The 111,723-nt window shown below is 72.7% G+C and carries 99 protein-coding genes, 2 pseudogenes and 1 riboswitch (1 of these 102 cut by a window edge); of the genes and pseudogenes, 54 read left to right on the forward strand and 47 right to left on the reverse strand.

The window, feature by feature from the left end; translation table 11 throughout:
• Positions 1–69: 69 nt before the first annotated feature.
• Positions 70–876 carry a helix-turn-helix domain-containing protein gene (locus ACZ6AA_RS01895; RefSeq protein WP_468450857.1) on the forward strand — a complete coding sequence of 269 codons (807 nt, stop codon included), beginning with the start codon at positions 70–72 and terminating at the stop codon, positions 874–876.
• A gap of 477 nt (positions 877–1,353) precedes the next feature.
• A pseudogene (locus ACZ6AA_RS01900) lies at positions 1,354–1,645 on the forward strand (helix-turn-helix domain-containing protein); the annotation flags it as partial.
• A 365-nt stretch (positions 1,646–2,010) separates the two neighbouring features.
• Here the strand turns inward: ACZ6AA_RS01900 and ACZ6AA_RS01905 are convergent.
• Positions 2,011–2,574: a peptidoglycan-binding protein gene (locus ACZ6AA_RS01905; RefSeq protein ID WP_468450859.1), complete on the reverse strand. Its 564-nt coding sequence runs from the start codon at positions 2,572–2,574 to the stop codon at positions 2,011–2,013.
• Positions 2,575–2,987: 413 nt separating this feature from the next.
• Here ACZ6AA_RS01905 and ACZ6AA_RS01910 point away from each other — a divergent pair, with 413 nt between their 5' ends.
• The 5 genes from ACZ6AA_RS01910 to ACZ6AA_RS01930 all read left to right on the forward strand — a co-directional run bounded on the left by ACZ6AA_RS01910 (position 2,988) and on the right by ACZ6AA_RS01930 (position 9,097).
• Positions 2,988–4,283, forward strand: coding sequence for a helix-turn-helix domain-containing protein (locus tag ACZ6AA_RS01910; protein WP_471455736.1), 1,296 nt, complete (start codon positions 2,988–2,990; stop codon positions 4,281–4,283).
• 330 nt (positions 4,284–4,613) lie between these two features.
• Positions 4,614–5,603 (forward strand): malate dehydrogenase, encoded by a 990-nt coding sequence (locus tag ACZ6AA_RS01915; RefSeq protein ID WP_471455737.1) that lies wholly within the window; start codon positions 4,614–4,616, stop codon positions 5,601–5,603.
• A gap of 150 nt (positions 5,604–5,753) precedes the next feature.
• Positions 5,754–7,808: a hypothetical protein gene (locus tag ACZ6AA_RS01920; RefSeq protein ID WP_471455738.1), complete on the forward strand. Its 2,055-nt coding sequence runs from the start codon at positions 5,754–5,756 to the stop codon at positions 7,806–7,808.
• Positions 7,809–7,893: 85 nt separating this feature from the next.
• Positions 7,894–8,274: a hypothetical protein gene (locus ACZ6AA_RS01925; RefSeq protein WP_471455739.1), complete on the forward strand. Its 381-nt coding sequence runs from the start codon at positions 7,894–7,896 to the stop codon at positions 8,272–8,274.
• Between the two features lie 31 nt (positions 8,275–8,305).
• Positions 8,306–9,097 carry a hypothetical protein gene (locus ACZ6AA_RS01930; protein ID WP_468450869.1) on the forward strand — a complete coding sequence of 264 codons (792 nt, stop codon included), beginning with the start codon at positions 8,306–8,308 and terminating at the stop codon, positions 9,095–9,097.
• Between the two features lie 54 nt (positions 9,098–9,151).
• Here the strand turns inward: ACZ6AA_RS01930 and ACZ6AA_RS01935 are convergent, their stop codons facing one another.
• Positions 9,152–10,498, reverse strand: a complete 1,347-nt coding sequence (locus ACZ6AA_RS01935; protein ID WP_471456589.1) for an MFS transporter — start codon at positions 10,496–10,498, stop codon at positions 9,152–9,154.
• 248 nt (positions 10,499–10,746) lie between these two features.
• On the opposite strand from ACZ6AA_RS01935, the gene ACZ6AA_RS01940 reads away from it, so the two are divergent.
• From ACZ6AA_RS01940 to ACZ6AA_RS01950, 3 genes are all read left to right on the forward strand, one after another.
• Positions 10,747–11,676 carry a LysR family transcriptional regulator gene (locus ACZ6AA_RS01940; protein WP_468450871.1) on the forward strand — a complete coding sequence of 310 codons (930 nt, stop codon included), beginning with the start codon at positions 10,747–10,749 and terminating at the stop codon, positions 11,674–11,676.
• A gap of 74 nt (positions 11,677–11,750) precedes the next feature.
• Positions 11,751–12,002, forward strand: a complete 252-nt coding sequence (locus ACZ6AA_RS01945; protein ID WP_468450872.1) for a helix-turn-helix transcriptional regulator — start codon at positions 11,751–11,753, stop codon at positions 12,000–12,002.
• Positions 12,003–12,005: 3 nt separating this feature from the next.
• On the forward strand, positions 12,006–12,554 hold the full coding sequence (locus ACZ6AA_RS01950) for a hypothetical protein (RefSeq protein WP_468450874.1): 549 nt from the start codon (positions 12,006–12,008) through the stop codon (positions 12,552–12,554).
• Between the two features lie 36 nt (positions 12,555–12,590).
• On the opposite strand, the gene ACZ6AA_RS01955 is transcribed toward ACZ6AA_RS01950, so the two are convergent.
• Positions 12,591–13,394: a LolA-like protein gene (locus ACZ6AA_RS01955; RefSeq protein ID WP_468480416.1), complete on the reverse strand. Its 804-nt coding sequence runs from the start codon at positions 13,392–13,394 to the stop codon at positions 12,591–12,593.
• A 194-nt stretch (positions 13,395–13,588) separates the two neighbouring features.
• On the opposite strand from ACZ6AA_RS01955, the gene ACZ6AA_RS01960 reads away from it, so the two are divergent.
• The 5 genes from ACZ6AA_RS01960 to ACZ6AA_RS01980 all read left to right on the forward strand — a co-directional run bounded on the left by ACZ6AA_RS01960 (position 13,589) and on the right by ACZ6AA_RS01980 (position 20,804).
• On the forward strand, positions 13,589–15,091 hold the full coding sequence (locus ACZ6AA_RS01960) for an aldehyde dehydrogenase family protein (protein ID WP_385711859.1): 1,503 nt from the start codon (positions 13,589–13,591) through the stop codon (positions 15,089–15,091).
• 67 nt (positions 15,092–15,158) lie between these two features.
• Positions 15,159–16,709 (forward strand): GMC family oxidoreductase, encoded by a 1,551-nt coding sequence (locus ACZ6AA_RS01965; protein WP_468450878.1) that lies wholly within the window; start codon positions 15,159–15,161, stop codon positions 16,707–16,709.
• On the forward strand, positions 16,706–17,869 hold the full coding sequence (locus ACZ6AA_RS01970) for a quaternary amine ABC transporter ATP-binding protein (RefSeq protein ID WP_471455740.1): 1,164 nt from the start codon (positions 16,706–16,708) through the stop codon (positions 17,867–17,869). Before ACZ6AA_RS01965 ends, ACZ6AA_RS01970 begins: the two co-directional genes overlap by 4 nt.
• Positions 17,869–19,836, forward strand: a complete 1,968-nt coding sequence (locus ACZ6AA_RS01975; RefSeq protein ID WP_468450882.1) for an ABC transporter permease — start codon at positions 17,869–17,871, stop codon at positions 19,834–19,836. Before ACZ6AA_RS01970 ends, ACZ6AA_RS01975 begins: the two co-directional genes overlap by 1 nt.
• 2 nt (positions 19,837–19,838) lie before the next feature.
• Positions 19,839–20,804 (forward strand): ABC transporter substrate-binding protein, encoded by a 966-nt coding sequence (locus ACZ6AA_RS01980; RefSeq protein WP_471455741.1) that lies wholly within the window; start codon positions 19,839–19,841, stop codon positions 20,802–20,804.
• A 202-nt stretch (positions 20,805–21,006) separates the two neighbouring features.
• Here ACZ6AA_RS01980 and ACZ6AA_RS01985 read toward each other — a convergent pair whose 3' ends face one another.
• Together ACZ6AA_RS01985 and ACZ6AA_RS01990 are read right to left on the reverse strand one after the other, a co-directional pair.
• A complete protein-coding gene (locus ACZ6AA_RS01985; protein ID WP_471455742.1) occupies positions 21,007–21,711 on the reverse strand; it encodes an isocitrate lyase/PEP mutase family protein in 705 nt (234 codons plus the stop codon).
• On the reverse strand, positions 21,708–22,268 hold the full coding sequence (locus tag ACZ6AA_RS01990) for a carboxymuconolactone decarboxylase family protein (RefSeq protein ID WP_468450888.1): 561 nt from the start codon (positions 22,266–22,268) through the stop codon (positions 21,708–21,710). Before ACZ6AA_RS01990 ends, ACZ6AA_RS01985 begins: the two co-directional genes overlap by 4 nt.
• Positions 22,269–22,315: 47 nt before the next feature.
• On the opposite strand from ACZ6AA_RS01990, the gene pdxR reads away from it, so the two are divergent.
• Positions 22,316–23,785, forward strand: coding sequence for a MocR-like pyridoxine biosynthesis transcription factor PdxR (gene pdxR / locus ACZ6AA_RS01995; RefSeq protein WP_471455743.1), 1,470 nt, complete (start codon positions 22,316–22,318; stop codon positions 23,783–23,785).
• 100 nt (positions 23,786–23,885) lie between these two features.
• Here pdxR and ACZ6AA_RS02000 read toward each other — a convergent pair whose 3' ends face one another.
• Positions 23,886–24,635: an SDR family oxidoreductase gene (locus ACZ6AA_RS02000; protein ID WP_468450892.1), complete on the reverse strand. Its 750-nt coding sequence runs from the start codon at positions 24,633–24,635 to the stop codon at positions 23,886–23,888.
• A gap of 119 nt (positions 24,636–24,754) precedes the next feature.
• On the opposite strand from ACZ6AA_RS02000, the gene ACZ6AA_RS02005 reads away from it, so the two are divergent.
• The 3 genes from ACZ6AA_RS02005 to ACZ6AA_RS02015 all read left to right on the forward strand — a co-directional run bounded on the left by ACZ6AA_RS02005 (position 24,755) and on the right by ACZ6AA_RS02015 (position 32,355).
• Entirely contained in the window at positions 24,755–25,228 is a 474-nt protein-coding gene (locus tag ACZ6AA_RS02005) for an RrF2 family transcriptional regulator (protein WP_468450894.1), read from the forward strand.
• Positions 25,229–25,486: 258 nt separating this feature from the next.
• Positions 25,487–31,831: an RHS repeat-associated core domain-containing protein gene (locus tag ACZ6AA_RS02010; protein WP_471455744.1), complete on the forward strand. Its 6,345-nt coding sequence runs from the start codon at positions 25,487–25,489 to the stop codon at positions 31,829–31,831.
• The gene (locus tag ACZ6AA_RS02015) at positions 31,828–32,355 is read left to right on the forward strand and encodes an SMI1/KNR4 family protein (RefSeq protein ID WP_468450898.1); all 528 of its coding nucleotides are present in this window, start codon (positions 31,828–31,830) and stop codon (positions 32,353–32,355) included. The genes ACZ6AA_RS02010 and ACZ6AA_RS02015 overlap by 4 nt, the downstream gene beginning before the upstream one ends.
• 75 nt (positions 32,356–32,430) lie before the next feature.
• Here the strand turns inward: ACZ6AA_RS02015 and ACZ6AA_RS02020 are convergent, their stop codons facing one another.
• Complete coding sequence (locus ACZ6AA_RS02020; RefSeq protein WP_468451704.1) at positions 32,431–33,285, reverse strand: DMT family protein; 855 nt, start codon at positions 33,283–33,285, stop codon at positions 32,431–32,433.
• A 140-nt stretch (positions 33,286–33,425) separates the two neighbouring features.
• On the opposite strand from ACZ6AA_RS02020, the gene ACZ6AA_RS02025 reads away from it, so the two are divergent.
• Together ACZ6AA_RS02025 and ACZ6AA_RS02030 are read left to right on the forward strand one after the other, a co-directional pair.
• Positions 33,426–33,758, forward strand: a complete 333-nt coding sequence (locus tag ACZ6AA_RS02025; RefSeq protein WP_468450900.1) for a hypothetical protein — start codon at positions 33,426–33,428, stop codon at positions 33,756–33,758.
• Between the two features lie 19 nt (positions 33,759–33,777).
• Complete coding sequence (locus ACZ6AA_RS02030) at positions 33,778–34,968, forward strand: glutathionylspermidine synthase family protein (RefSeq protein ID WP_468480419.1); 1,191 nt, start codon at positions 33,778–33,780, stop codon at positions 34,966–34,968.
• Positions 34,969–34,986: 18 nt separating this feature from the next.
• On the opposite strand, the gene ACZ6AA_RS02035 is transcribed toward ACZ6AA_RS02030, so the two are convergent.
• Entirely contained in the window at positions 34,987–35,901 is a 915-nt protein-coding gene (locus tag ACZ6AA_RS02035; protein WP_468480420.1) for a hypothetical protein, read from the reverse strand.
• Between the two features lie 831 nt (positions 35,902–36,732).
• On the reverse strand, positions 36,733–37,170 hold the full coding sequence (locus ACZ6AA_RS02040; RefSeq protein ID WP_468450905.1) for a winged helix-turn-helix transcriptional regulator: 438 nt from the start codon (positions 37,168–37,170) through the stop codon (positions 36,733–36,735).
• A gap of 164 nt (positions 37,171–37,334) precedes the next feature.
• On the opposite strand from ACZ6AA_RS02040, the gene ACZ6AA_RS02045 reads away from it, so the two are divergent.
• Positions 37,335–37,958: a hypothetical protein gene (locus ACZ6AA_RS02045; protein ID WP_468450907.1), complete on the forward strand. Its 624-nt coding sequence runs from the start codon at positions 37,335–37,337 to the stop codon at positions 37,956–37,958.
• Positions 37,959–38,140: 182 nt separating this feature from the next.
• Positions 38,141–38,428: a hypothetical protein gene (locus ACZ6AA_RS02050; protein WP_471455745.1), complete on the forward strand. Its 288-nt coding sequence runs from the start codon at positions 38,141–38,143 to the stop codon at positions 38,426–38,428.
• Between the two features lie 95 nt (positions 38,429–38,523).
• Here the strand turns inward: ACZ6AA_RS02050 and ACZ6AA_RS02055 are convergent.
• Positions 38,524–39,247: pseudogene (locus ACZ6AA_RS02055) on the reverse strand (MFS transporter); the annotation flags it as partial.
• An 84-nt stretch (positions 39,248–39,331) separates the two neighbouring features.
• Between ACZ6AA_RS02055 and ACZ6AA_RS02060 the strand changes: the two are divergent.
• Positions 39,332–40,264: a LysR family transcriptional regulator gene (locus ACZ6AA_RS02060; RefSeq protein WP_471455746.1), complete on the forward strand. Its 933-nt coding sequence runs from the start codon at positions 39,332–39,334 to the stop codon at positions 40,262–40,264.
• A 16-nt stretch (positions 40,265–40,280) separates the two neighbouring features.
• Here the strand turns inward: ACZ6AA_RS02060 and ACZ6AA_RS02065 are convergent, their stop codons facing one another.
• From ACZ6AA_RS02065 to ACZ6AA_RS02090, 6 genes are all read right to left on the reverse strand, one after another.
• Complete coding sequence (locus ACZ6AA_RS02065) at positions 40,281–40,646, reverse strand: hypothetical protein (protein ID WP_471455747.1); 366 nt, start codon at positions 40,644–40,646, stop codon at positions 40,281–40,283.
• A gap of 132 nt (positions 40,647–40,778) precedes the next feature.
• Positions 40,779–41,648: a polysaccharide deacetylase family protein gene (locus ACZ6AA_RS02070; RefSeq protein WP_471455748.1), complete on the reverse strand. Its 870-nt coding sequence runs from the start codon at positions 41,646–41,648 to the stop codon at positions 40,779–40,781.
• Between the two features lie 167 nt (positions 41,649–41,815).
• Positions 41,816–42,241: a hypothetical protein gene (locus tag ACZ6AA_RS02075; protein ID WP_471455749.1), complete on the reverse strand. Its 426-nt coding sequence runs from the start codon at positions 42,239–42,241 to the stop codon at positions 41,816–41,818.
• Positions 42,242–42,391: 150 nt separating this feature from the next.
• Positions 42,392–43,252 carry a hypothetical protein gene (locus ACZ6AA_RS02080; RefSeq protein WP_471455750.1) on the reverse strand — a complete coding sequence of 287 codons (861 nt, stop codon included), beginning with the start codon at positions 43,250–43,252 and terminating at the stop codon, positions 42,392–42,394.
• Between the two features lie 152 nt (positions 43,253–43,404).
• On the reverse strand, positions 43,405–43,578 hold the full coding sequence (locus tag ACZ6AA_RS02085; RefSeq protein WP_471455751.1) for a DUF397 domain-containing protein: 174 nt from the start codon (positions 43,576–43,578) through the stop codon (positions 43,405–43,407).
• A 2-nt stretch (positions 43,579–43,580) separates the two neighbouring features.
• A complete protein-coding gene (locus ACZ6AA_RS02090) occupies positions 43,581–44,429 on the reverse strand; it encodes a helix-turn-helix domain-containing protein (protein ID WP_468450923.1) in 849 nt (282 codons plus the stop codon).
• A 120-nt stretch (positions 44,430–44,549) separates the two neighbouring features.
• Here ACZ6AA_RS02090 and ACZ6AA_RS02095 point away from each other — a divergent pair, with 120 nt between their 5' ends.
• Positions 44,550–44,990 carry an ATP-binding protein gene (locus ACZ6AA_RS02095; protein ID WP_468450925.1) on the forward strand — a complete coding sequence of 147 codons (441 nt, stop codon included), beginning with the start codon at positions 44,550–44,552 and terminating at the stop codon, positions 44,988–44,990.
• A gap of 11 nt (positions 44,991–45,001) precedes the next feature.
• Here the strand turns inward: ACZ6AA_RS02095 and ACZ6AA_RS02100 are convergent, their stop codons facing one another.
• The 3 genes from ACZ6AA_RS02100 to ACZ6AA_RS02110 all read right to left on the reverse strand — a co-directional run bounded on the left by ACZ6AA_RS02100 (position 45,002) and on the right by ACZ6AA_RS02110 (position 47,597).
• The gene (locus ACZ6AA_RS02100) at positions 45,002–45,535 is read right to left on the reverse strand and encodes a GNAT family N-acetyltransferase (protein WP_468450927.1); all 534 of its coding nucleotides are present in this window, start codon (positions 45,533–45,535) and stop codon (positions 45,002–45,004) included.
• Positions 45,536–45,670: 135 nt separating this feature from the next.
• Positions 45,671–46,546 carry a hypothetical protein gene (locus tag ACZ6AA_RS02105; RefSeq protein WP_468450929.1) on the reverse strand — a complete coding sequence of 292 codons (876 nt, stop codon included), beginning with the start codon at positions 46,544–46,546 and terminating at the stop codon, positions 45,671–45,673.
• A gap of 73 nt (positions 46,547–46,619) precedes the next feature.
• Positions 46,620–47,597 carry a helix-turn-helix transcriptional regulator gene (locus ACZ6AA_RS02110; RefSeq protein ID WP_471455752.1) on the reverse strand — a complete coding sequence of 326 codons (978 nt, stop codon included), beginning with the start codon at positions 47,595–47,597 and terminating at the stop codon, positions 46,620–46,622.
• A 169-nt stretch (positions 47,598–47,766) separates the two neighbouring features.
• On the opposite strand from ACZ6AA_RS02110, the gene ACZ6AA_RS02115 reads away from it, so the two are divergent.
• Entirely contained in the window at positions 47,767–48,162 is a 396-nt protein-coding gene (locus ACZ6AA_RS02115; protein ID WP_471455753.1) for a RidA family protein, read from the forward strand.
• Between the two features lie 3 nt (positions 48,163–48,165).
• On the opposite strand, the gene ACZ6AA_RS02120 is transcribed toward ACZ6AA_RS02115, so the two are convergent.
• Both ACZ6AA_RS02120 and ACZ6AA_RS02125 read right to left on the reverse strand, forming a co-directional pair.
• A complete protein-coding gene (locus ACZ6AA_RS02120) occupies positions 48,166–49,041 on the reverse strand; it encodes an SAM-dependent methyltransferase (RefSeq protein ID WP_471455754.1) in 876 nt (291 codons plus the stop codon).
• A gap of 125 nt (positions 49,042–49,166) precedes the next feature.
• Positions 49,167–51,758 (reverse strand): tetratricopeptide repeat protein, encoded by a 2,592-nt coding sequence (locus ACZ6AA_RS02125; RefSeq protein WP_471455755.1) that lies wholly within the window; start codon positions 51,756–51,758, stop codon positions 49,167–49,169.
• A gap of 199 nt (positions 51,759–51,957) precedes the next feature.
• On the opposite strand from ACZ6AA_RS02125, the gene ACZ6AA_RS02130 reads away from it, so the two are divergent.
• On the forward strand, positions 51,958–52,521 hold the full coding sequence (locus ACZ6AA_RS02130) for a DinB family protein (protein ID WP_468450939.1): 564 nt from the start codon (positions 51,958–51,960) through the stop codon (positions 52,519–52,521).
• A 28-nt stretch (positions 52,522–52,549) separates the two neighbouring features.
• On the opposite strand, the gene ACZ6AA_RS02135 is transcribed toward ACZ6AA_RS02130, so the two are convergent.
• Positions 52,550–52,882: a hypothetical protein gene (locus ACZ6AA_RS02135; protein WP_468450940.1), complete on the reverse strand. Its 333-nt coding sequence runs from the start codon at positions 52,880–52,882 to the stop codon at positions 52,550–52,552.
• A 248-nt stretch (positions 52,883–53,130) separates the two neighbouring features.
• Between ACZ6AA_RS02135 and ACZ6AA_RS02140 the strand changes: the two genes are divergently transcribed.
• Positions 53,131–53,481 (forward strand): hypothetical protein, encoded by a 351-nt coding sequence (locus tag ACZ6AA_RS02140; RefSeq protein WP_468450942.1) that lies wholly within the window; start codon positions 53,131–53,133, stop codon positions 53,479–53,481.
• Between the two features lie 142 nt (positions 53,482–53,623).
• Here the strand turns inward: ACZ6AA_RS02140 and ACZ6AA_RS02145 are convergent, their stop codons facing one another.
• Complete coding sequence (locus tag ACZ6AA_RS02145) at positions 53,624–54,208, reverse strand: NAD(P)H oxidoreductase (RefSeq protein ID WP_468450944.1); 585 nt, start codon at positions 54,206–54,208, stop codon at positions 53,624–53,626.
• Positions 54,208–55,227: an NADP-dependent oxidoreductase gene (locus ACZ6AA_RS02150; protein ID WP_471455758.1), complete on the reverse strand. Its 1,020-nt coding sequence runs from the start codon at positions 55,225–55,227 to the stop codon at positions 54,208–54,210. Before ACZ6AA_RS02150 ends, ACZ6AA_RS02145 begins: the two co-directional genes overlap by 1 nt.
• A 332-nt stretch (positions 55,228–55,559) precedes the next feature.
• On the opposite strand from ACZ6AA_RS02150, the gene ACZ6AA_RS02155 reads away from it, so the two are divergent.
• Entirely contained in the window at positions 55,560–59,270 is a 3,711-nt protein-coding gene (locus tag ACZ6AA_RS02155; RefSeq protein ID WP_471455760.1) for an AfsR/SARP family transcriptional regulator, read from the forward strand.
• Positions 59,271–59,493: 223 nt separating this feature from the next.
• On the opposite strand, the gene rocD is transcribed toward ACZ6AA_RS02155, so the two are convergent.
• Positions 59,494–60,696 carry an ornithine--oxo-acid transaminase gene (gene rocD / locus ACZ6AA_RS02160; protein ID WP_468480424.1) on the reverse strand — a complete coding sequence of 401 codons (1,203 nt, stop codon included), beginning with the start codon at positions 60,694–60,696 and terminating at the stop codon, positions 59,494–59,496.
• 195 nt (positions 60,697–60,891) lie between these two features.
• A riboswitch (ZMP/ZTP riboswitch) is annotated at positions 60,892–60,983 on the forward strand.
• Between the two features lie 42 nt (positions 60,984–61,025).
• Here rocD and ACZ6AA_RS02165 point away from each other — a divergent pair.
• Positions 61,026–62,333: a serine hydroxymethyltransferase gene (locus tag ACZ6AA_RS02165; protein ID WP_471455763.1), complete on the forward strand. Its 1,308-nt coding sequence runs from the start codon at positions 61,026–61,028 to the stop codon at positions 62,331–62,333.
• Between the two features lie 962 nt (positions 62,334–63,295).
• On the opposite strand, the gene ACZ6AA_RS02170 is transcribed toward ACZ6AA_RS02165, so the two are convergent.
• Both ACZ6AA_RS02170 and ACZ6AA_RS02175 read right to left on the reverse strand, forming a co-directional pair.
• Entirely contained in the window at positions 63,296–64,210 is a 915-nt protein-coding gene (locus ACZ6AA_RS02170) for a hypothetical protein (protein WP_471455765.1), read from the reverse strand.
• Between the two features lie 5 nt (positions 64,211–64,215).
• On the reverse strand, positions 64,216–64,794 hold the full coding sequence (locus ACZ6AA_RS02175) for an RNA polymerase sigma factor (RefSeq protein WP_468480587.1): 579 nt from the start codon (positions 64,792–64,794) through the stop codon (positions 64,216–64,218).
• A 155-nt stretch (positions 64,795–64,949) separates the two neighbouring features.
• Here ACZ6AA_RS02175 and trpS point away from each other — a divergent pair, with 155 nt between their 5' ends.
• The 3 genes from trpS (at position 64,950) to ACZ6AA_RS02190 (ending at position 67,907) form a co-directional block, all read left to right on the forward strand.
• Entirely contained in the window at positions 64,950–65,987 is a 1,038-nt protein-coding gene (gene trpS / locus ACZ6AA_RS02180; protein WP_468450958.1) for a tryptophan--tRNA ligase, read from the forward strand.
• Positions 65,988–66,075: 88 nt separating this feature from the next.
• The gene (locus ACZ6AA_RS02185) at positions 66,076–66,657 is read left to right on the forward strand and encodes a 2'-5' RNA ligase family protein (protein WP_468450960.1); all 582 of its coding nucleotides are present in this window, start codon (positions 66,076–66,078) and stop codon (positions 66,655–66,657) included.
• A 68-nt stretch (positions 66,658–66,725) separates the two neighbouring features.
• A complete protein-coding gene (locus tag ACZ6AA_RS02190) occupies positions 66,726–67,907 on the forward strand; it encodes a beta propeller repeat protein (RefSeq protein ID WP_471455768.1) in 1,182 nt (393 codons plus the stop codon).
• Positions 67,908–67,914: 7 nt separating this feature from the next.
• On the opposite strand, the gene ACZ6AA_RS02195 is transcribed toward ACZ6AA_RS02190, so the two are convergent.
• Positions 67,915–68,670: a decaprenylphospho-beta-D-erythro-pentofuranosid-2-ulose 2-reductase gene (locus tag ACZ6AA_RS02195; protein ID WP_468450964.1), complete on the reverse strand. Its 756-nt coding sequence runs from the start codon at positions 68,668–68,670 to the stop codon at positions 67,915–67,917.
• A 359-nt stretch (positions 68,671–69,029) separates the two neighbouring features.
• Positions 69,030–70,415: an FAD-binding protein gene (locus ACZ6AA_RS02200; protein ID WP_468450966.1), complete on the reverse strand. Its 1,386-nt coding sequence runs from the start codon at positions 70,413–70,415 to the stop codon at positions 69,030–69,032.
• A 149-nt stretch (positions 70,416–70,564) separates the two neighbouring features.
• On the opposite strand from ACZ6AA_RS02200, the gene ACZ6AA_RS02205 reads away from it, so the two are divergent.
• From ACZ6AA_RS02205 to ACZ6AA_RS02220, 4 genes are read left to right on the forward strand one after another with little or no spacing between them, the layout of a single operon-like run.
• Positions 70,565–71,098, forward strand: a complete 534-nt coding sequence (locus ACZ6AA_RS02205; RefSeq protein WP_471455771.1) for a phosphatase PAP2 family protein — start codon at positions 70,565–70,567, stop codon at positions 71,096–71,098.
• Entirely contained in the window at positions 71,091–72,095 is a 1,005-nt protein-coding gene (locus ACZ6AA_RS02210) for a decaprenyl-phosphate phosphoribosyltransferase (RefSeq protein ID WP_468480427.1), read from the forward strand. The genes ACZ6AA_RS02205 and ACZ6AA_RS02210 overlap by 8 nt, the downstream gene beginning before the upstream one ends.
• Positions 72,092–72,583 carry a GtrA family protein gene (locus ACZ6AA_RS02215; protein ID WP_468450972.1) on the forward strand — a complete coding sequence of 164 codons (492 nt, stop codon included), beginning with the start codon at positions 72,092–72,094 and terminating at the stop codon, positions 72,581–72,583. The genes ACZ6AA_RS02210 and ACZ6AA_RS02215 overlap by 4 nt, the downstream gene beginning before the upstream one ends.
• A complete protein-coding gene (locus ACZ6AA_RS02220; RefSeq protein ID WP_468450974.1) occupies positions 72,571–73,503 on the forward strand; it encodes a YihY/virulence factor BrkB family protein in 933 nt (310 codons plus the stop codon). The genes ACZ6AA_RS02215 and ACZ6AA_RS02220 overlap by 13 nt, the downstream gene beginning before the upstream one ends.
• Here ACZ6AA_RS02220 and ACZ6AA_RS02225 read toward each other — a convergent pair.
• Positions 73,454–74,713, reverse strand: a complete 1,260-nt coding sequence (locus ACZ6AA_RS02225; protein WP_468450976.1) for a D-alanyl-D-alanine carboxypeptidase family protein — start codon at positions 74,711–74,713, stop codon at positions 73,454–73,456. The two genes, ACZ6AA_RS02220 and ACZ6AA_RS02225, sit on opposite strands and share 50 nt — an antisense overlap.
• A gap of 130 nt (positions 74,714–74,843) precedes the next feature.
• On the opposite strand from ACZ6AA_RS02225, the gene ACZ6AA_RS02230 reads away from it, so the two are divergent.
• Both ACZ6AA_RS02230 and ACZ6AA_RS02235 read left to right on the forward strand, forming a co-directional pair.
• Entirely contained in the window at positions 74,844–75,086 is a 243-nt protein-coding gene (locus tag ACZ6AA_RS02230) for an SCO4848 family membrane protein (RefSeq protein ID WP_380844518.1), read from the forward strand.
• A 2-nt stretch (positions 75,087–75,088) separates the two neighbouring features.
• On the forward strand, positions 75,089–76,438 hold the full coding sequence (locus ACZ6AA_RS02235) for a metallophosphoesterase (RefSeq protein WP_471455775.1): 1,350 nt from the start codon (positions 75,089–75,091) through the stop codon (positions 76,436–76,438).
• Here the strand turns inward: ACZ6AA_RS02235 and ACZ6AA_RS02240 are convergent.
• Both ACZ6AA_RS02240 and ACZ6AA_RS02245 read right to left on the reverse strand, forming a co-directional pair.
• A complete protein-coding gene (locus ACZ6AA_RS02240) occupies positions 76,404–77,981 on the reverse strand; it encodes a sensor histidine kinase (RefSeq protein ID WP_468451706.1) in 1,578 nt (525 codons plus the stop codon). The genes ACZ6AA_RS02235 and ACZ6AA_RS02240 overlap by 35 nt on opposite strands.
• Before the next feature lie 149 nt (positions 77,982–78,130).
• Complete coding sequence (locus tag ACZ6AA_RS02245; RefSeq protein ID WP_468480428.1) at positions 78,131–78,880, reverse strand: response regulator transcription factor; 750 nt, start codon at positions 78,878–78,880, stop codon at positions 78,131–78,133.
• A gap of 162 nt (positions 78,881–79,042) precedes the next feature.
• On the opposite strand from ACZ6AA_RS02245, the gene ACZ6AA_RS02250 reads away from it, so the two are divergent.
• Positions 79,043–81,895 carry an MMPL family transporter gene (locus ACZ6AA_RS02250; RefSeq protein WP_471455778.1) on the forward strand — a complete coding sequence of 951 codons (2,853 nt, stop codon included), beginning with the start codon at positions 79,043–79,045 and terminating at the stop codon, positions 81,893–81,895.
• 84 nt (positions 81,896–81,979) lie between these two features.
• Here the strand turns inward: ACZ6AA_RS02250 and ACZ6AA_RS02255 are convergent, their stop codons facing one another.
• Both ACZ6AA_RS02255 and ACZ6AA_RS02260 read right to left on the reverse strand, forming a co-directional pair.
• The gene (locus ACZ6AA_RS02255) at positions 81,980–82,855 is read right to left on the reverse strand and encodes an RNA polymerase sigma factor (RefSeq protein WP_468480430.1); all 876 of its coding nucleotides are present in this window, start codon (positions 82,853–82,855) and stop codon (positions 81,980–81,982) included.
• A gap of 81 nt (positions 82,856–82,936) precedes the next feature.
• On the reverse strand, positions 82,937–83,353 hold the full coding sequence (locus ACZ6AA_RS02260) for a hypothetical protein (RefSeq protein WP_468450986.1): 417 nt from the start codon (positions 83,351–83,353) through the stop codon (positions 82,937–82,939).
• Between the two features lie 325 nt (positions 83,354–83,678).
• Here ACZ6AA_RS02260 and ACZ6AA_RS02265 point away from each other — a divergent pair, with 325 nt between their 5' ends.
• Positions 83,679–83,837, forward strand: coding sequence for a hypothetical protein (locus ACZ6AA_RS02265; protein ID WP_468450988.1), 159 nt, complete (start codon positions 83,679–83,681; stop codon positions 83,835–83,837).
• Positions 83,838–83,951: 114 nt separating this feature from the next.
• Here ACZ6AA_RS02265 and ACZ6AA_RS02270 read toward each other — a convergent pair whose 3' ends face one another.
• Positions 83,952–84,371, reverse strand: a complete 420-nt coding sequence (locus ACZ6AA_RS02270) for a VOC family protein (RefSeq protein WP_468450990.1) — start codon at positions 84,369–84,371, stop codon at positions 83,952–83,954.
• Positions 84,372–84,487: 116 nt separating this feature from the next.
• Here ACZ6AA_RS02270 and ACZ6AA_RS02275 point away from each other — a divergent pair, with 116 nt between their 5' ends.
• The gene (locus ACZ6AA_RS02275; RefSeq protein ID WP_468450992.1) at positions 84,488–84,868 is read left to right on the forward strand and encodes a cupin domain-containing protein; all 381 of its coding nucleotides are present in this window, start codon (positions 84,488–84,490) and stop codon (positions 84,866–84,868) included.
• A 12-nt stretch (positions 84,869–84,880) separates the two neighbouring features.
• On the opposite strand, the gene ACZ6AA_RS02280 is transcribed toward ACZ6AA_RS02275, so the two are convergent.
• Complete coding sequence (locus ACZ6AA_RS02280; protein ID WP_471455782.1) at positions 84,881–85,852, reverse strand: tellurite resistance/C4-dicarboxylate transporter family protein; 972 nt, start codon at positions 85,850–85,852, stop codon at positions 84,881–84,883.
• 182 nt (positions 85,853–86,034) lie between these two features.
• On the opposite strand from ACZ6AA_RS02280, the gene ACZ6AA_RS02285 reads away from it, so the two are divergent.
• From ACZ6AA_RS02285 to narI, 4 genes are read left to right on the forward strand one after another with little or no spacing between them, the layout of a single operon-like run.
• A complete protein-coding gene (locus ACZ6AA_RS02285) occupies positions 86,035–89,682 on the forward strand; it encodes a nitrate reductase subunit alpha (RefSeq protein WP_471456592.1) in 3,648 nt (1,215 codons plus the stop codon).
• A gap of 2 nt (positions 89,683–89,684) precedes the next feature.
• Positions 89,685–91,316, forward strand: coding sequence for a nitrate reductase subunit beta (gene narH, locus ACZ6AA_RS02290; RefSeq protein ID WP_471455784.1), 1,632 nt, complete (start codon positions 89,685–89,687; stop codon positions 91,314–91,316).
• Complete coding sequence (gene narJ / locus ACZ6AA_RS02295; RefSeq protein ID WP_468480434.1) at positions 91,313–91,861, forward strand: nitrate reductase molybdenum cofactor assembly chaperone; 549 nt, start codon at positions 91,313–91,315, stop codon at positions 91,859–91,861. The genes narH and narJ overlap by 4 nt, the downstream gene beginning before the upstream one ends.
• A complete protein-coding gene (gene narI, locus ACZ6AA_RS02300) occupies positions 91,861–92,586 on the forward strand; it encodes a respiratory nitrate reductase subunit gamma (protein WP_471455787.1) in 726 nt (241 codons plus the stop codon). The genes narJ and narI overlap by 1 nt, the downstream gene beginning before the upstream one ends.
• 3 nt (positions 92,587–92,589) lie before the next feature.
• Here narI and ACZ6AA_RS02305 read toward each other — a convergent pair whose 3' ends face one another.
• The 6 genes from ACZ6AA_RS02305 to ACZ6AA_RS02330 form a co-directional block, all read right to left on the reverse strand.
• A complete protein-coding gene (locus ACZ6AA_RS02305; RefSeq protein ID WP_468451002.1) occupies positions 92,590–93,213 on the reverse strand; it encodes a Uma2 family endonuclease in 624 nt (207 codons plus the stop codon).
• Between the two features lie 152 nt (positions 93,214–93,365).
• Positions 93,366–94,127 carry a succinate dehydrogenase iron-sulfur subunit gene (locus tag ACZ6AA_RS02310; RefSeq protein WP_468451004.1) on the reverse strand — a complete coding sequence of 254 codons (762 nt, stop codon included), beginning with the start codon at positions 94,125–94,127 and terminating at the stop codon, positions 93,366–93,368.
• Positions 94,127–95,881 (reverse strand): succinate dehydrogenase flavoprotein subunit, encoded by a 1,755-nt coding sequence (sdhA, locus tag ACZ6AA_RS02315; RefSeq protein WP_468451006.1) that lies wholly within the window; start codon positions 95,879–95,881, stop codon positions 94,127–94,129. The genes ACZ6AA_RS02310 and sdhA overlap by 1 nt, the downstream gene beginning before the upstream one ends.
• A 23-nt stretch (positions 95,882–95,904) precedes the next feature.
• Positions 95,905–96,399 (reverse strand): succinate dehydrogenase hydrophobic membrane anchor subunit, encoded by a 495-nt coding sequence (locus ACZ6AA_RS02320; protein WP_087885611.1) that lies wholly within the window; start codon positions 96,397–96,399, stop codon positions 95,905–95,907.
• 8 nt (positions 96,400–96,407) lie between these two features.
• Entirely contained in the window at positions 96,408–96,788 is a 381-nt protein-coding gene (gene sdhC / locus ACZ6AA_RS02325; RefSeq protein WP_078619514.1) for a succinate dehydrogenase, cytochrome b556 subunit, read from the reverse strand.
• A 148-nt stretch (positions 96,789–96,936) separates the two neighbouring features.
• On the reverse strand, positions 96,937–97,557 hold the full coding sequence (locus ACZ6AA_RS02330; protein WP_471456594.1) for a 2-oxo-4-hydroxy-4-carboxy-5-ureidoimidazoline decarboxylase: 621 nt from the start codon (positions 97,555–97,557) through the stop codon (positions 96,937–96,939).
• Between the two features lie 264 nt (positions 97,558–97,821).
• Between ACZ6AA_RS02330 and ACZ6AA_RS02335 the strand changes: the two genes are divergently transcribed.
• The 4 genes from ACZ6AA_RS02335 (at position 97,822) to ACZ6AA_RS02350 (ending at position 101,934) form a co-directional block, all read left to right on the forward strand.
• Positions 97,822–99,441: a beta-N-acetylhexosaminidase gene (locus ACZ6AA_RS02335; protein WP_471455790.1), complete on the forward strand. Its 1,620-nt coding sequence runs from the start codon at positions 97,822–97,824 to the stop codon at positions 99,439–99,441.
• A gap of 228 nt (positions 99,442–99,669) precedes the next feature.
• Positions 99,670–100,404, forward strand: coding sequence for a DUF4328 domain-containing protein (locus tag ACZ6AA_RS02340; protein WP_468451008.1), 735 nt, complete (start codon positions 99,670–99,672; stop codon positions 100,402–100,404).
• A gap of 174 nt (positions 100,405–100,578) precedes the next feature.
• Positions 100,579–101,082 (forward strand): hypothetical protein, encoded by a 504-nt coding sequence (locus ACZ6AA_RS02345; RefSeq protein ID WP_468451010.1) that lies wholly within the window; start codon positions 100,579–100,581, stop codon positions 101,080–101,082.
• A 114-nt stretch (positions 101,083–101,196) separates the two neighbouring features.
• Entirely contained in the window at positions 101,197–101,934 is a 738-nt protein-coding gene (locus ACZ6AA_RS02350) for a hypothetical protein (protein WP_471455794.1), read from the forward strand.
• Positions 101,935–102,023: 89 nt separating this feature from the next.
• Here the strand turns inward: ACZ6AA_RS02350 and ACZ6AA_RS02355 are convergent, their stop codons facing one another.
• Entirely contained in the window at positions 102,024–103,622 is a 1,599-nt protein-coding gene (locus ACZ6AA_RS02355) for an FAD-dependent oxidoreductase (protein WP_471455796.1), read from the reverse strand.
• A gap of 48 nt (positions 103,623–103,670) precedes the next feature.
• Here ACZ6AA_RS02355 and ACZ6AA_RS02360 point away from each other — a divergent pair, with 48 nt between their 5' ends.
• Positions 103,671–104,366 (forward strand): TetR/AcrR family transcriptional regulator, encoded by a 696-nt coding sequence (locus ACZ6AA_RS02360; protein WP_471455798.1) that lies wholly within the window; start codon positions 103,671–103,673, stop codon positions 104,364–104,366.
• Between the two features lie 33 nt (positions 104,367–104,399).
• Here ACZ6AA_RS02360 and ACZ6AA_RS02365 read toward each other — a convergent pair whose 3' ends face one another.
• Complete coding sequence (locus ACZ6AA_RS02365; RefSeq protein ID WP_468451018.1) at positions 104,400–105,833, reverse strand: FG-GAP-like repeat-containing protein; 1,434 nt, start codon at positions 105,831–105,833, stop codon at positions 104,400–104,402.
• A 317-nt stretch (positions 105,834–106,150) separates the two neighbouring features.
• On the opposite strand from ACZ6AA_RS02365, the gene ACZ6AA_RS02370 reads away from it, so the two are divergent.
• The 3 genes from ACZ6AA_RS02370 to ACZ6AA_RS02380 all read left to right on the forward strand — a co-directional run bounded on the left by ACZ6AA_RS02370 (position 106,151) and on the right by ACZ6AA_RS02380 (position 109,332).
• Positions 106,151–106,969, forward strand: coding sequence for a hypothetical protein (locus ACZ6AA_RS02370; RefSeq protein WP_468480441.1), 819 nt, complete (start codon positions 106,151–106,153; stop codon positions 106,967–106,969).
• 327 nt (positions 106,970–107,296) lie between these two features.
• Positions 107,297–107,968, forward strand: a complete 672-nt coding sequence (locus ACZ6AA_RS02375) for an RNA polymerase sigma factor (RefSeq protein ID WP_468451022.1) — start codon at positions 107,297–107,299, stop codon at positions 107,966–107,968.
• Entirely contained in the window at positions 107,968–109,332 is a 1,365-nt protein-coding gene (locus ACZ6AA_RS02380) for a hypothetical protein (RefSeq protein WP_471455802.1), read from the forward strand. Before ACZ6AA_RS02375 ends, ACZ6AA_RS02380 begins: the two co-directional genes overlap by 1 nt.
• A 351-nt stretch (positions 109,333–109,683) precedes the next feature.
• Here the strand turns inward: ACZ6AA_RS02380 and ACZ6AA_RS02385 are convergent, their stop codons facing one another.
• From ACZ6AA_RS02385 to ACZ6AA_RS02395, 3 genes are all read right to left on the reverse strand, one after another.
• A complete protein-coding gene (locus ACZ6AA_RS02385) occupies positions 109,684–110,619 on the reverse strand; it encodes a L,D-transpeptidase family protein (protein WP_468451025.1) in 936 nt (311 codons plus the stop codon).
• 75 nt (positions 110,620–110,694) lie between these two features.
• Complete coding sequence (locus ACZ6AA_RS02390; RefSeq protein ID WP_471455805.1) at positions 110,695–111,240, reverse strand: MarR family winged helix-turn-helix transcriptional regulator; 546 nt, start codon at positions 111,238–111,240, stop codon at positions 110,695–110,697.
• On the reverse strand, positions 111,237–111,723 hold the final stretch of the coding sequence (locus ACZ6AA_RS02395) for an FAD-dependent monooxygenase (RefSeq protein ID WP_471455807.1). It continues 1,067 nt past the right edge of the window; 487 of the gene's 1,554 nt are visible here — the last part of the coding sequence; its start codon lies beyond the right edge, outside the window; its stop codon occupies positions 111,237–111,239. The genes ACZ6AA_RS02390 and ACZ6AA_RS02395 overlap by 4 nt, the downstream gene beginning before the upstream one ends.

Here is a 111,723-nt window from a genome sequence, read left to right on the forward strand (position 1 = left end):
CATCCGCCATCTAATCGGGCACAGGGGGCGATTCGCCTCGGGGGACCTTGTCACGCGTATGGAGTGAACATGCCGCGTTGGAAAGAGCTGCCCGCGACGCTGGGGGAGCAGGAGCGCCGACTGGCGGTCCAGTTACGGCGGATGAAGGACCGCAGCGGGCTCAGCCTGACCTCACTGGCCACCAGGACCTCGTACAGCCGCTCCTCCTGGGAGCGCTATCTCAACGGCAAGAAGCCGGTGCCGCGCGCCGCCGTCGAGCAACTGTCCCGGGTGTGCGGCACGGAACCGACGCGGCTCCTCGTGCTGCACGAGGTGGCGCGGGAGGCGCGGGTGTCGGCGGACGCGGGGGCCCGGCGCCCGGCCGGGGCGGTGGCGGCGGTGCCGGACCCGGCACCCGAGCCCGCGTCGGCCCCGGAGCCCGCACCACCCGTGACGCCCGCACCACCCAAGACGCCCACACCCCGCCCCCGCACCGTGCGCCTGCGCACCGCGCTCGCCGCCCTGGTGCTCGCCGTGGCCGCCGCCTTCGTGGGCGGTCTGCTCGCGGGCCGGGTCTGGGAGGGCGCGGACGGCGGGGCGCGCGGTGCGTACGCGTACGGGAAGGGTCGCGTGTACGACTGCGCGGACGTCCGTGAGGGCGGGGTGCGGTACGCCGGGCACAGCAGGACCCGGGACGCGGTCCTCGACCGTGGCGACGGCGGCCGGGAGGTGGTCGAGGTCCAGTGCCTGCTGCGGCGGCACGGCTTCGGCGCGGGGGCGGCTGACGGCGCGTACGACGAGCGCACGGAGACGGCGGTGCGGCGCTTCCAGTGGGCGCGGGGGCTGGTGGACGACGGGGTCGTCAGGCCGGAGACGTGGGGGGAGTTGCGGAAGTGAGCGGGGGTGGGGGCGGCCGGAAGCAGGCAGCAACGGGCAGCAGCAGGCGGAATCCGGCCATCCGCTGAGGGCGCCCGGGGGTCTTCGGTCGGCGGCGGCCGAGGCGCGCCCGGCTCTCGCCCGCGGCGGCGGCAAGGAGTGCTTCTTCCTCCGGGCGCGGGCGAACGCGCAGGTGGCGAACGTGAGACGGCGCCCGTCCTCTCCCCCGTGGGAGGACGGGCGCCGCCGTTCCGCGGTGCGAACCGTGGGCTCGCTGTGCGTCTTAAGCGTCATGGACGCGCCATCCCGGCAGCAAGGGAAGCCTTACCCCTGTGGCACGGAAGTGACCATTCCGCAACGCTGTTCCGGACCCGCTACGGATGCGCGACGGCCCCGGCCGGACCGGGCGAAACGGACAGCCGCGGCGGCCCAGAGGGAACCGAAACGGGCCCCGCCGCCGTCAGTCGGTCAAACCGGGTCGCGCTGGGGGGTGCAACCATGGGGACGCGCGCGGGTGCCTGGCAGCCGCTTCCGGACGAACTGCCGCCGGAGGTACGCCATCTCGTCGAGCAGTTGCGACGGCTCAAGGACCGGACGGGGCTCAGCCTCGTCGCGCTCGGCTCCAGAACCGCCTACAGCAAGTCCTCCTGGCAGCGCTACCTCAACGCCCAGCAGCCCCCGCCCCGGGAGGCCGTGCTCGCGCTCTGCCGGGTCGCGGGGGTGGACGGCGCGCGACCGGCGGCGGGGTGGGAGCTGGCGGTGAAGGTGTGGCCGCGGGCGGCGGAGGCGGCCGGGTCGGGTTCGGCGGGTGCGGCGGAGGTGCCGGGTGCGGCGGCGCCCGAGCCGTCCCCGACCGACAGCCCGACCGACAGCCCGACCGGCGCCCCGCCATCGGTCCCGGTCCTGGCTCCGGTCGCGGCCCCGGCCGCCCGGCGCCCCGCCCCCTCCTGGCGGCTGGTCGCCTGCTCCGCGCTCGCGGTGATCGCGCTGCTGCTCGTCAGCCTGCTGTGGATCGTCACGCAGGTGACCGGGGTGCGCGGCGGCGCGGACCAGGTGCCGTCGCTGAGGCCGGGCGCGAGCGTCTCCGAGCCGCTGGGCACGCGCGAGGCCCCGGGGGCCGCCACCGAGTGACGGCCCCCGGGGCGGACACCGGTGTCAGCCGAGCCGGTCGTACGCGGCCTTCTTCCACTGCCCGCCGATCTTCACGTAGTACGTCCCGGAGATCCGCTTGAAGGCGATCTGGCGCACATAGCCCGTGTAGTCGACCCTGCCGTTCGCGTGCGGGCCGCTGAGGAAGTTGTCCGCCGCGCCGAAGGTCTCCTTGCCCGCGATGCCGTCGATGTCCTCCAGGTCCTCGCGGGCCTGCCACCACTTGGTCGCGGACGCGGTCTTCCAGCCGTAGTGGCCGTCGATGTCCGACCGGGTGAAGGTGTGCCGCACGCCGTTGCCGTCGCGCCACTCGGCGCCGTCCGCGTACAGGACGCTCTGCCACAGCCAGGTGGCGTTGGAGTGCGCGTGGCTGTGGCGGGAGAGGGTGCCCTCGTCGCCCCAGTCGTTGTACGCGTCGCCGCTGCCGTCGACGACGTGCGGTCCTGCGGCCTGGGCGAGCGGGGCGGTGGCGGCGAGCGCGAGACCGGCGCTCGCGGTCACGGCGACGGCGGCGGCGACGAGCCGGTGCGGGCGCCGGGTGCGGGTGCGGTCGGTGGTGCGGTGGTGCATGGTGGTTCCCCCCTGGCGGAACTGGTGGTTCAGGTGGTTCGATCACGGCGTCCGGCTGCTGTGGCGCAGCGGTGCCGTGTTCGATGCTTCGGCACCGGAACGCCTCGGAAAAGGGCCAACCAGTGCATTCGGGACGGTTCCGGGACGTCCCGGTCCGGGAGCTGGGGTTCCGCATCGTGGAGTGGGACGACGATGGGACACTGGGCCGTGGACCGGGGGCGTGCGACGGGGCACACTCTGTCCCAAATACTCCCGTGCGCTCCCATTCCGGGAACTGACATCCCGGCTCCGCGCATCCCTCTGGGTAGTTCAGGACCGGGGCGAGCGGACCGCGTGCGGTACGCCGGAGGTCCGGAGCAGCGGCAGGACGCGCGGGGGCAGTTCAGGCACGTACGGGGGGAATAGGGGGAGCAATGCCTCGTTGGAAGGCGCTACCGGATGAGCTCGACCCGCAGGTCAGGGAGTTCGCGAACCAGCTGCGCAGGCTGGTCGACCGCAGCGGTCTCAGCATCGCCGCGGTCTCCGACCGGACCGGCTACAGCAAGACGTCGTGGGAGCGCTATCTGAACGGGCGGCTGCTCGCCCCCAAGGGCGCGATCGTCGCGCTCGCCGAAGTCACCGGCACGCCGCCGGTGCACCTCATCACCATGTGGGAGCTCGCGGAGCGCGCCTGGAGCCGCTCCGAGATGCGGCACGACATGACGATGCAGGCCATTCGCATCTCGCAGGCGCGGGCCGCGCTCGGCGAGCTGGCGACGAATCCGCCCGTCAGCTCGAAGGACGCCAAGGCCGCCAAGCCGCCCCGGGCACCGAAGGAGAGCGGCGGCCCGGGCAGGGCCCGCGGGGTCGGGGCCGTGACCGGGGTCGCGGGGCCCGCCGGGGTGTCGCCGACGGTGCCGCCCGTGGCGCGGGAGCCGGAGGGAGTCAGGTACGGGGCGCAGGCGCCGACCGCACCCGCGAACCCGGCCGCCGGTGCGGGCCCGGGTGCCGCGACGGCTCCCCCTTCTTCCCCTTCCCTTTCGTCTTCCTCCTCCCCTTCGTCCGCGGCTTCGGCGCAGGCGCCGGCCACGCCTTCGTCGCGGTCGTACGAGGCGTCGGCGCCGCCCGGGTCCATGGCGGCCACGTCCTCGGTCGCGCCCGGGTACGCGGGCGGCGGGCTGGGGTCCGTGGCCGGGCCGGGGGCCGACGGGAAGTCGCCCGACGGGCAGCGGCGCAAGCGGAAGCTGACGATGTTCCTCGCGGGGATCGTGGGGGCGCTCGTCGTCATCGCGGCGGCGGTGTTCCTCACGGACATCGGCAAGGACGACGACGGCGGTGACGGGAAGGCGGGGCCGACCACGTCGCCGACGACGTCCACGGCGGACCTGCCCGCCGGGGTCGAGTGCAGCGGGGCCGCCTGCACCGGCAAGGACCCCGAGAACATGGGGTGCGGGGGCGAGTTCGCCCGGACCACGTCGCGGGTGACCGTCGGGACGAAGACGCTCGTCGAGGTGCGGTACAGCAAGACGTGCGGGGCCGCGTGGGCACGCATCACCCAGGCGGCGCCCGGCGACAAGGTCACGATCACCGGCTCCGGCTCGGCGCCCCGCCAGAGCGGCACGGTGAACGGGGACTTCGACGCGTACACGCCCATGGTGGCGGTGAAGAACGCGACGGCGGCGAAGGCCTGCGGCACGCTGAAGGCAGGCCAGACGGCCTGCACGAAGTAGCCCCTCGGAGCGGCGGTGTCGAAAGAAGCCGGTGCGAACGAGGAATGCCCCGCCCCCCGGAGGGCAGACGCACCGTACCCCCACGGGAGTGGTCACACCCCCAGGCGGCCGCCACATCTCCTCTCCCGAGGTGGCGGCCGCCCTCCCGGGCCCTGTGGGCCGGGCCACACCCACCCGGCGTACCGGGACGGCAGGGGCGCGATAACCTGACGCCGGATCTCTCTTGATGCCAAGAGATCGATCATCGAGAGGCGATCGACGAGGGCGTCGGCAGGGGATCCAGCACAAGGGGCAGGGACCCCCACCGCCAGCTGTCTTACGGAGATCGCCATGACCCGCACTCCCGTGAATGTCACCGTCACCGGCGCGGCCGGCCAGATCGGCTACGCGCTGCTGTTCCGCATCGCCTCCGGCCACCTGCTCGGCCCGGACGTGCCGGTCAACCTGCGCCTCCTGGAGATCACGCCGGCCCTCAAGGCCGCCGAGGGCACCGCCATGGAGCTCGACGACTGCGCCTTCCCGCTGCTGAACGGCATCGAGATCAGCGACGACCCGAACGTCGCCTTCGCCGGTGCGAACGTCGCCCTCCTCGTCGGCGCCCGCCCGCGCACGAAGGGCATGGAGCGCGGCGACCTCCTGGAGGCCAACGGCGGCATCTTCAAGCCGCAGGGCAAGGCCATCAACGACCACGCCGCGGACGACATCAAGGTCCTCGTCGTCGGCAACCCGGCCAACACCAACGCCCTCATCGCCCAGGCCGCCGCCCCGGACGTACCGGCGGAGCGCTTCACCGCGATGACGCGCCTGGACCACAACCGCGCGCTCTCGCAGCTCGCGAAGAAGACCGGCACCTCGGTCTCCGACATCAAGCGCCTCACCATCTGGGGCAACCACTCGGCGACCCAGTACCCGGACATCTTCCACGCGGAGATCGCGGGCAAGAACGCCGCCGAGGTCGTGAACGACGAGGCCTGGCTCGCCGACACCTTCATCCCGACCGTCGCCAAGCGCGGTGCCGCGATCATCGAGGCCCGCGGCGCGTCCTCGGCCGCCTCGGCCGCCAACGCCGCCATCGACCACGTGCACACGTGGGTCAACGGCACGGCCGCCGGTGACTGGACGTCCATGGGCATCCCGTCGGACGGTTCGTACGGCGTGCCGGAGGGGCTCATCTCCTCCTTCCCCGTCACCACCAAGGACGGCAAGTACGAGATCGTCCAGAACCTGGACATCAACGAGTTCTCCCGCGCCCGCATCGACGCCTCCGTCAAGGAGCTCGAGGAGGAGCGCGAGGCGGTCCGCGGCCTCGGCCTGATCTGACCCCGACGGGCGCCGACCACGCCCGACCGAAAAGCCCCCGGCAGCCGCACACCGCGGCCACCGGGGGCTTTTCGGCCATCGTGTCTTCTTTCGGGGGACATCTGTCCATTCGCCGGACGCCCACCGCCCGCTCCATTAACTTTTCGCGGCATGCGAGCCGATCCACCCCGACAGGGACCCGAGCAAGCTCCCGGGCCGGGGCCCCGGCAGGATCCCGGGCACCGCCCGCCGCGCCACTCCCGCCGGCGGCCCCGCCGCTCCTACGCGCACACCGAGGCCACCCGGCTGCTCTGCGCGGGCGCCCACGTCAACGCCGCGTTCCGCAGACGCGTCGTCGAGGAACTGGTCGGGCACGCCGAGCGCCCCGTCGCGCCGCCGCTCGGCGCCGACGTGCTGCCGGTCCTCGCGCACGCCCTGCGGGCCCGGCGCGACGAGCTGCGCACCGCGCTGCTGCTGCTCGCGGCCTGGGTCGCGTTCCTGGTCACGGACGCCGTGATGCTCTGGGACGCGACGGCGGACCGCCTGGGCGGCGACTCCGGGCTCTCCGCGGGCGACATCGCCTGGCTGCCGTTCGGCACGGACGCGGCGGGCGCCGCCGAGTCGGAGCCGGGCGGCGCGGCCCTCGGCGGCATGGTGCCGGGCGGCTGGGCCCTGGCGTACGCCGTCGTCGTCCTGCTGCTGTGGGGCGCGCGCGTCGTCGCGGGCCGGGACACGGGGGTGGGGGAGCCGCTGCGGCCGGTGCCGCTGCCCGCGCCGCTGGTCTGGCTGCGCCGTCGCTTCGGGTGGCTGCTCACGTACACGGCCTGGTCGTGCGCGCTGGCGTACGGCATCGCCGCGTGCGTCCAGATCACCGAGTCGCCGTACCCCGTGATCTTCCCGCTGCTCATCGCGGCCGTGGTCTGGCGCCATCAGTTCCTGCGCACCCGGACGCTGCGCGGACGGCTCGCCCGGCAGACCTTCGCCGAGACGCCGCAGCCGCGCCTGCCCGCCTGGTACCGCCGCATCGAGCGCTGCGTCCGCCGCGAGCAGGACGCCTCCGTCACCCTCTACGACGTCAACCGCCCCTTCGTCGGCGCCGGTACGCCCCGCAAGCCCTGGTCCGTCGTCCTCGAACTCCAGCCCGACACCGCGGCGGCCGCCCCCGACGCCGGGTCCAACGGCGCCGTGCCCCGGCAGAGCGCCCCTGGCGCGCTCACCGCGCAGGACATCATCGCGATGATCGGGCCCCGGCTGCGGGCCCTGCGCAGGTCGGCCGCCGCCACCAGCCGGGACCGGCTGCGGCAGCTGGAGATCGAGGAGTTCGTGTATCTGCCCGCGGGGCCCGGGCGGGACGAGGAGCTGTACACGGGCGACGGCACGAAGACGGCCGTCGTGTACGACGACGACCAGGCCGCGCGCCACATCGCCGAGGCGGCGGGCGAGGGCGGCGAGGCCCGGCGGCACTTCCTGCGCATCCGCGTCGGCGCCTGGAACGAACAGGTCGTCGTCTCGCTCCTGGTCCGGGTGCACACCCAGGGCGGCATGCTCGTCCTGGAGGTCGTGCCGCACGTCCTCGGGCCCGTCGCGCCGGAGTTCCGCCGGGTCGACGCGCTGGTGGCGAGCGAACCGGACGGCCCCGTGCGCGACGCCCTCCGCGCCTGCGTCGCCGCGCCCGCCGTGTCCTTCGCCCTCGGCATCACGGCCCTGCGCTGGCTCCCGTCGCTCGGCACGGCGGTGCGGCTGTGGCTGACGATGCCGGTGAGCGACGAGGCGTACGGGACGGGGGAGAAGGGGGAGCGCGGGGAGCGCGGGGAGTACGGGGAACAGAGGAAGCAGGCGGCGCACGGCGTGCGGGGGCACAAGGCCGCCACCCACCTCCCGCTGCGCCTCACCCGGCTCCTCCGCGCCGCCGCGGCCCGGCTCCTGCCGCCGGACACCGGCCGCGCCCCCGACGCCCCGGCGGTCTCCCTGCGCCAACTCGCCGCCACCGACAGCCTCTCGCTGTTCCAGGAGATGGACGTCGCCCGCTACACCCGCACCCTCCAGGACCGCATCGGCGAGGGCGTGCGCGACGCGCTGCGCCTCGGCGGCTACCGCACGGACCGCCTGGAGCAGCACATCACGCAGATCAACAACAACGGGGTCTACATCAAGGAGATGTCCGGCGGCGCCCTGGCCACCGGCACGCACGGCCAGGCGACGCACACGGAGAAGACCACCGCGTGAGCGCCCGCGCCCCCGGGAAGCCCCCGAACGAACCCCCGACCGACGCCCCCGACCACACCCCGGACCACCCACGGAAGGACCACCCATGAGCGACGGCCAACCCCAGAGCGGCAGCGGAGCGCACGTCACCATCCACGCCATCAACGGCGGCTCCCAGGCCTTCGGCGACCACGGCAAGGCCGAATCCACCAACCACACGACGGTGGTCGCCGACCAGGCCCACGGTCGCGTCCTGACCACGGTCCGCGCCCTGCGCCGCGAGTTGGGCGAGGGCGGGCACGCGCCCGAGGACGAGGAGGTCGTGGCCGCGCTGGACGAGGTCGAGGGGGAGATCGCCCGGAACGGGAGCAGCGGCAGCGGGCCGCTGACGCGGCTGCGCGACCGGCTCGCCGAGTACGCGCCCGCCACCGCGACGGCCGCCGCCGTGACGGCCGTCCTCCAGGCCCTCGCCCAGGTCCTGGGCTGAACGCGGGCGAGCGGGGAAGGAGCGGCGGCCGGTGGTGCGGATCTACGACAGGGACCGGCAGGAGTGGGTCGGCCGGGAGCGGGAGCGGGAGATCGCGGCGCTCCACCGGCGGGACGTGGCGCGGCAGCGCGGCGCCCGGCGCGGGGTCGTCGCGGTGCTCGCCGCGTGCGGGCTCGCCTTCGGCGTGTGGGCGCTGGGCTGGAAGGACGAGCCGGGGCCGACGGTGTATCTGACGGACCGGCAGCCCGCGCAGGGCCCCGGCACGGACCAGGGCACCTCGGACGCGGGGGACACCGCGCCACCGCCCCCGACGGGCGGCCCGCCGCCCTCCTACGAGAAGGTCGTGGACCCGCAGGACGGCTACCGCCTCGCCGTCCCGCGCGGCTGGATCCGCTCCCGGACCAGCGGCCTGAACGGCGTCGTCATCCTCAACTACCGCAGCCCCGACGACAAGCGGCGGCTCCAGCTGTACGAGGTGAGCGAGCCGACGCCGGACGAGTCGCTGCGCAGCTTCCTCGACGACACGGTGGTCCCGAAGGCCGCCGGTTTCAAGAAACTCTCCCTGACCCACCCCGCAGGAGGCCCGGGCCCCGCCGCCCGTCTCAGCTACCTCACCGACCGGATCACCGACGAGCCGGACATCGGCACCTGGCACGTCGTCGACCACCGCTTCGAGGCACGGGACGGCAAGCTGTACGCCCTCACGGCGTACGGCGCCGAGGCGGACGGCAGGAAGGACGAACGGGAGCTGGTGGCAACGGCGTTGAAGTGGTTCTGCCCGCCGCTGTCCTACTGCCCGGACCCGTCCCCGGACACGAACTGAGCCGGATGCGCGGGCCGATCCGTGCCGCCGCCGCACGCCCGCCCCACATCGGCCTCAGGCCTCGTCCGGGCGTCGGCGCGGGCCCAGGCCCGCCGCCACCACGGCCGCCAGCACGATCACCACCGTGCCGACCACGCGCAGGGCCGCCGCCATTCCGGACGTGAAGTCCGCGGTGCCGCCCGTGTGGGCGGTGCCGGTGTGGGTGGCGAGGACGGTGCCGGAGACGGCCACGCCGAGGGCCGCGCCGATCTCGCGGGCCGAGGTGCCGAGGCCGGAGCCGAGGCCTGCCTGGTGCGGGGGGAGGGAGGAGACGACGCCCATGGTGAGGGCGGGCATGCACAGGCCCGTGCCCGCGGAGATGACGAGGAGCCAGCAGGCGTAGGCCGCGTAGGGCGTGCCCGCGTCCCCGGTGGAGACGCCGAGCAGGCCCGCGCCGATCAGCAGGAGTCCGGCGCCCACCACCGGGCGGGGCGAGGCGGACCAGCGGGCCGCGAGGCGGGGCACCAGGGCCATGCCGACGGTCAGCGGCACGATGGCGAAACCGGCGCGCGCGGCCCCGTACCCCTTCACGTACTGCAGGTACTGGGAGTTGACGTAGAAGAGGGCGAACAGGCCGAAGAAGGCGACCGCCGAGCCGAGGGTCGCCGCGCTCAGCCGGGCGGAGCGGAAGACGCGCGGGTCGAACAGCGGGGCGCGGGAGCGCAGCGCGTGCGCGGTGAACGCCCCGAGCAGGACGGCCCCGGCGGCGAAGGCGCACAGGATGCGGGGCGCACCCCACCCGTACAGGGGGCTTTCGATGACGCCGAAGAGGACGGCGACCAGGCCCCCGGTGAGGACGAGGGTGCCGAGGGGGTCGAGGGACGGCGCGTTCGCGGTGCCGTCGGAGTGGCCGGTACGGGGGGTGGTGCGGGCCACGGCGAGGGCGAGGAGCGCGCCGAGCGGCACCATCACCCAGAACAGCGCGCGCCAGGACAGGTACTCGCCGATGAGGCCGCCGCCCGCGTTCCCGGCGAAGCCGCCGAGGCCCATGGCGAGGGTCCAGGAGGCGAGGGCGCGGGGCCGCTGCTCGGGCGGCGCGACGCGCATCAGGATGGACATGGTCGCGGGCATGATCAGGGCGGCGCCCGCGCCGGAGACGCCGCGGCCGGCGATGAGCATGGCGGGGGAGACGGCGAGCGCGCTGACCGTGGCGCCCGCGGCGAACAGGCCGAGCCCGGCGAGCAGGGCGCCCTTGCGGCCGTACCGGTCGCCCAGCGCGCCCGCGGGGATGAGCAGGCCCGCGAAGACGATGACGTACGCGTCGACGGTCCACAGGATCTCGCTCGCGGACGGGTGCAGGCCGGACGAACCGAGCTGCGGGATCAGCAGGTTGATGGCGGCGACCATGCTCTGCGCGACCATCACGCAGGCGCACAGGACGAGCAGGGTCGAGCGCTTCAGGACGGTCGGGGGCGGTACCGGGGGCGCCGCCGACGGGGCGGGCGCGGACGGGCCGGGTGCGGACGGGCCGGTTGCGGGTGTCGGTGCCGGGACCGGCACCTGGGCAGGCGAAGGCAAGGCTCCTCCTCGGGAGCGGTGTGGCGTGGGATGTACCGCCACCGTAGGCTCGCCGGGTATCTGCTTTCCAGTGCAAGTTTTGCAAGGGATGATTGCGTGTGACGCAAGTGGAACGCCCGGCCGACGCCGCGGGACTCGACCTGAACCTGCTGCTGGCCCTCGACGTGCTGCTCGACGAGCGCAGCGTGGGCGCCGCCGCCCGCCGCCTGCATCTGTCGGAGCCCGCGATGAGCCGCACGCTGGGCCGGATCCGCAAGGCGCTCGGCGATCCGGTCCTGGTGCGGGCGGGCCGCCAGATGGTGCCGACGCCGTACGCGCTCTCGGTGCAGGCGGAGGTGGGCGCGGTGGTGGAGCGGGCGCGGGCGGTGTTCGCGGGGCCCGGCGCCCAGGACCTGCGGGCCCTGTCGCGCACGCTCACCCTCGTCGGCAACGACGCCCTCGCCGCCGCGTACGCGCCCGCCCTGTTCGCCCGCGCGGCGAAGGAGGCGCCGGGGGTCCGCCTGCGCTTTCTGTCCGAGAGCCATCTGGACGTGCCGCTGCTGCGCGAGGGCATCGCCGATCTGGAGGTCGGCGTGATCGACACGGTCGCGCCCGAGGTGCGGGTCGAGCCCCTCTTCGAGGATGCGATGGTGGGGGTCGTGCGGCCCGGACACCCTTTGTTGCAGGGCGAGTTGACGGCTCGTCGGTTCGCCGCCGCCGATCATCTGACGGTCTCGCGGAAGGGTCGGATGTCCGGCCCGGTGGACACCGCCCTGGCCGAACTCGGCCTGCGCCGCCGGGTGGTGGGCAACGTGGGTACGTACCCCTCGGCCCTCTACATCCTGCTGCGCACCGACCTGGTCGGCCTGAGCATGTCCTGGGCCCACCCGCTGATGGACCCCCTCGGCCTGGTCACCTTCCCCGTCCCGCTCGAACTGCCGCCGCTGAACATCGGCATGGCGTGGCACCCCCGGCACGATGCGGACCCGGCGCACGCGTGGCTGCGGGGGTGCGTGCGGGAGCTGGTCTCGGCGCCCGGGTGAGGCACCTGCCGCTGAGCGGCGCCGAGGCGAGGCACCTGTTGCTGAACCACTCACGAATGTAGTACTTCTTATACATGAGCGAGCAAGTCCACAACAGGCTGGCGATGGTGCGCGCCGAGCGGAAGGTGTCCCGGCAGCGCCTCGCCGAAGCCGTGGGCGTGCACTACCAGACCATCGGCTACATCGAGCGCGGGCAGTACAACCCGAGCCTCGACCTGGCGCTGAAGGTGGCCAAGTACTTCGGGCTGCCCGTCGAGGCGCTGTTCTCGCTGGAGCCGTTCCAGCCGCTCACGGATCAGGTGTACGGGCACGGGAGGGACCAGTAAGTCATGGCGCGACAGGAGCAGTTGAGCGGGTACGACCAGCGGATGCTCGCCCTGATGAACCGGCGCGAGGGCGCACCGCTCCACCGCACCGCCGCGCGCCGCCGGGCCGTCGTCGCCGTCCACGTCGTCCTGACGGCGGCCTTCGTCGCGGCCTGGCTCGGCACGGTCGTCGGGGATCTCGCCTGGACGGGGTGGGCGATGCTCGGCCTGCTGCTTCCGTGGTGCGTGGCGACGGGCGTGATCAACGGCGCCACCCGCGGGCTCCTCGAACTGCGGCCCCGGGCGCTCGACGAGCGGCAGCGGGCCGAGCGGGACCGGGTGCGGGCCAGGGCGCACCAGATCATGGCCTGGGTGCTGCTCGCGGCGGTCGTGGTGACGGGGATCGCCGGGTTCTCGGGTCTGGCCGCGAAGGCCCTGGTGTTCCAGGTGGCGGTCTGCGCGCTCGTGCTGCACTGGCTGCTGCCGCTGTGGGTGGCGGGGCTCTCGGCGCGGGACGAGCCGGGGCTCGACGAGTTCGGCGGGGACGAGCTCGGCGCGGACGAGTTCGCGTAAGGGGACCGGGCCCGCTCCGCGCGGGCCCGCCCCGCCTCACACCTGCTTCAGTTCCTGCTCCAGCTTCGACACGTCCACGGAGTCCTTCGCCGACGGCGTCTTCGTCGGCACCGGCTTGTCGTAGTCCGTGAGGGTCGTCGTCTTGTCCGTGCCGTCGCCCTTCTCCGTGGCGCGCACCAGATACGGCTTGCCCTCGGCCGCGACGTACAGCGTGGTCTCCTTGCCGTCGTCGTCCTTGCCGGTCAGCGGGATCACGCGGGTGCCGTCGACCGTCGTGACCGCGCCCTTCTCCAGGTCCTTCGTGTCGTCGTCGGACCCCGCGTCGTCGCTCACGTTCTCCTGGAGCTCCTTGAGGTCGCAGACCTCCGAGAGGCCCTTCAGCATGGGGTCGCCGGTCGTGCCGTGGATGTAGCGGTCCTTGAACAGCTCGGCGGCCGCGTCGCCCTGTCCGCCGGGCACCTGGTTCTTCCAGAACGCCTGGTCGGGCTTCATCCAGACCTTGTCGCCCTGCTTCACCAGCTCCGCCTTGCCCCCGTTCGCGCCGAAGCTCAGGGTGCCCGTGCAGTTGCCGTCGCGGTCGAGCGCGAGGTCCATGGCGGCCGGGTCGTCCTTGTCGACGTCGCTGCCCTTGTCCGTCAGGGTGAGATGGACGGACTTGGCGTCGAGCAGCTCCTGCTTCGCCTTGTCGGAGATCTCCTTGGCGCTCAGGTCCGCCGTGCTGTCTCCCTTGTCGCCGCTGCCGCCGTTGTCGTCGGAGCAGGCGGAGACCAGCAGGGCCAGGACGGCGGCGGTGCAGGCGGCACCTGCCGTCCGCAGTCGCGTACGAGGCATTTTGCTCATAGCGTCACCTCCGGTGACAGAAAGTGCTTCGAGCGTACGTTTCGCCCCGCGTACCCGCACGTGCAGTGACACAGCGCACTTTCGGCCATCGAATGCGCATGCTTTTCCCGGGCCCGGGCAGGTGCTCCCGGCTACCACGAGTGATCAGGTGGGGCAAACGGCAGAAACTGCCAGGAACGGAAGGCAAAAGGGACGTGTCCGCACAACAGACCATCCACGTGGCGGGAGAGTGGCGTGGCGCCGCCTCCGGCGCGACCCGCGAGATCATCGACCCCGCGGATGCCAAGCCGTTCGCGACCATCGCCGAGGGCGGTGCCGAGGACGCCGACGCGGCCATCGCCGCCGCGCGCGCGGCCTTCGACGAGGGCTCCTGGCCGGGCACGCCGGTCGCCGAGCGCGCCGCGCTGCTGCGCCGCGTCGCCGACCTGCTGGTGCGCGACCGCGAGAAGATCGGCCTCCTGGAGAGCCGGGACGCGGGCAAGACCCTCGAAGAGGGTCGCGTCGACGTCGACTGCGTCGCCGACGCCTTCCGCTACTTCGCCGACCTGGTGATCGGCGAGGGCGCGGGCCGTGTCGTCGACGCCGGGTCCGACGACATCCACAGCGTCGTCGTGCACGAGCCCATCGGCGTCTGCTCCATGATCACGCCCTGGAACTATCCGCTGCTCCAGGCCAGCTGGAAGATCGCCCCCGCCCTCGCGGCCGGGAACACCTTCGTGATCAAGCCGAGCGAGATCACGCCCCTCACGACGGTCGCGCTCATCGAGCTGCTCGCCGAGGCCGGCCTGCCCGCCGGTGTCGCCAACATCGTCACCGGCCCCGGCCACACCGTCGGCGCCCGCCTAGCCGACCACCCCGACGTCGACCTGGTCTCCTTCACCGGCGGCCTCGTCTCCGGCACCAAGGTCGCCCAGGCCGCCGCCCTCGGCGTGAAGAAGGTCGCCCTGGAGCTCGGCGGCAAGAACCCCAACGTCGTCTTCGCCGACGCCTGCGCCACCGACGAGGGCTTCGACACGGCCGTCGACCAGGCGCTGAACGCGGCCTTCATCCACAGCGGGCAGGTCTGCTCCGCCGGTGGCCGCCTCATCATCGAGGAGTCGGTGCGCGAGCGCTTCGTCGCCGAGCTCGCCCGCCGCGCCGAGAAGATCAAGCTCGGCCGGGGCACCGAGGACGGCGTCGAGTGCGGCCCGCTGGTCTCCAAGGAGCAGCGCGAGAAGACCGAGGGGTACGTGGCGTCCGCGCTCGCGGAGGGCGCCGTCCTGCGCTCCGGCGGCAAGCGGCCCGAGCCCACCGACGCCCGCCCCGCGACCGGCTACTTCTACGAGCCGACGGTGCTCGACCAGTGCCACCGCGAGATGAAGGTCGTCCGCGAGGAGGTCTTCGGCCCGGTCCTGACCGTCGAGACCTTCCGCACCGAGGACGAGGCCGTCGCCCTCGCCAACGACACCGAGTACGGCCTCGCGGGCGCCGTGTGGACCACCGACTCCGGGCGCGCCCGCCGGATGGCCCGCCGGATGCGCCACGGCACCATCTGGATCAACGACTTCCACCCCTACCTGCCGCAGGCCGAGTGGGGCGGATTCGGCAAGAGCGGCGTCGGCCGCGAGCTGGGCCCGGCCGGACTCGCCGAGTACCGCGAGGCCAAGCACGTCTACGAGAACCTCGCGCCGAAGCCGGTGCGGTGGTTCGCGGGCTGAGCCGCCCGCCTCCCCCCTTACGCGAAAGCACCTTGTACGACCTCGCAGGAAGAGGAGCAGTTCCCCCATGGCTGAAACGAACGAGTACGACTACGTCATCGTCGGCGGCGGCACCGCCGGTTCCGTGATCGCCTCCCGGCTGACCGAGAACCCGGACGTCACCGTCGCCGTCATCGAGGGCGGCCCCAGCGACATCGACCGCGACGACGTCCTGACGCTGCGCCGCTGGCTCGGCCTGCTCGGCGGCGAGCTCGACTACGGCTACACCACCACCGAGCAGCCGCGCGGCAACTCGCACATCCTGCACAGCCGCGCCAAGGTCCTGGGCGGCTGCTCCTCGCACAACACCCTGATCTCCTTCAAGCCGCTGCCGTCCGACTGGGACGAGTGGGAGGAGGCCGGGGCCACCGGCTGGAACGCCGAGGCGATGGACCCCTACTACGGCAAGCTGCGCAACAACGTCGTACGCGTCGCCAAGAAGGACCAGAACCAGATCGCCACCGACTGGGTCGAGGCCACGAAGACCGCGCTCGGCGTGCCCGAGGTCGTCGGCTTCAACGACAAGCCCTTCGACGAGGGCGTCGGCTTCTTCGACCTGGCGTACCACCCGGAGAACAACAAGCGCTCCTCCGCGTCCGTCGCCTACCTCCACCCCCACATGGAGGCCGGTGACCGCCCGAACCTCCACCTCTTCCTGGAGACCTGGGCCACCAAGCTGGAGTTGGACGGCAAGGCCGCGCGCGGTGTCCACATCCGGACCAAGGACGGCGCCGAGAAGCTGCTCACCGCCCGCCGCGAGGTGCTGGTCTGCGCGGGGGCCGTCGACACGCCCCGGCTGCTCATGCTCTCGGGCATCGGGCCGAAGAAGGACCTCGAAGCCCTCGGCATCCCGGTCGTCCACGACCTGCCGGGCGTCGGCGAGAACCTCATCGACCACCCGGAGTCGGTCATCGTCTGGGAGACCAACGGGCCGATCCCCGGCAACTCCGCGATGGACTCGGACGCCGGTCTGTTCGTGAAGCGGGACCCGGACCACAAGGGCCCGGACCTGATGTTCCACTTCTACCAGATCCCGTTCACCGACAACCCGGAGCGGCTCGGCTACGAACGCCCCGAGCACGGTGTGTCGATGACGCCGAACATCCCCAAGTCCCGCGCCCGCGGCCGCCTCTACCTCACCTCCGCGGACCCCGAGGTGAAGCCCGCGCTCGACTTCAAGTACTTCGAGGACGAGGGCGACTACGACGGGCGGACGCTGGTCGACGGCATCAAGCTGGCGCGGAAGGTCGCGCAGGCCGAGCCGTTCAAGAAGTGGCTCAAGCGCGAGGTGTTCCCCGGCCCCGAGGTCACCGACGACGCGGAGATCGGCGAGCTGGTGCGCAAGGCCGCGCACACCGTCTACCACCCGGCAGGGACCTGCCGAATGGGTGCTTCCGGTGATGAACTCGCCGTGGTCGACCCGGAGTTGAAGATCCGGGGCCTCGAAGGAATCCGTATCGCGGACGCATCCGTCTTCCCGACGATGCCCGCCGTGAACCCGATGATCGGAGTGCTCATGGTCGGGGAGAAATGTGCCGAGATCCTTGAAGCCGGCCCCCAGGGAGGTGACGGCCGATGAGCGACACCGCGACCGTCACCCCTGCCGCCGACGCGGCCACGGACACCGTCTTCGCCGTCAACAACCTCTGGAAGGTCTTCGGCCCCAAGGCCGAGACCATCCCGGGCAACAGTGAGCTGACCGGCCTCGACCCCGTGGAGCTGCGCGAGCGCACCGGCTGCACCGCCGCCGTGCGCGATGTGTCCTTCGAGGTGAAGAAGGGCGAGGTCTTCGTCGTCATGGGCCTGTCGGGCTCCGGCAAGTCCACGCTCGTGCGCTGTCTGACCCGGCTCATCGAGCCGACGTCGGGATCGGTCGAGATAGACGGCGAGGACGTCCTCGCCATGGACAAGAACCGGCTGCGCGAGCTGCGCCGCCACCGCGCGTCCATGGTCTTCCAGCACTTCGGCCTGCTCCCGCACCGCACGGTCCTCGACAACGTCGCCTACGGCCTGGAGATCCAGGGCGTGGCGCGCGCCGAGCGCCGCGAGAAGGCCATGAAGGTCATCGAGAAGGTCGGCCTCGAAGGCCTGGAGCAGCGCAAGCCCGGCCAGCTCTCCGGCGGCCAGCAGCAGCGCGTCGGTCTCGCCCGCGCCCTCGCCGCCGACCCCGAGGTCCTGCTCTTCGACGAGCCGTTCAGCGCCCTCGACCCGCTGATCCGCCGCGACATGCAGGAAGAGGTCGTCCGCCTGCACCGCGAAGAGGGCCGCACGATGGTCTTCATCACCCACGACCTCAGCGAGGCCCTCAAGCTCGGCGACCGCATCGCCCTCATGCGCGACGGCCGCGTCGTCCAGCTCGGCACGCCCGAGGAGATCGTCGGCTCACCCGCCGACGACTACGTCCGCGACTTCGTCCGGGACGTGCCGCGCGAGCAGGTCATGACCTGCCGCAGCGCCATGCGGCCCGTCGACGCCGACGCCGACGAGGACACCAGGGGCCCCGCCATCGCGCCCGACGCGACGGTGTCCGAGGCCATCGAGGCCGTGGCGCGCTCCGGCTTCCCGGCGCGCGTGATGGACGGCGGCCGGTGCCTGGGCGTCGTGGACCACGAGCAGCTGATCGGCGTCGTCGCGGGCGTGGCCCCCAAGGGCGCCGCGGGCGCCGCCCGGCGCGGCGAGCCGTCCGCGAAGGCGGGCACCTCGATACGTAAAGAGGTAACCGGCGAGGTGGCTTCCTGATGGCCACCGCCACCGCTTCGACTCCCGTACGAGATACCGGGATCGGCGCCCTGCTGCGCCGCCGCGCCGTCGTCAAGCTCCTGCTGCTCGCCGTCGTCGCGGCCGTCGCCGTACCGATCCTCAACGCCAAGTGGGCCTCCGGCGCCTGGCCGGACGCGCTCACCGTCGACCTGACCGAGCCGCTCACCAAGGCCAGCGACTGGATCATCGACAACCGCGACAGCCACTGGCTGTTCACCTACTTCTTCGGGCACATCTCCAACGCCGTCGTGCTGTCCGTGCGCGGCGTCTACCTGGTGCTGCTCGCCGCGGGCTGGGCGGGCGTCACCGTCGCCGCGGGCGCCGTCGCCTGGCGCGTCGCGGGCCTGAAGCTCGCCGCCCTCGCCACCGCGGCCTTCGCCGTCTGCGGCCTGCTCGGCATGTGGGTGCCGACGATGCAGACGCTCGCGCTGATGGTCGTCGCCGTGCTCGCCTCGGTGATCCTCGGCATGCTCCTCGGCCTCGCCGCAGGCCTGAACGACCGGATCTTCCGCATGATGCGCCCGGTCCTCGACACCATGCAGGTGCTCCCGGCCTTCGCGTACCTGCTGCCCGTCGTGCTCGTCTTCGGCATCGGCGTGCCCGCGGCCGTCCTCGCGACGGTCGTGTACTCGGCCCCGCCGATGGCCCGCCTGACGGCCCTCGGCCTGCGCGGCGCCGACGGCGGCGTGATGGAGGCGGTGGCGTCCCTCGGCGCGACCGCACGCCAGCGCCTGCTGTCCGCGCGCCTGCCGCTGGCCCGCAAGGAACTCCTCCTCGGCCTCAACCAGACCATCATGATGGCCCTCTCCATGGCCGTCATCGCGTCCGTGATCGGCGCGGGCGGTCTCGGTGACCGCGTCTACCAGGCGCTCTCCACGGTCGACGTCGGCCAGGCCCTCGCCGCCGGCATCCCCATCGTGCTGCTCGCCGTCGTCCTCGACCGCGTCACCGGCGCGGCGGGCGAACGCCTCGGCGCGCACGCCGAGGACAACTCGCCGCTGCGCGGCTGGCGCGGCTGGTCCATCGCCGCCGCCGTGACCCTGGCCTGCGCCCTCGCGGCCAGGTTCGCGGACCGCCTGGAGTGGCCGACGAGCTGGGTCGTGCAGATCGCCGAGCCCGTGAACACCGCCAAGGACTGGATGGTCGACCACCTGTACACGGGCGTGCCCGTGGTCGGCGGCACGGCGGACTGGGCGGCGCACTTCACCACGTACGTGCTCGACCCGGTGCGCGACGGCCTGCAGGGCCTGCCCTGGTGGTCGGTGCTCCTGATCGTGGCCGCCCTCGCCTGGGTGATCGGCACCTGGCAGACGGCGCTCACCGCGGTCCTCGCGATGGCGGCGATCGGCGTCATGGGCGTGTGGAACGCGTCCCTCGACACCCTCTCCCAGGTCCTCGCGGGCGTCGCCGTCACCCTCGTCCTGGGCTTCGCGATCGGCATCGCGGCCTCACGCAGCCAGCGCCTCGAACGCCTTCTGCGCCCTGTCCTCGACGTCTTCCAGACGATGCCGCAGTTCGTGTACCTGATCCCCGTGGTCGCCCTGTTCGGCGTGGGCCGCGCGCCCGCCGTCGCCGCGGCCGTCGTGTACGCGCTGCCCGCCGTCATCCGCATCACCACGCAGGGCCTGCGCCAGGTGAACCCCGCCGCGATGGAGTCCGCGAAGTCCCTCGGCGCCACGAACTGGCAGCAGCTGCGCCAGGTCCAGCTTCCGCTGGCCCGCCCCGCCCTGATGCTCGCCCTCAACCAGGGCGTCGTGCTCGTCCTCGCCGTCGTCGTCATCGGCGGTCTGGTCGGCGGTGGCGGCCTCGGCTACGACGTCCTCGCCGGTCTCGCCCGCGGCGACCTGGCCACCGGTCTGGTCGGCGGTGTCGCCATCGTCTGCCTCGGCCTGATGCTCGACCGCGTGACACAGCCGACGGAACGCCGCGCGAAGAAGGGAGCGTGACCATGCGTACACGTACGCGAGTGACGGTCGCGCTGGCCGGTGTGGGCGCCCTGCTCGCCCTCTCCGGCTGTGGCAAGGCCGACATGAGCAAGCAGTCGTCCCCGTACGCGAACGCGGCGGGCGCCAAGACGGTGACCCTGTCCGTGCAGTCCTGGGTGGGCGCGCAGGCCGACGTCGCCGTGGCCGAGTACCTGCTCAAGAACGAGCTGGGCTACCGCGTCGACAAGGTCCAGATCGACGAGATCCCCGCCTGGGACGCCCTCAGCCAGGGCCGCGTCGACGCGATCATGGAGGACTGGGGCCACCCGGACCAGGAACAGCGCTACATCAAGGACAAGAAGACGATCGTCCCCGGCGGTGACGTCGGCGTCATCGGCCACATCGGCTGGTACGTCCCGACGTACTTCGCCAAGAAGCACCCCGACGTCACCAACTGGAAGAACCTCAACAAGTACGCCAAGGACTTCCGTACGCCGGAGAGCGGTGGCAAGGGCCAGCTCATGGACGGCTCCCCGTCCTACGTCACCAACGACAAGGCCCTCGTCGAGAACCTCGGCCTCGACTACAAGGTCGTCTTCGCCGGCTCCGAAGCCGCCCAGATCACACAGATCGAGCAGTTCGCCAAGCAGCAGAAGCCCTTCCTGACCTACTGGTACAAGCCCCAGTGGCTCTTCAAGAAGGTCCCCATGACGGAGGTGAAGCTCCCCGCCTACAAGGAGGGCTGCGACGCCGACCCCGCCAAGATCAAGTGCGCTTATCCGCACACGCCTCTCCAGAAGTACTTCAACGCCGACTTCGCCAAGAACGGTGGCAAGGCGGCGGAGTTCCTGAAGCGGTTCAAGTGGTCCGAGGCCGACCAGAACGAGGTCTCCCTCATGATCGCCGATCAGAAGATGTCGCCCGAGGACGCGGCGAAGAAGTGGATCGACGGGAATGAGGCGAAGTGGCGGGGGTGGGTGCCGAAGTAGCGCCGGCCTGCGCGGGGCGCCCCAGTCCCGCCCCTTCTCCGAACCCGGGGCTCCGCCCCGGACCCCGTATCGGCGCTCCGCGCCTCGTCCTCAAACGCCGGACGGGCTATCTATAGCCCCTCCGGCGTTCGAGGAGCGGGGGTCTGGGGGCAGCGCCCCCAGTTTCGGGAAGGGGCGGGACTGGGGCGCTCCCCGCGAGGGCCTACCTCAGCCCCTCCGCCACCCCCCGCAGCGCCTCCATCGCCCGGAACAGCAGACCTGGCCCGAAGGTGACCCGCGTGGCCCCGAGCGAACCCAGTTCCTGGGGCGAGGGGCCGCCCGGCAGGAAGACGAAGTTGAGGGGCCCCTCGATGCCTGCCCGCAGGGCGGGGATCACGTCGACCGGCGCCTTGATGACGTAGACGCAGTCGGCCCCGGCCTCGACGTAGAGCCGAGCCCGCCGCAAGGTCTCGTCCAGATCCGCGACCCCACGGATGTACGTGTCCACACGGGCGTTGATGAAGAGCTCACGACCGGCGACGCCCCGGACGGCGGAGAGATAGTCGGCCTGTTCCCGGGGGTCCTTCAGGGAGTCCTCCAGGTTGCACCCCACGACCCCGGCGTCGAGCAGCCGCCCGACGAGCGTGCGGGCGGGCAACCCGTACCCGTCCTCGACGTCCGCGCTGACGGGCACGGCCACGGCCCGGGCGATCCGCCCGACGGCCTCGAACATCTCGCGCGGCGGCACGGCCCCGTCGGCGTACCCGAGGGAGGCCGCGACCCCCGCGCTGGGCGTGGCGAGCGCGGGGAACCCGGCGTCCTCGAAGACGCGGGCGCTGGCGGCGTCCCAGGGGCCGGGCAGGACGAGCGGATCGGAGGGCGCCCGGTCCTGGTGCAGGGCGCCGAACGCCTCGGCGGTGGCGGTCACTTGGGGTCTCCCTGCAGGCCGGCGGGGCGGTGCGCGGTGGAGCCCGGAGTGTAGTGGCCGGGCACCATGCGGGAGGTGACGCCGAACCGGTTCCAGCCGTTGATGAGGGTGATCGCCGCGATCAGGTGGGCGAGTTCGGAGTCGTCGAAGTGCTTGGCCGCGCGCGCGTACACGTCGTCGGGGACGAAGCCGTCGGTGAGGACGGTGACGGCCTCGGTCAGCTCGATCGCCGCGATCTCCTTGGCGGTGTAGAAGTGCCGGGACTCCTCCCAGGCGCCGAGCTGGACGATCCGCTCGACGCTCTCGCCCGCGGCGAGCGCGTCCTTGGTGTGCATGTCGAGGCAGAAGGCGCAGTGGTTGATCTGCGAGGCGCGGATCTGGACCAGCTCGAAGAGGACCGGGTCGACGCCCTTCTTCGCGGCGGCGGCGAACCGGATCATGGCCTTGTACGCCTCGGGGGCGAGCTCGGCCATGTTGAGGCGGGGGAGGTGCTCGGGGAGGCGGTCGCTGTCGGTGGTCGTCGGGTTCGTCGCTTCGGCCGTGTTCGTCGTCGTCATGGCTTTGACGCTACGTCGCGATTAGCCCACCGGTATGGTCCATTCCCATGGACAAATCCTGGGCCAATCGGGCGGCCGGGGGCGGCTCCGGCAAGGAGTCCGGGGGCAGCTCCGGCACCGGCGGCTGGAGCGTCGACCTCCACCTGGACACGGCGGTCGCGGCCTCCGGCACGGGCTCCCGCTCGGGCGTCCGCAAGAGGCTGACGGACGCGCTGCGCGAGGCGGTCAGGGGCGGCCGCCTCGCCCCCGGGACCCGGCTTCCCTCCTCCCGGACGCTCGCCGTGGACCTGGGCGTCGCCCGCAACACCGTCGCCGACGCGTACGCGGACCTGGTCGCCGAGGGCTGGCTGACGGCGCGCCAGGGTTCGGGCACCCGGGTCGCCGAGCGCGAGGTGCCGCGTCCGGCGGCGCCCGCGCGCCCGCCGAGGACGGGCGGCGCCCCGCTGTACGACCTGATGGCGGGCACGCCGGACCTGGCGTCGTTCCCGCGTGCGGAGTGGCTGAAGGCGGCCCGCCGCGCGCTCGCGGCCGCCCCCGGCGACGTACTGGGCTACGAGGACCCGCGCGGCCGCGTCGAGCTGCGCACGGCCCTCGCCGCCTACCTCGCGCGCGCCCGGGGCGTGCGCGCCGAACCGGACCGGATCGTCGTCGTGCCCGGCTTCACGCACGGCCTGACGCTCCTCGGCGAGCTGTTGCACGCGCGCGGGCTGCGGAGCGTCGCCGTGGAGTCGTACGGCCTCGACCTGCACTGGGAGCGGCTGACCCGGTGCGGCCTGCGCACCGTCCCGCTCGCCTTCGACGAACTCGGCACCCGCACCGACGGGCTGGCGGACCACCGGGCCGTTCTGATGACCCCCGCCCACCAGTTCCCGATGGGCGTGCCGCTGCACCCCGACCGGCGGGCGGCGGCCGTCGACTGGGCGCGGCGTGTGGACGGCCTGATCCTGGAGGACGACTACGACGGGGAGTTCCGCTACGACCGCCAGCCGGTCGGCGCGCTCCAGGGACTCGACCCCGAGCGGGTGGTCTACCTCGGCACGGCCAGCAAGTCGCTGGCCCCTGGCCTTCGTCTGGCCTGGATGGTGCTGCCCGCCGAACTCGCCCTGGAGGTCGCCGAGTTGAAGTACGCGGCGGGGGCGGCCAGTAGTTCCCTGGACCAGGTGACGCTGGCGGAGTTCATGACCTCGGGGGCGTACGACCGGCATGTCCGGGCTTCCCGGCTGCGCTATCGGCGGCGGCGTGACCAGTTGGTCGCCGCGGTCGCCGAGCGGGCGCCGGGTGTGCGGGTCACCGGGATCGCGGCCGGGTTGCACGCGGTGGTGCGGCTCCCGCCGGGGTCGGAGCAGGCTGTGGTCCAGGCCGCGCACTGGCAGCGGCTTGCTCTTCAGGGGGTGGCTCGGTTCCGGCATCCGCTGGCCGGGGGGCCTTTGGGGGATGCGCTGGTTGTGGGGTACGGGACGCCGCCGGACCACGCGTGGGCGGCGGCGCTGGAGGCTCTGTGTCGTGCCCTGCCTTGACCTCCGGTCCGGGTGCTTATGGGGCTGCGCCCCTGTCCCCCCTCGATCGGCGCTCCGCGCCTCGCCCTCTTACGCCGGGCGGGCTGATACTGCGCGCGAGCTAGGCCCCCCTCTGCCCCTCCAGCCACTCCTCGAACGTCGTCGGCGCGATCCGGGCGCCCTCGCCAGGAAGCAGTGCCTCACCCGCCATCGACACCCCGAACAGCCCCGCCCAAGTAGGCACGAGCCTCACCTCACGCCCCCTTGCCGCATGCGTGCGCCGGGCCATGTCGACCAAGTCCTGGGTCTCGGGACCGGCCACGTCGGCGTACCGCCCGTGCGGTGTCCCCTCGGCGATCTCCGCGAGGACGTCCGCCACGTCGGCTGGGGCGATCGGCTGGACGAGGAGGGGCGCGATCGTGGCGACGCCGTCCTGCTCGGTCCAGTCGGCCACCATCTCGGCGAAGTCGTGGAACTGGGTGGCCGGGACGATGGTCCACGGCACCGGGCCCTCGGCGACGAGGCGTTCCTGCTCGCGCTTGCCGACGTAGTGGGCGTTTCCTTCGACGCGGGACATTCCGACGATGGAGAGGAGCACGTGGTGGCGGACGCCCGCCTGCTTCTCGGCGGCGAGGAGGTTGCGCGTGACGGTGCCGAAGAACGCGACGGTCTCCTCGGGGTCGGTGGCCGTGCAGTTGGTGGTGTCGACGACGGCGTCCACGCCCGCGAGGGCGGCGTCGAGCCCTTCCCCGGTGAGCAGGTCCACGCCGAGCGAGCGGCTGATGCGCACGACCTCGTGGCCCGCCTTCTCCAGGGCGGTGGTGGTGAGGGCCCCGATGTTCCCGGTGGCTCCGGCGACGGCGATACGCATGACGTTTCTCCCCTGGTCGGTGTGGTGCCCGGTCGTCGTGGCCGGCGAGGGAACGGTATCTCGGACTAAATAGATCCGCAATATCCGGGATCCGGGATGTCCGAGATAGACTCGGGGCCATGAAGCTGCCTGTGAGTACCGAGTGGGTGTTGCACTGCGCCACGTCGCTGGCGCAGCTGGAGCCGGGGGCGACGGCGTCGGCCGGGCAGCTCGCGGGCTACTTCGACGTGCCGCAGGCGTATCTGGCGAAGCAGCTCCAGCCCCTGGTCAAGGCGGGGGTCCTGGCCGCGACGACCGGCCCCAGGGGCGGCTTCCGCCTGGCGCGGCAGCCGGCCGAGGTCACGCTGCTCGACATCGTCGAGGCGGTGGACGGCGCGGCGTCTCCGTACGAGTGCAGGGAGATCCGGCAGCAGGGGCGGGGGGCGCTGCCCGCCGAGGACTGCCGGGCGGCGTGCCCCATCGCGGCGAGGATGGCCGACGCGCACGCCGCCTGGCGCGCCAGCCTGGCCGCCGTCTCCCTCGCCGACCTGCTCTCCGAGATCCCCTCCTGGGCCCCGGAGCGCACCCGCCGCCTCCTGACGGGCACGGCCTGACTCCCGCCGCCGGGGGCGCGCGGGGGAGCGGGGCCGAGATCTCCGCTCTTGTCGTGACGAGAGGGCAACTGCCCGACTTCTGCGGGCAGTTGACCCGCGCTCGTACACCTGTCTAGAACTCCTCCCAGTTTTCCGTTCACTGCTCCTGGAATTCCACGGGCGGCACTCCGTGCTGCCCGCGTTCGGAAGCGCAGAGAGGTAGTCGGCACAGTGAGAACTGGTCATCGCGGGCCGTTAGCCGCCCTCGTCATCTCGGCGGTGGTCGCCACGGCGCTGCCGCACGTCGCCTTCGCGTCGGAGCCCGACGCCGTACCGGAACAGAGACAGCAGGCGGACGCCCCGGAGCCCCGGGCCGACCCGCCCGAGGACCCGCCCGAGCGGGCCTATCCCCGCAACTCGCCGCGCCTGAAGGTCACCTACGGCGCGGACGGCGCCACCGCCCTCGAAGCCCCCTCGGTCGTCCACGCCACGGGCCCCGAACTCTCCTGGCCCAAGGCCAAGGCGCCCGACGTCGTCGGCTATCAGCTGCACCGCTCGCCGAAGGCGGACTTCCGCCCGACGACCTCGACCCTCGTGGCCGACCTCGGCAAGGGCACCACGCGCCACCGGGACACCACCACCGCACCGGCCCCCCAGGCGAGCCGCACCGAGACCGGGCGTCGCTACGCGTACCGGATCCTGGCGAAGACCAGGGACGGCCGTCTGCTCGGCTCACCGGTGCGGCGCGTGGCCGTACCGAAGGCGGGCCACACCCTCCGCGTCACGACGGCGGACAGGGACGCGGGGAAGACCCGGGGCGCCCTGAAGTTCTCGACGGCGGGCATCCCGAAGAAGGCCCGCATCCTCGACGCGCGGGTCCACCTGCGTGCCGAGAACGGCAAGGGCATCTCGCGGGACGCCACACCCCTCGCCCGCCGGTGGCTCAAGGAACCCAAGGCCAACAAGGGCCTGCCGCTGACGGTGAAGACGGCCGACCCGGGCCGCGCCAGGCTCAGCGTCGTCTACGCGACCCCCACCCCCTGGGACACCTACTACGCCCCGGGCACCCCGACCCGCATGACCGCCCGCAACACCTACCCGGTGACCGTCACGGTCACCAACACGACGACCTCGGCCTGGCCCGCGGGCGAGCGTGAGCTGAGCTACCGGTGGGCGTTCCCGGACGGCTCGGACGCCACGTCCGGCGACAACCAGCTCAGGACGGCCGTCCCCGCCCTCGCGGCGGGCGCGTCCGCGACCGTGCGGGCCGAGGTCAAGGCCCCGCCCGTGGACGGCAACCGCCGCGCGGGCTTCACCCTGACCTGGGACGTGTACAACAAGGCGGACGACACCTGGCTGTCGCAGAAGCCCGGCATCGGCGGCCTCGCCCAGGCAACGGCCGTCGAGGACCCGACGGCGGACCGGCTCGGCCTGGAGAAGTACCACGCGTACACGGGCAAGAACACCGGCGCGGGCTCGACCCTGATGTCCAACGTCGGTTCGGGCAACGCCGTCTGGTCCTACGACGCGTATCGCAACCCGGGCCGCGGCATCAACACCTTCGCGCGCTTCACGTACAACGCGCAGGACACCTCCGACGGCCAACTGGGCCACGGCTGGTCGGCGCAGGCGTCGGGCCCGCTGCGCCTGGGCGCCGTGCTCGACTTCCACCCCGACGTCGATCCGGGCGAGGTGTACGTCGTCGACGGCGACGGCACCCAGCAGATCTTCCGGAAGCAGGGGAGCGGGGAGTGGAAGCCCTCGCCGGGCTACCACTACCGGCTGAAGGCGAAGGAGGGCGCGCGCACGTCGTGCCTGCCGGGCGTCGACCCCGAGGTGCCGGACGCCTGGACGCTGACCCGTCCGGACGGCACCCGGTTCCTGATCGGCTGCGACGGCTATCTGACCTCGGTCGTCGACAAGAACGGCAACACGCAGACGTACGAGTACGAGCTGCGCGACTCCGGCAACCGCCGCGTCAAGTTCCTCACCAGGATCAAGGACCCGTCGGCCCGCACCACCCTCACGCTCGACTACTACCGGCCGGGCGACGCGACGTACGAGTACATCGACGACAAGGGCGAGAAGGCCTCCGGCAAGGACCTCTGGAACCCGAGGATCTACGACCACCTGAAGTCCGTCACGGATGTCTCGGGGCGCAAGGTGGCCTTCCACTACACGGAGAAGGGGCACCTCGGCCGCCTCACCGACGGCGACGGCTCGGCGCAGCCCAAGGTCTTCAAGTTCACGTACGACGCCACGCAGGGCGCCAAGAACGCGAAGCTGACGAAGGTCACCGACCCGCGCGGGAACAGCACCGGCCTCGACTACTCGGTCACCGCCGAGACCGACTACCGCTGGTCCACGAAGACGGTCACCGACCGCCTCGACGGCACGACGGACTTCGCGTACAAGAAGCGGCAGGGCGGCGGCGACGAGACCAGGGTCACCGACGCCGAGCGGAACTCCGCCACCTATGAGACCGACGACGGCGACCGGCCGGTCAAGGTCGTCAACGCCAAGTCCCAGTACACGAAGATGAGTTGGGACGGCGACAACAACGTCACGCTCCTGGAGGAGAACAACGGCGCGAAGGCGGCCTACTGCTACGACGAGAAGACCGGCTATCCGCTGTGGGAGCGCTCGGCGGAGGAGAACAAGGACGGCGTCCCGCCCGCGGCGGACTGCGCGCCCGGCAAGTCCCCGGCCCACTCCACCCGCTACGAGTACCGGACCCGTGAGGACGGGTACGTCGCCGATCTGCGGAAGAAGACCTCGGCGGAGAACCGGTCGTGGGAGTTCGGCCACGACGCCAAGGGCAATCTGACGAAGGTCACCGACCCCAAGGGCCTCTCCACGCCCGAGGACGGCGACTACACGACGACGTACGACTACGACGCGTACGGCCAGCTGACCAAGGCCACCGACGCCAACGGCAACCCGGTCCTCCACTCGGACTTCGCGCCGTCCGGCTACCCGCGCACCACCACGGACGCGCTCAGCAAGGTCACGAAGACCCAGTACGACGAGCGCGGCCAGGTCACGGAGGTCACGGACGCGCTGGGCAAGAAGACCACGCGGACGTACGACACGTACGGCCGCCCGCTGGTGTCGAAGGTGCCGAAGGACCAGGCGGCGGGCGAGTTCATCACGACCCCGGCGCCGGAGTACGACCCGAACGACAACGTCACGAAGTCCACCGCCCCCAACGGCGCCGTGTCGACCGCCGTGTACGACAAGGCGGACCAGGTCACGTCCGCCACCGCGCCCAAGGACACGGACACCTCCGGCGAGCGGAGGACGGCCTACACCTACGACAAGGTCGGCAACCTGCGCACGACGACGGAGCCGAAGGGCGTGGCGACGCCGTCGGATCCCGACGACTACGTCACGACCAACGCCTACGACGAGATCTACCAGCTCACCTCCGTCGTCAACGCCAAGAAGGACAAGGTCAGTTACGTCTACGACGGCGTGGGCAACCCGGTCCGCGTCATCGACCCCAAGAAGAACGACACCTCCGACCCCGACGACTACACCACCAAGACCGACTACGACATGAACCACCGGGTCGTCGCGGTCACGGACGCGGCCGGCCGCACCACCAAGCAGGCCTACGACAAGGACTCCCTGATCGTCTCGGCCACGGACCAGGAGAACAACACCACCAGGAACCACTACGACGAGCGCGGCAAGCTCGCCGTGACCGAGGTCCCGCACGCGGAGGGGACGATCCGCACGACGAAGTTCGGCTACGACGAGGTCGGCAACCAGATCAAGGTGTTCACGCCCCGCAGCGTGGCCGCCGACCGCCCGGACGCCTTCGTCTCCGAGACCACGTACGACGAACTCAACCGCCCCAGGCGGCAGATCCAGCCGTACGACCCGAAGGACCCGCGCTACAACCGGAAGGTCTGGACGGAGACGACGTACGACGCGGTGGGCCGGGTCGAGAAGGTCTCGATGCCGCCGTCCGAGGGCGAGCAGACCCGCAACGACACGACCTACGGGTACTACGACAACGGCTGGGTGAAGTCGTCCAAGGACGCGTGGAACATCACCACCGCCTACGACTACAACGCCCTCGGCCAGCAGAGCGCCCGCCAGCTCACCTCGGCGGCGGGCTCCTCCAGCCGCACCATGCGCTGGGGCCACTACCCCGACGGGAAGCTCAAGTCGCTGGACGACGACGGGATTCCGGTGGGCCGGAGCGAGGTCCTGGGGGAGGCGGCCCAGAAGCGCGGGAGCGCCGGGTGGAAGCTGCCGATCCCCAAGTCGGGCACGTACACGGCGTACGCGGACCGTACGGGCGACGGCAAGGGCTGGGTGAAGCTGTCCACGAAGTCCTACGAGAAGAACGAGATCACGACGCTCACCGCCGCGGGTGCGTCCAAGGTCAAACTGGTCCGTGACGCCTCGGCGGAAGCGGACACGGAGAACAAGCGCTTCGCGTACGCCTACGACGTGAACGGCAACCTCACGTCGATCGACGACAAGTCCACGGGCACGAAGGTCGACGCGTACACGATCTCCTACACGGGCCTGAACCAGGTCGAGAAGGTCGTGGAGGCCCTGGCCGGTCAGGAGAAGAAGGCCACGTCGTACACGTACGACGCGAACGGCCAGCCGGAGACGCTCAAGCACCCCGATCAGTACGCCAAGTACACCTACGACCTGCGGGAGCTGGTGAAGACCGCGTCGGTTGGCAAGTCCCCGTCCGACACCTCCCCCAAGACCACCACGTACGACTACACGTGGCGGGGCGAGAAGAAGCACGAGACCAAGGCCAACAAGAACACGGTCGACTACGCCTACCACCTGGACGGCGCCCTCAAGTCCCAGGAGGAGAAGAAGCCGAACGGCACGCTCGTCTCCTCGCACACCTACGCCTACGACCCGAACGGCAACAAGGCGCGGGACGAGGCGAAGAAGATGAACGCCGACGACGCGTCGAAGTACCTGTCGTCCACCACGGAGTACGCCTACGACCCGGCGGACCGCCTCGCGAAGTCGACCCGCACCGGCGACGGCGCGGGCACGGAGACCTACGTCCACGACGACAACGCCAACGTCATCTCCCAGACGGTCAAGGGGAGGACCACCACGTACGGCTACGACCGCAACCGCCTCCTCAAGGCGGCCTCGGGCGGGGCGGAGGCCTGGTACACGTACGACCCCTTCGGCCGCCAGGAGTCGGTGACGAGCGGCGGCAAGGTCATCGAACGCAACACGTACGACGGCTTCGACCGGGTCACGCGGCACGAGAAGGACGGCGGCGGGGCGCGCGCCCTGAAGACCACGAAGTACGCCTACGACGCGCTGGACCGCACCGCGAACCGCACGGACGCCTCCGGCAAGAAGACGGACTTCAACTACCTGGGCATGTCCGGGGAGGTCCTCAGCGAGGACGTCGCGGGCAAGCTGACGAAGTCCTACCAGTACAGCCCCTGGGGCGAGCGGCTCTCCCAGGTCAAGCACGCCGCCGACGGCAAGACCGAGGACACCTACTACGGCTACAACAGCCACACGGACGTCGAGTCCCTCACGGACAAGGACGGCAACGCCAAGGCCACGTACGGCTACACGGCCTACGGAAACGCCGACCCCGCCGACTTCACCGGCATCGACAAGCCGACGGCGACCGACCCGGCCAAGGAGGCCTACAACCCGTACCGCTTCAACTCCAAGCGGTGGGACGGGGAGTCGGGGACCTACGACATGGGCTTCCGCGACTACAGCCCCGGCCTGAACCGGTTCACGACCCGCGACATGTACAACGGCGCCCTGGCCGACATGGAACTGGGCTCCGACCCCCTGACGGGGAACCGCTACGCCTTCGCGGGCGGCAACCCCACCACCTTCCTGGAGTTCGACGGCCACGACTTCGGCATTCCCGTCATCACCAACACCTTCAAAGGCATGCGGGAGGGCCTGAAGAAGGGCTTCACGGGGGCGGTGAAGGGCGGCGCGAAGCTGGCCGGGAAGCGCAATCCCGTGAGCGCCTCCTTCAGCTTGCTCCGGATCCTCGGCGCCATCGACTCCAACCCGGTGGACCGGGCCATCGACTCGGCTGTGGATCGGGCGGCGAGTGCGGTGTTCGGGGAGGATTCCGAGGGAGGGTCCGGTTCGCGGGGCCGAACTCCCGAGCAGCGCTGTGGCGACGAGTCCCGGTCGCAGCGTTTCCACTACCAACCGCTGAAGGGTGGGGCGCCCACGGGGGCGACGGCCTTGATCTGCCCGGAGGACCTCAAGGCGCCGAACAGCAGGACCCCTCGCCCCAGGTCCCTGACCGAGCCGCCCGGATATGTGGGGCGCAAGGACAGGGACGGCCTGTGGATATTCAATCGGTCCCACATCATCGGTGACCGGTTCCACGGAGAGTGGAGGCGGGAGAACATATTCACCGGGTACGCCGAGATGAACCAGGAGGGCATGAAAGCCTGTGAGGACGACATGGCAGACGCCCTCGGCAGTGGTCAACCGGTCTTGTACTCTGGCCAGTTGAATTACGGGAACGGTCGTCAGAACCTGCCGACGTCCATCACCATGACGGCCTCGACTCCGAACGGTCTGCTCTTCAGGGAGACCGTGCAGAACAAGCCAGGAAAGCAGGTGACCTGTTGAGCGTCCGAGAGCTGGAGCAGGAGCTGCCCGAGCTCTTGCGGCATCGTGCGTCGGCCGCCCGGGCCATCGATTGGGAAGGGATCTCCGACGCGCTCGGAACGGCGCTTCCTTCGGACTTCGTGGAGTTGTCCGAGAAGTACCCCGCGCTCACCGTCGATGATTTCCTCTCGATTCACATGCCCGCCCCGGGCGAGGAGCGCTATTTCATCTCCGGGACGCGGAAGCTGCTCGACGCGCTGCGGGACCGGCGAGACGCGGGGAGGTCGCACGGCCACGTCCCCTACCCCGAGCCGGGCGGCCTGCTGCCCTGGGGCGACTCCTCCGACGGGGACCTCTTCTACTGGAAGACCACGGACGAGGGGCCCGACACCTGGACCATCCTGGTGAGCGGGCGCAACGACGACTGGTGTGAGTTCCGGGGCGGTCTCACGGAGTATCTGGCCGGGTTGGTGTCGGGTGCGGTGCCGCCCGACGGGCTGCCGCCGGACTTTCCGGGGCGGACGCCGAGCGTGGACTCCGACTGACGCGCGGAGTGCGGCATAGGGCGGGGTGGTGAGGGGGCTCGTCCCTCTCACCACCCCGCCTGCCTGCCGTAAGGGCTACCGCCCGGCCCCGGACGCCTCCCCGGCGGGCACCCCCTCCGGCGCCTCCCCGAACCGCGCGAGCGCCAACGCCCCCGCCACAGCCACCGCGAAGCCGAGGATCGCCAGCCACCCCAGACCCTCGCGGGTGCGGTCGCCCAGCCAGACGACGCCCACCAGGGCGGGGCCGATCGTCTCGCCGATGACCATCCCGGCGGTGGCCGCCGTGACCGAGCCGCGCTGGAGGGCGGAGGTGAGGAGGAGGAAGGCGGCGCCGCCGCCGACCAGGAGGGCGTAGGCCGCCGGGTTGGTGAGGAGCGCGCCGGGCGACACGTCGTCGATGAGGCGGACCGTGACCTCCACGACGCCGAAGCCGCAGCCCGCGCCGAGGCCGAGGGCCAGGGCCCGGCCCCGGTCGGGGAGCCGTCCGGCGGCGGCGCCGAGGAGCAGGACGGCCACGGCCACCGCCAGCATCACGTACCGCAGCGCCGTCGGCCCGGTCTCGTCGCCCTCCGCCCCGGAGGCGAGGCCGAGCATCGCGAGCCCGGCGGACACCACCCCCACCGCGCCCCACTCCGTCCCGCTGAGCCGCACCCCCAGCAGCCGCGCCGCGACCACCGCCGTCACCGCGAGCGAGGCGGCCAGGGCGGCGCCCACCGCGTAGATGGGCAGGGAGCGGAGGGCGACGATCTGGAGGAGGAAGCCGAGGCCGTCCAGGGCGAGCCCGGCGACGTATCGCCATTGACGTACCGCACGCAGGAGGAGGGCCGGGTCGACCCCGGAGCCCGTGCCGGGCGCGGTCGCGCGCGCGGCGACCGCCTGGAGCACCGACGCCGTACCGAAGCAGACTGCTGAACCGAGCGCGCAAATCATCCCAAGAGACACGAAAGGACAGTAGATCAGGGAGCCTCCCGCTCCCTGTCGGCGGGGCGCGCCGCGTGGTCATCTACCCTGCGTCGTCGGTACGTTTCACCGGCATGTTTCGCATACGCAACGGGGGAGTGGCAACAGGTATGGCGGATGGCATAGGCAAGCGGCGGCGCGTGCGGTCCAGCACGGTCGCCCTCGGTTCCATGGGCGTCCTCGCGGCCGCCCTCACGTCCTGCGGCTCCGAGCCGGACAAGCGGTGCGTCGACCGCGACAGCTACGACGTGGTGAACGGCTATCGCGTGGTGAGCGACCGGTTGTGCGGGACGGGCACCGGCAGCGGCGCCCATGGCGCGAACGACGCCGACTGGTACTACGACGCCGACGTCCGTCGCGGTTACGCCGACGACGGCACCTTCAGCCGCAGCGAGGCCGTCGACCGGGACGGCTTCGGCTGCTCCGGCTCCGGCGGCGGCTGAGCGGCGAGGGGGTCGCGCCGTGGAACGCCGCACCATCACGCCCCGCCCCGGCTGGCAGGAGACGGTCGAGGAGCAGGGCCTCGTCTATCCGCTGACCCGCCATCCCGACGGCGAACTGCGCCCGTACTGGGACGAGTCCGCGTACTACGTCTTCAGCCTGCCCGAGGTCGAGGCCCTGGAGGAGGTCGTCGAGGAGCTGCACGCCATGTGCCTCGCGGCGGCCGAGCACATGGTCCACAAGGACCGCCTCGCCGACCTCGGCATCACGGACCCGCGCCTCGCCGCCCTCGTCACCGAGGCCTGGCACCGCCGCACCGAACTCCCGTCCCTCTACGGCAGGTTCGACCTCCGCTACGACGGCACGGGCGCCGCGAAGCTCCTGGAGTACAACGCGGACACCCCGACCTCCCTCGTGGAGGCGGCGAGCCCGCAGTGGTTCTGGATGGAGGAGCGCTTCCCGGGCGCCGACCAGTGGAACTCCCTGCACGAACGCCTTGTCGACGCCTGGAAGGCGCAGGCCCGGCTGCTGCCGCCCGGCAGCCCCCTGTACTTCGCGCACTCGGCGGGCGACGAGCTGGGCGAGGACCTGATGACGGTCGCGTACCTGCGCGAGACCGCCGAGCAGGCGGGCCTCGCCACGGACGCCATCGCGATGGAGGACATCGGCTGGGACCGGCTCTCGCGCCGCTTCGTCGACAAGCGCCTGCGGTTCATCCGCTCCTGCTTCAAGCTGTATCCGTGGGAGTGGCTGACGACGGACCGCTTCGCGCCCTACGTCCTGGAGACTCTCGACAACGGCGGCGGTACGGGTACGACGCTGTGGATCGAGCCCGCCTGGAAGATGCTGCTGTCCAACAAGGCGCTGCTCGCCGTCCTCTGGGAGCTGTATCCCGGGCACCCGAACCTCCTCCCCGCCTATCTGGACGGGCCGCGCGAACTCGCCACGACGACGGGGTACGTGACGAAGCCCCTGCTGGGCCGGGAAGGCGCGGGCGTGACCGTCCGCCGGCCCGGCGCCGACGCCCCGGCCGACGCGCCCCGAGAGCCGTGCTGCTACCAGGAGTTGGCGCCGCTGCCCGACTTCGACGGCAACCGTGTGGTGCTCGGGGCGTGGGTGGTCGCGGACGAGGCGGCGGGGCTCGGGATCCGGGAGTCGGCGGGGCTGGTGACGGACGAGTACGCCCGGTTCCTGCCGCACGTGATCCTCTGACGCGCGGCCGGGGGAGCGTCAGGGGTGCCTGGGCTGGGTGCCGGGGCGCAGTTCGACGCGGATGTCGTCGTCGTCCTTGATGACGTACGTCGGGTCGGTGCTCTTGTGCCAGTCGAGCGGCAGCAGGTAGTAGCGCTGGTCGCGTTCGATGAGCAGGCGCAGGCCGCTGTAGCGGTAGCGGTAGTGGGTGCCGCGGCCCAGGTCCTCCACGGCGGGGCCCGGCGGGGCGAAGCTGAGGCGGTCGGTGCTGAGGACGACGACGGCGACGCGGCGCACGAGTTGGCCGGCGTCGTGGTGGGCGTCGTGGCGGCCGCGGTCCCCGGCCAGCAGGGCCACCGCCCAGATCAGGAAGAGCCCCGCGGCCAGGAGCGCGGCGGTGCGGCGCCACGCCGGTGGGGGTGCGGTGCCCGGCGGGGTCGCGGCGCGGGTCCGGCCGAGCAGGAGGCCCGTCGCCACGAGCAGCGGTGCCGACCAGGCGTACGGCTGGATCCAGCGCCACAGGAGCAGCAGCGCGGCTCCGGCGGCGACGATGCCGACGTGGGCCCGGGCCACCGCCTGCCCGGCGGCGCGCAGTCGGCGCACGTGGTGCGCGGGGACGTGGAGGGTGGTGAGGAGCCGGGGTAGGTACGGGAACAGGAGGGCCAGGACGAGGACTTCCAGGGCGGGCAGGGCGGCGAGGTTCAGGCTGCGGATGACCAGCTCGAAGGTGTCGAAGCCGACGGCGAAGCTGTCGAGGTGGAAGTAGCCGTAGTAGGCGTTGGTGTAGATGTAGCCCGCGTAGAGCATCAGGGCGCTGACGAACGAGGCGGCGCCGACGACGGAGTTGATGAGTTCCGTGGGGCTGCCGACGGCGGTGGGGGGTTCTGGCGGGGGGTCCGGGGTGCGGGCGCTGCCTTGCCGGGTGGCCGGTCGTACGCGGGGGGCGCGCGGCACGCGCGGTGACCGTGGCACGCGGGGTGCCCGCGCCGTGTGGGGTGCCCGCGTCGTGCGGGGTGAACGGGCCACCCCGGCCTGGTCCGGCACGGCGTCGGGGCCGCCCGCACCGCCCCCCGGCGATTCCCTGCCCACCCCGCTCAGTTCTCCCCGGGCGCGGAACCGACGCCCCCCGCCCCGGCGGTCGACTCCGGCGTACGCGTGCCGGACGGGGGCGGTGCCGTGCCCGGCACGGAGGGATCCGGTGTAGGCGGGCACTGAGTCCCGTCCGCGTCCGACGCCGGGGACGAGACGCACTCCGGCGGGTGCGCTGGGGTCGACCCGCTGACACCCGGACCGGGCGCATTGATCGGCCCCGTGTCCGTCGGCGGCGGCTGCACCGGCGGCACCCCGGGATCACCGCCCTGCGACCCACCGCTGTCCTGCGCCCCCGGCGGCGCCTCGGGACCGGTGGCCGACCCGCTGGGCCCCGCCCCCAGCGAACTCACGGCCCCGGGCCCCGACGACCCGCCCGGCCGTCCCGGCACCTTCCCGCCGGGCCCGTCGGAGCGACCGCACGCGGCGGTGCCGAGCCCCAGGGCCACGGCGATGACGGCCGTCGAGACGGCTGCGCCGACCGCGGCAACGTTCCCCTGGCGTACGCGCATCGTTCCCCCTCACACCGGAACGTCCTCACAGTGTGTGAGCGAAGGATGGCACCGGTCGTGGGGGGCTGCCCAGGTGCGGGACGCGAATTCACTCCTCGCGGTGCGCCCCGGTCCCGCCCCTGAAATACAACAGCAGCACATATCCGGCCCGTCCGGCGATTGAGGACGAGGCGCGGAGCGCCGATCAGCGGGGTCCAGGGGGCGCAGCCCCCGGTTTCGGGGAAGGGGCGGGACCGGGGCGCTCCGCGTCGAACCGGCTCCTGGCAGTCTCGATCTCCCCCATATACCGATGCGTCCAGTCGCACATGGCGTCGATGGCGCGGAGCAGCGCCACCCCCGCCTCGGTCAGGCGGTACTCGACGCGGGGCGGCACGGTGGGGTGGACGGTGCGCTGGACCACGCCGTCGCGTTCGAGTCCGCGCAGGGTCTGGGTGAGCATCTTGTGGCTGATGCCGTCGACGGCGGAACGCAGTTCGGTGAAGCGCAGGGTGCGCTCGCCGAGGGAGCTGACGATCAGGATGGCCCATTTGTTGGCGAGGCCGATGAAGACCTCGCGGGCCAGCGCGTCGGTGCGCGCCACCTCCGCCGCGTCGGCGCCGCCCTCGATCTGCCGGATGCTCACGGGGTTCTCCTCCCACCGGAACGTGCCGGAACGTGCCTGGGTGTCACCGCGAGCGTACGTCGAAGGGGGGCCGGGGCGGCGGGGCCCGGGCGCACAGGGCACCATGGGCGGTCGCAATGATCAGAGCGCCGTGGCGGACACGGCGTGGAACCACGGGGAAACACATGAGCACTCTGCGCGGTATGCGGAACCACCGGTCTCTCGGTCTGGCGGCGGTGGGTGTGATCACCGCGCTGGCGGTGACCGCGTGCGGCCCGTCCGACGACTCGGACAAGGACGGGAAGTCCGGCGCGTCCAAGGCGGCCGACGAGGCGCCGAAGAACCTCAAGCTCGGGCAGCCGGGCCCGGTGCAGGAGATCACCAGCTACAAGAAGACCGGCAAGTTCTCGATCACGCCGACGAAGGTCTCGCTGGGCAAGCCCGAGGACCTCAAGGAGCTGGACGACCCGAAGAAGTACAAGGACAAGAAGATCGCCTGGATCTACGTGAAGGCGAAGCACGTCGGCGGCCCCGACATCAAGGAGGCCAAGCCGATGAGCGACGTCGGCGCCGAGACGGACGCGGGCGCGCCCGCGACCCGCTTCATCCTCATCGGCACGCTCGCCAGCACGCCGAAGGACTGCAACCTCCTCAACGGCGTCAAGGAGCTGGGCAGCGACGACATCTGGAAGAAGGGCGAGGAGCGCACGGTGTGCGAGCCGTACCTGATTCCGGCGACGGCGAAGGTCAAGAGCGTGACGTACTCGCAGGGCTTCTACAAGGAGCCCATCAAGTGGGCGGTGCGGTAGCACTCTTCGGGAGTTCCTCGCTGCGGCCGACCCCCGTGCGGAGGGTGCCGTATCGATACGGCTCGCGGCCGTAACCGAAACTCACATAAGCCGGTTACAGGACCGAACCGATCTTCCGGAAGTCGAACTTCCGGATTCTCGCCCGGCTCGCTCCATGCCTCTTCGATCCAGTGAGGATCCCTGTGAACTCCACCCTCCGCGCCCGGCTCGCCGCTGCCGCAAGCATCGTGGCTCTCGTCTCGGGCGGGATGCTGGTCGCCGCACCGGCCGCCCAGGCCGACGGCCCCGAATGCGCCACCTTCCTGAGCGACCCGCTCGGGCGCAGCACCACCGACGGCAACCTGGGCTGCGCGGTGGGCGCCGCGAAGCTCCCCGTGATCTCGGAAACCGTCTGCCCCGTCGTCCTCAACAAGGTCTCCCAGGTCTCCGCGGGCAGCTCCACGATGGCCTGCAAGCGCGCCGCGCTCTAGTGCACGACTGAAACGAACCGCTGAGGACGCCCCGGCTGCGGGCGTCGGACGCGGGTGGGCCGTGCCCCGTACCGGTTTCTCGGTGCGGGGCACAGCTATGTCTCCACCGCCGTCACTGTGCGGGCCGCGTCGCGCGGCAGCAGGAGCGGGGTCGCCAGGAGGAGGAGTCCTGCGGTGGCGATCGCCGTGCGGGGAGTGGGTCAGGCGGTACGTGGCGTAGACCGGGTTGAAGATGCCCATGCAGGTGATCAGGCCGAGCTCGACGGTCACGACGAGGGCGAGTCCGGTCGGCCCGGGGTGGACGAAGGCCAGGCCGAGGGACCAGCACGCCCGCAGTGTTCCGACGGTGCGCAGGACCGCCCGCTCACCGTGGCGTGCGACGAGGACATGGGAGAGGCGTGCGCCGACGAGTCCGCCGAGGCACGGCAGTGCGAACGCCAGGCCGTACTGCCAGGGCGCGAAGCCGAGTGGGCCGAGCATGAGGACGGCGAGTGGTGGGGCCGCCGCCATGATGAGGCCGCTGACCAGGACGGTGTTGAGGAACAGGGCGCGCAGGGGCGGGTCGGCGAGGATGAAGCGCCAGCCGTCGGCGAGGTCGCGGGCGTGGAGGCGGGGCGCGTCGTTCTGCGTGGTGGTGGGCTCGGCCGAAGGCGGTTTCGTGGGTCCGGGCGCGGGCGGGCGCGTCGTCGCAGGGCGTGCCTCGTCCCCGCCGATCGCCCGGATCCCCGCCGTCGAGAGGAAATGGCTCAGCGCGTCCGCCGCCACCGTCACCACCGGCCCGAACGCCCCCGCCGCCGCCGCGACCACTCCGCCGACCGGCATCAAAACGAGGCACCCCGCCCCGGGGCAAACAACGGCCCGCCCCCTGCGTACAACCCCTGGTTGTGTCCTTAGGGTGTCGCCGTGGATCTCAACGCCGTACGCACGTTCCTCGCCGCCGCCGAGTCGGGGCAGTTCCAGGAGGCCGCCGCCGACCTCGGAATCACGCAGCAGGCGGTGTCGAAGCGGGTGGCCGCGCTGGAGAAGGAGCTGGGGGCGCGGCTGTTCGACCGGACGCCCCGGGGTGCGCGGCTGACGATCGACGGGCAGGCGTTCCTGCCGCACGCGCGGGCGCTCGCGCTGGCGGAGGAGCGGGCGGCGGCCTCGGTGCGGCCCGGGAAGCGGGCGCTGCGCGTGGACGTGGTGGGGCGCCGGGTCGCGACGGCGGGTCTGGTGCGGGACTTCCACCGGGCGCACCCGGAGATCGACTTGGACATCGTGACGTTGTACGGCGTCGACGCGGCCGTGGCGGCGCTGGAGTCGGGCGAGATCGACGCGACGTTCCGGGCGGTGACGATGCCGGGGCGGCGGCTTCCGGACGGCATCGAGGCCATGCCCGTACTGGACGAGCCGATGCACCTGTTCACGGGCCCCGGGCACGAGTTCGCCGCCGAGAAGGCCATCGCGCCGGAGCGGCTGGCGGGGCACCGGATCTGGATGCCGGGCAACGAGGCGGGCACGGAGTGGGCGGCGTACTACGACGCGCTCGCGGCGACGTTCGGCTGCGTGATCGAGACGCTGGGCCGCCCGAACTTCGGCGTCGAGTACCTCCTTGACACGATCGCGGAGTCGACGACGCTGGCGACGTTCCTCAGCGAGCGGACGCCGCTGGTCTGGCCCGCGGGGCACGACCTGCGCCTGATCCCGCTGCGCGACCCGACGCCGGTCTACCCGCACTCGCTGCTCTGGTACGACACCAATCCGCACCCCGGCCTCGCGATGCTCCGCGACCACCTCGCGGCCGCCGGGCTCGCCCACGACGGCACGGACACGTGGCGGCCGACGTGGGCGAGATGAGGCGGGCGCCCGGGGCTCAGCCCAGGAAGCACGCCGAGACGTAGCCGACCACGCCGGTGCGCTTGTTCTGGACGAGCTGCCAGGCGACGGTGTGGCTGCCGTCCGGGCACTGGACGCGCGGTCCCGGGTCGGCCTGAAACCAGTACGCGCAGTCGCCCTGGTTGGCCCAGCCGACGTGGCTGCCGCCGGGCTTGCTGCGCATGTGGATGCCGGTGCCCTTGAAGTCGGTGTGGGAGTCGCCGGTCTCGCAGGGGGCCTGGGCGGGGGCCGTGGCCGGGGTGGTGGGTGCGGCTGCGGCGGCGTGCCCGGTGGTGAACGGGGCCATCAGCAGTGCGGCGCCCGCCACGGCCAGGGCGGCCGTCCTCTTGGTTCGCTTCATCATGAACGCAACGGTTCCGAACGAGGGCGGGCCCGACAAGAAGGCGCGGCCCGCACCGACCTGCCCGTAGGAGTGATTCACCGCAGCGCGCGCCCCCACACGGCGCCCCTCACGCCGCGCCCGTGCGCTGCACTCCTAGCCGCGCCTGCCGCCCCGGTACTGCTCGGCGATCTCGTCCGAAGTCGTCACCCACACCCCCGGGTGGTTCACCACGTACTCCAGGGCCTGGTCCAGGTACTTGGCGCGGAAGGCCTGGCCGATGACGAAGGGGTGCAGGGCGAGGGCCATCACGCGCCCGCTGTCCGCCGCCTCCGCGTCGGCGTGCAGCTGGTCGAGCTGGTCCTTGACGATCTGCACGAAGTCGGGGCCGGTCATGCTGTGGCCGACGAAGAGGTTGATGTCGTTGAGTTCGACGGAGTAGGGGACGCCGAACATGCCCGGGATGTTCAGGTCGAAGGGCTGGTCGTCGTTCGTCCAGTCCAGGACGTAGTCGAGCCCGAGTTCCTTGATCAGTTGAGGAGTCCGGAAGGTCTCCGTGAGCGCGGGCCCCATCCAGCCGCGCGGCCGCGTCCCCGTCGTCCGCTCGATGGTCTCGACGACGTCCGTCAGATACTTCCGCTCCTCGTCCTCCGTCATGTCGGCCTGGAAGATCGAGTTGTTCCTGCCGTGCGCGAGCCACGCCCAGTCGCGGTCGCGGCCCGCCTGGACGATCTGCGGATAGCGGTCGCCCACATCGGAGTTGAGCAGCACGCTGGCCCGGACCTGATGCCGGTCGAGGGTCTCCAGGGTGCGCCAGAAGCCCACGCGCGGCCCGTAGTCCCGCCAGCCGTAGTTCAGCGGGTCCGGGGTGAGGTGCGCGGTGCCGGGGAACGTCGACGTCGACGGCTTGTCGACCTCGTAGTGCTCGATGTTGAGCCCGACATAGAAGGCGACCTTCGCGCCGCCCGGCCACTGGATCGGCTCGCGCTCGACTATGGGGCTGTAGTCGTAGAGCTGGTTGTCCATCACACTCACCTCGGAACGCTCGCTGCGGGTGCCGGCAGCGGGGCGCTGCCAGCGGTCTGCCGTGTGCGGGAGGGGTGTCCCGCCCACGGCAGACATCCTGAAACGTTCACACTGGTGTGAGGGTCAAACGGTCCCCGCCGACCTCTTCCCCACGAGCGTGCGCCCCCTCACTTCACTTCTACGGTGACCTTCCACGGCAGGATGACGGCGGGGCAGGCGTAGCCGGGGTCGGGGACGCAGCTGCGCCCCGCGTTGAGCGTGGCGGTACCGACGGCGTCCGCGCTCAGGTCGGCGCGGGCGTCGCCGTTCGGCAGGGTGCTGCCCGCGGTCTTGCGGAGCACGGCGGGGGTGTCGGTGTCCGGGGCGGTCCACTTCCAGGTGACGTGGCCCTCGCGGTACGCGGTGAGCTTGACCTCGACGGTGTCTCCGGTGGCCACGGTCACGGTCCGGCCGTTGTCCAGGTTCGTCAGGACGGCCTTCCGGGCCGCCGCCCGTGCCTCGGCCTGGGCGGTGGCCGGGACGGCGGTGACGGCGAACGCGGCGAGGGCAAGCCCGGCGGCCAGCGGGACGGCAAGGTACGTGGACGACTTCATGGTCTCTTTCCCCAGGGGTGTGCGTGCTGATTCGGACCCGTGGGCGCAGGCAGGACGGCCCGCACCCAGAGATGAGAATCGGCCGCGCACAGGCCGCACTTGCGGCTTTGCCCGACAAACACCCTGATTGGGTGAGCTGGGGGCATTACGTCACGGAGTGACCGCCGACCGCCCCGCGCGCAGTGCCGCCCGCACCGTGGGCGCACCCCGGGCCGCCGCGCCCGCCCCGGCCCACCCGGCGCCCGCGCCCGTCCGGCCCGCCTCCGCCCGGTCCCTGCGGCACTCCCCGCACCGGTCCTCCCCGGCCACGGGCCGGAACAGGGTCGGCCGCCCGTGCGGGCCCGCGCACTCCCGCAGGGCGGCGACCTGCGGCCGCGCCGGGCGTGCCGGGGCGGGGTCCCTGAGCAGGGAGCGGACCAGGCCGCCCGGCTTGTGGATCACCTGGTGCCTGCCGGGGAGGCCCCGCCGGATCTCGTCCCGTACGTCGTCGGGGCTGTGGCCCAGCGCCAGCCACCGCCCCGCCAGCTCGGTGAGCTGGGCCAGCATCCCGCGCGGCACGCGCAGGCGGGGGTCCAGGTCCGGCAGGCCCCGGACGATCAGGTCCGCCTGCGGCAACTCTCCGTTCGCCAAGGGAGGTTGGGGGGTGTTCTCCAGGGGTGTTGCATCTGGATGACGACCGACGGCCCGGCCCGTCGGCCGGCCGACCACCCGATCCGGGCCACTCGGAGCGGAGCCCCGTAAGACAGCCGCCTGCTCCGCGTCCAGGGGTACGTTCGAGACGAGCTGGCAGGTCGCCCACCGGCCCCGTTCGCGCTGCTCGCGCCATTCGTGGAGGTAGCCCTCGGCCTTCAACTGCGCCTTGGCCCGGTTGAATCCGGTCCGCCCGATGCCTGCGCTGCGCGCGGTGGCGGAGAGGGGTTCGTGCGCCCCGTCGGGGAGGGAAAGCTGCCAGGTCAGGAGCCGGACTGCGTCCGAGCTGAGCCGAGGATGGCGAAGGATCTCGTTCGGCACCTGAGTGAAGAAACGGGCAGGCGCGATAGCATGGCGAAGCATTTTCGGTGCTCCTTCGAAGCACTGGAAGTGAAGGCCCTCGCCGCTGGCTGCAACCAGCACGGGGGCCGTTTAGTTGTGGTTACGGTACATCAAGTCGCGTGTACGGAACGTCACTTCGCGGTGCGGCGTATGAACTCCGCCCAGGCGGAGGGTGCGAGGGTGAGGCGGGGGCCGTCGGGGTTCTTGGAGTCGCGGACGAGGACGGCTTCGAGGGTGGCGGCCACCTCGACGCACGAGGGTCCGTCGGCGGTGCTGTAGCTGCTCTTGAACCACTCCAACGTCATGTCTATCGATCCACCTTCTTGATGAACTTCTTCGACTCGTCCGGTGTCAGGGCTTGCGCCCGGATGATGCCATAGCGCATGTCCAGGATTTGGACCTCTTTGGGGTCGGTGACTACGCGGCTGGCGAGCTGAACTTCGATCAGTCCGACTGTGGCTCCGTCCTTGAGCTTGGTCAGGCGGAAGGGCCCGTCGAGTCCGGTGTTCCGCTCGCGACTCAAGGGCAGGATCTGGATGTCCACGTTCCGCAAGTCGCATACTGCCAACAGGTGTTCGATCTGGCTGCGCAATGCCATTGTGCCCCCAGGATTGCGCCGCAATGTCGACTCGCACAGCACGAAGCTGAACGTGGTGCGGCCGATCGACTCCTCGATGATCCGCTGGCGCTCCAGGCGCGCCTGTAGTCGTCGTTCCACCACATCGTCCGGTAGCGGCGGGCGCCGGTTGCTGAAAACCGCTGCTGCGTAGTCCTCGTGCTGCAACAGTCCATCGATCACTGAGTTGTTGTAGGAACACACCTCAACGGCCTGGGCTTCCAGCTTCGCGACGTCCCGAACCTTCCTCGGGTACCGGACCTTCTCCGCGTCGGGCTTCAGGCCCTTGAGGTGGCCGCTCGCGTTCAGGACCTCGTCGGCGCGGTCCAGGAACTCCGGCCTGGGGATCCGTGCCCCGCGCTCGACCTTGTGGATCAGGTTCTCCCCGTACCCCATCAGGTCACCGAACTGCACCGCGCGCAGCCCGGCGGCCTCGCGCCAGAACTTGATCTGGCGTCCGATGAGCTCGGCGACCGCGCTGGACTCGTCGTCGGAGCCGACCTCCCAGCCGACCTCGTCCATGCCCTCGTTGCCGTCCAAGGCCACCTCCCGGTGGGGTCACGGGTACGTTCGGTACGCGTGGGGACATCCCAGGACAGCCACCGTACGTACAGGAATCGTCACTGTTCAGGCTAGGCGTCAGCCGCCACGCTGAGTTACGTGAACCCAGAAATCACCCGAACCGTGCGTTCCGCGCGGCCAGTGCACCGCTTCCGCGCTCAATTGCCCGCCACGTGGCGCGGGGCCCGCAGGGCAAGGTTGCTCGCTACGGAGCAACTGCAAGCGTGGGGACTCCCGTTCGAGGCGGCGGCCCAGATCCTCGCCGAGCTGGCGACGAACGCGGCGGTGTACGGGCGCGTACCCGCACGGGACTTCCGGATCGAGCTGACGGCGACGGAAGGCGGCGTGCTGCGGATCGAGGTGTCGGACACGCGTGGGGACCGGCTGCCCGTCGTACGGGAGCCGGACGGCGAGGACGAGTCGGGGCGGGGGCTGGTGATCGTGGAGGCGCTGGCTGACCGGTGGGGCGTGGAGCTCGGGCCGGAGCCGTTGAAGACGGTGTGGGCGGAGATCGACGGCCAGGTGTCTTGTCGGGACTGACCCTGGTCGGGTCAGGCCTGGTACTCGGTGAGGTCGATCGCGTGAACGGTCAGCGGGACGCCGAGCGTGGGGTGGTCCGTCTTGCGCTCCGGCGCCATGCCGAGCTTGCGGGCCACGTTCTCCGAGGCCGTGTCGCCGGTGCGGAGGACGGCTACGACGCGGTCGAGGCCGCGGTCCTGGAGGGCGAACTCCAGGGTCGCGTGGGCGGCCTCGGACGCATAGCCCTGGCCCCAGAACTGGGGGCCGAGCCGCCACCCGATCGCCACGTCGGGCACGACCTCGGGGAAGAACTCCGCCATGGACAGGCCCGTGAAGCCGATCAGCTCGCCCGGGCCGAGGAGTTCGACGGCGAAGAGCCCGAAGCCCTCCTCGTCCCACTCCTCCTCCCACCGCTCGATCTCCTCGGCGGTGGTGTCCGCGTCGACCACGGAGCCGTCGCCGACCCACCGCATCGCGCGGGGGTCGGCGTTGATCTCCGCCATGAACGGGACGTCGTCCTCGTGCCAGCGACGGAGGAGGAGGCGGGGGGTGTGGATCTCGGTCATACGGGCCATCCTGCCGAAGGCAGGGGCCCCGGCGTCAATCCGCGACCCGCGAGCCCTGCGAACCCCCGCCCCCCTTCATGGGGTCACCCGTCACGATAGAACGCTCGTTTTAGCCGCATCGCGCACGCGGGACGTCTACGACGAGGTGCAGGTCGCCTCCGCGGTCACCTTCTGGGGCGTGCCCGTCGTGTTCTCGGCGGTGATCTGCCATCCGGTGCCGTCGGGGAGCGGGCGGGAGTCGCCGATGAAGGCCTGGCCGCTGGGGAAGGAGCCGCCGCCGCTGGTCACTTGGCCGGGGCCGCACCGGGCGGTCGCGACGCCCTCGGCGCCGGGCTGGACGGTGATCTGCTGGCCGATCCGGGTCTCATGGAAGGCCGTCGAGCACAGGGCGACCGCGTTGAAGCTCTGCGTCATGTCCGTGTCGTTGAACAGCACGGCGTTGTAGTTCCCGCCCGAGACGGAGAACCGCATGCCGATGACCTGGAGGCTCGACGCCTCCCACCCGCCGCCGGTGGGTGACTGGCCCTCGGGGCAGCGGACGTTGCTGATGCCGCTCTGCGAGTGGGCGGGCACCGTCAGGGGATTGGCGGCGGACACACGCGTGTGGGACTGGGGGGTGCAGACGACGAAGGCCGAACCTCGCCGCTCCGCGCCCGACTTGTTGGTGAACCTGACCTCCCACGTGTTGTTGCGGGGCGTCGAGCCGGACATGAAGAGGCCCTTGCCGGACCTGATGCCGCCGCCCCCGCTCGGCTGGCGGCCGGCCGGGCACGACGCGATGACCGTCGTGGACACGCCTGCCGGGATGACCAGCTCGGGGCTCTGGTGCCCCGAGTGGTCCATGGGGGCCGCGGCCCTGGGCTGCGCGGGGGCGGGCACGCCGCTCGCCCCCGCGCCGGTGGCCTCGGTCGCTCCTGCCGCGAGGGTCAGGGCGGCGACCGCCGCCATCACGGGAATCCTGATCCGCTTCACTTCGTCCTCCGATTGCCGGTGCTTCTGCACAGCAGGCATGCCCGATGCACCCGAAAAATCCAGGAAAGTCACTCCTCTGGGGTGAAATGGCTGGGCCAGGCGGCGGCCGGGCTCAGGGTGACGCCTCATAGCGGGTGGCCACGGCGGCGGCGCGCTCGCGCAGGGAGGTGCGCAGCCACGCCGGGGCCAGCGCTTCCGCGCTGGTGGCGAGCTGCCACAGGGCCCATACGGCGTGCCGGGCGTCCTGGAAGGTGGCTTCGAGCCGCAACTGCCCGTCCGCGTCGGCCTCTTCGGAGTGGACGGCCAGCGCGGTGCCGACCAGGTCCTCCCGGCGCGCCGGATCCATCCGTACGAGGACGGTGACCTGGTCGTCGCCACCGGTCCGGAACCGCGTGCCGCGCTCCTGCCAGGCGCGGTCCAGGTCGACGCGGTCGGCGCGCTGGGCGGGTTCGGGAAGCTCTTCGGCGGCGCGCACCCGGGACAGCCGGTAGGTGCGGTCCTCGCCGGACCTCGTGGCCAGCAGGTAGCCCTGGTCGCGGACGGTGACGAGGCCGATCGGGTCGACGGTGCGCCAGCGCGGCGGCTGGTCCGTGGCCGCGTAATGGATGCGCAGCTTGTGTCCGGCGAGCACCGCGCGGCGGACCTCGGCCATGACGGTGTCGGGCACCTCGTCGGCGGTCACGCGGCGCGAGAGTAGGTCGGTCTCCGGGTCGACGAGCAGGCGCTCGGCGACGTCGGCTGCGGTGTCCCGATGGCTCTCGGGCAGCGCGTCGACGACCTTCAGCATGGCCGCGGCGAGGGCCGAGCCGAGGCCGAAGACCTGCGCGCCGCGCCGGGACCCGGCGACCAGGAGGGCCAGCGCCTCGTCGTGATTCAGCCCCGTCAGCTCCGTCTGGAACCCGGGAAGCAGGGCGAAGCCGCCGTGCCGCCCGCGCTCCGCGTAGACGGGGACGCCCGCTGCGGACAGCGCCTCGATGTCCCGCAGGACGGTGCGCGTCGACACCTCCAGCTCGCGGGCCAGCGTCGTGGCGGAGAGCCGACCGCGCTGGCGCAGCAGCAGCACCAGGGAAACCAGCCGGTCGGCGCGCATGCGGGGACCCTAACGGATCACGCGACGGATCACGCGGTGGATCACGTGACGGAATACGTGACCAAGGGTGTCGTGATTGCCTTGGCAGGCTCATCAGCACGAGGTCGAGCACCGAGCGAATCGGTCAGGCACCGACGTATCGAACGCAACCGATGGAGCTGATGAGGCGATGGAGCGAACCGCGATCAACCCGGTCACGTGGTCGGCGGACATGGGATTCAACCAAGGGGAGGTCGTCTCCGGACACACCCGGACCCTGTACATCTCGGGCCAGACCGCGATGAGCGCCGACGGCAAGCCCCAGCACGACGACGACATGGCGGCACAACTGGAGCTGACCCTCGACAACTTGGAGGCCGTGCTCGCCGAGGCCGACATGACCCTCGCGAACCTCGTCCGCCTCAACGTCTACACGACCGACGTCGACCTGCTCTTCCAGCACTACGGCGTGCTGGCGGCGCGCCTCGGCGCCGCCCGGGTGGCGCCGACCACGACGATGCTCGGCGTGACGCGACTGGCGATCCCCACGCTGCTCGTCGAGTTGGAGGGGACCGCCGTCGCGTGAGCATCAGGCCCGGCGGCCGTGGAAGATGCCCCAGCGCAGGCGGTGGGCGCTGGTGGCGTCGACCCACAGGGGGAGGTTGGCGAGCAGGCCGTCGACGTACGCGGGGCTGATGGCGGCACGCAGGTCGGCCTCGCGGGCGCGGGTGTCGGCGGTCAGCCGGACGTAGTGGCGGGCGATCTGGGGGGTGTGGTCGTTGAAGTCGACGGGGTCCAGGCCCAGTTCGGCGAGGGTGTCCCGGTAGAACGTGGGGGTGGCGAGGGCGTCCACGCCGAGACGTGCGACCACCGGGCGCAGGGCCTCGGCGGGGGTGTCCTCGGCGGCCATGATGTCGGTGAAGGCGAGGGCGCCGCCGGGCTTGAGGACACGCGCGGCCTCGCTGAGGACGCGGGGGCGGTCGCCGCTGTGGCAGAACGCCTCCAGCGAGCAGACGGCGTCGAAGTGCCCGTCCCCGTACGGCACGTCGTGGAACGACCCCGTCACCACCTCGATCAGCCCGTCCAGGCCCCGCTTGGCGTTAGCCGCGCGGTGGCGCTCGTTCTGGGCGTCGCTGAGGTTGAGGGCGACGACATCGCAGCCGAAGCGGTCGGCGAGGTAGCGGGCGGTGCCGCCGTAGCCGGAGCCCAGGTCGAGGACGGTCCGGCCGGGGGAGAGGCGGTCCGCGAGCCGGTCGGCGAGGCGCTCGACGGTACGGCGGGAGGCGTCGGCGACGGGCTCCGCGTCGTGCTCGTAGATCCCGGTGTGGATGTCCTCGCCGCCCCAGACGATGTCGTAGAAGCGGTCGACGTCGGTGGATTCGTAGTAGGTGCGGGTGGCGTCCTCGTTGCCGGCCAGTGCGGTCGCGTCGGTCTCGTTGGTCTCGCTGGTCTTGTTCTCGGTCATGTGCGTTGTCCCCTAGCTCCTCGCCGTGCCGCTGCGACGGCGGCGGCTCAAGCGTGGGCGTCGGCGCGGGAAACGATCAAGAGGGCCAAGTCGGCCAACGGGGGTGCGGGGGCGCGGGGCGGGCCTCAGGTGTCGGCCCGCGCCTCCGCGCGCTCCGTGAGGAGGCGGTGGCAGAGGCGGGCGCGGGCGGCCAAGTCGTCGTCGACCGCGAAGAGTTCGGTGAGATAGAGGAGCAGGTTGGTGATGGTCGCCCGGTGCGGACTGCCGGAGAGGAAGGCCTCGGTGACAGTGGCCAGGTCACGCGACGGTTCGAGGATCAGCGCCCGGAACACGTCACCGAACCTGGCTTCGAGCGGCTGCGGTGAGTCCGGGCCGAGCAGCTCCTCCCAGTGCGTCCTGCACGACGCGAGGCCCGACTCGACCGTGTCCAACATGGCCAGCTCGAACAGGAAATTGTGGTCGCTGACCCTGCGGTCGGCGACCCTGGACAGATCGTCCCGTGCCTTCGCGAAATCTCCCGCCTGCCGGTACGTGACACCGCGCACGGCCTGGTGCCAGACGCGGTCGGGGTCGTGTGTGAGCGCGGCGGTGAGGTCGCTGATCGCTTCGTCGTGGCGACCGGCCTGCCGGTGGACGTCGCCCCGCTGCGCCTGGAAGTGGAACGCGGTGGGCTTGAGGCCGAACGCCGTGGTGAGGTCCTGGACGGCCTCCGCGAGCCGTCCGGTCCGCTGATGGGCGAGGCCTCGGAAGAAGAGGGCACTGGCATGAGTCGGCTGGAAGTCGAGGGCGGCGGAGTAGTCGTCGATGGCGTCCTGGTACCGACCGGCCTCACGATGGACCGACCCGCGCAACACCAGGACGTAGGGCATGCCGCTGCCCCTGTCGACGACGGCCGTGTAGTCCGCGACCGCCTCGTCGAAGTGCCGGAGCCTGCGATGCACTTCCGCGCGAGGCACTCGCCCGAGAAGGTTGTCGGGGTCGACGGTGAGGGCGCGGTCGAGCTCGGCGAGCGCTTCCTCGTCGCGCTCGGCGAACATGAGGAGCCTGCCGCGGTACGCATGGGCCAGGCTCCGGTGCCTGGCGCTCAGCGCGTCATGGCCCAGTACGGCGGTGAGGAAGCCCAGCGCGGGATCCGGGCCGGAGACGGCGGTGCGGAGCGTGTCGGCCCACGCCAGCAGATCCGGATCAGCCGTGTCGCGGGCCGCCTGCTGGAAGGCGTCCGTCCACTGCCGCAGCACCGCCACATCCTCATTGGCGGCACCGATGCCCACCGCCAGCGCGGTCGTCAACGCGGCCGACGGCCGGGCGCACAGACGGTGGTACATCTCGTCCAGGCGGTGCCGGACCCACTGGGCGTCGCCCCACCGCTTCGACGCGGGCAAGTCCTCCTGGAGCGCCGCGCGCCAGGCGCCGTGCGCCTCCGCCAGCCGCAGATGCGCCTCACCCCACCGCTGCGGTGAGAACGCCCGCCGCTGCCGCACCATGCTCGCCCGCACCACCGCGTGGAACTGCTTGCAGTCCCCGTGCCCGCTCACGAACGGCTGGCCGCACAGCCACCTCCACAGCCCCCGCGCCTCCTCCGGCACCGCCGCCGCGAACACGTCCTCGTCCAGGCGGGGTGCGAGGGCGCAGGCCAGGACCGCGTCCCGTTCGGCCGGGTCGTCGATCCACTGGACGAAACGCTCGACGGCCGCGTCCACCACGTCCACCTCGGCGCCCACCTCCTCCGCGCTCTCCGGCCGGGCCAGGGCCAGGAGTTCGACGAGGAGCGGCAGGCCGAGGGACAGGTGCAGGACGGCGTCCACCACGTCCGGCTCCGTCACCCCGCGCACGGCGAGGAGCGCCCGCGTCTCCGTCTCCGTGAAGACCTCAAGGGGTACGTCCGTGACATGGGGCCGCAGCGGTGCCCAGGGGCGTTCCGCCAGCTCGTCCCGCCCGGCAAGGACCACGATCACGTTCGGCGACAGGGGCCCGAAGGCGTCCTGGAACAGGTCGAGCAGCCACCCGTCCAGGAAGCGGCCCGTCTGCTCCCAGGTGTCGAAGAACAGCACCACCCAGGGGAACTTCCCGCACAGGCGGTCCAACTCGCCGACGAACGCCCGCGCGAGCCCCGTCGCGTCGGCCCCGCGGCCCCGGCGCCCCCGGCCCCCCTGCCCTCGTACCCCCGCACGCAGCCGGTCAAGACCCTGAGCCGCCGCGTCCGGACTCGCCATCGCCGCCGCCGACCCGACCCCGGGGATCAGGGCCGCCGCCCCGAGCGCGGCCTGCGTCACCACACGGCTTGACATGGACGCGTCGGCGGCCCCCACGGCCCCGTCGGCGAGCAGCGACTCCTCGGCCGCCGCCTCCTGCTCCCTGCGGTACTGCTCCGCCGCCTTGTCGAACTCCTTGAGGGGCCCCGCCTGTTCGGCGAGGCGCCGGGCCAACTCGGCCAGCGCCTGCGGCACCCCGTGCACATCGCTCTCGTCCACGACGGCGGTGACCGCGCCCGCCCGCCGGGCCGCCTCCTGCCACTGCCGAAGGAGCGTGGACTTGCCCACGCCCCCGACCCCGCGCACATGGAACAGGAAGTCCGCCGGGTCCTCCGCCGACGCCGGGTCCTTCGTCAGGTTCTCGGTGAACAGCGACACCTGCGCCCGCCGCCCCACGAACCGCGCCCGCGTACGCTCCCGGATCAACTCGCCCCGCGACCGCCCCCGACGCCCCGCCCCGGCCATACCCCTACCTCCACCAGCGCGGCGCCCCCACCGCGACAGACGCGAGCCATTGGCCTGCCATGCTGCCACCCGGAAGCCCGCCGGGGACGGCTCCCGGCCGAACCGGACGCGAGGGGTGAAGCCGTACCGGACGCGAGGGGTGAAGCCGTACCGGACGCGAGGCGTAAAGCAGTGGCGGGCCCGTCCCCCGCGCACGACCATGGGGCGCATGAGCGACCAACCCGCGCGATGGACCGAGGCGACCGTCTACCCCGACATGTGGACGGACCCGGACAACGACCCGCGCGACAGCGACGGCCCCAGCCCGGACGGCGAGCTGCCGACGCTCCTCGACTTCCTGTCGGGCTACCGCATGACGCTGCGCATGAAGTGCGAGGGCCTGGACCCCGAGCAGCTGGCCCGCCGCTCCGTCCCGCCCTCGACGATGTCCCTCCTCGGCCTGGTCCGCCACCTCGCCGAGGTCGAACGGGACTGGCGCGGCTGGATCGAGGGCGAGGCCCCGCCGAAGCTGTACGGCAAGAAGGACGCGGACTTCGAGGGCGCCGTCGCCGACCAGGCCGTGGTCGACGCCGCGTACGCCGACCTGGAGCGCGAACAGGCCGCGACGGACGCGGCCCTTGCCGCGCGCCCGGACCTGGGGGAGCGCCTGAAGAACGGCTCCTCGGTCCGGGAGCTGATGGTGCACCGGATCGAGGAGTACGCCCGCCACTGCGGGCACGCGGACCTGCTGCGCGAGTGCGTGGACGGCAGGGTGGGGCAGTAGTCGGCGGGCGGGTCGGTGGGGGCGGCTGCTAGCCGAACTGCACGCTGTGCGGGAGCGACCCGGTGAAGCTTCGGCTCTGCCGGGGAGCCAGCGTGCCCAGGGGCTCCTCGCAGCCCTGGTCGGAGTACAGCGTGGCCCTGGTGTCCGTGTTGTTCGAGGCGCTGTCCGCGCCCTGGAGGAGCAGACGGCACTCCCCGTTGGCCGGGTTGTTCATCTCCAGGTCGCCGGACTCGGGCGAGTGATAGGCGAAGGTGCCGGTGGCCGCGTACGCGCTGCTGGCGGGCAGGGCGGCGAAGAGGGCGAGGGCGGCGCCGAGGGCCAGCGCCGCGCGGGCGGTCTTCGAGGTGTGCGTGGTCGTCATGAACGTCAACGGTTCCTGACGGGAGCGGGTGGCGACAGGGAGTACGGGGGCGTGTCCCGCCGGTGCCGCGCCTCGCGCGCCCCCGCTGTGCGCGGGCGGTCCTTCTGACCCCTCGCGGGTGGTCCCTCGTGCGGGTGAGTCCTGGCATATGCGGACATGGCGGCGGGAAGTCACAGCCCCGTTGCCCGCACCATCCCGCACCGTCTCGCACCAATCCCGCACCCGTCCCGTACGAGAGGACCGCGCGTATGCGCTTCCGCACCGCCCTGGCCGCCGCCTTTGGCGCCCTCGCCCTGATCGTCACCCTGCCGACGTCCGCCGCCGCGGCCGAGGGGCAGTTCCAGTACACGTACAGCGGTCTCGACGGCAGCCCCCGAGTCGCCGTCATCGAGGACCCGGGCAGCTGGGAGTGCATCACCCTGCCGGAGGTGGCGGACCCGGACTCCAGCTCACCCGCGCACTCGCCGCGCAATCGGACGGACGAGTACGCCCTGGTCTTCACGGGGCCGGACTGCGACGGCGACTCGTTCACCCTCAAGCCGGAAACCGGGTACGGAAGCGAACGCCTCAAGGTCCGTTCGGTCCTTTTCTTCGCATAGCCGTAGCCGAACAGCCGTCCCAGGCACCCTCATGAACGACGGGAGGGCCGCCGCGCGGATTCGCGCAGGCGGCCCTTCCGGCCCTGCTGATCACCGGGCCCCGCACGGAACCGTCGGTCCTCTCACGGAACCGTCGGTCCCCTCACGGGAGCAGCTCGTCGAGCGCCCCGTCCAGCGTCTTGAACGCCCCCTCGCCCACGCTCAGCGCCTCGTACACGTACCGGACCGCCACCGCCTCCGGCGCCATCCCGCAGAACTGCGAGATGCCCTTGCCGAGCGTCAGCCCGACCGACTCCTCGAAGCCGAGGTCCGCGAACCGCGCCTGGTCGTAGCTGACGAGCCCGAGCCACAGCATCCGCTTGCCCGCCAGCTTCTTCTTCCCCCTGCCGTACGCGAACCCGTGGTTCCACACCCGGTCGATCCAGCCCTTGAGCAGCGCGGGGAGGCCGAACCACCAGAGGGGGAAGACGACCACGATCGCGTCCGCCTCCGCGATGCGCCGCATGTGCGCGCGGACCTCCGGCGAGTACTCCTTGTCCGGGTCGGCCCAGTCCGGCTCGTCGGCCGGGGTCATCCGGGGGTCGAAGCCCTCGGCGTCGAGGTCGAGGAGGTCGACGGTGTGGCCCTCGGCGGTGAGGCGCTCCTGGGCGTGGCGGACGAGCTGGGCGGTGAGGGAGTCGGGGCGGGGGTGGCCGGTGACGAGGAGGACCTTCGACTTCGTGGTCATCACTTGGCCTCTCCGTCCAGACGGACCAGCATCTTGCCGGTGTTGGCGCCGCGCAGCACCCCGAGGAAGGCCTCCGGCGCCTGCTCGATGCCGTCGACGACGGTCTCCTCCGTACGCAGCAGCCCTTCGCCGCGCAGCCGCACGGCCTCGCCGATCCACTCCGGGAACAGGTCCAGGTGGCTGGTGACCAGCATGCCGCGCAGGCTGGCCTCCTGCTTCGCGGCGTGGAAGAGGTTGTCGGGGCCGGGGACGGGGGTGGTCGCGTTGTACGTGCTGATGGCGCCGACGAGCGCGACCCGGGCCTGCGGGCGGAGCGCGCCGATCGCGGCCTGGAGGTGGTCGCCGCCCACGTTGTCCAGGTAGACGTCGATGCCGTCGGGCGCCGCCTCGGCGAGCTGCTCGGCCAGGGCGCCCTGGCGGTAGTCGATCGCCGCGTCGTACCCGAACGTGTCGAGCAGCTTCTTCGTCTTCGCGGGACCGCCCGCCGACCCGATCACCCGGGACGCGCCGAGCGCGCGGGCCACCTGCCCGGCGACACTGCCCACCGCACCGGCGGCGGCCGACACGAACACGACGTCCCCCTTCTTGACGGGCGCGGTCCGGGTCAGCGCCGCGTACGCCGTGAGCCCCGTGGTCCCGAGCGGGCCCAAGTAGGCGGACGCCGGGGCTATCTCCGTGTCGACGACCGTCACGGCGGCGGCGTCCAGAACGGCGTACTCGCGCCACCCGGCGAAGTGCGAGACCGTCGCGCCGACCGGCACCTCGGGAGCACCCGACGCGACGACCTCACCGATCGCCCCGCCCTCCAGGGGCGCCCCCAGCTCGAACGGCGCGATGTACGAGGGCACGTCGTCCATCCGCCCCCGCATGTACGGGTCGACCGACATCCACGTGTTCCGAACCAGGATCTGCCCCGCACCCGGAGCGTCCGGCAGCTCGGCGGTGGCGAGCTGGAAGTCGGCGAGAACGGGCTCCCCGGTGGGCCGGGCGGCAAGACGAATTTCACGGGACTGCGGCATGTCGGACTCCTCGGTAGTCGGCCTACGGCGGCCGGCGGCGCCTCCGCTGTGTCGCGGTGACATGGAAGAGATTGGCGGGGGGCGCGCACGGAACGCTGATGGTTCTCGCACGGGGGCGTTGGGGGAGGGAGGAGGAGGATCTTTCAGCCTGCCCGGCGTGCGAGGCCGAGGGCATGCCAGCCCGTCCGGCGTTTGAGGACGAGGCCGAAGGCCGACAGGGGGGAGAGGGGCGAAGCCCCATGAGGACGGGCGGGGGCCCGGGGGCGGCGGCCCCCGGTTTCGGGAAAGGGGTGGGCCTGGGGCGCCCCGCGAGGCCCACATACGGTGACCCCATGCGATTCGAGGTGCTGGGCCCCCTGGTGGTACGCACGGAGGACGGAACCCCCCTCCCCGTCCCGGAGGCAAAGGTGCGCGCCCTACTCGCAGCCCTCCTCGTACGAGCAGGCCACCCCACCCCCGTGGACACCCTCGTCGACGCCCTATGGGGCACCCGCACCCCCTCCAACCCCACCAACTCCCTCCAGACCAAGATCTCCCAACTCCGCCGAGCCCTGGCCGCAGGCAACCCCGCAGGACGCGACCTGGTGGCCCACACCCCCGCGGGCTACCGCCTGGCGACCCCCGAGGGCTCGACGGACGCGGACCACTTCGTGGCGCTGACCACCCAGGCGTACGGCGACGCCACCCCGGACACCAACGGCACGGACCCCCGTACCAAGGCGGAACTCCTGACCACAGCCCTGTCCCTCTGGCGGGGCCCCGCCTACGCCGACTTCCGCGACGCCGCATTCGCCCAGGCACCCGCCGCCCGCCTGGAGGAACAACGCCTCACCGCGACGGAGACCCTGGCCGAACTCCGCCTGGACCTGGGCGAACACGCCCTCCTGGCCGACGAACTGGCCGACCCGGTCACCCGCGAGCCCCTGCGCGAACGCCTCCGCGCGGCCCACATGCGCGCCCTCTACCGCGCAGGACGCCCCACCGAGGCCCTGGACGCGTACCACGACCTCCGTAACCGCCTGGCCGACGACCTGGGCATCGACCCGGGCCCCGACATCGCGGCCCTGCACGAGGCGATCCTCCGCCAGGACCCGAGCCTCACCCCTCCGCCACCCGCACGCGCACCCGCACCCGCGTCCACGTCTGCGCCCGCGTCCACACCCGCACCCAGACCCGCGCTCGCACCCGGACCCGCGCTCGCGCCGAGCCCACCGCTCCCCGCCCCTCCGACCCAGCCGAGCACGAACCTGCCCGCCCGCATCACGGACCTCATCGGCCGCGAAGCCGAGATCTCCCGCGTACGCGACCTGGTCCGCTCCACGCGCCTGGTGACCCTCACGGGCCCCGGCGGCGTGGGCAAGACCCGCCTGGCCCTGGAGGCGGCCCGCACGCTCCTCGCCGACCACGCCGACGAACTCCCGGACGGCGCCTGGCTGGTGGAACTGGCGGGAACGAAGGACGGCGTGGCGGAGACGGTGGCGGCGGCGCTGGGAATCCGCGAGGACGCGGCAGGCCTGGCGGCCCAGCAGGACGCGGCAGGCCTGGCGGCCCAGGAGGACATGTCAGCCCGTCCGGCGTTTGAGGACGAGGCCGAAGGCCGATCGACGCAAGCCGCCCCACCGGAAGGTGACTCCCACCCGGGGGCCCGGGGGCAGAGCCCCCGGTCTCGGGAAGGGGCGGGCTTGGGGAAGGACCCCCTGGCCCAAGCCCTGGCCCCCCGCCAAGCCCTCCTCGTACTGGACAACTGCGAACACCTCCTCGACCCCGTGGCCGACCTGGTCACCCACCTCCTCCGCACGGCCCCCCACCTCCGCATCCTCACCACCAGCCAGGAACCCCTCGCCCTGACCGGCGAAACCCTGGAACCCGTGGCCCCCCTCCCCGAGGACGAGGCCCTGCGCCTGTTCGCGGAACGAGCCCGAGCCACCACCCCCGACTTCACCCTGAACGACGACAACCGCGAGGCGGCGGCCCTCATCTGCCGCCGCCTGGACGGCATCCCCCTGGCCGTGGAGCTGGCCGCGACCCGCGTCCGCACCCTCGGCGTGCACGCCCTCGCCGACCGCCTCCACGACCGCTTCCGCCTCCTCAACCAGGTCCGCCGCGACGCCCCGGCCCGCCAGCGCACCCTGCGGGCGATGATCGACTGGAGCTGGGAACTCCTCACGGCCCCGGAACGCCAGGCCCTGCGCCAACTGGCCGTGTTCTCGGGCGGCTTCACCCTGGAGAGCGCGGAGGCCGTCCTGGGCGAGGAGATCGCCGCCGCGGCCCCGGCCGGGGCCGAGCACACCGCCGCCCCGGCCGACGCGCCGGACGCCTCCGTCCTGGACCTGGTGACCCGCCTGGCCGACCGCTCACTCCTCACCCCCGCGGCCCCCGCCCCCGACGGCACCCTCCGCCACCGCATGCTGGAATCCGTCACCGCCTACAGCCTCGAACGCCTGGCGGAGGCAGGCGAGTCGGCCGACCTGCGCCACCGCCACGCCCTCCACTACGCCGACCTCGCCGAACGCGCCGCCCCCGCCCTCACGGGCCCCGACCAACGCCGCTGGCTGCGCCGCCTGGACGCCGAGACGGTCAACCTCCGCGCCGCCCTGGACTGGTCCACCAGCCACCCCGACCCGACCCTCACCCTCCGCCTGGTCAACTCCCTGACCTGGTACTGGTTCCTGCGCGGCCGCCTCAGCGAGGCCCAGCGCTGGCTCCGCCTCGCCCTGCGCGAGGACACGCTCGGCCTGCGCGAGGGCGTGGAGGGCGCTCGACGCCCGGAGGGGGTGTGGCAGGGGAGCGGGGCCTGGCACGGGGAGGGCGCCCTGCGTGGGGTCGGCACCTCGCACGGGGTCGGCACCTCGTACGGGGAGGTCACCCGGCACCGGGAGGGCACCCCGAACGGGGAGGTCACCCCGTACCGGGAGGGCGGCTCGCATAGGGATGGCGGCTCGCATGGGGGCGGCGCCTCGCACGGAGCCCGAGCCACAGCCTCCGCCGCCCTCGGCGCCTTCAGCCTCCTCACCGGCGAGGAAACCTGCGCCCACGGCGCGGCCTGCACCCCCGGAGAGGGCCCCGCCGACCCCCGCTCCCGCTGGCTCCTCTCCTTCGCCCGCTGCGGCTTCGAACGCACCGAGGAGGAGGCGGCCCGCGTCGACGCGCTCCTCGACGAGTTCCGTACTACGGGCGACCTCTGGGGCGAGGCCGCGACCCTCAGCGTCCGCGCCACCCGCGCCCTCTACTCGGGCGACCTCCCCGCCCTGCGCGCCAACGCCACCCGCAGCGCCGCCCTCTTCGCCGAACTCGGCGACCGCTGGGGCCAGTTGCAGTCCTCCGAACAGCTCGGCATCCTCGCCGAGATCGCCGCCGACTACGACGAGGCCGCCCGCCTCCAGCACGAGGGCATGGCCATCGCCGAAGAGCTGGAACTCTGGATCGACGTCTCCTTCCGCCTGTCCCGCCTCGGCCGCCTCGCCCTCCTCGCGGGCGACGACACCCGCGCCACCGAGTACCACGAACGCGCCGCCCGCCTCGCCGTCCGGCAGTCCCACCGGCCCGCGCAGCAGTTCGCCGAGGTGGGCCTGGCCCTCGGCGCCCGCCGCCGCGGCGACCTCGACACCGCCGAACGCCATCTGCTGCGCTGGCTCGACTTCAACCGCCGCTTCGGCGTCGACTCCGGCAACGCGCTGATCCTCGCCCAGCTCGGCTACGTCGCCGAGCAGCGCGGCGACGCCGCCCGCGCCGAGGCCCTGCACCGCGAGGGCCTGGACGTCGCCGGAGGCACCGGCGACAACCGGGCCGTGGCCCTCGCCCTCGAAGGCCTCGCGGGCGCCCGCTCGCTCGCCGGCGACCACCTCCACACCGCCGCCCTCCTCGGCGAGGCCGCCGCCCTCCGCGCCGCCGAGGACTCCCCCCTGCCCCCGGCCGAACGCGCCGACGTCGACCGCGCCACCACCCGCTCCCGCACGGCCCTCGCCCCGACCGCCTTCGACGCCGCGTACGAGACCGCGTACGAGACCGCGTACGAGAAGGGCGTCGCGGAGGCCGCCGGGTAGCCCCTGTCCCCGGGCGCCTGGGGCCATGCCGGGGCCCGGGGGGCGATGCGCGCCCGGGGCGACGCGGGGGCCGCGGTGAGGCGAGGCCGGGGGCGAGGTGGGCCCGCGGTGAGGCGGGGCCTGCCGTGAGGCGGGGCCTGCCGTGAGGCGGGGCCTGCCGTGAGGTGGGGCCTGCCGTGAGGTGGGGGCCCGCCCGGCCCCACCCTCCGAGCCGAGGCCGGCGCTAGCCCAGCACCGCCCGCAGCTGGTCGAGCCCCCAGTCCAGATCCTCCTTGCTGATCACCAGCGGCGGCGCGATCCGGATCGTCGAGCCATGGGTGTCCTTCACCAGGACCCCGAGGTCCATCAGCTTCTCGGAGATCTCCCGGCCCGTGCCCTGCGCCGGGTCGATGTCGACGCCCGCCCACAGACCGCGCCCGCGCACCTCCGTGACCTTGCCGGAGCCCACGAGCAGGCGCAGCTCGGCGTGCAGATGCTCGCCCAGCTCCGTGGCCCGCTGCTGGAACTCGCCGGTGTTCAGCATCGCGACGACCTCCAGGGCCACCGCGCACGCCAGCGGATTCCCGCCGAACGTCGACCCGTGCTCACCCGGCCGGAACACCCCGAGCACGTCCGCGTCCGCCACCACCGCCGACACCGGCACGACCCCGCCGCCGAGCGCCTTGCCGAGTACGTACATGTCCGGCACCACGCCCTCGTGGTCGCACGCGAACGTCCGGCCCGTCCTGCCGAGCCCCGACTGGATCTCGTCCGCGATGAACAGGATGTTGTAGTCGCTGGTCAGCTCCCTGACCCCGGGGAGATAGCCCGGCGGCGGCACAAGGACCCCCGCCTCGCCCTGGATCGGCTCGATGAGCACCGCCACCGTGTCGTCCGTGACCGCCTCGCGCAGCGCCTCCAGATCGCCGTACGGCACGATGTCGAAGCCCGGCGTGTACGGGCCGTAGTCCGCGCGGGCCTCCGGGTCCGTGGAGAAGCTGACGATCGTCGTCGTACGCCCGTGGAAGTTGTCGCTCGCCACCACGATCCTGGCCCGGCCGTCCGGCACCCCCTTGACCCGGTACCCCCACTTCCGGGCCGTCTTCACCGCCGTCTCCACGGCCTCCGCGCCCGTGTTCATCGGCAGCACCATGTCCTTGCCGCACAGCTCGGCCAGGCGCGCGCAGAACTCCGCGAACCGGTCGTGGTGGAACGCCCGCGACGTCAGCGTCACGCGCTCCAACTGCTCCTTGGCCGCCTCGATCAGACGGCGGTTGCCGTGCCCGAAGTTCAGCGCCGAGTACCCGGCGAGCATGTCGAGGTAGCGACGGCCCTCCACGTCCGTCATCCACGCGCCCTCCGCCGAAGCGACCACGAGGGGCAGCGGGTGGTAGTTGTGCGCGCTGTGCGCCTCGGCCGAGGAGATGAGGTCTTCCGTAGCGGTCACGGGGGGCTCCGTTTCTCTCGTGCGCACGTCGTTGTGCGCTTTCTTCCGGCTGTTCACGGCGCGGTGCGCGTTCTTCCGGTACGGGACAGGACCTGACAGGACAGGTACGTGTCCTGTCCTATCGTCGCTCGCATCCTCAACGAAGGGCATGGACGAAGGACCACGACACAGTGGAGTGCCCGATAGGCTGGTTTTTCACAGCACGGCGACTGGCGCACAGGGAATCGACCCTGAGGAAGCCGTGCGAGGCAACACCTTCGAGGTGCCGCCCCGCCTGGGCACCCCGGGACCACGACCGGACACTCTCACCGCTCGCCCCGGAGGACGCCATGACGCAGCCCCCTGCCCAAGAGACCGCTGCTCCCCAGACCGCTGCCCACCAGCACCCCGCCCTCGCCGCCACCGACCCCGAACTCGCCGCCCTCGTCACCGCCGAGGAACGCCTCCAGGCCGACACCCTCCGCCTGATCCCCAGCGAGAACTACGTCTCCACCGCCGTCCTCGAAGCCTCCGGCACCGTCCTGCAGAACAAGTACAGCGAGGGCTACCCGGGCCGCCGCTACTACGAGGGCCAGCAGAACATCGACCAGGTCGAGCGCCTCGCCGTCGCCCGCGCCAAGGCCCTCTTCGGCACCGACCACGCCAACGTCCAGCCCTACTCCGGCTCCCCGGCCAACCTCGCCGTCTACCTCGCCTTCGCCGAGCCCGGCGACACCGTCATGGGCATGGCCTTGCCGATGGGCGGCCACCTCACCCACGGCTGGGGCGTCTCCGCCACCGGCAAGTGGTTCCGCGGCGTGCAGTACGCCGTGCGGCAGGACACCGGGCTCGTCGACTTCGACGCCGTCCGCGAACTCGCCCTGAAGGAACGGCCCAAGCTGATCTTCTGCGGCGGCACCGCCCTGCCCCGCACCATCGACTTCGCCGCCTTCGCCGAGATCGCCCGCGAGTCCGGCGCCGTCCTCGTCGCCGACATCGCCCACATCGCCGGACTCGTCGCCGGCGGCGCCCACCCCTCACCCGTGCGGCACGCCGACGTGATCTCCACGACCACCCACAAGACCCTGCGCGGCCCCCGCGGCGCCATGCTCCTGGCCCGCGAGGAACACGCCAAGGCCATCGACAAGGCCGTCTTTCCCGGCCTCCAGGGCGGCCCCCACAACCAGACCACCGCCGCCATCGCCGTCGCCCTCCACGAAGCCGCCCAGCCCTCCTTCCGCAGCTACGCCCACGCCGTCGTCGCCAACGCCAAGGCCCTCGCCGACGCCCTCCTCGCCCGCGGCTTCGACCTCGTCTCCGGCGGCACCGACAACCACCTCGTCCTGATGGACCTCACCCCCAAGGACGTCCCCGGCAAGGTCGCCGCGAAGGCCCTCGACCGCGCCGGGATCGTCGTCAACTACAACACCGTCCCCTACGACCCCAGGAAGCCGTTCGACCCCTCCGGCGTCCGCATCGGCACCCCCTCCCTGACATCACGCGGCCTCGGCACCGAGCACATGGCCGCCGTCGCCGACTGGATCGACCGCGGGGTCCGCGCCGCCGGGTCCGGCGACGAGGACGCCCTCCTGAAGATCCGCGGCGAGGTCGCCGAGCTGATGGCCGCCTTCCCGGCCCCGGGCCTGCCCACGGCCTGACCGGTCCGGCACGGATCGCTCAGAGGCGGGGGGCTCAGAGGCCGGGCGGGCTCAGGGCTCGGACCGCTCGGGGCGCGGACCACTCAGGGCGCGGGGCAGCTCAGGTGTCGAGCAGCTCCTGGCGCGGGGGCTCGTCCCCGTGGTCGCGGGGGGGGGGGGGGGGGGGGGGAAAGGACCACCCCCCCCCCCCCCCCCCCCCCCCCCCCCCCCCCCCCCCCCCCCCCCCCCCCGCCCCCGCCGCCGCGCTCGGTATCGCCCAGTGCCAGCCCGAGTCGTCCCCGGCGTCGGAGTCCCCGCTGCCGGAGGCCGCGCCGCCTCCGCCGTCCGCGTCCGGGGCCGCCGCCCGCGCGGGTGCCGGGCTCTCCGGCCCCGGCGCCGCCGCCTCGCTGGGGCGGATCCCCGCGTGGTCGCGCTCCGACAGCCTGCCCATCAGGCCCAGGTCCTTCAGGAGGGAACGCAGGGCCGACGGGTCCGGGGAGCGGTGCCAGTACCCCTGCATCGTCTCCGGGGCCGTCGTCGTGTGGATCCATATCGCCGTGCCCTTCGCCGCCGACGGCTCCGGATACACCCGGTCCACGCGCCACGGCCGCACATCGTGCACCAGCCAGGTCACATTGATCTGGCGGGTGGAGCCCAGGGCCAGGCCCGGCGGCTGCTCGCGCCCACCCTTGGTCGTGGGGCCGAGCAGGGTCTCCAACTCGGCATACCTCTTCCCCTCTCTGTACAACGACGCCGTCTCGCCGCTCTCCGGTGAGGTGAGCAGCACGCTCGTCGGCCCGCCCGCCGCCGCCCACGGCGCGCACAGCAGCACCACGGCCAGCGCTCCGGCCAGCGCGGTCAGTCCCCTTGCCGTTCGCATGTCCGACCCCCTGCGGCTCCCCGGCACGGTCCCTCCGCGCCGCCTCACTTCTGGTACACCGCCCGAGCCCCGCGGGTTCCACTCCGCGGCCACCCGATCCGAACTAATTCCCGGGCCCCGTCCCCGCACCGCGCTCCGGCACCGACTTCGCGATCTCCGTCGCCCGCGCCTTCGACGCCACCCCCTCGAGCCGCAGCGTCAGCCGCCGCTGGTCCGTCCACAGCAGCGTCGGGCCCGCGGGCCGCACCGCCCGCTTCCAGCTCCCGCCGTCCGGGTCGAGGAGCCACAATTCGAGGCGGTGCGGGCGGGCGAACCACAGGGCCGTGCCCCGGCCGAGGTCGAGCCACTCGGGCATGCCCGGCACCAGCTTCGTGAAGCCCGGGTCGAGCGGGGCCGGGAACTCGTCGAGCCGGACCGTCCGGCCGTCCTCGCGCCAGCACAGCGTGATCAGGGAACGCCCCGCGGGCTCCCGCGTCACCACCACCGCGTCCGGCTCCCCGAGCGCCCCGGGCACGACCGGCCGGAACCCGGCCTCCCGCTCGGCCCGTGCAAGAGACACCGACGGCGTGCCGCACTCCGGCGCGGGGGCGCCGGACGGCGGCGGCGACGGGTCGTACCGCACCTCGACCCCGCCGAAGTCGAACCAGTCGAAGACCGCCGCCCGCACGGGAGGCGTCAGCGCGAGCACGGTCAGCAGCCCGCACACGGACGCGGTGACCGCGCGCCACCGTGCCCGCAGCCCCTGCCGCACGCGCCGCAGGCCACGGCGGAGCCGCTCGCCCCGGCCGGGCGGCTCGGGCGCGGGGACCCCGGCGCCCTCGGTCAGTATCTGCGCGAGCACCCGCTCGACCATCGTCTCCTCGCCCGCGTGCCGGTCCAGCGAGCGCCCCAGCGCCCGCAGCTCCGCGGGCAGTCCCGCAGCACCGGAACGCCCCGCGCCCCCGGCGCCCCGCACGTCCTCCGTGCCGCCCTTGCCGTCCGCACCACCCGTACCGTCCGCACCACCCGTGCCGTCCATGCCCTTCACCTCCCCTCACCCCCTTCCGGAAGCAGTCGCTCCAGCTTGCGCAGGGCCCGGTTCAGCCGGGACTTCACCGTGCCCCTCGGCCAGCCCAGGGCCTGGGCCGTCTCCGTCTCGTCCATCTCCAGGAGATAGCGGTACGTCACGACCAGGCGGTGGTCCTCGCCCAGGCGGTCCAGGGCGGCCAGGAGCGCCGCCCGGCGCTCGCGCTCCAGGGCCGCCACGGCCGGGTCGGCCGACTCCGCTATCAGCGGCTCGGGCTCCGTCAGCGCGGCCTCGCGGCCCGCCACCGAGCGCTGCCGCGCCGCCGAACGCACTGTGTTCCTCGTCTCATTGGCGACGATCGAAAGCAGCCACGGCTTGAACGCCGAGCCGTCCCGGAACCGCCCCAGCGCGCGATACGCCTTGAAGAAGGACTGCTGCACCACGTCCTCGGCGTCCGAGCCCGCGCCGAGGGCGGCCGCCGCCCGCAACGCCACGCCCGTGAAGGCGCGCACCAGCTCGGCGTACGCCTCCGGCTCGCCCGCGCGCACCCGTGCGATGACCGCCGCCTCGTCGACGCCGATGCCGTCCCCCTCCAGCGCCCGCCCCTCCGGGCTCCCAGGGCTCCCCGGAGCCTCCTGAAGAGCCTTCCCCCGTGCACTCACACTCTTGGTACACCGCCCGGACCGAATCGGTTCCCACCCGTCACGCACCAGTTCCCGACCAACGGGCGACACCTGAGAGAATGCTGAGCATGGCCTCTGAACGTCCCCGCCTCCCCGCCGGTGACCGACCCCGCGTGCTCTCCGGAATCCAGCCCACCGCAGGCTCGTTCCACCTCGGCAACTACCTGGGCGCGGTCCGCCAGTGGGTGGCCCTCCAGGAGTCCCACGACGCCTTCTACATGGTCGTGGACCTGCACGCGATCACGGTCCCGCAGGACCCGGCCGACCTGCGTGCGAACACCCGCCTCGCCGCCGCCCAGCTCCTCGCCGCCGGGCTCGACCCCGAGCGCTGCACGCTGTTCGTCCAGAGCCACGTCCCCGAGCACGCCCAGCTCGCCTGGGTCATGAACTGCCTCACCGGCTTCGGCGAGGCCAGCCGCATGACGCAGTTCAAGGACAAGTCGGCCAAGCAGGGCGCCGACCGCGCGTCGGTGGGCCTGTTCACGTACCCGGTCCTCCAGGTCGCGGACATCCTGCTCTACCAGGCCAACGAGGTGCCGGTCGGCGAGGACCAGCGCCAGCACATCGAGCTGACCCGGGACCTCGCCGAGCGCTTCAACGGCCGCTTCGGGCAGACGTTCAAGGTCCCCTCGCCGTACATCCTCAAGGAGACGGCGAAGATCTACGACCTGCAGGACCCGGCGATCAAGATGAGCAAGTCGGCGTCCACCCCGAAGGGCCTCGTCAACCTGCTCGACGAGCCCAAGGCCACCGCGAAGAAGGTCAAGAGCGCCGTCACCGACACCGACACGGTGATCAAGTACGACCCCGTGGACAAGCCGGGCGTCAGCAACCTCCTGACCATTTACTCCACGCTCACGGGCACCGGTATCGCGGAACTTGAGCAGAAGTACACCGGCAAGGGCTACGGTGCGCTGAAGACCGACCTCGCCGAGGTCATGGTCGAGTTCGTGACCCCGTTCCGGGACCGCACCCAGGAGTACCTGGACGACCCGGAGACGCTCGACTCGATCCTGGCCAAGGGCGCGGAGAAGGCTCGTGCCGTCGCGGCGGAGACCCTGGCCCAGGCGTACGACAAGGTGGGCTTCCTGCCCGCCAAGCACTGAGCTCGACCCGAGCGACCCGACCGAGCACCACCCCGCCGTCCGGCACGGCGGCGACCCCTGCCCACCAACACGACGACAGGAGTACGACGTGGGGACCGTAACGATCGGTGTGTCGATCGCGGTCCCGGAGCCACACGGCAGCCTGCTCCAGGAGCTGCGCGCCGGCTTCGGGGACCCCGCCGCCCACGGCATCCCCACGCACGTCACGCTGGTGCCGCCGACCGAGGTGGAGTCCGGGTCGCTGCCCGCCATCGAGGACCACCTGACGGCGGTCGCCGCCGCGGGGCGCCCGTTCCCGATGCGGCTCTCCGGGACGGGAACCTTCCGGCCGCTGTCGCCCGTTGTGTTCGTACAGGTCGTCGAGGGCGGCTCGGCCTGCTCGTGGCTCCAGGAGAGAGTCCGCGACACCTCGGGTCCGCTCGTACGGGAACTGCAGTTCCCGTACCACCCGCATGTCACCGTCGCCCACGGCATCGCCGAAGAGGCCATGGACCGGGCCTACGAGGAGCTCGCCGGGTACGAGGCCGAGTGGCCCTGCACCGGCTTCGCGCTGTACGAGCAGGGGGCCGACGGCGTCTGGCGCAAGCTGCGCGAATTCGTCTTCGGGGGGACGACGGTTCCCCCGCAGGCGGGCGCTCCCGCCGCGCGGGGTACGCTGCCCGCCCGCTGACCGGGCGGGACTCGGGGAGACCCGGGAGGTGCCGGACGGGGGCTTCGGTGAAGGCGTACAGAGCCGTGGTGAGCGCGATCGCCGGAGCGCTGCTCCTGGCCGGGTGCGGCGGGGACGGCGGTGGCTCCGCAGGCGACGCGGACGGATCGCGCGCGTCGGGCGGGCCGGGTGCAGCCAAGCGTGGCTCCTGGAAGATCGTGCACATCGACAAGCGGGCCAGGGGCACGGTGGAGGCCGTCGTGGCCGCCGCCGAGGACGACATCTGGGCCGCGGGCGCCGACCAGGGCGCGGCGCGGCCCGACAGCTACCTGCTGCGCCACGACGGCTCCACGTGGCGGCGCACCCCGCTGCCCGCCGCGCTGGGCGGACGCATCACCCAGCCCCGGCTCGACGCGTCCGGGCCCGACAACGTGTGGCTCCACGGGGTGGCGGCCCCGGTCGGCTCCCGCATCGCCCGCTGGGACGGCACCCGCTGGCGCGCCGTCCCGCGGCCGCCCGTCCAGGGCGCCGTCGGCGACCTCAAGGCCTTCGCGCCCGACGACGCCTGGGCGCTCGTCGGCGGGAAGGCCGCGCACTGGGACGGCCGCCGCTGGACCGTCACCTCGCTGCCCGCCGTCGCCAACGGGCTCGACGGGAGCTCCGGGGACAACGTGTGGGCCGTCGGGTACCGCGACAGCGGGCCCGGGGTGGGTGGCGCCGGGGGCGAGGAGACGCAGCCCGCCGCCATGCGCTGGGACGTCCGCGCCCGCGCCTGGAAGCTCACGCCGACGCCCGCCTTCCGCTTCCCCGACCCCGTCCCGCCGGGGCCCGGCGCCTCCCTCGACGGGGTGCTCGCCGTGTCCCGCGACGAGGTGTGGGCGTACGGCATGCACTCCTTCGACCAGGGCGAGTCGCCGACCGGGCCGCCCGCCGAGCGCGTCCTGCTCCGCTGGGACGGCTCGCGCTGGCGGCAGCAGGCGGACGCCGACACCGACCCCTGCCTGTCGCGGCCGCCCGTCGCCCACGACGGCGCGGGTGGCCTCCTCTTCGAACGGCACCGGTTCCGCGCCGCCGACGGGTCCTGCCGGAAGGTCCCCTGGGAGCGGCTGCCCGTCGGCGGCGCGGTCACCGCGAGCGGCAAGCAGCAGTTGTGGTTCGAGGGGGTGGGGCGGGTGCCCGGGACCAAGGGGTTCGTGGGGGGCGGGAAGGTGTATGTGATGCAGAGCGGGAATCCGTTGGTGTTGCCTGTGGTGGCGGTCTACGAGCGCTGAGCCGGGGTCACACCGGCAGGCGGCGGAACACCGGGCGTGGGACGTGGCGCAGTGCCGACATCACCACGCGCAGCGCTCCCGGTACCCACACCGTCTCCGAGCGGCGGCGCAGGCCCGTCTCGATGGCCTCCGCCACCGCCTCCGGCGTCGTCGCCATCGGTGCCTCCTCCAGGCCCGCCGTCATCTTCGACCGTACGAAGCCGGGGCGTACGACCATGACGTGTACGCCCGTTCCGTGCAGCGCGTCGCCCAGGCCCTGGGCGAAGGCGTCCAGGCCCGCCTTGCTGGAGCCGTAGATGAAGTTGGCCCTGCGGGCGCGTTCGCCCGCCACCGAGGACAGGACCACCAGGGAGCCGTGGCCCTGCGTCTGCAGGGCCCTGGCGCAGACCAGGCCCGCCGAGACCGCCCCCGTGTAGTTCGTCTGCGCCACCCTCACCGCCGCCATGGGGTCGTCCTCGTCCTTCGCCTGGTCGCCCAGGATGCCGAACGCCAGGAGGACCATGTCGATGTCGTTCTCTGCGAAGAGGGGGGCCAGGGTGGGGGTGTGGGACTCCGCGTCCAGGGCGTCGAAGGGGATCGTTGTGGCGTCCGCGCCCAGGTCGCGGAGGTGTTGGGCCGCCTTTTCCAAGGCGGGGGAGGGGCGGCCTGCCAGCCAGATTTTTCGGGTTCTGCGGGTTGCCAGGCGGGTGGCTGTGGCCAGGGCGATTTCGGACGTGCCGCCGAGGATCAGGAGGGACTGGGGGGTGCCGAAGGCGTCTTTCATGGGGGTCCTTGGGGGGTGTGTGGGTGGTGGGTGTGGGTGGTGGGCCCTGCGGGGCATTCCCCAGTCCCGCCCCTTCCCGAAACCGGGGCTTCGCCCCTGGGCCCCGGGGGTGGGTGTCCCCTTCGGGTGGGACGGGGGCGCCGCCGAATCGGCGCTCCGCGCCTCGTCCTCAAACGCCGGACGGGCTGAAACGGCCTGGTCGTCGGGCGCCGGACGGGCTGAAACGGCCTGGTCGTCGGGCGTCGGGTGGGGTGAAACGGCCTGGTCGTCGGGCGTCGGGTGGGGTGAAACGGCCTGGTCGTCGGGCGTCGGGTGGGGTGAAACGTTCCGGGGTGGGCTGGGGGCGGAGGCCCCAGGGGTCAGAGGGTCAGGCGGCGGGAGAGGTCTGAGCGGAAGAGGGACGTGGGGTCGAGGGACTGGCGGAGGGCGCGGAAGTCGGGGAGGCGGGGGTACATCGCGGTGAGGGCCTCGGGCCGCAGCCGGGAGTCCTTGGCGAGGTAGACGCGGCCGCCCGCCGAGGCCACCTCGGTGTCGAGCTCGTCCAGGAGGGCGGCGAGCCCGGGGAGGTTCGCGGGGATGTCGAGGGCCAGGGTCCAGCCGGGCATGGGGAAGGAGAGCCAGCCGGGGTCGGCGTCGCCGAAGCGTTTGAGGACGGCGAGGAAGGACGGGCAGCGGTGGGCGGAGATGCGGTGGACGATCCGGCGCAGGGACTCCTCGGCGCCGTAGCCGACCACGAATTGGTACTGGACGAAGCCGGTGGGGCCGTAGACGCGGTTCCAGTGCGGGACGCCGTCCAAGGGGTGGAAGAAGGCGGAGAGCTTCTGGAGCTGACCGGTGCGGGAGCGGGGCGCCTTGCGGTACCAGAGCTCGTTGAAGAGCCCCACTGAGCGCCGCCCGAGGAGCCCTTCGGGGACGAAGCGGGGCGCGGCCGGGAGCTGCCGGGGGCGGAAGGCGAGGGGGGCTGTGCGGGCGCGGGCGGGGAGGGCGTCGAGGGGGGCGTGGTCGCCGCGGGTGAGGACCGCGCGGCCGGTCGCGGCGCCGCGGGCGAGCAGGTCGATCCAGGCGACGGAGTAGCGGTAGCGGTGGTCGGTCGCGGTGAGGCGGGCCATCAAGTCGTCGAGGTCGGTGGCGCGTTCGGTGTCGACGGCCATCAGGGACGTCTCCACCGGGTGGAGCTGGAGCACGGCGGAGAGGATCACCCCCGTCAGGCCCATCCCGCCCGCCGTCGCGTCGAAGAGCGGGCTGCCCGGCTCGACGGTGCGCACCGTGCCGTCCGCCGTGAGCAGGTCGAGGGACAGGACGTGGCGGGCGAACGAGCCCGACACGTGGTGGTTCTTGCCGTGGATGTCGGCGCCGATCGCCCCGCCGACGGTGACGTACCGGGTGCCGGGCGTCACCGGCACGAACCAGCCGAGCGGCAGCAGCACTTCCATCAGGCGGTGCAGGGAGACGCCCGCGTCGCACACGACCGTGCCCGCGTCCGCGTCGATGACGTGCACGCGGTCCAGGCCCGTCATGTCGAGGACCGCGCCGCCCGCGTTCTGCGCGGCGTCCCCGTACGCGCGCCCGAGCCCGCGCGCGATCCCGCCGCGCTCGGCGCAGACGCGCAGCGCGGCCACGGCCTCCTCGTGCGTGCGGGGGCGCACCACGTGGGCGGCGGAGGGCGCGGTCCTGCCCCAGCCGGTGAGGGGGACGGGGACGCGCGCCGGGGCGGACGCGGGGGCTGAGGGCTGGGTGGCTGGCATGCCAGTGACCGTATCGCCCGTTATCGGAGGGGTTGCTCACCTCCGTCGCTCTCCTCACCGAAATGGGTGATTGAGGGAGTGTCATTAAAGATTGCCGTAGTTATTGAGGGTTTTGGTAGAAGAGTCGATATGTGATTAATGAGCGGATTATGGAGGAGGAGGGGAGCGGGGTGCTGCGTGCCGTCGATCTCCGGCTGCTGGCCGCGCTGCGCGACTGCGGGCGCGACCCGCGCGTGGCCGCCGCCGCCCGCGCCCTGTCGTGGAGCGGCGAGCACGGCGCGCTCTGGCTGGCCGGGGGCCTCGCGGGCGCGGCGCTCGACCGCGAGCGGCGCGCCCGCTGGCTGCGCGCCGCCGCGCTCACCGCGGCGGCGCACCTGGCGAGCATGGGCGTGAAGCGGATCGTGCGACGGCCGCGGCCCGGCCACGTCGAGCCACTGGTGCGCACCGCGGGCCGCCACTCCTTCCCCAGCTCGCACGCCACGTCGGCCGTCGCGGCCGCCGTCGCGTACGGCGCGCTGCGCCCGGCCGGAGCCCGCCTCGTACCACCCCTCGCCGCCGCGATGTGCGTGTCCCGCATGGTCGTCGGCGTGCACTACCCGTCGGACGTCGCGGCGGGCGCCGCCCTAGGCGCGTTCGCCGCCCGCGCGGGCCGGACCTGGACGGGAGCCCCGACCGATGGCTGAACGAGCCGCCACCGCCGAACGAGCCGCCGTCCTGGAACAGCGGGGCCCCCTCGGCCCCCGCGCACCGAAACCCGGCCCCGGCGGGCTCCCGCTGGGCCTCCTGAAGACCGCCCGCCCCCGCCAATGGGTCAAGAACGTCCTGGTCATCGCCGCCCCCGCGGCCGCGGGCGAGCTGTTCTCGCGCCATGCCCTGACCCAAGTCGCCCTGGTCTTCGCCCTGTTCACGGCCGCCGCGGCCGCCGTCTACCTCATCAACGACGCCCGCGACGCCGAGGCCGACCGCGCCCACCCCACCAAGTGCCGCCGCCCTGTGGCCGCCGGGCAGGTCCCGGTGTCCGTCGCGTACGCCGTCGGCGGGCTGCTCGCCGCCCTCGCGCCCGCCGCCGCGGCCGTCCTGTGCACCCCGCTCACGGCGGTGCTCCTGGCCGCGTACGTCGTGATGCAACTCGCGTACTGCGTCAGCCTCAAGCACGTCCTCGTCGTCGACCTCGCCGTCGTCACCACCGGATTCCTGATGCGGGCGATGATCGGCGGTGTCGCGCTCGGCATCCCGCTGTCGCGCTGGTTCCTGATCACCACCGGCTTCGGTGCGCTGTTCATGGTGTCCGCCAAGCGCTACTCCGAGGCCGTGCAGATGGAGCGGGCCGCCGAGGCCGCCGAGGCGGCCGGGCGCCCCCGACGGCTCGGTGCGACGCGCGCGTTGCTCACCTCGTACACGACCGGCTATCTGCGGTTCGTGTGGCAGCTCGCGGCCGGGGTCGCCGTCCTCGCGTACTGCCTGTGGGCGATGGAGAGCGGCGGCATCGAGGGCAACGGACTGCTGCCGTGGCGGCAGCTCTCGATGGTCGCCTTCATCCTCGCGATCCTGCGGTACGCCGTCTTCGCCGACCGCGGCACGGCCGGTGAGCCGGAGGACGTCGTCCTGCGCGACCGCGCGCTCGCCCTGATCGGCCTGGTGTGGCTCGCCATGTACGGGTTCGCGGTCGCGGACTGGTGAGGGGTTTCCCGGTCCGGCGGGTGCGGGCCGCCGGGCCCGAGCTTGCCGCGTTCGCCGCGGTCGGTCTGTGCGCGTACGCCGCCGACCTCGGGCTCTTCCTCTGGCTGCGCGGGCCCGTCGGCCTCGACCCGCTCACCGCCAAGGCCCTCTCCTTCGTGGCCGGATGCAGCGTGGCGTACACGGGCAACGCCCTCGGCACCTACCGGCGGGCGCCGGACGGCGGCTCGCGGCTGCGCCAGTACGGGATCTTCTTCGCCGTCAACATCGCGGGCGCCCTCGTCCAGCTCCTGTGCCTCGCGGTCTCCCACTACGGCCTCGGCCTCACCTCGCGGCGCGCCGACACGGTGTCGGGGGCGGGAATCGGGATGGCACTGGCCACTGTCCTGCGATTCTGGGGTACCCGGACCCTGGTGTTCCGTTACCGGGGCGCGGCAACCGCACAGCTGAGGCAGGCGAGACAGGTGACGCAGACGACATGGACTGGCTGAAGAAGCTCCCCGGCATCGGCCCGCTCGTCGAGCGGCTCATGCGCACGCACACATGGCGTTCCTACGAACGCCTCGACAGCGTCCACTGGAGCAGGCTCGCGGCCGCGATGACGTTCATCAGCTTCATCGCGCTCTTCCCACTGATCACCGTGGCCGCCGCGATCTCCGCCGCCACGCTCAGCGAGAGCCAGGTGAAGCGCATCGAGGACAAGATCTCCGAGCAGGTCCCGGGGATCTCCGACCAGCTCGACCTGGACGCCCTGATCGCCAACGCGGGCACCGTCGGCCTCGTCGCGGGCGCGCTGCTCCTGTTCACCGGCGTGGGCTGGGTCGGCTCCATGAGGGAGTGCCTGCGCGCGGTCTGGGAGCTCGAAGACATCGAAGAGAACCCCGTCCTGCGCAAGCTCAAGGACCTCGGCGTGCTCGCCGGGCTCGGCGGCGCGGGCCTCGCCTCGCTGCTCGCCTCCGCCATCGCCTCGACGGCGGTCGGCTGGACGGCCGACCAGCTCGGCGTCGACCGGGACGGGGCCGGGGGCGTGCTCCTTCAGGTCCTCGCGTTCGCCATCGCCGTCCTCGCGGACTTCCTGCTCCTGCTGTACGTCCTGACGCTGCTGCCCGGCGTGCAGCCGCCCCGGCGCGCGCTCCTCGTCGCCGCGCTGATCGGCGCGGCCGGGTTCGAACTCCTGAAGGTGCTGCTCGGCAGCTATATGAAGGGCGTCGCGGCGAAGAGCATGTACGGCGCGTTCGGCGTGCCCGTCGCCCTGCTCCTGTGGATCAACTTCACCGCGAAGCTGCTGCTCTTCTGCGCCGCGTGGACGGCGACGAGCAGGGGCGCGGGCTCCGCCGCGGCGGCGGAGCCCACGGAACCCGTCAGGAGCGGCGGCGACGCACCAGGTCGGGCAGCGGCCAGCGACGGTTGAGCAGGAACAGACCGCCCGCGATCAGCGCGAGCACACCGGCGGTGACGCCGAGCGCCACACCCATGCCGCCGGACTTGCTGTCGGACGAGCTGGCCGCGTTCTCGGCGCCGCCCGCCTGCCCCTTGGGCGCGCCCTTGCCGGAGCCGGTGCTCGCGCCCTTGGGGGCGACCAGCTCGCCGACCGGTGCGACCTTGCCGCTGGCGGCGAAGCCCCAGTCGAGAAGCCGGGCCGTCTCCCGGTAGACCGCGTGGTCCTCGCCGGAGTCGGGGTTCATGACGGTGACGAGCAGCACCTTGCCGTCGCGCTCGGCGACGCCCGTGAAGGTGTTGCCCGCGTTCGTCGTGGAGCCGTTCTTGACGCCCGCGATGCCCTTGTACGGCTCCATGCCCAGGTCGCCGGTCAGGAGCCGGTTGGTGTTCTGGATCTCGAAGGGCTCACGCTTCGTCTTGCCCTTGTTCTTGCCCTTCTTGATCTTCTCCGTCGCGCCGGGGAACTTCGCGGTGGCCGTCGAGCAGTACTCGCGGAAGTCCTTCTTCTGCAGGCCGGAGCGGGCGAACAGGGTCAGGTCGTACGCGGAGGACACCTGGCCCTTCTCGTCGTAGCCGTCGGGCGTGACGACGTTCGTGTCGAGGGCCTGCAGCTCCTCGGCGTGCGCCTGCATGTCCTTGACGGTCTGCGGGACGCCGCCGTTCATCGCCGAGAGGACGTGCACCGCGTCGTTGCCGGAGCGCAGGAACACCCCGAGCCACAGGTCGTGCACGGAGTACGACTCGTTCTCCTTGACGCCGACCATGCTGCTGCCCGCGCCGACGCCCTCCAGGTCCTTCAGCTCGACCTTGTGCTTCTGGTTCTTCGGGAACTTCGGCAGCACCGTGTCCGCGAACAGCATCTTCAGGGTGCTGGCAGGGGCGAGCCGCCAGTGCGCGTTGTGCGCGGCGAGGACCTCGCCGGACTCGGCGTCCGACACCATCCAGGACCGGGCCGACAGCTTCTTCGGCAGCACCGGGGCGCCGCCCTTCAGGTTCACCTGCGTACCCGGCTTGCCGAGGCGCGCGCCGCCGACCGTCGACATCGAGGCGGGCGGCTTCGGCTTGCCCGTCTCGTCGGATCCACCGCCCGGTTTGTCGTCGGCGAACGCGGTGGTGGCGGTCGACAGGGACAGCAGCGTCGCCGTGGCGAGCAGCACGGCGGTCTTTTTCGAGACAGGCACGGACGGAAGCGTACGGGGCCGCTCCGGGGCCATCGCCGCCGAGGTCGGCTCGGCTCCCTTCGCCCCGCCGCCTGCTCCGGACGCCCCACCCCGAAGGCCACGCGTCAGGCCGGATCGTGATACTGAGCGTATGAAGCTCAGCCGCCCCGTCTCCTGGTTCCTGCTCGCCTTCGGCGTGTGGAGCTGGTTCATCTGGATCACTTTCGTCAAGAACCTGTGGAAGGACGGCAGCGGGCTCGCCTTCGACGACGCGGACAAGCCGACGGGGTACTTCTGGGTGCACCTGACGCTCGCCGTTGTCTCCTTTGCCTTGGGGACGGTGGTAGGGACCATCGGGTTCCGTGGCGTGCGCGCACTGCGCCGAACGTCATAGCGATGGGTGTCCTCCTGGGGGTGCTCATCGGGGCAGGAGTGATCGCCGTTTTCGGCGGGCTGCTCTGGTACGTGTGGCGCCGCGTCGTCCGCGACACGACGCGCCCCCGCACGGCCTGGCGCCGGGCGGGCACGGCTCTCTTCCTCACCGGCCCGGCCCTGATGTTCGCGGCCCTCGCGGCCGAGCGCGGCGGCGCCCCCTTCCTCCTCCAGCAGCTCCTGGCCTGGCCGGGCTTCCTGTGGATGGCGTTCGCGCTGTACCTGCTGCTGGCGCTGGTGGCGGGGGAGGCGGTACGTCCGCTGCTGCGCCGGTGGCTGGAGAGACGGGCGGATCCACCCCGCCCGACACCGGAGGCCGAGGCCGATTCACCCCGCCCGACGCCGACGGCCGAGGCCGATCCAGCCCGTCCGGCGTTCGAGGACGAGGCCCGAAGGGCCGATGAAGCGGGGACAGGGACGCAGCCCCATCAGCCCGAAAGGCAGCCCGAAGGGGCGAAGCCCCGAGGGACCGAGCCACCCGGGCCCCACCTGACCCGGCGCCTGTTCGTGTCCCGCACGGTGGCGGGCAGCGCCGCGGCCATCGCGACGGCAACGGTCGGGTACGGCACGTACAACGTCCTCCGAGGCCCGCGGATCAAGCGCGTGACGGTCCCGCTGGCCAAACTCCCGCGCGCCGCGCACGGCTACCGCATCGCGGTGGTGAGCGACATCCACCTGGGCCCCGTCCTCGGCGAGGGCTTCGCGCGCCGCGTGGTCGACACGGTCAACTCCACGCAGCCGGACCTGATCGCCGTGGTCGGCGACCTGGTGGACGGCGACGTGGCGGACCTGGCGGGCGCGGCCCGCCCCCTCGCGGACCTGCGGGCGCGCCACGGGGCGTTCTTCGTCACCGGCAACCACGAGTACTTCTCGGGCGCCGAGCAGTGGGTCGAGCACGTCCGCGAGCTCGGCCTGCGCCCCCTGGAGAACGCCCGCACCGAACTGCCGTACTTCGACCTCGCCGGGGTCAACGACGTCCAGGGCGAGGGCGAGGGCGAAGGACCCGACTTCGGCAAGGCGCTCGGCGACCGCGACCGCACCCGCACCTCGGTCCTCATGGCCCACCAGCCCGTCGTCATCCACGACGCCGTCAAGCACGGCGTGGACCTCCAGCTGTCCGGCCACACCCACGGCGGCCAGCTGTGGCCCAACAACTTCATCGCCGACCTCGCCAACCCGACCCTCGCGGGCCTGGAGCGCTACGGCGACACCCAGCTGTACGTGACGCGCGGCGCCGGAGCGTGGGGCCCGCCCGTGCGCGTGGGCGCCCCGTCCGACATCACCGTCGTGGAGCTGGCGTCCCCGAGGGCGTGAACGGGCCCGGGCCGAAGGTCTCGGCGGCGGGCGACGCGGCCCCCGTGACCGACGTCGGCTCCGGCTCCGGCAGCGGCGGCGTCCGGTGCGGGGGCTCCGTGGGCCGTGGCGGCGCCGCCGGGCGGGGCGGGGCGGGCGTGCGGGGGAGCGTGACCAGGACGGTCAGGCCCTCGCCGGGCGCCGTGCCGACCGACACCTCACCGCCGTGGGCGCCCACCACGCCCTGCACGATCGCCATGCCGAGCCCGCTGCCCGCGCCCCGGCCCGCACGGAAGAACCGGTCGAAGACCCGGGCCGCGTCCGCCGCCGGAAGCCCGGGCCCCTGGTCGGCCACCGTCAGCCGGACCACGCCCTCGCACCGGTCGAGGGCGAGCCGCACGGGGGCGTCGGGGGGCGTGTGCGTACGGACGTTGGCCAGCAGGTTCGCGAGGACCTTCCGCAGGCCCTGCTCGTCGGCCTGGACGAGGATCGCGCCGTCGGCGGACACCGCGAGCGGCCGGTCCGGCTCCTGCGCGCGCAGGTCGTCGGCCGCGTCCCGGACCAGACGGCTCAGGTCGACCGAGCGGAAGCGGAGCTCGGGCTGCTGGTCCAGGCGGGCCAGGGTGAGCAGCTCCTCCACGAGGTGGTTCATGCGGTCGGTCTCGGCGTTGACGCGGTCCCAGGCGCGGGCGCGGTCCTCGGGGGTGCTCAGCATCCCCCTGTCGTACAGCTGGAGGTAGCCGCGGATCGCGGACAGCGGGGTGCGCAGCTCGTGCGAGGCGTCCGCGACGAACTGGCGCAGCTGGGCCTCGCTGCGCTCACGGGTCGCGAACGCCGTCTCGACCTGCTGGAGCATGGAGTTGAGCGCGAGCCGCAGCTGCTCGGTCTCCATCACCGCGGCCCGGCTGGAGGGCACCCGGCGTTTCAGGTCGCCGTCGGCGATCGCGGACGCCGTCTCCACCATGTCCTCCAGCGGGCGCAGCCGCTGGTGCGCGGAGACCATCGTGAGGACGGCGAGCAGCCCGAGCAGGACGGCCCCGAAGGCGAGGTCGAGCTTGAGCGCCTTGCCGACGCCGGACTGCACGTTCTCCGTCGACGACGCCATGAGCAGCACCGAGTGGTCCTTCAGGCGCACGCCGATCGCACGGTAGGAGTCGCCTCCGAGCGTCAGGTTCTGCGGCGAGGTGTGCCGCGCGAACTCGTGCGGGTCGCCGACGGCACGCGCCAGCTCGTACTGGCGGGCGGTCGGCGGCAGCGGGCCGATGTCGACCGGCTCGCCCGCCGCGTCCACCGCGAGGAACGCCGACTCCGCGAGCGGGAGGCCGTTGGCCTTGCTGGGGCCCTCCGACAGATGCTCAAGGGCGCCGAGCCCGGTGAGGTCCTGGATGTCCTTGAGGGTGAGACCGCTGTTGCGCAACGCCGAGCGGGACGCGGACAGTTCGGTGTCGACGTTGTCGAGCAGGTAGTGCCGCATGCCCATCAGGCTCACGGCGGTCGCCGCCACGATGCCGAGGGCGAGCAGCGCCACGTTCACGAGCGTGAGCTTGGCGCGCAGCGAGCTCATGCCGAACCGCCGGTTGGGGCCACGGCCGGAGCGCGGGGCGCGGCCCGGGGTGGTGCGGGCGGGCACGGCGGCGCGTGGGCGCAGCAGGGCGCGCGGGCGGAAGGCGGGGCGCGCACGCGGGGCGGGGCGCGGGCCGGGGGCGCGGAGCCTCATGCCAGTCCGTACCCGACGCCGCGCCGCGTCGTGATGAGGGGCGGCCCCACCTGGTCGAGCTTGCGCCGCAGATAGCTGACGTAGGTCTCGACGACGGTCGACTCCGCCGCGTGCTCGATGTTCCACACATGGCGCAGCAACTGCTCCTTGGGCACGACCCGGCCGCCGTTGCGGACCAGGAAGCGCAGCAGCGCGTACTCCGTCGGGGTCAGCTGCACCGAGCCGCCCTCGCGCCGCACCACATACGTCGTCTCGTCCAGCTCCAGGTCGCCGTAGCGCAGCGGCGGCCGCTGCGGCAGTACGTCGTGGGGGCGCACCCGGCGAAGGACCGCGCCGATGCGGGCCACGACCTCGTCGATGTTGAACGGCTTGGTGATGTAGTCGTCGCCGAAGCCGAGCGCGCCCACGACCTCCGCGGGCGCGTCCCGCGCGGTGAGGAACACCAGCGCCAACTCGGGCCGCCGCGCCCGCAGTTCCCGGCCGAGGGCGCGTCCGTCGCCGTCGGGCAGCATCACGTCGAGCAGCGCGCAGTCGGGGCGGGTGCGGTCGGCGGCGGCCAGGGCCTCGCGGACCGTGCCCGCGGTCATCACGTCGAAGCGGTGGTAGCGCAGGGCGATGGCGAGGACGTCGGCGATGGACGGCTCGTCCTCGACGACGAGGACCGTGGCGTGGCCCCGCGCGTCGGCGCCCCCGGCGGCCGAAGCGGCTGCGACATCTGTTCCCCGGTGACCTTCGGCGTGGCTCATGTCCCCAGTATCCGCACGGTCGTTGTACGAAGGGCGGGGTCCGCGCTTTGGAGTTCCTTGAGAATCACGGCCGTAACGCGCCGTTGGCCGGGCGGACCCCTGATGCTGGGCGCGGAGCCCGGGACAGCGGCGCGATCCACACGGAGCGAGGGAGGGCGAGTCGTGACGGCATGGGCGCGGTGGTGCTACCGGCACCGCCTTGTGGTCGTCGTGCTGTGGCTGGGCGCGCTGCTCGGCCTCGGGGCCGTCGGCGGCTCCGCGGGCACCGACTACACCAACGTCTTCTCCCTGCCCGGCACGGACTCCCAGCGCGCCCACGACCTGATGACGAAGGCGTTCCCGGAGCGCAGCGGCGACACCGACACGGTGGTGTGGCGGACCGAGGCGGGCTCCTCGGTCCGCGACCCCGCCGTACGCGACCGGATCGAGCCCGCGCTCCGGCGGATCGCCGCCCTCGACGGCGTCGGCGAGGTCGCGGGGCCCTACGCCGCCGGGCCGCGCGCCGCCGCGCAGGTCAGCGAGGACGGGCGGATCGCCTACGCGCAGGTCACGTTCGTCCGGCAGGCCGGCGAGATCCCGAAGGAGCAGATCGAGCGGGTCGTCGACACCGCCCACGCTGCCGCCCGCGACGGCCTCCAGGTCGAGCTGGGCGGCCAGGCCGTCGCCCGCACCCTGGAGCCGCCCGCGGGCACCTCCGAGGCCGTCGGCGTCGCGGCCGCCGCCGTCGTGCTCTTCCTCGCCTTCGGCTCGCTCTTCGCGATGCTCCTGCCGATCGTCACCGCGGTGTTCGCCGTCGGCACCGGCGTGCTCGCCACGATGCTGCTCAGCCATGTCACGGACGTGCCCGAAGTGGCGCCGCTGATCGGCTCGTTGGTCGGCCTCGGCGTCGGCATCGACTACGCGCTGTTCATCGTCACCCGGCACCGCAGGGGCATCCTGCGCGGCCTGGAACCGCAGGAGTCGGCGGTGCAGGCCCTCAACACCTCGGGCCGCGCGGTGCTCTTCGCCGGCGGCACGGTGTGCGTCGCGCTCGCCGGGATGCTCGTGATGAACCTGCGCTTCCTGGACGGCGTGGTGATCGCGGCGTCCCTGACGGTGGTCCTCGGCGTCCTCGCCGCGATCACGCTGCTCCCCGCCCTCCTCGGCGTCCTCGGCGTCCGGGTGCTCAGCCGCCGCCAGCGCCGCGCCCTCGCCGCGTCCGGGCCCGAGCCCGAGGAGCCCGGCGGCCTCACCGCGCGCTGGTCCGCCTTCGTGCAGCGCCGCCCGCGCACCGTCGGCGTCCTCGCCGTCGCCGTCATGGCGGCCCTCGCCATCCCGCTCCTCTCGCTGCGCCTCGGCGCCACCGACCAGGGCAACCACCAGGGGTCGACGACGACCCGGCAGGCGTACGACCTGCTCGCGGAGGGCTTCGGCCCCGGCTTCAACGGGCCCCTCCAGGTCGTCGTGGACAAGCCGGACCCCGAAGCCGCCGCCGGGCTCGTCGAGCGCATCCGCGACACCGAGGGCGTCGCCCGGGTGCACCCGGCCCCGCCGTCCACCGCGGCCGACACCACCGTCATCGAGGTCGTGCCGACCAGCTCGCCCCAGTCCGAGGAGACCGACCGGCTCATCGACAGGCTGCGCGGCGACGTCCTGCCCGAGGCCGGGGCGGACGCCCATGTGGGCGGTGTGACCGCCGTGTTCAAGGACTTCGCGGCGGTGACGGCCGACCGGCTTCCGTACTTCGTGGGCGCCGTCGTCGTCCTGGGCTTCCTGCTGCTCCTGGTCGCCTTCCGCTCCCTCGTCGTGCCCCTGACGGCGGCCCTGATGAACGTGATCGCGGCGGCCGCCTCGTTCGGGGTGCTCGTCGCGGTGTTCCAGTGGGGCTGGGGCGGCGAGCTGCTCGGGCTCGGCAAGGAGGGCCCCGTCACGGCCTTCCTGCCCGTCGTCATGCTGTCGCTGCTCTTCGGCCTGTCCATGGACTACCAGGTGTTCCTGGTGAGCCGCATGCACGAGGAGTGGGCGCACACCCACGACAACGCCCGCGCGGTCCGCGTCGGCCTCGCCGAGACCGGCCGCGTCATCAACTGCGCGGCGCTCATTGTGATCTGCGTGTTCTCTGTGTTCTCTGCGGTCCCCGCGTTCGTGCTCAGCGGCGACACGGAAGGCGCGATGGCCGGGATCGGCCTCGCCGCGGCCGTCGCCCTCGACGCCTTCATCCTGCGGACGGCCCTCGTGCCCGCCGCGATGCACCTCCTCGGCCGCGCCAACTGGTGGCTCCCGGCCTGGCTCGACCGCCGCCTGCCGCACCTGGCCGTCGAGCCGAAGGAGGCGGAGCCGCCCGCCCCGGAGGACCTGGAGGTCCTGGTGGCGGCGGCCCTCGGCACCCCGCGCCCGCCTGTCTCCCCGGCCTCCCCCGGCCCGCGGGGCCCGGCGGGCGCGGGTGGTTCGACCGGGGTGAACCCGTACGGGGCCGCGCACGCCTACGAGGCGAAGGACGGCACCCGCGACACCTCCGGGGAGGCGGCGAAGCCGCTGCCCCCGTACGACGGCCAGGGGTCCGCGACCCCGTACGGCCCCTACCGACCCGGGCGCCGGACTGCCCCCGGCGCCCGCACACCCGGCGTCCCCGGCCCGCGCACACCCGGAGCCCCCGGGCCCCGCGGCGCGGCCAAAGGACATGGCGTACCCAAGGAGGACGACGCGCCCATGGCAGGCGAGACACCCAGCGAAGGCGGCGCACCCGGCCTCTACGGCCCCGTCGTCCACGGATTCATCATCACGCCGGACGGCGACCCCATCCACAGCGTGACGCTCACGCTGCTGTCCAAGGGCGGCAGCCAACTGGACCGGGTGTCGTCCCTGGCCGACGGCTCCTACATCCTCGCCGCCCCCGCGCCGGGCGTGTACCTGCTGGCGGCGACGGCCCCCGGATACGCCTCGAAGGCCCGTCACATCATGCTCGGCGACGGGCCGTTGACGTACGACCTGGAGCTGGTGGAGGCGGTGGGCGGCGGAGTGAACGCCGTGACCTGACCCGGCACCGGCCGGTACGGGTCCGGATTCGACCGGACCGACCTGGACCCGGCCGGTGGGCGGAGCTGCACCCGCCCACCGGCCTCACCGCCGGGACACCCGCCCGCCGACGACCCGAGCCCACGGGACGGCGAGCGGGAGGACCGGCACAGCGGTGGCCGCCCACCCGTGGGGGCGGCCACCGCTGCTGACGCCCTGCGGACCGCGCTGACAGTGCTCCCGCCCGGGATCGGGCCCGCCGCCCGACGAACCCCGCCCCGAGCCGTCGCGCCGCCCCCGCCGCACCTCACCCGTCAACTGCGCCCGCAGCCGCCGCAGTCCGCGGTGCAGCGCCATCCGGACGGCGCCGGGCCGCTTGCCGAGGACCCGGGCCGCGCTCGGCCCGTCCATGCCCATCACCACGCCCAGGTAGACGGCCCGGCCCTGGTCCGGCGGCAGCCCGGCTACCAGGTCGAGGGTGTCGTCGGTCGACAGGGCCTCCAGGACCTCGTCCGCGGTGTCGCGGGCGGCCGGTACGTCGAGCGCGTCGCCGTCGGTGAGGCTCAGGCGGGGGCGGCTCAGGCGGCGGCGGACGTGGTCGCGGGCGCGGTTGCGGGCGATGACGGCCGCCCAGCGGCGGAAGTCGCCGCCGTCGCCGGTGAAGCGCCGCAGATCACGGGCGATCTGCAGCCACGCCTCCGACGCCACGTCCTCCGACTCGTCCCCGACGATGCCGCGCACATAGCCGAGCAGGCCCGGGTGCACCCACTGGTACACCGTCGCGAACGCGGCCTCGTCCCCCTCCTTGGCGGCGGCGAGGGCGCGCGTCAGCTCCGCGTCGCCGATCCTCGTACGCCCGCCGGGGCCCGCCGACGCGCGGTCCCCCCGGCCCGCGCGCCCACCGCCCCCGGGGCTCCGGCCGTCGGGCTCCCTGCCCTCGGATCCCCGGTCCTCACGCTGTTGGTCCCCACCCGCGCCCACGCGCTCCTCTTAACCCCCGCTGACACTGCGCACCGTGCCCGTGCCCCCATGGCCCCGCGGCCCCGTACGTCCCCGGTCCCGCTACTGCCGCGCGGGTTCCGGCTCCGCGTCGGGCGCCGGGGCGGTCCGTCGGCCCGGCAGCGTCAGATAGAAGGTCTGGAGGGACTCCGCCGCCCCCGCCTCGTAGCGGTTGACGACCTTCCCCAGCGGGCTCCACACCCGCCCGTCCGGCATCCGTACGCCGACGGTCTGCCCGAAGAACTCCCGCTGGCTGTCGTCGAAGTCGATCCACGCGGCCCCGGCCCTGCGCACCAGGACCTCACCGACGTACGCCCCGAACCCGAACAGCGCCCCCGCGACCTCCGCCCGCTCGCGCCCGTCCTTGCGCAGCCCGTCCAGGACGAAGTCCACGACGCGCAGGCTCCGTACGGAGAAGTCCAAGGGCAATCGATTGCGCTCCGTCACATGCGCGACGAACCTGCGCGTGTACCCGCGCATCTCGTCGGCTCTCGGCGGTCTCTTCCCCTCACCGGCCATTCTTCCCCACCCCTTTGGCTTCGCCCCCGTGTGTGCGGGAGCACCGAACGCACTCTCCGCTTAACAAGCGCAACCAGGATCCCAGGCGTCACGGGTGCCGCCGGTGTCCCTTCTCACACGCCCAACTCGCCCTGCCCGTACAACCTTTGCGGTTGATCGGCCGTCCGCGAGGCGTTGCGGAATGCCCGATTTCGGCACGGCGTGGTGACGGGGCGGCACCGTGTTGTACAACCACCGCGCCCATCGGGTGAGGGCCCGTCGGGGCGAGTGGGGAGGGGCGAAGGGCGTGGAGATTCCCGGGCTTTCGGAGGACGTGGTGGAGCTGAGCGAGGAGGAGAAGGCGCGGCTCGTGGGGGAAGTGCCGGACCGGCGGGTGGTGTGGGTGGGGGTGGTGCTGTTGGTGATCTGTGCGGGCTTCTTCCTCAGGGCGCTGTGGGTGGCGTGAGGGGGGCTGCGCCGGGCGGGATGGGGGTGCTGCGGGGTGGTGCGCCAGGCGCGACCGGGGTGCCGCGTCAGGCGCGACCGGGCCCCGGACCAGGGCGTCGCCTCCGGTCAGGGCCTATGCGCGGCCGAGCCCCGGCCGCTTCGAGTAGTCCGTGAAGCCGACCACGTTCCCCCACGGGTCGGCGATCTCCACGGTCCAGCCCGTCGCCACCGAGGCCGGTTCGGCGAGCACCGCGACCCCGGCCTCGCCGAGTTCGCGGGCCTTCGCGCGGGCGTCCCGCACCTCCAGCCAGACGCGGGGCGCGGGCCACGGCGGCGGGCGGCGGTCGGCGCCGTCCTCCACCCGGAGCAGCACCCCGGGCGTCTCCGCGCCCACCTTCAGGATGGCGAGACCGGCCTCGTCCAGGCGGTACGTGAGCGGAAACCCGGCCCGCTCGTAGAAGCCGACCGCCTCGTCGAGGTCGCCCACGGGGAACAGCGCGTTGTCGAATCCGAGCAGGTCGGAGGCCGCCGACGGCTGGCTATTGTCTGACATGTCGTCAGAATACGGGTCGGTTCGGCCCAGGAGCCGCGTCAATGCCGCGCGGCGCGTTTCCCGCCGGGAACCCTGGTACCCGACCACCACCACCGCCGCGACATACGGAGCACCCCATGCCGGAACCCCACGACCCCCAGGACGCCCACGACCCCCAGGACTCCCGCCCCGTCCTGGACCTCACCGCCCTCGCCGACGACCACCTCAACCAGGCCCGCACCGCCGCCCACGGCCGCAGCGCGCACCTGATCGTCCACGACGGGCCGCTGCGCCAGAGCGTCATCGCGCTGTCCGCGGGGTCCGCCCTGCAGGAACACGCGACCCCGCCCGCCGCGACCCTCCAGGTCCTGCGCGGCAAGGTGCGGCTCACCACCGAGTCCGGCGCCGACAGCGTGCTCGCCGGGGGCCAGCTGTGCGCGATCCCGAAGGAACGGCACGGCCTGCTCTGCCTGGAGGACTCCGTGGTGCTGCTCACGGCGGTCACGGAGACGGCCTGAACGGGGCCCGCCTCAGCGAGCCCCGGCCTTCTCCGACCCCTCCGCCCGCGCCCACACCAACCCCACCCACACCAAACCCCACACCGCCACCGCCACCCACAGCAGCACCCGCCCCAGCGTCCGCAGCCAGGGCACGTCCGTGACCACGCCGGTGGACAGCGCGGCCACCGCCGTCATGCCGAGCGGGAACACGGTGGCCCACCGCCGCACGTCGTAGTGGAACCGTGGCCGGGCCACTTCCGCGGCGAGCAGCACCGCGTACCAGGCGAGCGCGAGGCCGAGGAGGACGAAGGTGAGGGTGCGCAGCACGTCGTGGCCCGTGCCCGTCCACAGCGGCACGGCGGTCAGCTTGGAGGCGGCGAGCGCGGAGATGGCGAGCGCGCCGCCCGCCACCCAGTGGTCCCCGGCGCCCGTCACCGTCTGCCGGAAGTCGAAGCGCAGCAGCGCGCAGGCGTACAGGAGCAGGCCGAGGGCGAAGCACGCGAGGGCCGCGTCGCCCAGCCAGTCGCCCTCGCCCGCGAGGCACAGCGTGGCTGCGAGGACGGCGAGGCCCTGCGTCGCCACGCACACCAGGAACACGCCGCCGGGCAGGCCCCGGCCCCAGTGCGGGCGGGGCACGTCCCGGCCCCAGTGCCGCACGACGGCGACGAGGAGGCCCGGCCATACGAGTGCCGCGAGCACGAGCAGCGCGATGGCGAGGCCCTGCCGGTCCAGGAGCGAGAAGCGGGTGCCGAGCACCGCCGTCGCCGCGACCGCCGTGAGCGCGGGCGGGGTCACCGCCGCCGCCGTCCAGCGCTCCCGGTCGCGCGCGAGCAGCGTCACGAAGTCCGCCGCGAGGAGCAGCCACACGAGGGCCGCGACGGCCAGCAGGACCTTGGACAGCACTTCGTGGCCGGTCAGGTGCAGGCCGACGGAGATGATGCCGGTCGCCATCACACAGGCCCCGGCGGCCGGGGTGACCTCGTTCCACCACTGGTGTCTCACCCGGCCATGACAACCCGGAGCGGCGCCCGCCACCACTTAGCCTAGGCCGAGCTGCGGACCCGCGCGGCACGCCGTGGGATGGCGGTGTGACTGCCTCCACCGCCCCGGACGCCCCGGACGCCCCGGGCGGCCCCGACGCCACCGCCGAGCCGGGCCCTCCCGCCGAGCCGGCCGCCCTCCTCCTGCGGACCGGCCGCTTCCTGCGCCGGGGCGAGGCCGCGCCCGACCTGCACAGCGTCCGGATCGAGGGCGGCCGCGAGGGCGACGTCTTCTACCGGGACCGGTGGAGCCACGACAAGGTCGTGCACTCGACGCACGGCGTGAACTGCACCGGCTCCTGCCGCTGGAAGGTGTACGTCAAGGACGGCATCATCACCTGGGAGACACAGGCCACCGACTACCCGACGGTGGGCCCCGACCGCCCCGAGTACGAGCCCCGCGGCTGCCCGCGCGGCGCGGCCTTCTCCTGGTACACGTACTCCCCGACCAGGGTGCGCTACCCGTATGTCAGGGGCGTGCTGCTCGACCTCTACCGCGAGGCCAGGCAGCGCCTCGGCGACCCCGTCCTCGCCTGGGCCGACATCCAGGCCGACCCCGAGCGGCGGCGGACGTACCAGCGGGCGCGCGGCAAGGGCGGCCTGGTGCGGGCCGGTTGGGACGAGGCCGTCGAGATCATCGCGGCGGCGCACGTGCACACCATCAAGACGTACGGCCCCGACCGGGTCGCGGGCTTCTCGCCCATCCCCGCCATGTCAATGGTGTCCCACGCGGCCGGTGCCCGCTTCATGTCGCTGATCGGCGCGCCCATGCTGTCGTTCTACGACTGGTACGCGGACCTGCCGGTCGCCTCGCCGCAGGTCTTCGGCGACCAGACGGACGTGCCGGAGTCCGGCGACTGGTGGGACGCGGCCTACCTGATCATGTGGGGTTCGAACGTCCCGGTGACGCGGACGCCCGACGCGCACTGGATGGCGGAGGCGCGCTACCGGGGCCAGAAGGTCGTGGTCGTCGCCCCGGACTACGCCGACAACGCCAAGTTCGCCGACGAGTGGCTGCACCCGCACCCCGGCACGGACGGCGCGCTCGCCCTCGGCATGGGCCATGTGATCCTGCGCGAGTGCTTCGTGGAGCGGCGCGTGCCGTTCTTCGACGACTACGTACGCCAATTCACCGACCTGCCCTTCCTGGTCACCCTGACCGAACGCGACGGGGCGTACGTGCCGGGGAAGTTCGTGCGCGCCGCCGACCTCGGCGACGGCGGCGAGGGCGCCGAGTGGAAGACGGTCGTGTGCGACGAGGCCACCGGGCGGCCGGTCGTCCCCGGCGGCTCCCTGGGCTTCCGCTGGACGGAGTCCGGCAAGGGCAGGTGGAACCTCGACCTGGGGGACGTACGGCCGAGGCTCTCGCTGTACGAGGAGGGCGCACCCGGCGTCGAGGTGCTCCTGCCGCGCTTCGACACCGAGGGCGGCGCGCACGGGCAGGGGCGGGGCGAGGTGGTGCGGCGCGGGGTGCCCGCGGTGCGGCTCGCCGGGCCGGGGAGCCCGCTGGTCACCACCGTCTTCGACCTGCTGCTCGCGCAGTACGGCGTGGGGCGCGAGGGCCTGGCGGGGCAGTGGCCGTCCGGGTACGACGACGCGTCCGCGCCCGGCACGCCCGGCTGGCAGGAGGCGCACACCTCCGTCCCGGCCGCCAAGTGCGTGCGGATCGCCCGGGAGTTCGCGGAGACCGCCGAGAAGTCCCGGGGCCGCTGCATGATCCTCATGGGCGCGGGCACCAACCACTGGTTCCACTCCGAGACCATCTACCGGTCCTTCCTCGCCCTCCTCCAGCTCACCGGCTGCCAGGGCCGCAACGGCGGCGGCTGGGCGCACTACGTCGGCCAGGAGAAGTGCCGCCCCGCGACCGGCTGGGCCACCCTCGCGGGCGCGGGCGACTGGTCGCGGCCGCCCCGGCAGATGATCGGCTCGGCGTACTGGTTCCTCAACACCGACCAGTGGCGCTACGACCGGTTCGCCGCCGACGTGCTCGCCTCCCCGCTCGGCGAGGGCCGGTTCACGGGGATGACGGCGGCGGACTGCCTGGCACAGTCGACGCGGTCGGGCTGGATGCCGTCGTACCCGACGTTCGACCGCAACCCGCTCGACCTGGGCGAGGGCGCCGACCCGGTGACGGCGGCCGTGAACCAACTCCGCTCCGGGGAGCTGAAGTTCGCCTGCGAGGACCCCGACGCGCCGGAGAACTGGCCGCGCGTGCTCACCCTGTGGCGGGCCAACCTCCTCGGCTCGTCCGCCAAGGGCGCCGAGTACTTCACCAAGCACCTCCTCGGCACCCACTCCTCCCTGCGCGCCGAGGAGGCGCCGCCCGGGGCCCGCCCCCGCGACGTGACCTGGCGCGAGCAGGCCCCGGAGGGGAAGCTCGACCTGCTCCTGTCCCTGGACTTCCGCATGACGTCGTCGACGCTCCTGTCCGACATCACGCTCCCGGCCGCCACCTGGTACGAGAAGCACGACCTTTCGACCACCGACATGCACCCCTTCGTGCACGCCTTCACCCCCGCCGTCGACCCGCCCTGGCAGGCCCGCACCGACTTCGACGCGTTCCGCGCCATCGCCGACCGGCTCAGCGAGCTTGCCGCCGACCACCTCGGCACCCGCCGCGACCTGGTCGCGACCGCCCTCCAGCACGACACCCCCGCCGAGACCGCGCAGCCCGGCGGGCTCGCCCTGGACTGGCGGCGCGGCGAGTGCGAGCCCGTGCCGGGGAAGACCATGCCCGCGCTCACCGTCGTCGAGCGCGACTACACCGCGATCGGCGCCAAGTTCGCCGCCCTCGGCCCGCTGGTGGAGCAGCTCGGCCTGCCCGCCAAGGGCATCGCGCTGCGCCCCGACGAGGAGGTGGCGGCGCTCGGGGCGCTCAACGGCGTCGTACGCGAAGGTCCCGCCGCCGGACGCCCCCGCCTGGACACCGCCGTGAAGGCCGCCAACACCATCCTCGCCCTGTCCGGGACCACCAACGGCCGCCTCGCCACCCAGGGCTTCCGCACTCTGGAGGCCCGCACCGGCCAGGAGATGGCGCACCTCGCCGCCGAGCACGAGGGCAAGCGCGTCAGCTACGCCGACACCCAGGCCGCGCCCGTCCCCGTCATCACCTCGCCGGAGTGGTCGGGCAGCGAGTCCGGCGGCCGCCGCTACACCGCGTTCACCCTCAACACCGAGCACCTCAAGCCCTGGCACACCCTCACCGGCCGCCAGCACTTCTTCCTCGACCACGACTGGATCCACGAGCTGGGCGAGGCCCTGCCCGTGTACCGGCCGCCGCTCGACATGCACCGCCTGTTCGGCGAACCGCGCCTCGGGGCCGACGGGGAGCGGGAGGTGACGGTCCGCTACCTCACCCCGCACAACAAGTGGTCCATCCACTCCGAGTACCAGGACAACCTGTTCATGCTGTCGCTGTCCCGGGGCGGCCAGGTCGTCTGGATGTCCCCGGACGACGCGGCGGCCATCGGCGTCCAGGACAACGACTGGATCGAGGCGGTCAACAGGAACGGCGTGGTGGCCGCCCGCGCGGTCGTCTCGCACCGCATGCCGGCCGGCACGGTCTACATGCACCACGCGCAGGAACGCACCGTCAACGTCCCCAGGACGGAGACGACCGGAAAGCGCGGCGGCATCCACAACTCCCTGACCCGCCTCCTCCTCAAGCCCTCCCACCTCATCGGCGGCTACGCCCAGCTCTCCTGGGCCTTCAACTACCTGGGCCCGACGGGCAACCAGCGCGACGAGGTCACCGTGATCCGCCGCAGGACCGAGCAGGAGGTGACGTACTAGCCATGCGGGTACTCGCACAGATCGCGATGGTCATGAACCTCGACAAGTGCATCGGCTGCCACACCTGCTCGGTCACCTGCAAGCAGACCTGGACCAACCGCTCCGGCACGGAGTACGTCTGGTTCAACAACGTCGAGACCCGCCCGGGGCAGGGCTATCCGCGCCGCTACGAGGACCAGGAGAAGTGGCGCGGCGGCTGGGAGCTGAACCGGCGCGGCGCCCTCAAGCTCAAGGCGGGCGGCCGCTTCCACGCCCTCGCCACGATCTTCTCCAACCCGGTCCTGCCCGGGATCAAGGACTACTACGAGCCCTGGACGTACGAGTACAAGAACCTCACCGACGCGCCCCTCGGCGAGGACTACCCGGTCGCGGAGCCGCGCTCCCTGCTCACCGGCAAGCCCATGAAGATCGAGTGGAGCGCGAACTGGGACGACAACCTCGGCGGCGGCGCGCCGGGCCTCGACGCCGACCCGATGGTCGAGCGGGCCCGCGACCAGGCCCGGGGGACCGCCGACCGGCTCTCCCGCGACATCCGCGCCACCTTCGAAGAGACCTTCATGTTCTACCTGCCGCGCATCTGCGAGCACTGCCTGAACCCGGCGTGCGTGGCGTCCTGCCCGTCCGGCGCGATGTACAAGCGGACGGAGGACGGCATCGTCCTCGTCGACCAGGACGGCTGCCGGGGCTGGCGCAAGTGCGTCACGGGCTGCCCGTACAAGAAGGTCTACTTCAACCACCGCACCGGCAAGGCCGAGAAGTGCACGCTCTGCTACCCGCGCCTCGAAGTGGGCCTGCCCACGGTCTGCTCCGAGACGTGCGTGGGCCGCCTGCGCTATCTGGGCGTGGTCCTCTACGACGCCGACAAGGTCACCGCGGCCGCCTCGACGCCCTCCGAACAGGACCTGTACGAAGCCCAGTTGGGCGTCTTCCTCGACCCCGGCGACCCGGACGTGCGGCGCGCCGCCGAGCGCGACGGCGTCCCGCACGACTGGATCGAGGCCGCCCGGCGCTCACCCGTGCACGCCCTGATCAGCACCTACCGCGTCGCGCTCCCGCTGCACCCGGAGTACCGCACCCTGCCCATGGTCTGGTACGTCCCGCCGCTGTCCCCGGTCGTGGAGGCCCTCGCCGGGACCGGGCACGACGGGGAGGACGCGGGCAACCTCTTCGGCGCCATCGACACCCTGCGGATCCCCCTCGAATACCTCGCGGAACTCTTCACGGCCGGGGACGTCGGGCCGGTGCGGGCCGCCCTGGAGCGGCTCGCGGCGATGCGGTCGTACATGCGCAGCCTCAACCTGGGCGACCCGCCGGACGGTTCGGCCGTCGAGGCGGTCGGCATGACGGGCCCCGCGATCGAGGACATGTACCGGCTCCTGGCCATCGCCAAGTACGACGAGCGGTACGTCATCCCGACGGCGGCCATGGCGGACGCGCGGCGTCTGGAGGAGTCGGCGGTGCCGGACGGCTGCTCCCTGGACGCGGCGGGCGGACCGGGGATGGGCGGGCCCGGGCCCTTCGGGGACGACTCGGGGACCCACAACGGCCTGCCCCTGGTCACCATCGAGAACTTCCACGCCTCCCGCGGCCGCCAGACCGCGGACACCCCGGAGCCGGGGGAGGGGGACCGATGACCGCGCACGCCGCGCTGTACCAGGGCGCCGCGCACTGCCTCTGTTACCCCGACGAGCGGACCCGCTCCCACTTCCCCCTGGTCCGCGCGGCCGTCCCGCAGCTCACCGCGTTCCTGGACCACGCCGAGGCCTCGACCCCGACCGCGCTCGCCGAGACCTACGTCCGCACCTTCGACTTCAAGAACCGCCACAGCCTGTACCTGAGCTGGTGGCTGGACGGCGACACCCGCCGCAGGGGCGCGTCCCTGGTCGCCTTCAAGGAGACCTACCGGGCGCACGCCCTGGAGCCGACCGGCGAGGAACTCCCCGACCACCTCCCCACGGTCCTCGAATTCACCGCAGCCACCGGCTCCCCGGACCTGCTCCTGGCCCACCGCGCGGGCCTCGAACTCCTCCGCATCGCCCTCACCGAGAACGGCACCCCCTACGCCTCGGTCCTCGACGCCGTCTGCCGCACCCTCCCGGGACCCTCGCCCAAGGACAGGGCCGAGGCCCGCGCCCTGGCCCGCTCGGGCCCGCCCACCGAGACGGTCGGAGTCGACTGATGCACACCCTCCTCTGGGCGGTCCTGCCCTACGTGGCCCTGACCCTGCTGATCGCGGGCACGGTCTGGCGCTACCGCTACGACAAGTTCGGCTGGACGACGCGTTCCTCACAGGTGTACGAGTCGAAGCTCCTGAACATCGCGTCCCCCGCTTTCCACTACGGCATCCTCTTCGTCCTCGTCGGCCATGTGATGGGCCTGTTCATCCCGGAGTCGTGGACGGACGCGGTCGGCCTGAAGGAGCACGGATACCACCTGCTGTCGTTGTACGGCGGCACGGCGGCCGGGGTCCTCGCGGTGGCGGGCATCGCCCTGCTCCTCTACCGCAGGCGCACGAACGCGCCCGTCTTCCGGGCGACGACCCGCAACGACAAGCTCATGTACGCGGTGCTGCTGGCCGCGATCGTCATGGGCATGTGGGCCAAGCTCACGAACTCCTCGGTGAGCGAGGGCTACAACTACCGCGAATCCATCGCCCCGTGGGCCCGCAGCATCGTCACGCTCCAGCCGGACGTCGACGCGATGACGGGCGTCCCCCTGACCTTCCAGCTCCACGCGGTCATCGGCCTGCTCCTGATCGCCCTGGTCCCCTTCACCCGCCTGATCCACATGTTCAGCGCGCCGGTGCAGTATCTGTTCCGGCCTTATGTGGTGTATCGGAGCCGCGCCACGGACGCGGTGGGCACACGGAAGGAGCGGCGGGGGTGGGAGAAGGTGGATTCGTAGGATTCAGTCGGTGCGCCGCTTGGGCTGGGCCGCTTTGAGGATCACCGCCACGTCCAGCGACACTTTGACGCCGATCGAGTCGGGGAGGGCGACCACCTGGCCGGAGGCGTGCACTTGATGGTTCGCGTACTCGCCGTCGGTGGGTTCGGTGAGGACGTGCAGGCGCTGGTGCTTGCGGTCGACGACGACATATACGGGGACGTTGGCCTCGGCGTAGGCGGCGCCCTTGGTCTTCAGGTCGTCCTTCCAGTTGCTGGAGGTGACTTCCAGGACGAGCCGGAAGCAGGCCGGGTCGTAGGCGTTGTTCTCGACGAAGTGGTCGTCGATGTCGGCGTCCACGATCACGAGATCGGGGATGGCGTAGTCCTCGGTGCCGGTGGGGAGCCAGAGCCCGACGTTCTGGAGGACCTCGGCATCGACGTCGTCCAGCCCGGCGTCGAAGAACGGGCGCATGAGCGTGGTCAGGGCGCGGGCATGCGGGACATCCGGTGAGGGGGTCACGAGGAGATGGCCTCCGATGATCTCGACGCGGTAGCCCGGATGGCGCTCCATGATCTCGTCTGCGATTGCCGTGAGGGAGAACGGCTCCTCGTCCTCGAAAGGCTGCTCGACGCTGGCGGCGGACATCGCGTGCCTCCTAGGGGCTGGGGTCGAGGGCATCATCGTAGGACGAACCAGGCTCGGGCATCCGGAACCGAATCGTTCACCAGAACGAGTGAGGGCCCCGCGCCCGGTGTGGAAACCGGGTGCGGGGCCCTCACGCAGGCCGAGCCGAAAAGCTAGAAGCGGCGCGTGATCAGCGCCCGCTTCACCTCCTGGATCGCCTTCGTGACCTCGATGCCGCGCGGGCACGCGTCGGTGCAGTTGAACGTCGTGCGGCAGCGCCACACGCCGTCCTTGTCGTTCAGGATCTCCAGGCGCTGCTCACCGGCCTCGTCGCGCGAGTCGAAGATGAAGCGGTGCGCGTTGACGATCGCGGCCGGGCCGAAGTACTGGCCGTCGTTCCAGAACACCGGGCAGGACGACGTGCACGCGGCGCACAGGATGCACTTCGTGGTGTCGTCGAAGCGCTCGCGGTCCTCGGCGGACTGCAGGCGCTCCCGGGTCGGCTCGTTGCCCGTGGTGACCAGGAAGGGCATCACGTCGCGGTAGGCCTGGAAGAACGGGTCCATGTCGACGACGAGGTCCTTCAGGACCGTGAGGCCCTTGATGGGCTCGACCGTGATCGGCTTGGCCGGGTTGATGTCCTTGATCAGGGTCTTGCAGGCAAGGCGGTTCTTGCCGTTGATGCGCATGGCGTCCGAGCCGCAGATGCCGTGCGCGCAGGAGCGGCGGAACGTCAGCGTGCCGTCCAGGTCCCACTTGATCTTGTGCAGACCGTCGAGGACCCGCTCCTTGGGGTCGATCTCCAGCTGGAAGTCTTCCCAGACCGCGTCCGCCGAGATCTCCGGGTTGAAGCGGCGGATCCGGAAGGTGACGGTGATGAGGTGGGACGAGGCCGCGGCGTCCGCCTCGACCTTGTCCATCGTCGGAGTTGCCATCAGTACTTACGCTCCATCGGCTGGTAGCGGGTCTGGACGACCGGCTTGTAGTCGAGGCGGATCGAGTCCTTGCCGTCGTCGGCGACCTCGCGGTACGCCATGGTGTGGCGCATGAAGTTGACGTCGTCGCGGTTGGGGAAGTCCTCGCGGTAGTGGCCGCCGCGGGACTCCTTGCGGGCGAGGGCCGAGACCGCCATGACCTCGGCGAGGTCGAGCAGGTTGCCCAGCTCGATGGCCTCCAGGAGGTCGGTGTTGAAGCGCTTGCCCTTGTCCTGGACCGAGACGTTCTTGTAGCGCTCGCGCAGCTCGGCGATCTTCTCGACGGCCGTCTTGATGGTCTGCTCCGTACGGAACACCATCACGTTGGCGTCCATCGTCTCCTGGAGCTCCTTGCGGATGTCCGCGACGCGCTCCGTGCCCGTGGAGTCGCGCAGCTGCTCCACCAGGGAGACCACGAGCTCCGCCGGGTTCTCCGGCAGCTCGACGAAGTCGGCCTTCTCGGAGTACTCCGCGGCGGCGATGCCCGCGCGGCGGCCGAAGACGTTGATGTCCAGGAGCGAGTTCGTGCCCAGGCGGTTGGCGCCGTGCACGGACACACAGGCGACCTCGCCGGCCGCGTACAGGCCGGGGACGACCGTCGTGTTGTCGCTGAGGACCTCGCCCTCGACGTTCGTCGGGATGCCGCCCATGGCGTAGTGCGCGGTCGGCTGGATCGGGATCGGGTCCGTGTAGGGCTCGATGCCGAGGTAGGTGCGCGCGAACTCGGTGATGTCCGGGAGCTTGGCGTCGAGCTGCTCCGGCGGCAGGTGCGTGAGGTCGAGGTAGACGTGGTCGCCCTCGGGACCGCAGCCGCGGCCCTCACGGATCTCCGTGTAGATGGAGCGGGACACGACGTCACGGGACGCGAGGTCCTTCATGACCGGCGCGTACTTCTCCATGAAGCGCTCGCCGTCCTTGTTGCGCAGGATGCCGCCCTCACCGCGGGCGCCCTCCGTGAGCAGGATGCCCATGCGCCAGATGCCGGTCGGGTGGAACTGGAAGAACTCCATGTCCTCGAGCGGCAGCCCACGGCGGTAGCAGGCGGCCTGGCCGTCACCGGTCAGGGTGTGCGCGTTCGACGTCACCTTGAAGAACTTGCCGGTGCCGCCGGAGGCGTACACGACGGCCTTCGCCTGGAAGATGTGGATCTCGCCGGTGGCCAGCTCGTACGCGACGACGCCCGCCGACTTCTTGACGCCGTCCTCCTCCACGATGAGCTGGTCGAGGACGTAGAACTCGTTGAAGAACTCCACACCCTCCTTGACGCAGTTCTGGTAGAGGGTCTGGAGGATCATGTGGCCCGTGCGGTCCGCGGCGTAGCAGGACCGGCGCACCGGGGCCTCGCCGTGGTTGCGGGAGTGGCCGCCGAAGCGGCGCTGGTCGATGGTGCCGTCCGGGGTGCGGTTGAACGGCAGGCCCATCTTCTCGAGGTCGAGGACCGCGTCGATGGCCTCCTTCGCCAGGATCTCGGCGGCGTCCTGGTCGACCAGGTAGTCGCCGCCCTTGATCGTGTCGAAGGTGTGCCACTCCCAGTTGTCCTCCTCCACGTTGGCGAGCGCGGCGGCCATGCCGCCCTGCGCCGCGCCCGTGTGGGAACGCGTGGGGTAGAGCTTGGTGAGCACGGCGGTGCGGCTGCGCTTCGTCGCCTCGATGGCGGCGCGCATGCCGGCGCCGCCCGCGCCGACGATGACGGTGTCGTACTTGTGGATCTTCATGGGTGGTTACCTCAGCCCCGTGCCTAGCGGATGTTCGGGTCGAAGGTGAAGATCACCAGCGTGCCCAGCAGGATGGTGAACACCGTGGCGGTGTACAGCAGGCCCTTCAGCCACAGGCGCGTGTTCGGGCGCTCCGCGTAGTCGTTGATGACCGTGCGCAGACCGTTCGCGCCGTGCAGCATCGCGAGCCACAGCATCAGCAGGTCCCAGACCTGCCAGAACGGCGAGGCCCAGCGGCCGGCGACGAACGCGAAGCCGATCTTGCTCACGCCGCCGTCGAGGACCAGCTGGATCAGCAGGTGCGTGATGACGAGGACGACGAGGACGACGCCGGACAGGCGCATGAACAGCCACGCGGCCATCTCGAAGTTGCCGCGCGTGGCGCGCGGGGTCTTCGAGGTGCGCTTGCGGGGCGCCTCGATGAGGGGGGCCGGGTGGTCGACGTCGTACAGCGAGACGTCCTCGACGGGGCCGACTCCGGAGCCGCCGGACTTCTCTACGGTCGTGTCAGTGGACATGTCTGGCCTCAGCTCCCGAATACTTCACGGACGGCGTGGCCGAGGACCGGGTAGAGCGCGCCGACCATCAGCACGACCCAGATGCCCACGACGGTCCAGAGCATCTGCTTCTGGTAGCGGGGGCCCTTCGACCAGAAGTCGACGGCGATGACACGCAGACCGTTGAGCGCGTGGAAGAGGATCGCGGCGACGAGGCCGTACTCCAGGAGCGCGACGAGAGGTGTCTTGTAGGTGGCCACGACTTCGTCGTACGCCTCCGGGGAGACGCGGACGAGAGCGGTGTCGAGGACATGCACGAACAGGAAGAAGAAGATGAGGACACCGGTGACTCGATGAGCCACCCATGACCACATGCCTTCCCGGCCGCGGTACAGCGTTCCAGCCGGCACGGAAGAACCCTCCGGGAGCGGGGATTGGGGCCGGCCGGCTTCTCGGTCGGACGAGCCCGGCCGGGTACGGTCCACCGGCCGCTCGACATCGTATCGACGAGTTGTCGGCTTCCCCGCCCGGGGTCCGCTGGTGTGATCAAACAGGCAATCAAACTGGTACGTACGGGCTATCGCGGTGGGGTTCGCCGCGTCGGGCCGGGGGTGCCCCGGGGTGGTCCTCGACGGTCGGCGCGGCCTGGGCGTGGACCAGGCGGGTGAGGCGGCCGCGGGCCAGGCGCCGCAGCTCCTCGGCGGCCACGGCGCGCTCCTCCTCCGGGTCGTTGCCGAGGCGGGCGCGGATGGAGGCGAGCAGGTGGTCGAGGGATTCGCTGGGGGCGACGGCGTCGAGGCAGACCACGAAGGCGTGACCGAAGCGGCTCTCGTACGCGGCGGTGGCGGCGCGCAGGGCGGTGGCCGCGGCCTCGTAGCCGGGGCCCGGCGGGAGCGAGGGCTCAAGGGGTTCGGCGGCCAGGGCCTCGGCGAGGTCGTCGGGGGTCAGGTCGTAGGCCGCCTCGTCGGCGGCGGCGAGCAGCGCGTCCAGGTCGGGGTAGGGCCGGTGGGCGGCGACGCGGTGGGCCCAGTGGCGGCTTCCGCAGCAGGTCAGCAGGGTGCGCTCGGCGTCCTGGGGCCCCGTGGCGTTCAGGGCGTCCGGTATGGCGCGGTGCGGCGGCAGGGGAGCTCCTCGGCACAGAGCAGCGGGTGTCGGGTGGTCCCGGCGCGGGGGTGGGATCCCGGCGCGAGGTCTGGGGCAACGCTAGCGGGGTGGGGAGAGAGGTGTCCGTGAGGCACCCGGATTTCATCCGAATGGGAGAGTTTGGGGTTGATCGGTGGACGCGCGAGCCCTCGTGGGGTGGACGAGCGGGCGGCGCCCGGGCGGGCTTAGCGTGGGGGGTATGGAGGCTCTGACTTCTGGTGCGGTGGGTCCGGCGGCGGGTTCTGGCGCGGCTTCCTGCCCGGTGGGCGTGTCGGTGGGCGTGTCCGTGGGTGGTGGGGCGTGATCCGGGGGCGGCTCGCCGTCGGCGCGGGGGTCGTCGCGGCGGGGGCGGTGGCCCTCGCGGTCGGGTTCTGGCCCGACGGATCCGGCACGGGCGGCGGCTCCGGTGACGGGGGCCGCACGGCAGGGACGGCGACGGCGTCCGAGCCCGCCCCGCGCTCGCCCGCGCCCACGAAGTCGTACGCGCTCTCCAAGGCACCCGCCACCATCCCCGCCGTCCGCGAGCACACCCCCGCCCGCGGCCCCGGCTGGCGGCCGGGCGACGGCGGCCGGGTCGTCGTCGGGGACCGGGTCCTCGCGGACGAGGCGCGGCTGCTCGCCCGGGAGCTGCGGCTGCGGTACGCGGGCGGGGCGAAGCCGCGCGCGGGCGACGTGCGCCTCGAACTGTCCCGGGGTGAGGGGCGGGGCGGCGGCCCCGAGTCCTACACCCTCACCGTCGAGGACCGCACCGTGCGCGTCGCCGCGCCCGCCGAGGCCGGGGTCTTCTACGGCACCCGCACCCTCAAGCAGGAGGTCGCGGGCGGCAGGAGCGCCCCGGAGGGCGTCGTGCGGGACCGGCCCGCCAAGCCGCGCCGCGGCTTCATGGTCGACATCGCCCGCAAGCACTTCTCCGCCGAGTGGATCGAGGACCGGATCCGGGAGCTGGGCGACCTCAAGTACAACGAGATGGGCCTGCACTTCTCCGACGACCAGGCCTTCCGCATAGCCTCCGACTCGCACCCCGAGGTCGTCTCCGCCGACCACCTCACCAAGGCGCAGGTCCGCCGCATCGTCGACCTCGCGGCCGAGCGGCACATCACCGTCGTACCGGAGATCGACTCGCCCGGACACCTCGGCGCGGTCATAGCCGCCCACCCCGACCTGCAACTGCGCGACAGCCGCGGCGCGGCCACGCAGGGTGCCGTCGACATAGCGAAGCCGAAGGCCGCCGAGATCGTCGACGACCTGCTGCGCGAGTACGCCGAGCTGTTCCCCGGCGCCCGCTGGCACCTCGGCGCCGACGAGTACCAGGCGCTGACCCGGAGCGACCCCGAGGCCTCCTACCCGCAGCTCGCCGCCGCCGCGCGCGACCGCGTCGGCCCGGGCGCCCGCGTCCAGGACCTGGCGACGGCGTGGCTGAACGACCGCGCGAAGGCGGTGGGCCCGGGGCGGGAGGTGCGGGCCTGGAACGACGGGTTCTTCCGCGGCGGCGTCACCCGCGTCGACGACCGCGTCGAGGTCGCGTACTGGACCGGCAAGGAGATCGGCGCCCGCGAGCCCGTCGAGTACCTGCGCGACGGCCGTGACGTCCTCAACTACAACGACGAGTACCTCTATTACGTCCTCGGCGAGCCCAGAGACTTCCAGTACCCCACCGGGCAGCGCATCTACGAGCAGTGGACCCCCCTGGTCCTGCGCGGCACCCGCCCCGTCCCCGCCTCCTACGACCGCCGGATACTCGGCGCCACCTTCGCCGTGTGGTGCGACCTCGCCGGATCGCAGACGCAGGAGCAGGTGGCGCGCGGGGTCCGGCTGCCGCTGCGGGCGACGGCGCAGAAGCTGTGGGACGAGCGGGGGCCGACGCGGCCGTGGGAGGCGTTCGTGCGGCTCGCGGGGGACGTGGAGAAGCCCGCGCGCTGAGCCGTGCCCTGAACCCGCGCGCTGAGCCCCTGCCCCGGGCCCGCGCGCTTGGTCGTGAATGCCCGTCAAGTCCCTGATGATCCCCAGGTGGACACCCCTGTCGTTGACGCGTACATTGCGCCGGTCGTGCCGCGCCGACGCCCGGGGAGGGGCGTGGGCGGCGGCCTCGCTCCGTCGCGCACACGCGACGCGCTCATTCCGTCTCGACCCGTGGGGGACCGCTCCGTCATGTCGTACACGCCACCGCTCATGCCCTCGGCACCGCCGCCGCCGTCCACCCACGGGCCCGGTGCCTGGCTGAAGTCGCCCGTGGGCCTCGCGAACGCCACGGTGGCGGTGCTCGGGGCGGGCATCGCCGCCGACCTCTTCTCGCTGTGGGCGGGCGGCGGTGTCCACGGCGTCGTGAGCGATGTGATCGACGGGGACTACGGCACCGTCACCGAGGACCGCCTCGACCGGGCCGACACGCTCTACGGCGTCTCCGGGATCCTCCAGGGCGCGGCGATGCTCGGTGCCGTCGTCCTCTTCCTGTGCTGGTTCCACCGGGTGCGCGCGAACGCCGACGTGTTCGCGCCGGACGGGCACAGGAAGACACGGGGCTGGGCGATCGGCGGCTGGTTCGTGCCGATCGCGAACCTGTGGATCCCGCGCCGGATCGCCGTCGACATCTGGGACGCCAGCTCCGGCGAGCGCTGGCTGCCGGGCGCGGGCCAGGAGACCAAGCGGCGCACGCTCCTCAACGCCTGGTGGACGCTGTGGCTCACGACCGGCATCTTCGGGCAGATCGCCTCGCGCCAGTACCGCGCCGCCGAGGAGCCCGAGAAGGTCCAGCAGGCCGTCGTCTCCCTGATGGCCTCCGACCTCATCAACATCGCCGCCGCCATTGTCGCGATGCTCTTCGTGCGCCGTCTCACCGCGATGCAGGACGCGCTGGCGCGCTCGGGATGGGGCCCCCGCGACTAGGACTGTCCGACGGGGCGGCGCCGTGCCCCGGCGCGCGCGTCATCCGTGCCCGAACGCGTGGATCATCCGTGCGTGCTGTGGCTGATCCGTGCTTTCGGTGGCGCACACACGCGCCCTGTGGTGTATTCGGCCAGAAGCCGGAAACAACGGTTCGAGCACAACGGGGGCACGGAGATGGGCTACTGGGGGTACTACGTCGTGGGCAGGAGCGCGCGGCCGCTCGGGGAGTTCGAAGCGGTGGCGGGCGTACGTGACCGGCTCACGCTCCTCGAGGCGCGGCCCGACGGCTGGCAGGTCTGGGAGTGCCCGGGCGACGGCTCGGTGGACGTCGGCAACATGAACGCGCTCGCCCGGGAGACGGCGGCGCCCGCGCTCTTCGGGTATGTCCTGGACAGCGACTGCGTGGTCGTCGAGGCGGCGGCGCCGGAGAGCGGCGCGTGGACGACGTGCCTGGCCCGCGAGGCGATGGCCGGGTACCTCGGCGAGGACGAACTGACCGTCGAGGACTACTTCCTGGAGCCGCGCGACGCCGCCGAGCGCGCCGTCGCCTGGGCCGCCGAGTCGGGCCGCACCGCACGGCCCGCCGCGCTCCTCGACGTCCTCACCGCGGACCCCGAACCGTCCGCGGAGGAACTGTTCTTCAGGTTTCTCGACCGGCTCGGGGTGTTCCCGCAGTAGCCTGTCCCGCAGCGTCGAATTCCGGCCGCTGTGACGTTACTGAGCCTCCGCACGCAGTAAGGGCAAGTGGGGCATGCGGAGGTGCCCAGTCCGCGACAGGAGACGGCGTACGTCATGAGTACGAGCCCTTTGTCCAGTTCAGACCCGTGGGTGCGGGCGGGCGACGCATGGCCGGATAGCGCGCTCCGCGCCGCCGGAGCGTCGGATACCGGCCAGCCGAGCCTGGTCGACCTCATCGCCCTGGCCGACGAGACCGCCCTGGCCGCCAGCGGCCTCGGCTGCCTCGACCGCTGCCTGCCGCTGCTCGGCGACGACGACCAGGTCCTGCGCCCCCTGTGGGTGAGCCTCGCCGACGGCACGGCGTGGGAAGGGGCGTTGGGGGAGGTGCGGGGGGTGCTCGGGGCCGGTGCTCCTGGCGGGGGTGCTGGGGCTGGTGGGTCCAGTGGTTCCAGTGGGCCCGGCAGGGCTGGTGCGGCTGTTGCGTCCGATGCCGACTCCGATGCCGACTCCGGCGCCGACTCCGATGCCGTCGCCCTCGCCCGGCGCATGCTCGACGCCGTCCCCGCCGCCCGCTCGGCCGACTCCCTGCGCGCCTGGGCCGACGGCTGCTCGGCCGCCGCCCTGCAGATCCACCGGCTCCTGGACGCCGGGAACGACGGCGTGTCACCGCTCGTCGCCGCCGAACTCCGGCGCCAGGTAAGGGTCCTTGAGCTGCTCGGCGGCCGCGCGGGCACCGGCGGCGGACTGCGCCAGGTGCTCGACGTGTCGACCGAGGGGCGGCGGGTGCTGCGGGCGGTGGTGTCGCGGTCGCGGCGGTCGGGGGTCGGGCCGTCGGGGTCGGGGTCGGACTAGGGCCTGTCCGGCGGGCGGCGCGGACGCGCCCCGCGTGCCGGTAAGCGGACGGGGCAGCGCGCGGGTCAGTGCGCGGGTCAGTGCGCGGGTCAGTGCGCGGGCTCGCCCAGCCAGCGCGCCAGCGCCGCCGTCAACTCCTCCGGCGCGGCCCCCGCGTCGTCCCCGGCATCGGCCGCCCACGCCACGTACCCGTCCGGACGGACGAGCGCCGCCGCGAGCTTCGGCCGGTCCGGGCAGGCGGCGGAGTGTGTGCGCAGCCGGTCGCCGTACCCCTCGGCCCGGGTCCGCAGCGCCGCGTCGTCCGTGAGGTCGAGGAGCAGGGCGCGGCCTTCGTGGAGCAGGTCGGCGAGGCGGTTGCCGTCGGCGAGCACGAGGTCGGGGGCGCTCGCGCCGACGAGCGGGTGGGAGCCGCCGAGTTCGTACCGCTGTCGTACGCCCGAGATCTTCTTGACGAAGTACGTCGTGCCGGTGACCGTCTCCATCAGGTCGTCGACGATCGCCCGCAGGGCGCGCGCACGCGGGTCCGGGCGCATCAGGGCGATCTGCGCCCGCGTCCAGTCGAGGACCCAGGCGCCGAGGGGGTGCCGCTCGGCGGTGTACGTGTCGAGCAGGCCCTCGGGCGCGTCGCCGCGCACGGTGGCGGCGAGCTTCCAGCCGAGGTTCAGCGCGTCGCCGATGCCGAGGTTCAGGCCCTGGCCGCCGAACGGCGAGTGGACGTGCGCGGCGTCGCCCGCGAGCAGCACCCGGCCCTTCCGGTACGTCGTCGCCTGCCGGGCGTTGTCGGTGAAGCGGGTCGCGGTGTGCACACGGGTGACGGTGACGTCCACGCCGGTCACGGCCCGGATGCTCGCCTGCATCTCCGCCGCCGTGACGGGCGCGTCCCGGTCCTGGGGCACGCCGTCGAACTCGACGGTCAGGACGCGGCCGGGGACCGGACCGTAGGAGTAGATCCCGGTGGCCGTGCTGTTCCAGCCCGTGCGCAGGCCCTCGGCGTGCTCCAGGTCGACCAGGGCCTGGTGCCCCGTGATCTCCGGGTCGGTGCCGGGGAAGTCGAAGCCCGCGGTCTTGCGGACGAGGCTGCGGCCGCCGTCGCAGCCGACCAGCCAGCCCGCGCGCAGCGCCCCGGCGGACGTCCGCACGGTCACGCCGTCGGCGCGCTGGTCGAAGCCCGTCACCTCCATGCCCCTGCGCAGGTCCACGCCGAGCGCGTCGGCGCGGGCCGCGAGCACCTCCTCGACGGTGGCCTGCGGCACCAGGCCGACGTGGTCGGCGGGGCCCCGGCCGGCGAAGTCGGGGTCGTCGGCGTCCAGGTGGTCGGCGCTCAGCGGGATCCCCGCGAAGTGCCCGGCGAAGCGCGGCGCCACCTTGACCGGCCCCGCCGGGGCGTCGGACGCCGCCGCGCGCTGCCGTCCGAACTCCGCGAACTTCCGGAGGGTGCGCTCCTGTTCGGCCGCGAGGACGGGGAGCAGGCCGCGCCGGTAGAAGGCCTCGGCGCCGGGGGTGTTCACCGCTCCGGCCTTGATGGTCGTGTCGATCTCCGTGAGCCGTTCCAGTACGACCACGGAGGCGCCGCCGAGCCGGAGTTCGCAGGCCAGCATCAGGCCCACGGGCCCGCCGCCGACCACGACCACGTCGCACTCGTCAGCCGTCGCTTCTTCTGCCGCTGCTGCTTCGGTCGCTGTCGTCATGCATTTAACTGTAGTCACTAAAAGTTTATAGCGAGTATAGTGAAGGTCATGGAGAGGCATACCGGGCAGCCGCGGGACGAGGAGCTGGGCCTGCGGGAGCGCAAGAAGCGGCGGACCCGGCAGCGCATCGCCGACGAGGCGACGCTGCTGATCCTGCGGCGGGGCTTCGAGCAGGTGACCGTCGCGGAGGTGGCGGCCGCGGCCGAGGTCTCGACGATGACGGTCTTCAACCACTTCCCGCGCAAGGAGGACCTGTTCCTCGACCGCCTCCCGGAGGGCGTCGAGACGGTGACCCGGGCCGTCGCGGACCGCCGCCCGGACGAGACGCCGCTCGCCGCCCTGCGCCGCCGCGTCCTCGAACTCCTCGACGAGCGGCACCCGTTCGGAGCCGTCGGCGAGTCCTTCCCGCGCTTCTGGCAGGTCGTCCTCGACTCGCCCGCGCTGCGCTCCCGCGCCCGCGAGGGCCTGGAGGAGCTGGAGGAGGCCCTCGCGGCGGCCCTCGCCGAGGCCGCGGGCGAGGACCCCGCCGCACCGGGGGACGACACCCGCCTCACCGCCGCCCTGACGATGGCGGCGTACCGCACCGCTTACGCCACGACGGCCCGGCGGCAGCTCGCGGGCACCGGCACCGACGAGGCCGCCGTCGGCCACCGCGAGCTGGTCCACCGGGCCTTCGACGCACTGGAGCGGGCGGTGCCCCGGCCCCGGCCTCCCGAGGCAGCGTCGGCACCGCCCGCTCCGTGATCGTTCAAGGGCACCCCTGGCGGGGAGGGCCCGTCAGGGGGTCAGGGCCTCACCCAGGTGCGCCGTCGCGGGCGTACCGAGCTGCGCCCGCCCGTAGTAGACCCCGCTCTTGAGCACGGGCGCCCCCGAGGCGTCGGTGTCCAGTTGCAGGACCGTGCCCGCGCCCTCGTCCTCGCCGTCCGCGCCGATCGCGAGGTCCGCGCGGCCGTCGCCGTCGAAGTCGGCCAGCGAGACCGCCGAGCCGAGCCGGTCACCGGACTCGGTGGAGCCGGGCACGTCCGGCTCGTCCTGGCTGACGGCGAGCGCGCCCGCGCCCGTCAGGCCGGACGCGGTGCCCTTGAAGAGCAGTGACGTTCCGGCGTCCGTACGGGACTTGTCCGCGCGCGTGATGTCCTCGCCCGGCGCACCGGCGAGGACGTCCGCGTGCCCGTCCTTGTCGACGTCGCCCACCGCCACCGACCAGCCGAGCGCGTCGCCCGCCTCGGCCGCGCCCACCACTCCGGGGCTCGCCTGGTGGACCGTGGTCGCGCCTGCCGAGGAGAGGCCCGACGCCGTACCGGGAACGACCGTCACCTGGCCGCCCGCGTGCGCGCCGGACTCCGAGGTGTACGGCTGGCCGATGACGAGGTCGTCGCGGCCGTCGCCGGTCACGTCGCCCGCGGCGACCGCGCGGCCGCCCTTGGCCGTCAGCGTGCTCACGCGGCTGAGCCCGGAGCGGGTGCCCTTGAACCAGACGACCTTCCCCTGCCCGGCCGCGTCGCGGTAGGTGAGGGCCACGTCGGCGTACTTGTCGCCGTTGAAGTCGCCGGAAGCGGCGTCGGCGTACGCGATGGCCCGGTCCCCGGACGTCACGGTGCCCGCCGTCTCGCGGCCCGCCGCGAACCGCGCCGACCAGCTGCCGCCCGTGCCCGTGGCCGCGGCGAACACGTCCGCCTTGCCGTCGGCGTCGAAGTCGCCGACGGCGACCGCCGAGCCGAACCGGGCGCCGCCGTAGGCGAAGTCCTCGGACAGCTGCATGTCCGTGCCGGACGTGAACTTCGGGCCGTACAGCATCGTCACGGCGCCGCGGTCCTTGTGGCCCGACATGTCGTCCTCGCCCGGCGCGCCGATCACGAGGTCCGCGTCGCCGTCGCCGTCGATGTCTCCCCAGGCCGTGGCCGCGCCCCACTGGTCGCCGGACTCGCTCACGCCGGGCACGCCCGTGCTCGACTGCGTGAGCGTCTTCTTCTTCCCCGCCGCCGGACCGCCCGCGCCGCCCGGCACGACGGTCACCGACCCCTTCGACCCGGACGCGCGCGGCGTGGCCACGACGAGGTCGGCGGTGCCGTCGCGGTCGAAGTCGGACGTGGGGGCGGCGGGAGCGGCGTCGGCCGCGTGTGCCGTCGTGCCCGCCATGACTCCGGTGCCGCCGAGCACGACCGCCCCGACGGCCAGCCACGCCCCGCGGTGCGCCTTTCGCAGGCTCAAATGCCTCAACCCCTCTGATGAGCTCCTGGTGAATCAGCGAGTTCGTATGACTGTCCGGAGAGCGGAAGGGTTGTACAGGGTGGGGCGAAATGTCGCGTGACCTTTCCCTCACCGCCCTGGTGTGACAACGGGGTGGACGGCCACGCAGGGTTCATGGGACGGGTCGCATGAGAAACGCGTGAGAACGCGGATGCGTACACGTGGGCGCCTGAGCGCGCGGTCGGAGACGGGAAAGGTCGGCGGGACGGGTGGGGACTGTGGGGCTCAGGGCGGGGCACGGGACGCGGGGCGGCGGGCGCCGGAGCCGGTCCCGGGGCGTGGCCGTCGTGCTCGTGGCCGCCGCGACGGCGTCCGCGCTGACGGCCTGCGGCGCCGACGACAAGCCGGTCCGGCTGAACGGCACCTTCGAGCAGCAGCTGCCGCCGGACCAGGCGCGCGGCGCGCGGCTCGCGACGGAGGGCATGCGGCTGCTGGAGTCGGCGAGGTCGCTGCGTCTGAACGCCGCGATCACCAAGGGCTCCGCGAGCGCGGGCACGGCCCAGCGCATCGAGGTCTCGCTGCGCGTCGACCGGCACTCCAACTGCACGGGCACGTTCGACGGCGGCCAGGGGCAGCGCGGCGAGCTGCTCGTGGTCAAGGGCGGCGCCACGCACATACGGTTCAGCGAGGCCTCGCTGGACGGCCTGCTCGCCCAGGCCGAGGCGGAGGAACCGGCCGCCTCCGCGGCCATCAGGGAGCGGGTCGCGCTGGTCCGCGGCAAGTATCTGCGGATGCCGACGGACAACGTCGCCTTCTCCAAGGGCATGTGCGACCTGGGGAGTCTGTCCCAGGCGGTCGACGGGCTCGGCGACGACGACTTCGAGGGCACCGTCCGCGCCGAGCGGCCGACGTACCGCTACGGCCGGCACGTCATCCCGGTCGTCGACGTGGAGCGCGGCGACAAGAACGTCATGTACGTCGCCGCCGAGGGCAAGCACCGCATCACGGCCTACGAGGCCGAGGAGAGCGGCGAGCGCCGGGTCCTCAAGCTGTCCGACTACAACGAGCCGTTCGAGGTGGCGACGCCGCCCGCGGCCGAGGTCGTCGACGCGAGCGAGTTCGGGGGACCGGCGGGGGCCGACCTCTTCGAGGTCTGAGCCGCACCGCCGGCGAGTGAGCGGCCGGGGCCGCCACCCCCCACAGGAGAGGCCCCGGCCGTCACACGGCACGAACCGCGTGGCGGTCCGTACTCCCTTCTGCGTCCCGGGTGCGTTTTCTGTCACACCGCGATGCGTCACCCGCTAGTTGCGTGTTGTACAAACATGGACGCGCACCGGTTTCACGCCGTAGCGTGCAGGTTCGCGCCGCGTTGCGACCCACCTACGCGACCGCCGACCCGAGCACCGTGAGCGGTGCAGCGGCGCACGACCGCGAGAAGACAGACCCGTGAGAGCGGCGCCTGGCCAGGCGCAGAGGGGCACGCAGTGCAGGGGGAGGACGACGCTGAGCTGACCGCCGCCGTGCTTGCGGCACAGAACGGGGACGAGACCGCGTTCCGGACTGTGTACCGCTCCGTGCACCCGCGGCTGCTCGGTTACGTACGTACGCTCGTCGGCGACCTCGACGCGGAGGACGTCGCGTCCGAGGCGTGGCTCCAGATCGCCCGCGACCTCGACCGGTTCAGCGGCGACGCGGACCGCTTCCGCGGCTGGGCCGCGCGCATCGCCCGCAACCGCGCCCTGGACCACATCCGGATGCGCGGCCGCCGCCCCGCGATCGGCGGCGACGAGACGGAGCTGACCGGCAAGCCCGGCGCGGCCGACACCGCGGGCGAGGCGATCGAGTCCCTCTCCACCGGCGCCGCGCTCGCCCTCATAGCCCAGCTCCCGCAGGACCAGGCGGAGGCCGTCGTGCTGCGGGTCGTGGTCGGCCTCGACGCCAAGAGCGCCGCCGAGACCCTGGGCAAACGCCCCGGCGCGGTCCGCACCGCGGCCCACCGCGGCCTCAAGCGCCTCGCCGAGCTGATGGGCGCCGACGACCCCGCGCAGGGGCGCGGACTCGGCGCCGTACCCCCGCAGCCTGACCCGCACGGACGTGCGGTGCCACCGTCCCCGTGTGTGACGCATTCGCGTACGCGGACGCAGAAGGACATGTGATGGCCGACGAGCAGTACAAGTGGCTGGACCGCGATGCGGCGGAGCGATTGCTCCGCGGTGAGCGGCTCGACGGCATCGGCGATCACGAGCGCGAACAGGCGGAACGCCTCACCGAGGCCCTGATCGCCCTCCGCGCGACCACCCCTTCGACCCCCTCCGACCCCGCTCCCGCGTCCACCCCCGCCGTGAAGGCCGAACTGCCCGGCGAGGCGGGGGCGCTGGCGGCGTTTCGCGCTGCGCGCGGGGGTGGTGGGGTTCCTGGGGCTTCTGGGGTCACCGGGGCTTCCGGGGAGGTTTCTGCGGCTGGTGCGGCTGGTGCGGCTGGTGCGGCTGGTGCGGCTGGTGCCGCTGGTGTCTCCGGTGCGCCTGGTGCCCCCGGTGCGATTGGCGTCTCCGGTGGGCCCAGTGCACCCGGCACGGGCGCACCCCGTGGGTCCGGCGCGCCCGGCGGTGCCCCGACCGACATCAGCCCCGTGACCCCCGCCAACCCCGGCGTGTTCGGCGACACCCGCGCCCCCGGCGCACCCGGCGCTCCCACCGCCCTGGCGACTCCCCCCGGCCGGACCGACCAGCGCGGCCGGACCGACCAGGCCGACCAGACCGTCCGCATCGGCCGCACCACCCCCCGCCCCACCCGCTGGGGCCGCCCCGTCCGCCTCGGGGTGGCCGCCGCGCTCGCCGCCTGCATGGCCGGTGGGGTCGCCGTCGCGGCCGGGGCCGGGGTGATCCCCTCGCCGTTCACGCGCAGCGAGCAGGGGCCCGCGACCAGCGCGTCCCCGGTGGCGACGCCGGAGCAGCCGCTCAGCACGCCCTCGGACGACGCCGTCGACCCGCCCGACGAGGTGCCCGACGACGTCAGCTCCGCCCCCGAGGACGACCCGTCCGAGGCGCCCAGGAGCAGCGCGCCGCCCGAGGACACCAAGACCCCCGGCAACACGGAGGGCACCGACGGCGGCAAGGACACCGCCGACAAGCCCGACAAGGGCCCCGGGCCCGGCACGGGCGAGGGCGAGCAGCGCGGCGACGCCAGGAAGTGGCGCAAGCGCGTGATCTCCGCCTGCCGCGACTACCGCAGCGGCGCGCTCCAGGGCGACAAGCGCCGCCGCCTGGAAGAGGCCGCGCGCGGCGCCGAACGCGTACAGCGCTTCTGCGAGCGCGTCCTCGACGGCAAGGGCGGCGGCAAGGGCGACAACGGCCACGGCGGCGACGGCGGTCAGGGCGACGGCGACGGGCACAACGGCGGTGGGGACCACGGCCCCGGCGACGGACACAGCGGCGGCTCCGGCGGCCACGCCCCGCCCGTGATGCTGCCCGCCCCGCTGCCGCGCCCTTCGACCTCGTACAGCGCCCTGCCGGTCCGCTGACCGCACCCCGTGCATCCGCCACGAAAGTGTGATCCAGGCCGCACCACCAGGGTGTGACGTTTTCCGAATCGGCGGCGCAGTAAGAAGTGAGCCGACTGGTCATCGGCTGCGCACGAGCCGGGGTTCCCCCCGTACCTACGGCTCAGTGCCACTGGCGGGGGGGGGGGGGGGGTTCCCCCCCCCCCCCCCCCCCCCCCCCCTCCCCCCCCCCCCCCCCCCCCCCCCCCCCCCCCCCCACTCTCTGCGCCTGAACCGGCGCCGCTCTCGCGGACCAAATTGATCGCCGTTGGGGTTGCTCCATTGATGGTTGCGGTCGTTCGGGGGTGCACGATCTCGGGCACCCTTTGTGGGTCACTTGTAGATGACCACTCTGTCGCCCGTCCTGACCTGCTTGAACAGCTTTGCGATGCCCTTCTTGTCGCGTACGTTCACGCAGCCGTGTGAGGCGCCGTTGTAGCCCCTGGCCGCGAAGTCGGACGAGTAGTGGACGGCCTGGCCGCCGCTGAAGAACATGGCGTACGGCATCGGGGTGTCGTACAGCGTCGAGACGTGGTCGCGGTTCTTCCAGAACACCTGGAACTCGCCCTCGCGCGTCGGCGTGTACTCCGAGCCGAAGCGGACGTCGACCGTCGTGACGGCCTTGCCGTCGATCATCCAGGTCAGCGTGCGGCTCTCCTTGCTGATGCACAGGACCCGGCCGGTCAGACAGCGCCGGTCCGGCTTCGCGGGCGGCATGCCGCCGTCGGGGTACAGCTCGGCCCTCGTCGGCTCGCGCGTCATGGCGAGCAGCCGGTCCCAGGTGCGGGTGTCGGTCGCGCCGGTGCGCAGCAGCCCGCGCTTGCCCTGGAAGCCCTCGACGGCGGTCGCTGTGACCGGTCCGTACGTCCCCGTCGGGTTCTGCCCGAACCAGCCGATCTGCCGCAGCCGCGCCTGGAGTTCACGCACCTTCCTGCCGTCCTGGCCGCGGGCGAGGACGACCGGTCCCGGCTCCGGAGGGGCCGGGGGCGGCGGGGTGCTGGTGCTGGTGCGCGGCCGGGGCGGCGGCGTGGACGGCACGTCCGGGGTCTTGGACTGCGGCAACTCGGCCCGTGACACCGGGGACTTCATCTTCTTCAGGGGTGATTCGCTCGGCGTGGGCGAGGAGTTGGCCGAAGAGGGGCGGGCGGTTGGCGACTTCTCGTCCTTGCCCGTCGTCTCCACGGCCTGCGCCGTGCACCCGCACGCCAGGGCCAGGGCGACGACGGCCCCCGCCGCCGCCCGTCCCCTGGCTATCGCGTCCCTGCTCATCGCATCCCCCACACCGATCCACCGGACAACACTCCCCGAAGTGTTTCCCATCAGCGAATGGTTGGGAAGTCTGCGTCAGTGGTGCCAGGCCTGCCCGTCCACGTTGTGGATCATGCGCTGGAGCACCTTCAGGGCCCGTATGTAGTCCGCGTCGTCGATGCCCTCGTGGATCTCCGCACGCGTCCGCTGCTGCAGCGCGGCGACCTTGTTCCGCAGCTCCGCGCCCGCGTCGGTGAGGATCAGCGGGGCGTCCGCGACGTCCGGGTCCTGGGCGATCAGCGCGCGGCCGATCAGGGAGTCGATGTCGTGGTGCAGCGGCCCCTCGCCGAACTCCAGGTAGCCGCGCAGGACTTGGACGACCTCCTTGCGGTCACGGCCGTTCTCGTGGCCGACGAGCTGGTTGAGGATCCACCACTGGGGCTGGGTCAGCCCGTTCTCGGCGAGCATGGTGCGGATGTGGTGGACGACGGCCTTGCCCGCCGCCGAGCTCCAGTAGCCGATGGGCTGGTTGACCAGGTCGGCGTCGCTGTGGGACGGGGTGAAGGGGGCCTTCTTCGGGGCGCTGGCCGAGGCGGTGGTCGTGGTGGCGGTCGGGTTCGTGTTCGCATTCGTGTTCGTCATGTCCCCGAACTTAGGACCTCAAGTTTGGTTGAGGTCAAATACTTCCTGAGGCCTTCTTCGTCCTGTCCCGTCCAGGCGATGTATCCGTCCGGGCGGATCAGATGAAGCCCCGGTCCGTAGGGGGCGCACCGCTCCGTGCGGTGTACGTGCACCAAGTCGCCCCTCAGTGGCGGGAGTTCCGCGTCCGTGGCCACCGCGAGCAGTGTGAAGTGCGGGCCGCGGAAGGCGTCGAAGAGGCGTCCGGCGCCCAGCGGGGCGTCCGGGGCGCGGTCGCCCGCCCGCGGGGTGGTGTCCGAGGTGGCCGTCGAGGTCTCGACGTCGGCTGTCGGCGTATCGAGGGAGGGGGATGCGTCGAGGGACAGGGACGAGTCCCGGTATTCCAGGCCGAGTTGGCGGGTGGCCGTGCCGCGCCGGTCGGTGCCGCGGTGGATGCGCGTGGAGAGGTCGAGCATCCGCGCGGCGACCGCGCGCCGCTCCTCCTCG

This window comes from Streptomyces sp. NPDC040610, from assembly GCF_055594065.1.

Bases quoted from the DNA above. Each gene is read 5' to 3' on its own strand.
- ACZ6AA_RS02390 (WP_471455805.1), bottom strand. From the start codon at position 111,240: ATGACGAACACGAATGCGAACACGAACCCGACCGCCACCACGACCACC.
- ACZ6AA_RS02170 (WP_471455765.1), bottom strand. From the start codon at position 64,210: ATGGACGGCACGGGTGGTGCGGACGGTACGGGTGGTGCGGACGGCAAG.
- ACZ6AA_RS02130 (WP_468450939.1), top strand. From the start codon at position 51,958: ATGGGGCGCATGAGCGACCAACCCGCGCGATGGACCGAGGCGACCGTC.
- ACZ6AA_RS02140 (WP_468450942.1), top strand. From the start codon at position 53,131: ATGCGCTTCCGCACCGCCCTGGCCGCCGCCTTTGGCGCCCTCGCCCTG.
- ACZ6AA_RS02320 (WP_087885611.1), bottom strand. From the start codon at position 96,399: ATGTCCACTGACACGACCGTAGAGAAGTCCGGCGGCTCCGGAGTCGGC.
- ACZ6AA_RS02340 (WP_468451008.1), top strand. From the start codon at position 99,670: ATGTCGTACACGCCACCGCTCATGCCCTCGGCACCGCCGCCGCCGTCC.
- ACZ6AA_RS01905 (WP_468450859.1), bottom strand. From the start codon at position 2,574: ATGCACCACCGCACCACCGACCGCACCCGCACCCGGCGCCCGCACCGG.
- ACZ6AA_RS01975 (WP_468450882.1), top strand. From the start codon at position 17,869: ATGGCCACCGCCACCGCTTCGACTCCCGTACGAGATACCGGGATCGGC.
- ACZ6AA_RS01935 (WP_471456589.1), bottom strand. From the start codon at position 10,498: ATGGTCGCGCAGAGCATGGTCGCCGCCATCAACCTGCTGATCCCGCAG.
- ACZ6AA_RS01925 (WP_471455739.1), top strand. From the start codon at position 7,894: ATGAGCGACGGCCAACCCCAGAGCGGCAGCGGAGCGCACGTCACCATC.
- ACZ6AA_RS02020 (WP_468451704.1), bottom strand. From the start codon at position 33,285: ATGATTTGCGCGCTCGGTTCAGCAGTCTGCTTCGGTACGGCGTCGGTG.
- ACZ6AA_RS01910 (WP_471455736.1), top strand. From the start codon at position 2,988: ATGCCTCGTTGGAAGGCGCTACCGGATGAGCTCGACCCGCAGGTCAGG.
- ACZ6AA_RS02155 (WP_471455760.1), top strand. From the start codon at position 55,560: ATGCGATTCGAGGTGCTGGGCCCCCTGGTGGTACGCACGGAGGACGGA.
- ACZ6AA_RS02385 (WP_468451025.1), bottom strand. From the start codon at position 110,619: ATGAGCAGGGACGCGATAGCCAGGGGACGGGCGGCGGCGGGGGCCGTC.
- ACZ6AA_RS02350 (WP_471455794.1), top strand. From the start codon at position 101,197: ATGAGTACGAGCCCTTTGTCCAGTTCAGACCCGTGGGTGCGGGCGGGC.
- ACZ6AA_RS02025 (WP_468450900.1), top strand. From the start codon at position 33,426: ATGGCGGATGGCATAGGCAAGCGGCGGCGCGTGCGGTCCAGCACGGTC.
- ACZ6AA_RS02310 (WP_468451004.1), bottom strand. From the start codon at position 94,127: ATGGCAACTCCGACGATGGACAAGGTCGAGGCGGACGCCGCGGCCTCG.
- ACZ6AA_RS01965 (WP_468450878.1), top strand. From the start codon at position 15,159: ATGGCTGAAACGAACGAGTACGACTACGTCATCGTCGGCGGCGGCACC.
- ACZ6AA_RS02230 (WP_380844518.1), top strand. From the start codon at position 74,844: ATGAAGCTCAGCCGCCCCGTCTCCTGGTTCCTGCTCGCCTTCGGCGTG.
- ACZ6AA_RS02135 (WP_468450940.1), bottom strand. From the start codon at position 52,882: ATGACGACCACGCACACCTCGAAGACCGCCCGCGCGGCGCTGGCCCTC.
- ACZ6AA_RS02220 (WP_468450974.1), top strand. From the start codon at position 72,571: ATGGACTGGCTGAAGAAGCTCCCCGGCATCGGCCCGCTCGTCGAGCGG.
- ACZ6AA_RS02100 (WP_468450927.1), bottom strand. From the start codon at position 45,535: ATGACCGAGATCCACACCCCCCGCCTCCTCCTCCGTCGCTGGCACGAG.
- ACZ6AA_RS01950 (WP_468450874.1), top strand. From the start codon at position 12,006: ATGGCGCGACAGGAGCAGTTGAGCGGGTACGACCAGCGGATGCTCGCC.
- ACZ6AA_RS01970 (WP_471455740.1), top strand. From the start codon at position 16,706: ATGAGCGACACCGCGACCGTCACCCCTGCCGCCGACGCGGCCACGGAC.
- ACZ6AA_RS01895 (WP_468450857.1), top strand. From the start codon at position 70: ATGCCGCGTTGGAAAGAGCTGCCCGCGACGCTGGGGGAGCAGGAGCGC.
- sdhA (WP_468451006.1), bottom strand. From the start codon at position 95,881: ATGAAGATCCACAAGTACGACACCGTCATCGTCGGCGCGGGCGGCGCC.
- ACZ6AA_RS02260 (WP_468450986.1), bottom strand. From the start codon at position 83,353: ATGCGCGGGTACACGCGCAGGTTCGTCGCGCATGTGACGGAGCGCAAT.
- ACZ6AA_RS02200 (WP_468450966.1), bottom strand. From the start codon at position 70,415: ATGCCAGCCACCCAGCCCTCAGCCCCCGCGTCCGCCCCGGCGCGCGTC.
- ACZ6AA_RS01990 (WP_468450888.1), bottom strand. From the start codon at position 22,268: ATGACGACGACGAACACGGCCGAAGCGACGAACCCGACGACCACCGAC.
- ACZ6AA_RS02355 (WP_471455796.1), bottom strand. From the start codon at position 103,622: ATGACGACAGCGACCGAAGCAGCAGCGGCAGAAGAAGCGACGGCTGAC.
- ACZ6AA_RS02240 (WP_468451706.1), bottom strand. From the start codon at position 77,981: ATGAGCTCGCTGCGCGCCAAGCTCACGCTCGTGAACGTGGCGCTGCTC.
- ACZ6AA_RS02075 (WP_471455749.1), bottom strand. From the start codon at position 42,241: ATGAAGTCGTCCACGTACCTTGCCGTCCCGCTGGCCGCCGGGCTTGCC.
- ACZ6AA_RS02125 (WP_471455755.1), bottom strand. From the start codon at position 51,758: ATGGCCGGGGCGGGGCGTCGGGGGCGGTCGCGGGGCGAGTTGATCCGG.
- ACZ6AA_RS01920 (WP_471455738.1), top strand. From the start codon at position 5,754: ATGCGAGCCGATCCACCCCGACAGGGACCCGAGCAAGCTCCCGGGCCG.
- ACZ6AA_RS02245 (WP_468480428.1), bottom strand. From the start codon at position 78,880: ATGAGCCACGCCGAAGGTCACCGGGGAACAGATGTCGCAGCCGCTTCG.
- ACZ6AA_RS01980 (WP_471455741.1), top strand. From the start codon at position 19,839: ATGCGTACACGTACGCGAGTGACGGTCGCGCTGGCCGGTGTGGGCGCC.
- ACZ6AA_RS02205 (WP_471455771.1), top strand. From the start codon at position 70,565: ATGGAGGAGGAGGGGAGCGGGGTGCTGCGTGCCGTCGATCTCCGGCTG.
- ACZ6AA_RS02275 (WP_468450992.1), top strand. From the start codon at position 84,488: ATGCCGGAACCCCACGACCCCCAGGACGCCCACGACCCCCAGGACTCC.
- ACZ6AA_RS01915 (WP_471455737.1), top strand. From the start codon at position 4,614: ATGACCCGCACTCCCGTGAATGTCACCGTCACCGGCGCGGCCGGCCAG.
- narI (WP_471455787.1), top strand. From the start codon at position 91,861: ATGCACACCCTCCTCTGGGCGGTCCTGCCCTACGTGGCCCTGACCCTG.
- ACZ6AA_RS02270 (WP_468450990.1), bottom strand. From the start codon at position 84,371: ATGTCAGACAATAGCCAGCCGTCGGCGGCCTCCGACCTGCTCGGATTC.
- ACZ6AA_RS02070 (WP_471455748.1), bottom strand. From the start codon at position 41,648: ATGGACAACCAGCTCTACGACTACAGCCCCATAGTCGAGCGCGAGCCG.
- ACZ6AA_RS02000 (WP_468450892.1), bottom strand. From the start codon at position 24,635: ATGCGTATCGCCGTCGCCGGAGCCACCGGGAACATCGGGGCCCTCACC.
- ACZ6AA_RS02165 (WP_471455763.1), top strand. From the start codon at position 61,026: ATGACGCAGCCCCCTGCCCAAGAGACCGCTGCTCCCCAGACCGCTGCC.
- ACZ6AA_RS02065 (WP_471455747.1), bottom strand. From the start codon at position 40,646: ATGATGAAGCGAACCAAGAGGACGGCCGCCCTGGCCGTGGCGGGCGCC.
- narJ (WP_468480434.1), top strand. From the start codon at position 91,313: ATGACCGCGCACGCCGCGCTGTACCAGGGCGCCGCGCACTGCCTCTGT.
- pdxR (WP_471455743.1), top strand. From the start codon at position 22,316: ATGGACAAATCCTGGGCCAATCGGGCGGCCGGGGGCGGCTCCGGCAAG.
- ACZ6AA_RS02210 (WP_468480427.1), top strand. From the start codon at position 71,091: ATGGCTGAACGAGCCGCCACCGCCGAACGAGCCGCCGTCCTGGAACAG.
- ACZ6AA_RS02115 (WP_471455753.1), top strand. From the start codon at position 47,767: ATGGAGCGAACCGCGATCAACCCGGTCACGTGGTCGGCGGACATGGGA.
- ACZ6AA_RS02305 (WP_468451002.1), bottom strand. From the start codon at position 93,213: ATGTCCGCCGCCAGCGTCGAGCAGCCTTTCGAGGACGAGGAGCCGTTC.
- ACZ6AA_RS02085 (WP_471455751.1), bottom strand. From the start codon at position 43,578: ATGACGTTGGAGTGGTTCAAGAGCAGCTACAGCACCGCCGACGGACCC.
- ACZ6AA_RS01955 (WP_468480416.1), bottom strand. From the start codon at position 13,394: ATGAGCAAAATGCCTCGTACGCGACTGCGGACGGCAGGTGCCGCCTGC.
- ACZ6AA_RS02235 (WP_471455775.1), top strand. From the start codon at position 75,089: ATGGGTGTCCTCCTGGGGGTGCTCATCGGGGCAGGAGTGATCGCCGTT.
- ACZ6AA_RS02195 (WP_468450964.1), bottom strand. From the start codon at position 68,670: ATGAAAGACGCCTTCGGCACCCCCCAGTCCCTCCTGATCCTCGGCGGC.
- ACZ6AA_RS02120 (WP_471455754.1), bottom strand. From the start codon at position 49,041: ATGACCGAGAACAAGACCAGCGAGACCAACGAGACCGACGCGACCGCA.
- ACZ6AA_RS02380 (WP_471455802.1), top strand. From the start codon at position 107,968: ATGGCCGACGAGCAGTACAAGTGGCTGGACCGCGATGCGGCGGAGCGA.
- ACZ6AA_RS02105 (WP_468450929.1), bottom strand. From the start codon at position 46,546: ATGCCTGCTGTGCAGAAGCACCGGCAATCGGAGGACGAAGTGAAGCGG.
- ACZ6AA_RS02360 (WP_471455798.1), top strand. From the start codon at position 103,671: ATGGAGAGGCATACCGGGCAGCCGCGGGACGAGGAGCTGGGCCTGCGG.
- ACZ6AA_RS02150 (WP_471455758.1), bottom strand. From the start codon at position 55,227: ATGCCGCAGTCCCGTGAAATTCGTCTTGCCGCCCGGCCCACCGGGGAG.
- ACZ6AA_RS02005 (WP_468450894.1), top strand. From the start codon at position 24,755: ATGAAGCTGCCTGTGAGTACCGAGTGGGTGTTGCACTGCGCCACGTCG.
- narH (WP_471455784.1), top strand. From the start codon at position 89,685: ATGCGGGTACTCGCACAGATCGCGATGGTCATGAACCTCGACAAGTGC.
- ACZ6AA_RS02045 (WP_468450907.1), top strand. From the start codon at position 37,335: ATGAGCACTCTGCGCGGTATGCGGAACCACCGGTCTCTCGGTCTGGCG.
- ACZ6AA_RS01945 (WP_468450872.1), top strand. From the start codon at position 11,751: ATGAGCGAGCAAGTCCACAACAGGCTGGCGATGGTGCGCGCCGAGCGG.
- ACZ6AA_RS02110 (WP_471455752.1), bottom strand. From the start codon at position 47,597: ATGCGCGCCGACCGGCTGGTTTCCCTGGTGCTGCTGCTGCGCCAGCGC.
- trpS (WP_468450958.1), top strand. From the start codon at position 64,950: ATGGCCTCTGAACGTCCCCGCCTCCCCGCCGGTGACCGACCCCGCGTG.
- ACZ6AA_RS02345 (WP_468451010.1), top strand. From the start codon at position 100,579: ATGGGCTACTGGGGGTACTACGTCGTGGGCAGGAGCGCGCGGCCGCTC.
- ACZ6AA_RS02145 (WP_468450944.1), bottom strand. From the start codon at position 54,208: ATGACCACGAAGTCGAAGGTCCTCCTCGTCACCGGCCACCCCCGCCCC.